The organism is Streptomyces sp. SCA2-17 (assembly GCF_044336695.1).
In genome coordinates this window covers 1312018-1427360 of sequence record NZ_CP117521.1, presented here as the reverse complement: position 1 = coordinate 1427360, position 115343 = coordinate 1312018, and the positions used below count along the sequence as shown (strand labels likewise).

Annotated in this window: 105 protein-coding genes and 1 riboswitch (2 of these 106 only partly in view); of the genes, 66 read left to right on the top strand and 39 right to left on the bottom strand. The window is 73.0% G+C overall.

From position 1 onward, the window contains the following. The 4 genes in view from PS271_RS06350 to PS271_RS06335 are tightly spaced (at most 49 nt apart) and all read left to right on the top strand, a layout consistent with a single transcriptional unit that may run on beyond the window. Positions 1–439, top strand: partial view of a lysophospholipid acyltransferase family protein gene (locus tag PS271_RS06350; RefSeq protein WP_398380839.1) — the 3' portion only. The gene continues 329 nt to the left of window position 1, outside the view; 439 of the gene's 768 nt are visible here — the last part of the coding sequence; its start codon lies beyond the left edge, outside the window; the stop codon is at positions 437–439. Between the two features lie 49 nt (positions 440–488). Then, the gene (gene macS / locus PS271_RS06345) at positions 489–1721 is read left to right on the top strand and encodes a MacS family sensor histidine kinase (RefSeq protein ID WP_398380837.1); all 1233 of its coding nucleotides are present in this window, start codon (positions 489–491) and stop codon (positions 1719–1721) included. Next, the gene (locus PS271_RS06340) at positions 1718–2431 is read left to right on the top strand and encodes a response regulator (protein ID WP_398380836.1); all 714 of its coding nucleotides are present in this window, start codon (positions 1718–1720) and stop codon (positions 2429–2431) included. The genes macS and PS271_RS06340 overlap by 4 nt, the downstream gene beginning before the upstream one ends. Positions 2432–2472: 41 nt before the next feature. Further along, positions 2473–3504, top strand: a complete 1032-nt coding sequence (locus PS271_RS06335) for a 6-phosphofructokinase (RefSeq protein ID WP_398380834.1) — start codon at positions 2473–2475, stop codon at positions 3502–3504. Positions 3505–3621: 117 nt separating this feature from the next. Here PS271_RS06335 and PS271_RS06330 read toward each other — a convergent pair whose 3' ends face one another. Further along, entirely contained in the window at positions 3622–5595 is a 1974-nt protein-coding gene (locus tag PS271_RS06330) for an anthranilate synthase family protein (protein ID WP_398380832.1), read from the bottom strand. 92 nt (positions 5596–5687) lie between these two features. Beyond that, entirely contained in the window at positions 5688–5744 is a 57-nt protein-coding gene (locus tag PS271_RS31350) for a trp operon leader peptide (RefSeq protein ID WP_494403007.1), read from the bottom strand. Positions 5745–5934: 190 nt separating this feature from the next. Between PS271_RS31350 and PS271_RS06325 the strand changes: the two genes are divergently transcribed. Further along, positions 5935–7284, top strand: coding sequence for a class II 3-deoxy-7-phosphoheptulonate synthase (locus tag PS271_RS06325; RefSeq protein ID WP_120754251.1), 1350 nt, complete (start codon positions 5935–5937; stop codon positions 7282–7284). Positions 7285–7405: 121 nt separating this feature from the next. Further along, on the top strand, positions 7406–7666 hold the full coding sequence (locus PS271_RS06320; RefSeq protein ID WP_398380829.1) for a (2Fe-2S)-binding protein: 261 nt from the start codon (positions 7406–7408) through the stop codon (positions 7664–7666). Positions 7667–7673: 7 nt separating this feature from the next. On the opposite strand, the gene bfr is transcribed toward PS271_RS06320, so the two are convergent. Next, the gene (gene bfr, locus PS271_RS06315; protein ID WP_398380827.1) at positions 7674–8162 is read right to left on the bottom strand and encodes a bacterioferritin; all 489 of its coding nucleotides are present in this window, start codon (positions 8160–8162) and stop codon (positions 7674–7676) included. A gap of 155 nt (positions 8163–8317) precedes the next feature. On the opposite strand from bfr, the gene PS271_RS06310 reads away from it, so the two are divergent. Continuing rightward, a complete protein-coding gene (locus PS271_RS06310; RefSeq protein WP_398380825.1) occupies positions 8318–8950 on the top strand; it encodes a sulfite oxidase-like oxidoreductase in 633 nt (210 codons plus the stop codon). 10 nt (positions 8951–8960) lie between these two features. On the opposite strand, the gene PS271_RS06305 is transcribed toward PS271_RS06310, so the two are convergent. From PS271_RS06305 to thiO, 5 genes are all read right to left on the bottom strand, one after another. Further along, on the bottom strand, positions 8961–9872 hold the full coding sequence (locus tag PS271_RS06305; protein ID WP_398380823.1) for a deoxyribonuclease IV: 912 nt from the start codon (positions 9870–9872) through the stop codon (positions 8961–8963). Positions 9873–9874: 2 nt separating this feature from the next. Continuing rightward, positions 9875–11836 carry a Stk1 family PASTA domain-containing Ser/Thr kinase gene (pknB, locus tag PS271_RS06300; protein WP_398380821.1) on the bottom strand — a complete coding sequence of 654 codons (1962 nt, stop codon included), beginning with the start codon at positions 11834–11836 and terminating at the stop codon, positions 9875–9877. A 98-nt stretch (positions 11837–11934) separates the two neighbouring features. Continuing rightward, on the bottom strand, positions 11935–12735 hold the full coding sequence (locus tag PS271_RS06295; protein WP_398380819.1) for a thiazole synthase: 801 nt from the start codon (positions 12733–12735) through the stop codon (positions 11935–11937). An 8-nt stretch (positions 12736–12743) separates the two neighbouring features. Further along, positions 12744–12944, bottom strand: a complete 201-nt coding sequence (gene thiS / locus PS271_RS06290; RefSeq protein ID WP_398386701.1) for a sulfur carrier protein ThiS — start codon at positions 12942–12944, stop codon at positions 12744–12746. Between the two features lie 35 nt (positions 12945–12979). Then, positions 12980–14203 carry a glycine oxidase ThiO gene (gene thiO / locus PS271_RS06285; RefSeq protein WP_398380817.1) on the bottom strand — a complete coding sequence of 408 codons (1224 nt, stop codon included), beginning with the start codon at positions 14201–14203 and terminating at the stop codon, positions 12980–12982. Further along, positions 14202–14313: riboswitch (TPP riboswitch) on the bottom strand. (Overlaps the previous gene by 2 nt.) A gap of 175 nt (positions 14314–14488) precedes the next feature. Between thiO and PS271_RS06280 the strand changes: the two genes are divergently transcribed. The 5 genes from PS271_RS06280 to PS271_RS06260 all read left to right on the top strand — a co-directional run bounded on the left by PS271_RS06280 (position 14489) and on the right by PS271_RS06260 (position 19131). Further along, on the top strand, positions 14489–15658 hold the full coding sequence (locus PS271_RS06280; RefSeq protein WP_398386700.1) for an NAD(P)/FAD-dependent oxidoreductase: 1170 nt from the start codon (positions 14489–14491) through the stop codon (positions 15656–15658). Between the two features lie 113 nt (positions 15659–15771). Next, a complete protein-coding gene (locus PS271_RS06275; RefSeq protein ID WP_398380815.1) occupies positions 15772–16137 on the top strand; it encodes an Rv2175c family DNA-binding protein in 366 nt (121 codons plus the stop codon). A 130-nt stretch (positions 16138–16267) separates the two neighbouring features. Then, complete coding sequence (gene thiE, locus PS271_RS06270) at positions 16268–16918, top strand: thiamine phosphate synthase (protein ID WP_398380813.1); 651 nt, start codon at positions 16268–16270, stop codon at positions 16916–16918. A 176-nt stretch (positions 16919–17094) separates the two neighbouring features. Further along, positions 17095–18012 carry a methylenetetrahydrofolate reductase [NAD(P)H] gene (gene metF, locus PS271_RS06265; protein WP_398380811.1) on the top strand — a complete coding sequence of 306 codons (918 nt, stop codon included), beginning with the start codon at positions 17095–17097 and terminating at the stop codon, positions 18010–18012. Between the two features lie 42 nt (positions 18013–18054). After that, complete coding sequence (locus PS271_RS06260) at positions 18055–19131, top strand: hypothetical protein (protein ID WP_398380809.1); 1077 nt, start codon at positions 18055–18057, stop codon at positions 19129–19131. 22 nt (positions 19132–19153) lie between these two features. On the opposite strand, the gene PS271_RS06255 is transcribed toward PS271_RS06260, so the two are convergent. Both PS271_RS06255 and PS271_RS06250 read right to left on the bottom strand, forming a co-directional pair. Next, positions 19154–20677: a phytoene desaturase family protein gene (locus PS271_RS06255; protein WP_398380807.1), complete on the bottom strand. Its 1524-nt coding sequence runs from the start codon at positions 20675–20677 to the stop codon at positions 19154–19156. A gap of 565 nt (positions 20678–21242) precedes the next feature. Next, on the bottom strand, positions 21243–21863 hold the full coding sequence (locus PS271_RS06250) for a TetR/AcrR family transcriptional regulator (RefSeq protein WP_398380805.1): 621 nt from the start codon (positions 21861–21863) through the stop codon (positions 21243–21245). 213 nt (positions 21864–22076) lie between these two features. Here PS271_RS06250 and PS271_RS06245 point away from each other — a divergent pair, with 213 nt between their 5' ends. Next, positions 22077–22838 carry a methyltransferase gene (locus PS271_RS06245; protein ID WP_398380803.1) on the top strand — a complete coding sequence of 254 codons (762 nt, stop codon included), beginning with the start codon at positions 22077–22079 and terminating at the stop codon, positions 22836–22838. Between the two features lie 237 nt (positions 22839–23075). Then, the gene (locus PS271_RS06240; protein ID WP_398380801.1) at positions 23076–23480 is read left to right on the top strand and encodes an SCO2097 family morphological protein; all 405 of its coding nucleotides are present in this window, start codon (positions 23076–23078) and stop codon (positions 23478–23480) included. 111 nt (positions 23481–23591) lie between these two features. On the opposite strand, the gene PS271_RS06235 is transcribed toward PS271_RS06240, so the two are convergent. From PS271_RS06235 to PS271_RS06220, 4 genes are all read right to left on the bottom strand, one after another. Then, a complete protein-coding gene (locus PS271_RS06235; RefSeq protein ID WP_398380800.1) occupies positions 23592–25991 on the bottom strand; it encodes a transglutaminase TgpA family protein in 2400 nt (799 codons plus the stop codon). Further along, positions 25988–27373: a DUF58 domain-containing protein gene (locus PS271_RS06230; protein ID WP_398380799.1), complete on the bottom strand. Its 1386-nt coding sequence runs from the start codon at positions 27371–27373 to the stop codon at positions 25988–25990. Before PS271_RS06230 ends, PS271_RS06235 begins: the two co-directional genes overlap by 4 nt. Beyond that, on the bottom strand, positions 27370–28368 hold the full coding sequence (locus tag PS271_RS06225) for an AAA family ATPase (protein WP_398380798.1): 999 nt from the start codon (positions 28366–28368) through the stop codon (positions 27370–27372). Before PS271_RS06225 ends, PS271_RS06230 begins: the two co-directional genes overlap by 4 nt. 159 nt (positions 28369–28527) lie before the next feature. Further along, the gene (locus PS271_RS06220; protein WP_398380797.1) at positions 28528–29079 is read right to left on the bottom strand and encodes a beta-class carbonic anhydrase; all 552 of its coding nucleotides are present in this window, start codon (positions 29077–29079) and stop codon (positions 28528–28530) included. Positions 29080–29507: 428 nt separating this feature from the next. Here PS271_RS06220 and rsmH point away from each other — a divergent pair, with 428 nt between their 5' ends. From rsmH to PS271_RS06140, 16 genes are all read left to right on the top strand, one after another. Continuing rightward, entirely contained in the window at positions 29508–30467 is a 960-nt protein-coding gene (gene rsmH / locus PS271_RS06215; RefSeq protein WP_398380796.1) for a 16S rRNA (cytosine(1402)-N(4))-methyltransferase RsmH, read from the top strand. Continuing rightward, entirely contained in the window at positions 30464–31030 is a 567-nt protein-coding gene (gene ftsL / locus PS271_RS06210; protein WP_398380795.1) for a cell division protein FtsL, read from the top strand. Before rsmH ends, ftsL begins: the two co-directional genes overlap by 4 nt. 4 nt (positions 31031–31034) lie before the next feature. Continuing rightward, complete coding sequence (locus tag PS271_RS06205) at positions 31035–32972, top strand: peptidoglycan D,D-transpeptidase FtsI family protein (RefSeq protein WP_398380793.1); 1938 nt, start codon at positions 31035–31037, stop codon at positions 32970–32972. Between the two features lie 13 nt (positions 32973–32985). Next, positions 32986–34683 (top strand): UDP-N-acetylmuramoyl-L-alanyl-D-glutamate--2,6-diaminopimelate ligase, encoded by a 1698-nt coding sequence (locus PS271_RS06200; RefSeq protein ID WP_398380791.1) that lies wholly within the window; start codon positions 32986–32988, stop codon positions 34681–34683. A 65-nt stretch (positions 34684–34748) separates the two neighbouring features. Further along, positions 34749–36170, top strand: coding sequence for a UDP-N-acetylmuramoyl-tripeptide--D-alanyl-D-alanine ligase (locus PS271_RS06195; protein ID WP_398380789.1), 1422 nt, complete (start codon positions 34749–34751; stop codon positions 36168–36170). Next, on the top strand, positions 36170–37234 hold the full coding sequence (gene mraY / locus PS271_RS06190; protein ID WP_030364703.1) for a phospho-N-acetylmuramoyl-pentapeptide-transferase: 1065 nt from the start codon (positions 36170–36172) through the stop codon (positions 37232–37234). The genes PS271_RS06195 and mraY overlap by 1 nt, the downstream gene beginning before the upstream one ends. Then, on the top strand, positions 37216–38703 hold the full coding sequence (gene murD, locus PS271_RS06185) for a UDP-N-acetylmuramoyl-L-alanine--D-glutamate ligase (protein ID WP_398380786.1): 1488 nt from the start codon (positions 37216–37218) through the stop codon (positions 38701–38703). The genes mraY and murD overlap by 19 nt, the downstream gene beginning before the upstream one ends. A 113-nt stretch (positions 38704–38816) precedes the next feature. After that, a complete protein-coding gene (gene ftsW / locus PS271_RS06180; protein ID WP_398380784.1) occupies positions 38817–40220 on the top strand; it encodes a putative lipid II flippase FtsW in 1404 nt (467 codons plus the stop codon). Positions 40221–40226: 6 nt separating this feature from the next. Continuing rightward, positions 40227–41321 (top strand): undecaprenyldiphospho-muramoylpentapeptide beta-N-acetylglucosaminyltransferase, encoded by a 1095-nt coding sequence (murG, locus tag PS271_RS06175; RefSeq protein ID WP_120754225.1) that lies wholly within the window; start codon positions 40227–40229, stop codon positions 41319–41321. A gap of 24 nt (positions 41322–41345) precedes the next feature. Next, a complete protein-coding gene (locus PS271_RS06170) occupies positions 41346–42233 on the top strand; it encodes a cell division protein FtsQ/DivIB (RefSeq protein ID WP_398380781.1) in 888 nt (295 codons plus the stop codon). A 239-nt stretch (positions 42234–42472) separates the two neighbouring features. Next, positions 42473–43708 (top strand): cell division protein FtsZ, encoded by a 1236-nt coding sequence (gene ftsZ, locus PS271_RS06165; protein ID WP_398380779.1) that lies wholly within the window; start codon positions 42473–42475, stop codon positions 43706–43708. A gap of 53 nt (positions 43709–43761) precedes the next feature. Then, positions 43762–44487: a peptidoglycan editing factor PgeF gene (gene pgeF / locus PS271_RS06160; RefSeq protein WP_398380777.1), complete on the top strand. Its 726-nt coding sequence runs from the start codon at positions 43762–43764 to the stop codon at positions 44485–44487. Between the two features lie 5 nt (positions 44488–44492). After that, positions 44493–45212 carry a YggS family pyridoxal phosphate-dependent enzyme gene (locus tag PS271_RS06155; protein WP_398380775.1) on the top strand — a complete coding sequence of 240 codons (720 nt, stop codon included), beginning with the start codon at positions 44493–44495 and terminating at the stop codon, positions 45210–45212. A gap of 122 nt (positions 45213–45334) precedes the next feature. Then, positions 45335–45949 (top strand): cell division protein SepF, encoded by a 615-nt coding sequence (locus PS271_RS06150; protein ID WP_030364711.1) that lies wholly within the window; start codon positions 45335–45337, stop codon positions 45947–45949. Positions 45950–46028: 79 nt separating this feature from the next. Next, positions 46029–46313, top strand: a complete 285-nt coding sequence (locus PS271_RS06145; RefSeq protein ID WP_030364712.1) for a YggT family protein — start codon at positions 46029–46031, stop codon at positions 46311–46313. Between the two features lie 49 nt (positions 46314–46362). Further along, a complete protein-coding gene (locus PS271_RS06140; RefSeq protein WP_398380772.1) occupies positions 46363–47595 on the top strand; it encodes a DivIVA domain-containing protein in 1233 nt (410 codons plus the stop codon). 208 nt (positions 47596–47803) lie between these two features. On the opposite strand, the gene ileS is transcribed toward PS271_RS06140, so the two are convergent. Next, positions 47804–50938: an isoleucine--tRNA ligase gene (gene ileS / locus PS271_RS06135; RefSeq protein ID WP_398380770.1), complete on the bottom strand. Its 3135-nt coding sequence runs from the start codon at positions 50936–50938 to the stop codon at positions 47804–47806. A gap of 485 nt (positions 50939–51423) precedes the next feature. Here ileS and PS271_RS06130 point away from each other — a divergent pair, with 485 nt between their 5' ends. The 4 genes from PS271_RS06130 (at position 51424) to PS271_RS06115 (ending at position 56408) form a co-directional block, all read left to right on the top strand. Then, a complete protein-coding gene (locus PS271_RS06130) occupies positions 51424–53097 on the top strand; it encodes a TraR/DksA family transcriptional regulator (protein WP_398380768.1) in 1674 nt (557 codons plus the stop codon). A gap of 78 nt (positions 53098–53175) precedes the next feature. Next, the gene (lspA, locus tag PS271_RS06125) at positions 53176–53724 is read left to right on the top strand and encodes a signal peptidase II (RefSeq protein ID WP_194960945.1); all 549 of its coding nucleotides are present in this window, start codon (positions 53176–53178) and stop codon (positions 53722–53724) included. A 65-nt stretch (positions 53725–53789) separates the two neighbouring features. After that, positions 53790–54731 carry an RluA family pseudouridine synthase gene (locus tag PS271_RS06120; RefSeq protein WP_398380765.1) on the top strand — a complete coding sequence of 314 codons (942 nt, stop codon included), beginning with the start codon at positions 53790–53792 and terminating at the stop codon, positions 54729–54731. Positions 54732–54818: 87 nt separating this feature from the next. Further along, a complete protein-coding gene (locus PS271_RS06115; protein WP_398380763.1) occupies positions 54819–56408 on the top strand; it encodes a Na+/H+ antiporter in 1590 nt (529 codons plus the stop codon). Positions 56409–56658: 250 nt separating this feature from the next. On the opposite strand, the gene PS271_RS06110 is transcribed toward PS271_RS06115, so the two are convergent. Then, on the bottom strand, positions 56659–57762 hold the full coding sequence (locus PS271_RS06110) for a mechanosensitive ion channel family protein (RefSeq protein WP_398380761.1): 1104 nt from the start codon (positions 57760–57762) through the stop codon (positions 56659–56661). A gap of 107 nt (positions 57763–57869) precedes the next feature. On the opposite strand from PS271_RS06110, the gene PS271_RS06105 reads away from it, so the two are divergent. Next, a complete protein-coding gene (locus PS271_RS06105) occupies positions 57870–58457 on the top strand; it encodes a dienelactone hydrolase family protein (RefSeq protein ID WP_398380759.1) in 588 nt (195 codons plus the stop codon). Between the two features lie 34 nt (positions 58458–58491). Here the strand turns inward: PS271_RS06105 and PS271_RS06100 are convergent, their stop codons facing one another. The 6 genes from PS271_RS06100 to PS271_RS06075 all read right to left on the bottom strand — a co-directional run bounded on the left by PS271_RS06100 (position 58492) and on the right by PS271_RS06075 (position 64801). Beyond that, complete coding sequence (locus tag PS271_RS06100; RefSeq protein ID WP_398380758.1) at positions 58492–60138, bottom strand: alkaline phosphatase D family protein; 1647 nt, start codon at positions 60136–60138, stop codon at positions 58492–58494. A 90-nt stretch (positions 60139–60228) separates the two neighbouring features. Beyond that, positions 60229–61056 (bottom strand): thioredoxin domain-containing protein, encoded by an 828-nt coding sequence (locus PS271_RS06095; protein WP_398380756.1) that lies wholly within the window; start codon positions 61054–61056, stop codon positions 60229–60231. A 43-nt stretch (positions 61057–61099) separates the two neighbouring features. Beyond that, a complete protein-coding gene (locus tag PS271_RS06090; protein ID WP_398386698.1) occupies positions 61100–61765 on the bottom strand; it encodes a hypothetical protein in 666 nt (221 codons plus the stop codon). Positions 61766–61861: 96 nt separating this feature from the next. Further along, complete coding sequence (locus PS271_RS06085) at positions 61862–62695, bottom strand: thioredoxin domain-containing protein (protein WP_398380754.1); 834 nt, start codon at positions 62693–62695, stop codon at positions 61862–61864. Between the two features lie 34 nt (positions 62696–62729). Then, the gene (locus PS271_RS06080; protein ID WP_398386696.1) at positions 62730–63374 is read right to left on the bottom strand and encodes a hypothetical protein; all 645 of its coding nucleotides are present in this window, start codon (positions 63372–63374) and stop codon (positions 62730–62732) included. 80 nt (positions 63375–63454) lie between these two features. Next, positions 63455–64801 (bottom strand): DUF2252 domain-containing protein, encoded by a 1347-nt coding sequence (locus tag PS271_RS06075; RefSeq protein ID WP_398380752.1) that lies wholly within the window; start codon positions 64799–64801, stop codon positions 63455–63457. 169 nt (positions 64802–64970) lie between these two features. Here PS271_RS06075 and dnaE point away from each other — a divergent pair, with 169 nt between their 5' ends. After that, the gene (gene dnaE / locus PS271_RS06070; protein WP_398380751.1) at positions 64971–68525 is read left to right on the top strand and encodes a DNA polymerase III subunit alpha; all 3555 of its coding nucleotides are present in this window, start codon (positions 64971–64973) and stop codon (positions 68523–68525) included. 177 nt (positions 68526–68702) lie between these two features. Here the strand turns inward: dnaE and PS271_RS06065 are convergent, their stop codons facing one another. Then, the gene (locus PS271_RS06065; protein WP_398380749.1) at positions 68703–68873 is read right to left on the bottom strand and encodes a hypothetical protein; all 171 of its coding nucleotides are present in this window, start codon (positions 68871–68873) and stop codon (positions 68703–68705) included. Between the two features lie 255 nt (positions 68874–69128). Between PS271_RS06065 and PS271_RS06060 the strand changes: the two genes are divergently transcribed. From PS271_RS06060 to PS271_RS06045, 4 genes are all read left to right on the top strand, one after another. Continuing rightward, complete coding sequence (locus tag PS271_RS06060) at positions 69129–70454, top strand: NYN domain-containing protein (RefSeq protein WP_398380747.1); 1326 nt, start codon at positions 69129–69131, stop codon at positions 70452–70454. A gap of 108 nt (positions 70455–70562) precedes the next feature. Beyond that, positions 70563–71543, top strand: coding sequence for an ABC transporter ATP-binding protein (locus tag PS271_RS06055; protein ID WP_398386695.1), 981 nt, complete (start codon positions 70563–70565; stop codon positions 71541–71543). Between the two features lie 52 nt (positions 71544–71595). Further along, a complete protein-coding gene (locus tag PS271_RS06050) occupies positions 71596–72435 on the top strand; it encodes an ABC transporter permease (protein ID WP_398380745.1) in 840 nt (279 codons plus the stop codon). Between the two features lie 56 nt (positions 72436–72491). Further along, positions 72492–73139 carry a hypothetical protein gene (locus PS271_RS06045; protein WP_398380743.1) on the top strand — a complete coding sequence of 216 codons (648 nt, stop codon included), beginning with the start codon at positions 72492–72494 and terminating at the stop codon, positions 73137–73139. A gap of 189 nt (positions 73140–73328) precedes the next feature. Here PS271_RS06045 and PS271_RS06040 read toward each other — a convergent pair whose 3' ends face one another. The 4 genes from PS271_RS06040 to PS271_RS06025 form a co-directional block, all read right to left on the bottom strand. Further along, entirely contained in the window at positions 73329–73403 is a 75-nt protein-coding gene (locus PS271_RS06040; RefSeq protein WP_373300743.1) for a 50S ribosomal protein bL37, read from the bottom strand. A 118-nt stretch (positions 73404–73521) separates the two neighbouring features. Beyond that, positions 73522–74013, bottom strand: coding sequence for a Cys-tRNA(Pro) deacylase (gene ybaK / locus PS271_RS06035; protein ID WP_398380741.1), 492 nt, complete (start codon positions 74011–74013; stop codon positions 73522–73524). A gap of 17 nt (positions 74014–74030) precedes the next feature. Then, the gene (locus PS271_RS06030) at positions 74031–74768 is read right to left on the bottom strand and encodes an LON peptidase substrate-binding domain-containing protein (RefSeq protein WP_398380739.1); all 738 of its coding nucleotides are present in this window, start codon (positions 74766–74768) and stop codon (positions 74031–74033) included. Positions 74769–74812: 44 nt separating this feature from the next. Beyond that, positions 74813–76414: an oxidoreductase gene (locus PS271_RS06025; protein ID WP_398380737.1), complete on the bottom strand. Its 1602-nt coding sequence runs from the start codon at positions 76412–76414 to the stop codon at positions 74813–74815. Between the two features lie 145 nt (positions 76415–76559). Here PS271_RS06025 and hisD point away from each other — a divergent pair, with 145 nt between their 5' ends. From hisD to hisF, 8 genes are read left to right on the top strand one after another with little or no spacing between them, the layout of a single operon-like run. Next, positions 76560–77885, top strand: coding sequence for a histidinol dehydrogenase (gene hisD / locus PS271_RS06020; RefSeq protein ID WP_398380735.1), 1326 nt, complete (start codon positions 76560–76562; stop codon positions 77883–77885). Beyond that, on the top strand, positions 77882–78988 hold the full coding sequence (locus PS271_RS06015) for a histidinol-phosphate transaminase (protein ID WP_398380733.1): 1107 nt from the start codon (positions 77882–77884) through the stop codon (positions 78986–78988). The genes hisD and PS271_RS06015 overlap by 4 nt, the downstream gene beginning before the upstream one ends. After that, positions 78985–79578 carry an imidazoleglycerol-phosphate dehydratase HisB gene (gene hisB, locus PS271_RS06010; RefSeq protein ID WP_179080507.1) on the top strand — a complete coding sequence of 198 codons (594 nt, stop codon included), beginning with the start codon at positions 78985–78987 and terminating at the stop codon, positions 79576–79578. The genes PS271_RS06015 and hisB overlap by 4 nt, the downstream gene beginning before the upstream one ends. After that, positions 79575–79742: a CG2302 family histidine operon protein gene (locus PS271_RS06005; protein WP_398380730.1), complete on the top strand. Its 168-nt coding sequence runs from the start codon at positions 79575–79577 to the stop codon at positions 79740–79742. Before hisB ends, PS271_RS06005 begins: the two co-directional genes overlap by 4 nt. Beyond that, entirely contained in the window at positions 79739–80380 is a 642-nt protein-coding gene (gene hisH / locus PS271_RS06000; protein ID WP_398380728.1) for an imidazole glycerol phosphate synthase subunit HisH, read from the top strand. The genes PS271_RS06005 and hisH overlap by 4 nt, the downstream gene beginning before the upstream one ends. Next, positions 80377–81102, top strand: a complete 726-nt coding sequence (priA, locus tag PS271_RS05995; RefSeq protein ID WP_106677822.1) for a bifunctional 1-(5-phosphoribosyl)-5-((5-phosphoribosylamino)methylideneamino)imidazole-4-carboxamide isomerase/phosphoribosylanthranilate isomerase PriA — start codon at positions 80377–80379, stop codon at positions 81100–81102. The genes hisH and priA overlap by 4 nt, the downstream gene beginning before the upstream one ends. Next, entirely contained in the window at positions 81099–81500 is a 402-nt protein-coding gene (locus tag PS271_RS05990) for a RidA family protein (RefSeq protein ID WP_398380725.1), read from the top strand. Before priA ends, PS271_RS05990 begins: the two co-directional genes overlap by 4 nt. Next, entirely contained in the window at positions 81497–82252 is a 756-nt protein-coding gene (hisF, locus tag PS271_RS05985) for an imidazole glycerol phosphate synthase subunit HisF (protein ID WP_398380723.1), read from the top strand. Before PS271_RS05990 ends, hisF begins: the two co-directional genes overlap by 4 nt. 17 nt (positions 82253–82269) lie before the next feature. Here the strand turns inward: hisF and PS271_RS05980 are convergent, their stop codons facing one another. The 3 genes from PS271_RS05980 to PS271_RS05970 are packed head-to-tail and all read right to left on the bottom strand — an operon-like array spanning position 82270 to position 84386. Next, positions 82270–82806 (bottom strand): DoxX family protein, encoded by a 537-nt coding sequence (locus PS271_RS05980; protein WP_398380721.1) that lies wholly within the window; start codon positions 82804–82806, stop codon positions 82270–82272. A 40-nt stretch (positions 82807–82846) separates the two neighbouring features. Beyond that, positions 82847–83479, bottom strand: a complete 633-nt coding sequence (locus PS271_RS05975; protein WP_398380720.1) for a TIGR03085 family metal-binding protein — start codon at positions 83477–83479, stop codon at positions 82847–82849. Between the two features lie 46 nt (positions 83480–83525). Continuing rightward, the gene (locus PS271_RS05970) at positions 83526–84386 is read right to left on the bottom strand and encodes a hypothetical protein (protein ID WP_398380718.1); all 861 of its coding nucleotides are present in this window, start codon (positions 84384–84386) and stop codon (positions 83526–83528) included. 74 nt (positions 84387–84460) lie between these two features. Here PS271_RS05970 and hisI point away from each other — a divergent pair, with 74 nt between their 5' ends. The 14 genes from hisI (at position 84461) to PS271_RS05900 (ending at position 100411) form a co-directional block, all read left to right on the top strand. Continuing rightward, positions 84461–84829 carry a phosphoribosyl-AMP cyclohydrolase gene (hisI, locus tag PS271_RS05965; protein WP_398380716.1) on the top strand — a complete coding sequence of 123 codons (369 nt, stop codon included), beginning with the start codon at positions 84461–84463 and terminating at the stop codon, positions 84827–84829. A gap of 11 nt (positions 84830–84840) precedes the next feature. Then, positions 84841–86367 carry an anthranilate synthase component I gene (locus PS271_RS05960; RefSeq protein WP_398380714.1) on the top strand — a complete coding sequence of 509 codons (1527 nt, stop codon included), beginning with the start codon at positions 84841–84843 and terminating at the stop codon, positions 86365–86367. A 49-nt stretch (positions 86368–86416) separates the two neighbouring features. Further along, on the top strand, positions 86417–87019 hold the full coding sequence (locus tag PS271_RS05955; RefSeq protein ID WP_398380712.1) for a TIGR02234 family membrane protein: 603 nt from the start codon (positions 86417–86419) through the stop codon (positions 87017–87019). A gap of 108 nt (positions 87020–87127) precedes the next feature. Continuing rightward, on the top strand, positions 87128–87361 hold the full coding sequence (locus PS271_RS05950) for an HGxxPAAW family protein (RefSeq protein ID WP_398380710.1): 234 nt from the start codon (positions 87128–87130) through the stop codon (positions 87359–87361). A gap of 103 nt (positions 87362–87464) precedes the next feature. After that, entirely contained in the window at positions 87465–87893 is a 429-nt protein-coding gene (locus tag PS271_RS05945) for a DUF2752 domain-containing protein (RefSeq protein ID WP_398380708.1), read from the top strand. Between the two features lie 148 nt (positions 87894–88041). Next, the gene (gene trpC / locus PS271_RS05940) at positions 88042–88851 is read left to right on the top strand and encodes an indole-3-glycerol phosphate synthase TrpC (protein WP_356274844.1); all 810 of its coding nucleotides are present in this window, start codon (positions 88042–88044) and stop codon (positions 88849–88851) included. Between the two features lie 8 nt (positions 88852–88859). After that, positions 88860–89081, top strand: a complete 222-nt coding sequence (gene trpM, locus PS271_RS05935) for a tryptophan biosynthesis modulator TrpM (RefSeq protein ID WP_398380706.1) — start codon at positions 88860–88862, stop codon at positions 89079–89081. Between the two features lie 51 nt (positions 89082–89132). Next, entirely contained in the window at positions 89133–90377 is a 1245-nt protein-coding gene (gene trpB, locus PS271_RS05930; protein ID WP_398380704.1) for a tryptophan synthase subunit beta, read from the top strand. Beyond that, complete coding sequence (gene trpA, locus PS271_RS05925) at positions 90377–91192, top strand: tryptophan synthase subunit alpha (protein WP_398380702.1); 816 nt, start codon at positions 90377–90379, stop codon at positions 91190–91192. The genes trpB and trpA overlap by 1 nt, the downstream gene beginning before the upstream one ends. Positions 91193–91274: 82 nt before the next feature. After that, a complete protein-coding gene (locus tag PS271_RS05920; RefSeq protein WP_398380700.1) occupies positions 91275–92057 on the top strand; it encodes a DsbA family protein in 783 nt (260 codons plus the stop codon). Between the two features lie 83 nt (positions 92058–92140). Then, a complete protein-coding gene (gene lgt, locus PS271_RS05915) occupies positions 92141–93010 on the top strand; it encodes a prolipoprotein diacylglyceryl transferase (RefSeq protein ID WP_398380698.1) in 870 nt (289 codons plus the stop codon). 328 nt (positions 93011–93338) lie between these two features. Then, complete coding sequence (locus tag PS271_RS05910) at positions 93339–94070, top strand: VIT1/CCC1 transporter family protein (protein ID WP_398380697.1); 732 nt, start codon at positions 93339–93341, stop codon at positions 94068–94070. Positions 94071–94407: 337 nt separating this feature from the next. Next, positions 94408–98958 (top strand): glutamate synthase large subunit, encoded by a 4551-nt coding sequence (gene gltB / locus PS271_RS05905; RefSeq protein ID WP_398380696.1) that lies wholly within the window; start codon positions 94408–94410, stop codon positions 98956–98958. Next, positions 98951–100411 carry a glutamate synthase subunit beta gene (locus tag PS271_RS05900; protein ID WP_398380695.1) on the top strand — a complete coding sequence of 487 codons (1461 nt, stop codon included), beginning with the start codon at positions 98951–98953 and terminating at the stop codon, positions 100409–100411. Before gltB ends, PS271_RS05900 begins: the two co-directional genes overlap by 8 nt. Before the next feature lie 111 nt (positions 100412–100522). Here PS271_RS05900 and PS271_RS05895 read toward each other — a convergent pair whose 3' ends face one another. Genes PS271_RS05895 through PS271_RS05880 form a run of 4 tightly spaced genes read right to left on the bottom strand, consistent with a single transcriptional unit; the run spans position 100523 to position 103879 of the window. Beyond that, on the bottom strand, positions 100523–101188 hold the full coding sequence (locus PS271_RS05895; protein WP_398380693.1) for a 3-keto-alpha-glucoside-1,2-lyase-like domain-containing protein: 666 nt from the start codon (positions 101186–101188) through the stop codon (positions 100523–100525). Beyond that, the gene (gene wecB / locus PS271_RS05890; RefSeq protein WP_398380690.1) at positions 101185–102375 is read right to left on the bottom strand and encodes a non-hydrolyzing UDP-N-acetylglucosamine 2-epimerase; all 1191 of its coding nucleotides are present in this window, start codon (positions 102373–102375) and stop codon (positions 101185–101187) included. The genes PS271_RS05895 and wecB overlap by 4 nt, the downstream gene beginning before the upstream one ends. A gap of 41 nt (positions 102376–102416) precedes the next feature. Continuing rightward, entirely contained in the window at positions 102417–103673 is a 1257-nt protein-coding gene (locus tag PS271_RS05885) for a glycosyltransferase family 2 protein (protein WP_398380688.1), read from the bottom strand. Further along, on the bottom strand, positions 103670–103879 hold the full coding sequence (locus PS271_RS05880) for a hypothetical protein (protein ID WP_398380687.1): 210 nt from the start codon (positions 103877–103879) through the stop codon (positions 103670–103672). The genes PS271_RS05885 and PS271_RS05880 overlap by 4 nt, the downstream gene beginning before the upstream one ends. Before the next feature lie 360 nt (positions 103880–104239). Between PS271_RS05880 and PS271_RS05875 the strand changes: the two genes are divergently transcribed. Both PS271_RS05875 and PS271_RS05870 read left to right on the top strand, forming a co-directional pair. Continuing rightward, positions 104240–106069 carry a DUF2334 domain-containing protein gene (locus tag PS271_RS05875; RefSeq protein ID WP_398380685.1) on the top strand — a complete coding sequence of 610 codons (1830 nt, stop codon included), beginning with the start codon at positions 104240–104242 and terminating at the stop codon, positions 106067–106069. Next, complete coding sequence (locus tag PS271_RS05870) at positions 106066–107139, top strand: glycoside hydrolase family 113 (protein ID WP_398380683.1); 1074 nt, start codon at positions 106066–106068, stop codon at positions 107137–107139. Before PS271_RS05875 ends, PS271_RS05870 begins: the two co-directional genes overlap by 4 nt. Positions 107140–107153: 14 nt before the next feature. Here PS271_RS05870 and PS271_RS05865 read toward each other — a convergent pair whose 3' ends face one another. The 4 genes from PS271_RS05865 to PS271_RS05850 all read right to left on the bottom strand — a co-directional run bounded on the left by PS271_RS05865 (position 107154) and on the right by PS271_RS05850 (position 110935). Further along, a complete protein-coding gene (locus PS271_RS05865; protein ID WP_398380682.1) occupies positions 107154–108305 on the bottom strand; it encodes a sensor histidine kinase in 1152 nt (383 codons plus the stop codon). Beyond that, positions 108302–108979 (bottom strand): response regulator, encoded by a 678-nt coding sequence (locus tag PS271_RS05860; RefSeq protein WP_398380681.1) that lies wholly within the window; start codon positions 108977–108979, stop codon positions 108302–108304. Before PS271_RS05860 ends, PS271_RS05865 begins: the two co-directional genes overlap by 4 nt. 60 nt (positions 108980–109039) lie before the next feature. Continuing rightward, a complete protein-coding gene (locus PS271_RS05855) occupies positions 109040–109765 on the bottom strand; it encodes a hypothetical protein (protein WP_398380679.1) in 726 nt (241 codons plus the stop codon). 363 nt (positions 109766–110128) lie between these two features. Beyond that, the gene (locus PS271_RS05850) at positions 110129–110935 is read right to left on the bottom strand and encodes a S1 family peptidase (protein ID WP_398380677.1); all 807 of its coding nucleotides are present in this window, start codon (positions 110933–110935) and stop codon (positions 110129–110131) included. Positions 110936–111203: 268 nt separating this feature from the next. Between PS271_RS05850 and PS271_RS05845 the strand changes: the two genes are divergently transcribed. Continuing rightward, a complete protein-coding gene (locus PS271_RS05845) occupies positions 111204–112109 on the top strand; it encodes a hypothetical protein (RefSeq protein WP_398380675.1) in 906 nt (301 codons plus the stop codon). Positions 112110–112140: 31 nt separating this feature from the next. Here PS271_RS05845 and PS271_RS05840 read toward each other — a convergent pair whose 3' ends face one another. Continuing rightward, positions 112141–112521 (bottom strand): VOC family protein, encoded by a 381-nt coding sequence (locus tag PS271_RS05840; RefSeq protein ID WP_398380673.1) that lies wholly within the window; start codon positions 112519–112521, stop codon positions 112141–112143. Between the two features lie 149 nt (positions 112522–112670). On the opposite strand from PS271_RS05840, the gene PS271_RS05835 reads away from it, so the two are divergent. Next, positions 112671–115343 carry the 5' portion of an endo-alpha-N-acetylgalactosaminidase family protein gene (locus PS271_RS05835; protein WP_398380671.1) on the top strand. 426 nt of this gene lie beyond the right edge of the window, so the window shows 2673 of its 3099 coding nt (coding positions 1–2673); the start codon lies at positions 112671–112673; its stop codon lies beyond the right edge, outside the window.

Here is a 115343-nt window from a genome sequence, read left to right as displayed (position 1 = left end):
CGGTGAGCTCTTCGGCATCTACCCGGAGGGCACGCGTTCCCCCGACGGCCGCCTGTACCGGGGCAAGCCGGGCGGGCTCGCCCGGGTGGCCCTGCTGTCCGGGGCGCCGGTGATCCCCGTCGCCATGATCGACACCGAGAAGGTGCAGCCCCCCGGCAAGGTGCTGCCCAAGATGGTGCGCCCGGGCATCCGGATCGGCGAGCCCCTGGACTTCAGCCGCTACCACGGCATGGACGGCGACCGCTTCATCCTGCGCTCCGTGACCGACGAGGTCATGTACAAGATCATGGAGCTGTCGGGCCAGGAGTACGTGGACATCTACGCGACCGCCGCCAAGCGGCAGATCGCGGAGGAGGCCAAGCGGAAGGCCGAGGAGGAGAAGGCGGCCAAGGCCGCCGGACTCGACAAGGCCGGCACGCCGGACGAGGGCGGCAAGTAAAGGGGAATCGGCAGCCGGTGCGCGGAGCGCCCGGCTCGGGGGTTGGTCGATGACACCGCGCAGCAGGAAGCCGCGCGTCGTACGGATGTCGGTGGAGCTGCCGCTGTGGCGCGCGCTGACCGGCTACCGGATCCTGACGCTCTGCTACGCCTTGGCGATCTTCGCCATCAATTACCACGAGTACGCGCATCCGCTCGGTGGCGCCCTCTACATGGGCGTACTCACCGCGTGGATGGCGCTCACGTGGAACCGCAGCTCGACGCCGGAGCGCTGCACCAAGCGGTTCCTCATGGCCGACCTGGCCCTCGCGCTCGCCGGAATCCTCGTCACCGCCGCCGTCGACACCCCGGCGCGGATCGACGGCGGCGCGGCCACCCTGCCGTCCATATGGACCGGCGGCGCGGTACTGGGCCTGGCCATCAAGGGCGGCTGGCGCTGGGCCGCGGTCGGCTCCACCCTGGTGGCCCTCGCCAACCTCGCCGAGCGCGGCAGCCCCGCCCGGGACACCGTCCACAACGTGCTCCTGGTGTGGGTCTCCAGCATCGCCATCGGCTACATCGTCGAGGTCGCCCGCGCCAGTGAGCGCACCCTCGCCCGCGCCCTGCGGATCGAGGCCGCCACCCGCGAGCGCGAGCGGCTCGCCCGCGACATCCACGACAGCGTCCTCCAGGTGCTGGCCATGGTGCAGCGGCGCGGGGCCGCGCTGGGCGGCGAGGCGGCCGAGCTCGGCCGGATGGCCGGCGAGCAGGAGATCGCGCTGCGCACCCTGGTCGCCGGGGGCCTGCTGCCCCCGCAGCGGTCGGCCGAGCAGGCCGGGCAGGCCGCGGACGCCGAGCCGGGCGGCTCGGTACCGGACGTCCCCCGCATCCCCGCCGGCCCCATCGACGTGGGAGCCCTGCTCGCGCCGTACGCGGGCGCCGACGTCTCCTTCGCCGGGCCGGGCACCCCCGTCCTGCTGGAGGCGGCGGCCGCCGCCGAGCTCGCCGCGGCCGTCGGCGCCGCCCTGGACAACGTGCGCAAGCACGCGGGCGAGGGGGCGCGGGCCTGGATCCTGCTGGAGGACGAGCCCGGCGAGGTGATCGTCAGCGTCCGCGACGACGGCCCCGGCATCCCCGAGGGCCGCCTCGCGGACGCCGAACGGGAGGGCCGCATGGGCGTCGCCCTGTCGATCCGCGGGCGCCTGCGGGACCTGGGCGGCAGCGCCGAGCTGGTGTCCGTCCCGGGCCAGGGCACCGAAGTCGAGTTGAAGGTCCCCCGGGGGAACGGAAGAGAACGGCGATGAGCGACATCAGCGACAGCACAGTGGACACCGCAGCGGAGGCCGCGGCGGAGCAGCCGGTCAGGGTCATGGTCGTCGACGACCACCCCATGTGGCGCGACGCCGTCGCCCGCGACCTGGCCGCCGCCGGCCACGACGTCGTGGCGACCGCTGGCGACGGCCCCGAGGCCGTCCGCCGCGCGAAGGCCGCCCGCCCCGACGTCCTGGTCCTCGACCTCAACCTGCCCGGCCTGCCCGGCGTGGCCGTCTGCAAGGAACTGGTCGGGGAGAACCCCGCCCTGCGCGTCCTCGTCCTCTCCGCCAGCGGCGAGCACGCCGACGTCCTGGAGGCCGTGAAGTCCGGCGCCACCGGCTACCTGCTGAAGTCGGCCAGCACGCAGGAGCTCGTCGACGCCGTGCGCCGCACCGCCGCCGGCGACCCCGTCTTCACCCCCGGCCTCGCCGGCCTCGTCCTCGGCGAGTACCGGCGGCTGGCCGCCGACCCCGCCCCGGCCGCCCCCGACGAGCCCAAGGCGCCCCGGCTCACCGACCGCGAGACCGAGGTGCTGCGGCTCGTCGCCAAGGGCCTGTCCTACAAGCAGATTGCCGAGCGGCTGGTTATTTCCCACCGCACGGTGCAGAACCATGTGCAGAACACCTTGGGCAAGCTCCAGTTGCACAACCGCGTGGAGCTCGTGCGCTACGCGATAGAGCGAGGTCTCGACGACGCCTGACCATCTCCCGGCCGGGCGTCCTCCGGCTGAAGGAGAGTGTCATGCGGATCGGAGTGCTGACCGGCGGCGGTGACTGCCCCGGGCTCAACGCGGTCATCCGCGCCGTCGTCCGCAAGGGCGTCCAGGACCATTCCTACGAATTCATCGGCTACCGGGACGGCTGGCGCGGCCTCCTCCACGGCGCCGCCTCCCGGCTCGACATCCCCGCCGTGCGCGGCATCCTCCCGCGCGGCGGCACCGTGCTCGGCTCCTCGCGCACCAACCCCTTCAAGGAGCCGGGCGGCGTCCGGCGGATCCGCGAGCACCTCGCCGAGGACGAGGTCGACGCCCTCATCGCCATCGGCGGCGAGGACACCCTCGGCGTCGCCGCCCTGCTCTGGGCCGAGCACGGCGTGCCCTGCGTCGGCGTCCCCAAGACCATCGACAACGACCTCTCCGCCACCGACTACACCTTCGGCTTCGACACCGCCGTCGGCATCGCCACCGAAGCCATCGACCGGCTCCACACCACCGCCGAGTCCCACATGCGCGTCCTCGTCGTCGAGGTCATGGGCCGGCACGCCGGCTGGATCGCCCTGCACTCCGGCCTCGCCGGCGGCGCCAACGTCATCCTCATCCCCGAGCAGCGCTTCGACCTCGACGAGGTCTGCGGCTGGGTCACCTCCCGCTTCCGCGCCAGCTACGCCCCGATCGTCGTCGTCGCGGAAGGCGCCATGCCCAAGGACGGCGACCTCGTCCTCAAGGACGGCACGTCCCACGACGCCTTCGGGCACGTACGGCTGTCCGGCGTGGGGGAGTGGCTCGCCAAGGAGATCGAACGGCGCACGGGCAAGGAGGCCCGGACCACGGTCCTCGGCCACGTCCAGCGGGGCGGCACGCCCAGCGCGTTCGACCGCTGGCTCGCGACGCGGTTCGGGCTGCACGCGATCGACGCGGTGCGGGGGAGGGAGTTCGGGCGGATGGTGGCCCTGCGGGGCACGGACATCGTCCGCGTGCCTTTGGCCGAGGCCACGGCTCGCTTGAAGACGGTGCCGGCCGAGCGCTATGAGGAGGTCAAGGTCTTCTTCGGCTGACGGCCGGTTTTCCGCGCCTACGGCGCGGTTTCGCCCACCCACCCGCCCGTTACTCCGGAACATTCCCTTTCCAGTAACGGGTGGGTGGGAGGGACGAGCCCGCCGCGCAGCGGCGGGTCAGACCAGGACGGCGGTCAGCAGTTCCGCGGTGATCGTGGCGCCGTCCAGCGTGAGAACCGACTCCGGGTGGAACTGGACGCCCGCGAAGCCGGGCCCCCGTAGGGCGTGCACGTCGCCGCTCCGCGCGTCGCGGCTCAGCTCCACGCGGTGGAGGGCGAGCTCCACCTCGGCCTCCACCGCGCACCGCGCGGTGAACGTGTTGTAGAACCCCACCGTCTCCGGCCGCCCGAAGAAGTCGATCCGCTCCTGCGCGCCCTGGAACGGCACGTCCTTGCGGACGATCTCCAGCCCCAGCTCCGCCGCGATCAGCTCGTGCCCCAGGCACACGCCCAGCAGCCCGTACCGGTGGCTGCGCAGGAGCTCCGCAGCCAGGCCGCGGAGGAGCGTCATCTTGGGGTCGGCGGCGTCCGCGGGGTTGCCGGGGCCGGGGCCCAGGACGACGGGCCCCTCGTGGGCCAGGGCGGCCTCGCGCAGGCCGGGCTCGTCGTAGCGCCGTACGGTCACCCGCAGGCCGGACGTGCGCAGCAGGTGGGCCAGCATGGCCGTGAACGTGTCCTCGCCGTCGATCACCAGGGCGTGCCCGGTCAGCCGGGCGGTGGACGGGGTGTCCCCGGCGGACTGCATGCGCAGCCAGAAGGGGGCGAGGTCCGCGCGGCGGGCGTCGAGCGCGGCGCGCACCTGCGGGTCGTCGGCGAGCCGGGCGGGCGCCGCCGCCGGGCGGCCGACCCGGGGGGCGCGGACGCCGAGGGCCGCGAGGACGCCCGCCGCCTTGGCGTGGGTCTCGGCGACCTCGGCGTACGGGTCGGAGCGGCGCACGAGGGTCGCGCCGACCCCGACGCGGAGCCGGCCGCGGCGGTCGATGTCGGCGGTGCGGATGAGGATGGGCGAGTCCAGGGTGCGGGCCCCGCCCGCGTCGCGGCCGATGAGCGCGAGGGCGCCCGCGTAGTAGCCGCGCCCGCCGGGCTCGTGGCGCTCGATGACGCGGCAGGCGTTCTGCACGGGGGAGCCGGTGACGGTGGCGGCGAACAGGGTCTCGCGGAGGACGTCGCGCACGTCGAGCGAGGAGCGCCCGCGCAGCTCGTACTCGGTGTGGGCGAGGTGGGCCATCTCCTTGAGCCGCGGCCCGACGACGACGCCGCCCATGTCGCCGACGGTGCACATCATCTTCAGCTCCTCGTCCACGACCATGGACAGCTCCTCGACCTCCTTGCGGTCGTGGAGGAAGGCCAGGAGGCCGTCCTTGGCGGGGCCGGAGGCGGGGTAGCGGTAGGTGCCGCTGATGGGGTTCATGACGACGGTCCCGCCGGACATGCGCACGTGCACCTCCGGGCTGGCGCCGACGAGGGTGCGGTCGCCGGTGTGCACGACGTACGTCCAGTAGGCGCCGCGCTCGCCGGTCAGCAGCCGCCGGAAGAGGGCCAGGGCGTCGGCGGGCGTGAAGCCGTGGATCTCGCCCTCGAAGGTCCGCCGGATGACGAAGTTGGCGCCTTCGCCGCTGCCGATCTCGTCGTCGATGACGCGCCGGACGATGTCCGCGTAGGCGTCGTCGCTCACGTCGAACGCGCCGCCCTCGACCCGTACGGCGTGGGCGGGCAGCGCGGCGATCACCTCGTCGAGGGGCAGCTCGTGGGCCTCACGGGGGCGCAGGACGGCCAGCGGCGTGCCGTCGTCGCGGACGTCGAAGCCGCGCTCGCGGATCTGCCGGAAGGGCACGAGGGCGAGGGCGTCGTGGACGGGGCGGTCCCCGGCGGGCCGGCCGGTGGGCAGGGGGATGTCGGTGAGGCGCTCGGCCTCCTCGACGGGGCCGAGGAGCAGCTCGACGGTGCCGGCGGGGGCGCCCGCCCCGTCCGCGGCGCCGGGAGGCGGGCCGGGCGTGCGGCGGTGGAGCAGGGCGAAGGGCGGGCAGCCGGGGCCGGTCAGCCGGGCGAGCAGGGCGGCGGTGCCGGCGGCCGGTGCGGTGGCGCGGGTCATAGGGGGTTCCTTCCGGTGAGGGAGGAACGGCCCGGGAAACGCGGAAGGCCGCCCCTCGGGCGGCCTTCGCGATGCGTTTCGTGTACGCGCGATCAGTGGGCCGCCGGTCGGACGGTCCACCACCAGGTGCGGTTCTGCTGCGCGAACATGCTCGGCACCCTACCCGACCCACCCTCGCTACCGGCGGGTACCGGACCGCGCCGGCCGGCCGGAACAGAAGCTTCCGGGGTGTTCGGCGGGCGCGCGGCGCCCCGGCCGTGCCGCACCCCCCGTCTCGGCACGTGTCTCAAAGTGCGGTCCGGCGGCCGGACAGCTGCCGCGACCCCGTAGGGTTGGAGCGTGACCGTGAACGCTGAAATCCACGCCGGTGGCAACACCTGGCGCTCCCTTCCCGCGGCGCAGCAGCCCGAATGGCCGGACCAAGAGGCTCTGCGCGATGTGATCGCCGAGCTCGAGTCCTATCCGCCGCTCGTCTTCGCGGGCGAGTGCGACCAGCTGCGCCAGCGCCTGGGAGCCGTCGCCCGTGGAGAGGCGTTCCTGCTCCAGGGCGGCGACTGCGCCGAGGCCTTCGACGCCGTCGGTGCCGACCAGATCCGCAACAAGCTCAAGACGCTGCTCCAGATGGGCGCCGTGCTGACCTACGCGGGCCAGGTGCCCGTCGTCAAGGTCGGCCGCATCGCCGGCCAGTACAGCAAGCCGCGCTCGAAGCCGACCGAGACCCGCGACGGCGTGACCCTGCCGACCTACCGCGGCGACTCCGTCAACGGCTTCGCCTTCACCCCCGAGGCCCGTACGCCGGACCCGCAGCGGCTGAAGCGGATGTACCACGCCTCCTCGGCCACGCTGAACCTGGTGCGCGCCTTCACCACCGGTGGCTACGCCGACCTGCGGCAGGTGCACGCCTGGAACCAGGACTTCGTGAAGTCCTCCCCGTCCGGGCAGCGCTACGAGGCCCTGGCCCGCGAGATCGACCGCGCGCTGAACTTCATGAACGCCTGCGGGACGGACCCGGAGGAGTTCAAGACGGTCGAGTTCTACTCCTCGCACGAGGCCCTGATCCTCGACTACGAGTCGGCCCTGACCCGTACCGACTCCCGCACCGGGAACCTGTACGACGTCTCCGGCCACATGGTCTGGATCGGTGAGCGCACCCGCCAGCTGGACGGCGCGCACATCGAGTTCGCCTCCCGGATCCGCAACCCCATCGGGGTGAAGCTCGGCCCGACCACGACGGCCGAGGACGCCCTCACCCTGATCGAGCGGCTCGACCCGGAGCGCGAGCCCGGCCGGCTCACGTTCATCACCCGCATGGGCGCGGGCAAGATCCGTGACCACCTCCCCGAGCTGGTGGAGAAGGTCACCGCCTCCGGCGCCCAGGTGGCGTGGATCTGCGACCCGATGCACGGCAACACCTTCGAGGCGGCCTCGGGCCACAAGACCCGCCGCTTCGACGACGTGCTGGACGAGGTCAAGGGCTTCTTCGAGGTCCACAAGAGCCTCGGCACCCACCCGGGCGGCATCCACGTCGAGCTCACCGGTGACGACGTCACCGAGTGCGTGGGCGGCGGCGACGAGATCTTCGTCGACGACCTGCACCAGCGCTACGAGACGGCGTGCGACCCCCGCCTCAACCGCAGCCAGTCGCTGGACCTGGCCTTCCTCGTCGCGGAGATGTACCGCGACCAGTAGGAGCCGGTGACACGGACGAGCGGTGGGGCGCGGATCGAGTGATCCGCGCCCCACCGCGTTGTTTTTCCGCCACCGCGCCGGGTAAGGTTAGGGTTACCTTATTGATCAACCCGGCTGGGCGGTGAACCGCGTGTACGTCTGCTCGTGCTTCGGCATCACGGAGCAGCAGGTGCGTGACCACGCGGGCAAGGGCGCGTGCACGCCCCGGCAGATAGCCTCCGCCTGCAAGGCGGGCACCGACTGCGGCAGCTGCGTGCGCCGCATCCAGGCTCTGCTCGGCCGTGGCGCGTGCCCGCGCCGCGAGGCGGCCGACCAGGGGGAGCCCGGCGTGCTCGGCGCCGAGATCCCCGGGATACCCGCGAGGCAGCCCCAGGCGGCCTAGGGCCGGCTCAGTCCGCCCCGCCGTTCTCCTGCTCGATGAACTGCGCGATGTAGAGCGCCTCGCCGAGCTTGTCGAGCAGCTCCAGCTGGGTGTCCAGATAGTCGATGTGATCCTCTTCGTCCGCGAGGATCGCCTCGAAGATGTTGGCCGAGGTGATGTCGCCCTTGGCCCGCATGACCTCCACCCCGCGCCGCAGGCGGTCGATGGCCTCGACCTCCACCTGCCGGTCGGCCTGGAACATCTCCGTGATGGTCTGGCCGACCCGGACGTGGAAGAGCCGCTGGTAGTTGGGCAGCCCCTCCAGGAAGATGATCCGGTCGGTGAGGGTCTCCGCGTGCCGCATCTCGTCGAACGACTCGGCGCGCGTATGCGACGCGATCTTGGTCCAGCCGTGGTGCTCCTGCAGCTTCGCGTGCAGGAAGTACTGGTTGATGGCGGTCAGCTCGGCAGTCAGCTGTTCATTGAGGAACTCGATGACCTCGGGGTCGCCCTGCATCGCAGAGGCTCCTTCCAAGCAGGGGTGATGGGCAGGTTGCGCGCATCCTCGCACCGCCCTTCGAAACCGTCCAGTAAGTGCACACTTAGTGGGAGTTGTCCAAATAGAGGGAGCCCTGGTCATCGGTGGCCTGAAAGGTCTGACACCATGGAGGCATGGGGCCCTCTAATAACACCGAAAGCCGCAAAGGGGAGCTCCCCCCGCTGCCGCCGGGGCAGCGTCTCCAGCGCGGCTGGCCGGTGACGCACTACGGCCCGGTGCCGAGGTTCAGGCCGGACCGCTGGGAGTTCCGGGTCTTCGGGTCGACCGCCGGCGGCGACAAGCACTGCTGGACCCACGACGAGTTCACCGCCCTGCCGTACACGACGGTCGTGGCCGACCTGCACTGCGTCACGAAGTACAGCGTCCTCGGCGCCGAATGGGGCGGCGTCTCCGCCCGGACGGTCCTCGAACTCGCGCCGCCCGCGCCCGGGGTCACCCATGTGATGGTGTGGGCCGAGTACGGCTTCAGCTCGAACCTGCGGCTGGCCGACTTCGCCGCCGAGCAGACGATTTTCGCCACGCACAAGGACGGTGAGCAGCTCACCGCCGAGCACGGCTTCCCGGTCCGCCTCGTCGTGCCGCACCTGTACGCGTGGAAGGGGCCCAAATGGGTGCGCGGCGTGGAGTACATGACCGCCGACCGGCGCGGCTTCTGGGAGGAGCGGGGCTACCACAACATCGGTGACCCCTGGCGCGAGCAGCGCTACTCCTACCAGGAACAGCCGGGCGAAGGCCCCGAGCTGTAGCCCCGTGGTCCTAGCAGACGCCCGCGCGCAGTTCCTTCAGGCGGGCCACGTCCGCGGCGTGCCCCTCCTTACCGCCCGGCGTCTCGATCGTCAGCGGCACGCCGGCCGTCGCCGGGTGGCGGAAGAGCTCCCCGAACGGGTCGGCGCCGATGTGGCCGGCCCCGATGTTCTCGTGCCGGTCCAGGTGCGCGCCCACGGCCGCCTTCGAGTCGTTGGCGTGGATCAGCTTCAGCCGCCCCTCGCCGGTCACGGAGACCAGCTCGTCGAGCGTGCGCTTCATGCCGCCCGGCTCGGCGAGGTCGTGGCCCGCCGCGAAGACGTGGCAGGTGTCCAGGCACACCCCGAGCTTCGGGTGGTGCTCCAGGGCCTCGAAGTACGGGCCGAGGTCCTCCACGAGCGAGCACAGCGAGGCGCCCTGGCCGGCCGTGGGCTCCAGCAGCAGCCAGGGGTCGTCGTCGTGCGTCAGCTCGTCCAGCAGCGGCAGCAGCCGCTCGTGGACCTGCTCCAGGGCCGCGCGGCGCGGCCGCCCGCCCGTCGCCGAGCCCGTGTGCACGACGACGCCGCCCGCGCCGATGGCCCGCCCGCGGCGCAGGGAGTGCCGCATCGACTCCGCGGACAGCTCGACCGTCGCCTCGGTGTGCGAGCCGAAATTGATCAGGTACGGGGCGTGCACCCACACCGGCAGGGACTCCTGCGCGCACGCGGCCCGGAACTCCTCGTCCTGGCGCGGGTTGCCCGCGGGGGTCGCCCAGCCGCGCGGGTTGGCGACGAAGACCTGGAGGGTCTCCGCGCCGATCTCCCGGGCGTAGGAGAGGCCCGTCCTGGCCAGCCCGCCGGCCACCGGGACGTGGCCGCCCACGGGGTTGCGCAGCCGCCCGGCCACCGGTGCTTCCAGCGTTGCCGCTGCTGCTTCTGCCGTCACGGCTACAGACCGCCCTTGAGCTTGATGGTGATCGTGTCGCCCTTGGCGGCCCGCTCGCCGCCCTTGACCGACTGGCTGTCCACGGAGTCCTGCGGGAAGAAGAACGGCTTGTCGACCTTCACCTTGAAGCCGGCGTCGGTCAGCAGTCGCTTGGCGTCTGCCTCGTTCTTCCCGGTGACGTCCGGGACCGGCAGCATCTCCTTGCCCTTGGAGACGGTGAGGGTCACGGTGTCGCCCTTGGCGGCCTTGTCGCCCGTACCGGGGGACTGCTCGGCCACGGAGCCCTGGGCGCGGTCGGAGAACACCTGCGCGTCCGACACCTTGGCGTCGAAGCCCTTGTCGCGCAGGGCGGCCGTCGCGGCGTCGACGGGCATGCCCCGTACGTCCGGCACGTCCAGGGGGGCGCCCTTGCTGACGGTCAGCGCGACCGGCGCTTCCGGCCGGCGCTGCTCGCCCGGCTTCGGGTCGGTGGCCAGCACGGAGCCCTGCGGGGTCTCGGTGCTGAACTGCTTGCCGACCTCGCCCACCGTCAGGCCCGCGTCCTCGATCTTCTTCTTCGCCTCGTCGAAGGGCATGCCGGCGACGTTGGGCACCTCGGCCCGCGCGGGCCCGCGCGACAGGGTGATCGTCACCTTGCCGGTGTTGCGGATGCGCTTGCCGGGCGCCGGGTCGGCGGCGATGACGTGGCCGCGCTCGACGGTGTCGCTGAAGTCCTCCTTCGCGCGCACCCCGAGCCCCGCGTCGTCCAGCGTCTTCTCCGCCTTCTCCCGGGTCATGTCCAGGACGGCGGGGACGGTCGTGAACTGGCCCGCGTTGATGTACCAGACGCCGGTGCCGGCCAGCACGGCCAGCAGGGCCGCCACCACGGCGATGACCCCGCGCCGCGGCAGCTGCCGGAAGCGGGCGCCGGGGCCCGCGGGGGGAGCCGGCGGCGCCGGGGGCGCGGGCGGGCGCTCCAGGCGCGTCGTCCGGTTCATCTGCTGCTCGCCGCCCTCCGCGGGCAGCGGCCGGGCCGCGGGGCGGGGCAGCACGCTGGTGCGGTCCTCGGGGCCCGCCGTGCGGCGGCCGGTGGCGGCACCGGTGAGCGCCTGCGGCGGCAGCGCGTCGAGCTGCTCGTCGCTCAGCCCCTCGCGGACCGCGCGGGCCACCCCGAGCAGCGCGACCGCGTCGGCCGGGCGCAGCCGCGGGTCGCGGGCCGCCGCCTCGGCGACGAGCCCGTCCAGCCCGGCGGCCAGCCCCGGCACGGCCTCCGACGGTGCCGGGACGTCCGCGTGCAGGTGCTGGTAGAGCACCTGGGCCGGGGTGCCGCCGGTGTGCGGCTTGGTGCCCGTCAGCATCTCGTAGAGGACGACGCCGCACGCGTAGACGTCCACGCGCGGATCGGCGGTGCCGTGCTCCAGCTGCTCGGGGGCCAGGTAGGACACCGTGCCGAGGACGGAGCCGGTCGAGGCGGTGGTGTCGGTGTCCACGGCCCGTACGAGCCCGAAGTCGGCGACCTTCACGCGGCCGTCGTCCCCGATGAGGACGTTCTCGGGCTTCATGTCGCGGTGCACGAGCCCCGCGAGGTGGGCCGCGCCGAGCGCGGCCAGCACCGGCTCCAGGATGTCGAGGGCGGCGCGGGGCTGGAGGGCCCCGCGCTCGCGCAGCACGTCGCGCAGCGTGCACCCGGGCACGTACTCCATCGCCAGATAGACGTACGGGCCGTCGGTGCCCTGGTCGTAGACGCCCACCACATTGGGGTGGTCGAGGCGCGCGACGGACTTGGCCTCGCGGATGAAACGTTCCACGAAGGCCGTGTCCGAGGCGAGGGCGGGGTGCATCACCTTGACCGCGAGCACCCGGTCGAGCCGGGTGTCGAGGGCGCGGTAGACCGTGGCCATGCCGCCCACGGCGATGCGGGCCTCCACCCGGTAGCGGCCGTCGAGCGTATGCCCGACGAGCGGGTCCCCTAGCGTCGTATCCACGCGACGAGTCTAAAAGGGGCGGGAGCGAAGCCCTGACCCGGCAAGAATTCAGCCCGTCCGGCGATTGAGGACAAATGGGGTCAGGGGCGGAGCCCCTGCTATTGAGCGAACTCCGGACGCTCCGGATCGAGCCGCGCCAAGCCCTCCGCGGGAGAAGACGCCTCGGCGAAGTGCCGCCGGGGTATCCGCCCCGCCCGGTACGCCAGCCGCCCCGCCTCCACCGCGTGCCGCATCGCCTCCGCCATCAGCACGGGCTCCTGGGCGCGGGTCACCGCCGAGGCGAGCATGACCGCCGCGCAGCCCAGCTCCATGGCGAGCGCCGCGTCGGAGGCCGTGCCGGCGCCCGCGTCGAGGATCACGGGGACCCCGGCCCGCTCGGTGATCAGCTGGAAGTTGTGCGGGTTGCGGATGCCGAGGCCGGAGCCGATGGGCGAGCCCAGCGGCATGATCGCCGCGCAGCCGGCGTCCTCCAGCTTGCGGGCGAGGACCGGGTCGTCGCTGGTGTACGGCAGCACGGTGAAGCCGTCGTCGACGAGGATCTCCGCGGCGTCGAGCAGCTCGACCGGGTCGGGCAGCAGCGTGCGCTCGTCGGCGATCACCTCCAGCTTGACCCAGTCCGTGCCGAGCGCCTCGCGGGCCAGCCGGGCCGTCAGGACGGCCTCGCCGGCCGTGTAGCAGCCGGCCGTGTTCGGCAGCACCCGGATAGAGTGCTTCTCCAGGACGGACAGCACGGAGCCGCGGACGGTCGCGTCGAGGCGGCGCATCGCCACGGTGGTCAGCTCGGTGCCGGAGGCGAGCAGCGCGCGCTCCATGACGTCGAGGCTGGGCGCGCCGCCGGTGCCCATGATCAGCCGGGAGCTGAAGGTGGTACCGGCGATGGTGAGCAGGTCGTCGGCCATCGGGCTGTTCACCCTCCCTGCACTGCGGTGAGGACCTCGACGCGGTCGCCGGCGCCGAGCCGCGTGGCGGGCCACTGGCCGCGCGGCACGACGGCCTCGTTGACGGCGGCGGCCACTCCGCCGGGCGCGGTGGTCATGCTCGTCACCAGGCTGTCGAGGGTGAGGCCGTGGGGCACCTCGCGGTGCTCGCCGTTGACGCTGATGCCCATGTGGGCCGCAGGCGTGTCGGTGGGGTCGGTGGGGTTCATGCGGGCAGCTCCTGGAGCGCGTTCGAGAAGCGTCGGGGGGAGAAGGGGCGGGCCTCCTCGGGGAGGCGCCCCGTGGTCAGCACCTCGGCCATCACGTCGCCGGTCAGCGGGGCGAGCAGGACGCCGTTGCGGTGGTGGCCGGTGGCGGTGTGCAGGCCGGGCAGGGCGGTCGGGCCGAGCAGAGGGGCGTTGTCGGGGGAGCCGGGGCGCAGCCCCGCGGAGGTCTCCACCAGGGGCAGTTCGGTGATGCCGGGCACCAGCTCGTGGGCGTCGCGCAGCAGTTCGTAGACGCCGCCGGCGGTGACCGTGGTGTCCCAGCCGAGCTCCTCGGTGGTCGCGCCCAGGACCAGCTCGCCGTTCTCGCGCGGCACCAGGTACACCGGGCCGCCGCGGACGACCGCCCGCACGGTGCGCGAGAGGAAGGGCCCGTACGCGTCCGGGACGCGCAGCCGCAGCACCTGGCCCTTGACGGGGCGTACGGGCGGCAGGACGTCGCCGGGGACGCCCGCGAGGGTGCCGCTGCGGCTGCCCGCGGCGAGCACCACCTGCCCGGCGGCGACGCGGCGGCCGTCGGCGAGCTCCGCGCCCGCGGCCCGGTCGCCGGCGAGCAGCAGCCGGACGGCCTCGGCGCGGTGGAAGGCGACCCCGGCCCGCTCGCAGGCCGTGAGCAGCGCCCGCGCGAGCCTGCGGGGATCGGTCTGGTGGTCCCCGTCGACCCGCAGCCCCCCGCGTACGCCCGGCGCGAGCATCGGCTCCAGGCGGCGGCACTCGCGGCCCGTGAGCCACTGCGCCTCCAGGCCGCAGCGCTGCTGCAAGGCGTGCAGTTCGCGCAGGTGCTCGCGGTCGTCGGCGTCGAGGGCGACGGCCAGCGTGCCGCACGCGCGGTAGCCGGTGGCGACGCCGCTCGCCTCCTCCAGCTCGGCCGTGAAGCCCGGATAGCGCTGTGCGGAGGCCAGGTTGAGGGCGAGCAGGGCCTCCTCGCCGTAGTGCAGCTCGGTCACCGCGGCCAGCATCCCCGCGGCGACCCGCGCGGCGCCGCCGCCCGGTGCGGGGTCGGCGACCGCGGTGCGCAGCCCGCGCTGTGCGGCGCGCCAGGCGGTGACGAGGCCGATCAGGCCGCCGCCCACGACGAGGACGTCGCAGGCGGGCACGGCCGGGATACGGTCCGGTGCGGTGGCAGATGGTGCAGATGCCGTAGATGTGATCGTAGACGCGTCCATGAGGCGTCCAGCCCCTCCCTTCGCCGGCATGACCCGGATCAGGTTCGTACGGTCGGAGGCCGGTCAGCCTCCCTCTCAGCCCGGTCGTCCGGGCTCCCGCGAGTGCTTGCACCGGCCACCCTAGTACGCGCCCCGAACCCGGGGCGAGGGCCTGCCCCGTGACCCGCCCGGACGGGCCCTGGCCCCGGTCCCCCGCGACCGCCGCCCTACAGTGATCGGGTGAGCGAGCACCGGGAAGAACAACCTGCCGCCAGTGAGCGGAGCGTCGTCATCGTGGGTGCCGGGATGGCCGGCGTGCAGACCGCCATCGCCCTGCGCGAGTACGGCTGGGCCGGCACCGTGACCGTGCTGGGCGCCGAGCCGCACCCGCCGTACGACAGGCCGCCGCTCTCCAAGGCCGTCCTGCTCGGCAAGGCCGAGGGCTCCGCGTTCGAGGTGGACTTCGCCTCGCTCGGGATAGACCTCCGGCTCGGGCGCGAGGCCACCGGCCTCCGCGCCGCCGAGCGCCTGCTGGACACCGCCGCCGGACCCGTCCCGTACGACGTCCTGGTCATCGCCACCGGCGCCGAGCCGGTCCGGCTGCCGGGGGCCGACGGCCTGTCGAACGTCCACCTGCTGCGCACCCTGGACGACGCCGTGCGGCTGCGGCCGGTGCTGGCCGCCCAGCACGACGTCGTCGCGGTCGGCGCGGGCTGGATCGGCGCCGAGGTCGCGACGGCCGCCCGGGAGGCGGGCTGCGAGGTGACCGTGGTCGAGGCCGCGGACCGCGTGCTCGCCGGCGCCATGCCCGCCGAGGTCGCCGAGCGCATGGCCCCCTGGTACGCCGAGAGCGGCGCCCGGCTGATGCTCGGCGCGCGCGTGAGCACTGTGGAGCCCGGCGCGGTCGTGCTCGGCGACGGCACCCGGCTGTCCGCCGGCGCCGTGGTCGTCGGCATCGGCGCGCGCCCCGCGACCCGCTGGCTGGAGGGCTCCGGCATCGAGCTCGGCGAGGACCGCGCCGTGGTCGCCGACGAGCGGCTGCGCGCCTCGCTGCCCGGCGTCTACGCGGTCGGCGACTGCGCGTCGTTCCCGTCCGCGCGCTACGGCGAGCGGCTGCTGGTGCACCACTGGGACAACGCCATGCAGGGGCCGCGGACCGTCGCCGCGAACATCGCGCTCGGCGAGGCCGAGGGGCCGGTCTACGACCCGGTGCCGTACTTCTGGTCCGAGCAGTTCGGGCGATTCGTGCAGTACGCGGGCCACCATGCCGGCGCGGACGAACTGCTGTGGCGCGGCGACCCGTCGAGCGCCGCCTGGAGCGTGTGCTGGCTGCGCGACGGCGTCCTGGTCGCCCTGCTGGCCGTGGGCCGGCCCCGGGACCTGGCGCAGGGCCGCAAGCTCATCGAGAAGGGCGCCGCCCTCGACCGGGCGAAGGCCGCCGACGCGTCCGTACCGCTGAAGTCCGCGGTGCTCTGACGGGTCCGCGAGGGCCCCGCCGCGGCCCCGCGGCGGGTGCCGGGGCGCCGTGACGCGCCCGGGTCGGGTCAACCCGGCTACCGGCTGTCAGCGCCAGATGGCAGGCTTGTCCCGTGACCGAGATTGACGCAAAGATCGACGCGCTTGTTCCCGCCTGGCTCAACCTCCCCGACATCGCCGAGAAGCTCGGCGTGGAGGTGACGCGCGTGCGGCAGCTGGTGAAGGAGGGCCAGCTGATCGCCGTCCGCCGGGGCGAGAACAGGGTGCTCATGGTGCCCGAGGCCTTCATCGGCGAGGGCAAGGTCGTCAAGGGCCTGGCCGGGACCCTGACGCTGCTGCGGGACGACGGCTTCAGCGACGAGGAAATGCTGGAGTGGCTCTTCACCGCCGACCCCACCCTGCCGGGCACTCCGGCCGACGCGCTGCGGGAGAACCGCGGCACGGAGGTGAAGCGGCGCGCCCAGGCGCTCGCCGTCTGAGCCGAAGGGCCGACCGGAAGTCTCAGCCGCAGTAACCGGGCGCGGGTGACCGCGCCCGTCAGAACCGTCCGGTGCACGGGCGGGGCCCGCCCCCGCCCGTGCACCGCCGACCCGGGGGGATCCACCACCCATGCCCGCCACCGCCCGCGAGCTCCTCGCCGACGCCCGGCTCTACCTGTGCACCGACGCCCGCAAGCGCCAGGGCGACCTGCCGGAATTCCTCGACGCGGTCCTCGCCGGCGGCGTCGACGTCATCCAGCTGCGCGACAAGGGCATGGAGGCCGGCGAGGAGCTGGAGCACCTCGCCGTCTTCGCCGAGGCCGCCCGCCGCCACGGCAAGCTCTTCGCGGTCAACGACCGCGCGGACGTCGCCCACGCCGCGGGCTCCGGCGTCCTGCACCTTGGCCAGGGCGACCTGCCGGTGCCCGCCGCCCGCGCGATCCTCGGCGAGGAGGTGCTGATCGGCCGCTCCACGCACGCCGAGGCCGAGGTGGACGCCGCGGCCGCCGAGCCCGGCGTGGACTACTTCTGCACCGGCCCCTGCTGGCCGACCCCCACCAAGCCCGGCCGCCACGCCCCCGGCCTGCCCCTGGTCCGCCACGCGGCGGCCCTGGGCACCGAGCGCCCCTGGTTCGCGATCGGCGGCATCGGCCCCGGCAATCTCGACGAGGTGCTCGACGCGGGCGCCCGCCGCGTCGTCGTGGTCCGCGCGATCACCGAGGCGGAGGACCCGGGCGAGGCCGCGGCACAGCTGGCCGAGCGGGTCCGCGCGCGTCTCTGAGGCCGCCGGGACCGGCGCGGCAGGCCCCGGGCGTGCGGCGCCGTGGCAAGTCCGGTCCGCGAGAGTGTCAAAAAAACATGAAGAACCTGTCCGGCATGCGGACAGGAGCCCGGCCTATCGGGCAAATCGCAAAAGTGGGATTGGGGGCCGCGGGAACCGCTGGTTAACTTGCCGGTATGGCCCTTGGCACCGCCTCCACCAGGACAGACCACGCGCGCACGGTGCGTGAGCTGCTCGCCTCAGGCGAGCGGTCGTATTCCTTCGAGTTCGCCGCCCCGAGGTCCGAGAAGGGGGAACGCACCCTCTGGGACGCCATCCGCCGGATCGAAGCCGTCGGCCCGACCTTCGTGTCCGTCACCTACGGCGCGGGCGGCTCCTCCCGCGAGGGCACCGTGCGGGTGACCGAGCGCATGGCGACCGACACGACGCTCACGCCCGTCGCCCACCTGACAGCCGTCAACCACTCCAAGGCCGAGCTGCGCAACATCATCGGCCAGTACGCCGACGTCGGCATCCGCAACATGCTGGCCCTGCGCGGCGATCCGCCCGGCGACCCCATGGGCGAGTGGGTGCGCCACCCCGAGGGCCTGCACTACGCCGCCGACCTCGTCCGGCTCATCAAGGAGTCCGGCGACTTCTGCGTCGGCGTCGCGGCCTTCCCCGAGATGCACCCGCGCTCCACCGACTGGGACACCGACATCCGGCACTTCGTGGACAAGTGCCGCGCGGGCGCGGACTTCGCCATCACGCAGATGTTCTTCTACCCCGAGGACTATCTGCGGCTGCGCGACCGGGTCGCCGCCGCCGGCTGCGACACCCCGGTCATCCCCGAGATCATGCCGGTCACCAACGTCCGCCAGATCGAGCGGTTCGCGCAGCTCAGCAATGCCGCGTTCCCGCCCGCGCTGGCCGAGCGGATCCTCGCGGTCAAGGACGACCGGGCCGCTGTACGCTCGATCGGGATCGAGTACGCCACGGAGCTGTGCGCTCGGTTGATGGCCGAGGAGATTCCCGGGCTGCACTTCATTACCCTGAACCACTCCACGGCGACGCTGGAAATCTACGAGAATCTGGGACTGCACCAGCGGTCCTGACGGCCGGCCCCTCGAAGGGCTGCGGCCACGAGAGGGGCGTAAATGGGCTGGACGGTCCTCTACATCGCGTTCGGCGTCGTCGCGCTCTGGCTGCTCGGCGAGGTGCTGTTGCAGTACAAGGCGCGACTGCGCTGGCGCCTCCTCGCCTTCGCCGGGTTCCTCGGCGTCGTCGCGGGCGTCGTCATCCCGTCCGTCGCGGTCATCGTGGTGGGCGCGGTGGCGTTCGCCGTCGGGCAGACCTACGTGACGCTGTCCTTCCGCCGCGGCTTCTCCCGCGGCTGGGCGCTCCGCCGGGACGGCCGGGACGACGGCGCGGCAGCGGACGGCAGTGGTGAATCCGGCAATTCCGGTAAGTCCGTCAAGTTCGGAAGGTCCGGCAGGGGCGTCAAGTCCGGTAAGCGTGCCGGGAAAGCCGCCGCCGAGAGCGAGGGCGTGCAGGAGTCGCGGGGCGGCCGGCGCCGTAAGGGCGCGGAGGCCCCGCCGGCCCCTCCGCTGTCCGCCGCCGCGCCGCTCGACGAGACCGCGGCCATGCCTGCCGTCCCCCCGCTCCAGGAGCCCGAGAACGACCCCGGCACGGGCGCCGCCGCCCAGCCGCCCCTGGCCGGCCCCGCGCCCGCCCCCGGCACCGACGCGGGCTACGGGAACTACGGCGGCTACGGCGACGGTGGTTACGCCGGTGCCCCGGCGCAGGACGGCGGCTACGCCCCGTACGGCGACGGCTACGGCGCGCAGGCCCAGCCCGTCCCCGCGGCACCCGGCCAATTCGACTACGGACAGGGCCAGTACGCCGCCTACTCCGACCCCTACATCGGCAACCGGCAGCAGGGCTACGACCCGTACGGTCAGCAGGACCCCTACGGGCAGTACCAGCAGCCGCAGCCCGCGCCGCAGCCGTACGGCATGGGCGGCCATCCCGCCGACGCCTACGCACCGGCCCCGCAGTACGACATGGACACCCCGCCCGGCGGCGTCTGGGTGCCGCAGCAGCGCGACGGCGACCTGCCGCCCGCCCCTCAGGGCTACCCGTACGCGTACCCGCAGCAGCCCCCGGCCCAAGGGCAGGGCCAGGGCCAGGGCCAGGGCTACGGCGAGCAGTACAACGAGCAGCACCGCTACTGAGACCGGGCCCCGCGGCGCGGCCCTACTGGGAGCCGCGCCAGTCCGCCCCGGAGACGATCAGGCCCGCGGCCATCGTCCCGGACATCCCGGCGTGGGCCAGCCCCCCGCCGGGGTGGGCGAAACCGCCCGCGAGGTACAAGCCGGACAGCGGCGTCGCGTTGGCCGTGCGGAGGAAGGCGCCCCCGCCGCCGGCCAGCACCGGCGCCGGAACGCCCCCGCCCTCGGCGCCCGTCGCCCGCTCCGTGTCCGCGGGCGTGCGGACCTCGTGCCACAGCAGCCGGTCCCGCAGGCCCGGCAACAAGCCCTCCGCCGCGTCCAGCACGCGCTCCGCGAAACCGGCCGCCGCCTCGCCGTCCCAGTCCACCCGGCCGTGCGGGGCGACCGTGGCGGTCAGCGTGACGGCCTCGTGGCCATCATCCGGGCGGACGTCCGGATCGTCCGGGCGCAGCACCGTCACCGTCGGCCGGTAGTGCGGCGCGGCGGGGCCGCTCGCGCCCTCGCCGAAGACGCCCGCCAACTCCGCTTCGCGGTCCGGGGCGTGGACCACGGTGCGGTGGGCGGCACCCGCGGCCCGCGCCCCGCGCAGCGCGAGGAAGACCGTGAACCGGCCGGGCGGCACGGGCGGGCCCGGCCGGACGGCGGGCCCGCAGGCCGCCGGCGCGATCCGCCGCAGCACGCCGGGCGAGACGCCGGCGACCACCGTGTCCGCCTCGTCCACGCGGCCGTCCGCCAGCTCCACGCCCGCCGCGCGGCCGTCCTTCTCGACGACGGCCACGACCTCCGCGCCGAACACGAACTCCACCCGGCGCTTGCGGCACCGCTCGTACACGGCGTCCGCCAGGCCGCGCATGCCGCCGCGCACGTACCAGCTGCCGAAGGTCTGCTCCATGTACGGCAGCACCGCCGCGCTCGCCGGGGCGGTCCGCGGATCCAGCCCGTACGCCAGCGCGTGGCTCTCCAACAGGGCCGCCAGCCGCGGGTCCTTCAGCTCCCGCTCGGCGACGGCGGCCAGCACGGGCGGGGTGCTCCGCCGGAACAGGCCGCGCTTGCGCAGCCCCGGGTAGGGGTCGTGGCCCAGGGCCTCCAGATACTCCGGGTCGGCGAGCAGCGGCTCCTCCAGCAGCGGCCGGCGCGTGGCGTCCCACACCACGCGCGCCCGGTTCACCAGCTCGCTCCAGCGCTCGCCCGCACCCGGGCCCACAGCTTCGTCCAGCGCCTGGACCACACCGGCCCGGGACGCGTTCGGCAGCGCCACGGAGGTGCCGTCGGCGAAGACGTGCGCGCTCGCCGGGTCGACCTGGACCACGTCCAGGCTCTGCTCCAGCGACTCCTTGCCCGTCTTCACGAACAGGTCGCGGTAGACGGCGGGCAGGTGCAGCAGCCCCGGCCCCGTGTCGAAGGCGAAGCCGTCCCGCGTCATCCGCCCGACGCCTCCGCCGTGCGTCGCCGCGCGCTCGTACACCGTCACCCGGTGGCCCGCGACGGCCAGCCGGGCAGCGGCCGCCATCGCGCCCATCCCGGCGCCGATCACCGCAATCCGTGCCATGGGCACGACTGTATCCGGGGCGCGGGCGGGGGGCTGAACGCCCAGGGCTGAGTACCCGTACTCAGAGGAGGAGATGAGTAGGTGCACGGATGGGCCGCGGCCCGCCGGGCGGAAGAGTGGTGCTCACGGAAGGGGCGCGGCGCCGGCACCGCCGGCACGGGGCTGCGGAACGGCGCGGCACCCCCGACGTGACCGGGGGGCGGGGGCCCCTTGCGGGGGGCTCGGGGGAGCTACGGGGGAACGCGGGCGCGGTGCAGGCCGAGGGGGATCGGCCCGCACCGCGTCTGCCTTTCGGCGGACAGGGGTACGTACGGGTTCCGGCTCGCCGCTTATTCCGCCGGACCCTCGCCGCGCGGGTTGCGCGCCGTTGCGGCGGGCATCTTTGTGCGGCGGGCACGTTCCCTCCGCTGCGGCGGAAAGAGTCTTCGGTCGCAACGGCGGTCTGATGCGGCGCCGCCGGGCGTATGCGTTCCGCCGCAGCGGCGAGGTGCCACCACGGCGCATCCCGGCGGTGCCGAAGCCGTCGTGCCCCGCCCGTGCCGGACCGGCCGCAAGGCCCGAAGGGCTAGCCGGCGACCCCGTTCAGGCGGCCCTGGAGCAGGCGCGACAGCGCCGCGTGCACGTCGTCCACCGAACGCTCCGGCTGGAACGACTGCCAGTCCAGCGCGGCCACCAGCACCATGCCGAACACCGCCGACGCCGTCAGCGGAATGTCCGTCTCCGAGACCGGGCCGCCGTCGCCCTCCGCGGCCGCCTCCCGTAACACCGACTCGATCACCTCGACCGCCTGCTGCCGCACCCGCGTCAGCGTCGGCTGCCAGACCCGGTTGGTCCGCCACAGCTCGGCGACGTAGAGCTGGGCCAGCGACGGGTGGCGGGCGACGAAGTCCAGCCCGGCGCGGATCATCGCGTCCAGCGCGGCGGCCCGGCCGCCGCCCCGCTCGGCCGCCTCCTCGGCCGCGGCCCGCAGCGATCCGGTCAGCAGCTCCATCCCGTGCCGCAGCAGCTCCTCGAACAGATCGGTCTTGCTCGCGAAGTTGTAGTAGACGGTGCCCTTGGCCACCCCGGCCCGTTCCGCTATCTCGTCCACGGTGGTGGAGGAGAAGCCCTGTTCGGCGATGAGGGTCACCGCGGCGGCGAAGAGCTTCCGCCGGGTGTTCTGACGGCGCGTGCTGCTGCTGTCCATGGAGTGATTCTCCCTGCCCGCGCAGCCGCCCCCGCGCCCGCGTCAACCCCGGGTGGCCGCACGGGTATTCGTGCAGGCCACACCCTCCGCGGCGGGCCCCCGGCAGGGCCCCGCGGCGCGCTCGGCCACCGCGTCGGCCGCCGCCCGGGCCGGGCGCATTAGGCTGGGGCGGACACTTCCGTCCGCCGATCCACCGCCGAGGAGCCATCCGCCGTGTCAGACCCGCTGCGCCCCCGGGCCTCCCTGCGTACCGCCGTGGTCTGGGAGGTCCTGCGCGACGCCCTGGACCGCCGGGTGAAGGCCGCCGCCCCGGCCGGCGGCGTGCTGGAGGTGCTCGACACCGGCGGCGGCTCCGGCAAGTTCGCGGTGCCGCTGGCCGGCCTCGGCCACCGGGTCACCGTCGTCGACCCCAGCCCCAACGCCCTCTTCGCGCTGGAGCGCCGGGCCGCCGAGGCCGGCGTCGCCGAGCGGGTCCGCGGCGTCCAGGGCGACACCACCGGCCTGTTCGACGTGGTGGAGCGCGGCTCCTACGACGTCGTCCTCTGCCACGGCGTCCTGGAGTACGTGGACGACCCCGCCCAGGGCGTGCGCAACGTGATCGAGGCGCTGCGCCCCGCGGGCACCCTGAGCCTGCTGGCCGCGGGCCTGGGCGGCGCGGTCCTCGCCCGCGCGCTCGCCGGGCACTTCACCGAGGCCCGCCAGGTCCTCTCCGACCCCGCCGGCCACTGGGGCGCCGGCGACCCCGTGCCGCGCCGGTTCACCGCCGAGCAGCTCTCGGGGCTCGTCGCCGCCGAGGGCCTGGAGGTCGGCTCCGTGCACGGCGTCCGGGTCTTCGCCGACCTGGTGCCCGGCGTGCTGCTCGACGCCGAGCCCGGGGCGCGGGAGGCGCTCGCGCAGCTGGAGGCGGCCGCGGCCGCGCTGCCGGCCTTCCACTCCGTGGCGACCCAACTGCACGTCCTGGCCGAGCGTGGCTGACTGCGCGCTGTAGGTCACAGGCCACCCGATCAGCCGGTTCGCCCCGTATGATCGGGGGGCACCGTCCGGCATGGCCGATCGGCGAACCGGGAATGTACGTCCCGATGCCACCGATCGCCACACGGACATCGGTGGGCGGATTGGCGCAGAGGGGCGGGTTTCACGGGGGCGATTCCCTGCCTATCCTGAAAGGGTCGCACCCGGTCGCCCCCCGCGACCGACGAGTAGGAGGACTCCGTGCCGCTCTCGGAGCACGAGCAGCGCATGCTCGAGCAGATGGAGCGAGCGCTGTACGCCGAAGATCCCAAGTTCGCGACAGCGCTCGAGGGCAGCGGCCTGCGCACGTACACCCGGCGACGGGTCTACCAGGCGGTCGCCGGGTTTCTGGTGGGTATCGCGCTCTTGATGACCGGCGTCATGATTCAGGGGCAGTACTGGATCAGTGTGGTCGGCTTTCTCGTCATGCTGGGCTGCGCGGCCCTGGCCGTCACGGGCTGGCGCAAGGCGCCGCGGGCCGGTGCACAGCAGGGGGCGGGCCCGGTGGGGCAGCCGGGCGGCCGTGGCCCGATGCGCCCGCGCCGCAGCATGATGGACCGCATCGAGCAGCGCTGGCAGCGCCGCCGCGACGAACAGGGCCACTGAGCCCTCGCAGTCCTTCTTTACCGTCCTTCTTCGCACACAGTCTCTTCCATGGCGTGGGGTCGGGAGCAGGTCTCCTGACCCCACGCCATATCCGTCTCCCGTGCGTGCCGTTCAGGCGGCCGCCGACCGGCGCCGCGCGAGACTCCGCAGCCGGGAGAAACCCCACAGCAGCCGGGCGGACGAGCGCGGCAGCAGGACGGCGCGCAGCCGGGCGCCCCGGCCAGCGGCGGCGTGCAGCCCGGCCCGTACGCACGCGACGTCCTCCGCGAGCCCCGGCGCCGGCAGGGGCCGGGGCGCGTACAGCACCTGCTCGACCGCGGCGGCCACCCGGCCCGCGGACTCGGCGGCGGCCCCCTGGAGGGCGCCGGCGCTGACGATGCGGGCGGCGGCGCCGCGCGGCGAACGGGAGTCGTCGGGCGGAATGCCGTAGTCCCAGGCGGAGTCCGTCAGTTCGCGCCAGGCGGCCAGCGTGTGCTCGGCGGCCACGGCATCCGCGAGGGCGTCCGCGGCAGCCCCCGGACCGGGCGCCGTGCCCGGCCCGCCGAGCCTGCGGGCGCGCACCCGCCTGCGCCACAGCATCGGCAGCAGGGGCAGCCCCAGGACGGCCAGCGCGGCCGCCGCGACGCCCGCCACCGTGCCCGCCGACGGGCCGCCGGAGGCCGGTCCGGAGCCCTCGACCGGTGCGGCGGGGGAGCGGCACTCGCCGAGCTTCTTCTGCGCGGGCGGGCAGGCGTCCGTGTCCCTCGGTGCCGACGGGGGGACGACCGTACGGTCCGGGAGCCGGTCCGGCCCGCCGCCGGGCTCGGCGCCCGGCGAGGGCTCCGCGACGGTGTAGTCGGGGGTCGTGCCGCGGCTGGGCGTCGGCTCGAAGCGCGTCCAGCCGATGCCCTCGAAGTACAGCTCGGGCCAGGCGTGGGCGTCCTTGGAGCCGACCGACACCGAGCCGTCCGCCATGGGGGTGCCCGGCATGAAGCCGACCGCCACGCGCGCGGGGATGCCCAGGGTGCGGGCCATCGCCGCCATCGAGAAGGAGAAGTGGATGCAGAAGCCCCGCTTGGCCTTCAGGAACCGGGCGACGGCGTCGGCACCGGTGCCCGACGCGACCTGCGTGTCGTACTGGAAGCCGCCGCCGACGGAGAACCAGTCCTGGAGCATGACCGCCTGCTGGTAGGCGTTGGCCGAGCCCGCCGTCACCTTCCGGGCCGTCTGCGCCACCACCGCGGGCAGCGACGACGGCACCTGGGTGTAGGCGCGCAGGATCTCCTCCGGCGGCGCGGGCGCCCCGGCGAGCTGGGCGGCGGTGGGCTCCACTTGCAGGCTGGAGACCTGGTAGCGGATTCCCTTGGTGGTCTGGCCGCGCTCGCCCTCCAGGACGCGCCCCTCCGGTTCGTAGCGCCAGCGGCCGTCGGCGCGGACCTCCTCGGCGGGGTAGGGCAGCGGCAGGTAGTTCTGGGCGTAGCCGTCGGAGGCCGTGAGCGAGGTCTCGACCCGCGAGGTGCGGACCCCGGCGGCGAGCCCCGCCGGGGCGGGCAGGACCGGCGGCAGCTCCGCGAGGGGCCGCTCGGTGGTCCGCCAGGCGGCGCCGTCGAAGCGGTCGAGGGCGACGATGCGCAGGTACAGGTCGCGGGTGTTCTCGGCGGAGGAGCGCAGGCGCAGCAGCTCGCGGTTCTCCGGCTGGTTGAGGCTGTCCTGGAGGGCCACGAGCGGCTTGACGGACGTCGTGCCGCCGGGGCCGGAGCCCGGAGCGGCGCCCCGCCCCGCGGGCTCGAAGAGCCCGCCCTGCATCGAGGGCAGCGCGGCCGGCACGGCCAGGGCGATGCCGAGGGCCAGCGCCCCGATGCGCCGGCCCGTGCGGAGCCGGGCGAGGCGGCCGCCGCTCGCCGTGGCGGGCCCCGGGGCCGGAGGGGCCGTCCGGCCGCCGCTGAGGACGCGGCCCCACTGGCCGAGCCGCTCCCGCCCCTCGGCCAGGAGCAGCAGCAGATAGCCGCTCGCCGCCGCCAGGAACCACAGCCAGCCGCGGCCGTCTTGCCCGAGCCCGGCGGCCACCGAGTACAGCGCGAGGAGGGGCAGGCCGGCGGGGGCGGCGCTGCGGTACGTCACCGCCACGGCGTCCACCGCCAGGCCGACGACCAGCACGCCGCCGACGAGCAGCAGCCGGATGCCGGCCGTCGCCGGCGCGGGGATCGCGTACCGCCCGACGTCCTCGGCGCCCTCCTGCACCAGCTGCCCGAACTCGTGGAAGGCCTCCGGGCCCGGCAGCAGCCCGGCGACCGCCTGGCCGCCCGCGAAGCCCACGGTGAGCAGCAGCAGCCCGGTCAGCGCCTGCACGGCCACGGTCACCGGCCTGGCCAGGGGCACGCGGCGGGCGAGGACGCCGGCCGTGCTCTGCAAGGCCAGCAGGAAGGCGGCTTGCAGTATCCACGTGGTCTTGTCGACCAGCGGGAGCATCGTGCAGGAGGCGGCGAGCGTGGCCACCGCGGCGCTCGCCGTCAGGCGTGCCTGCCCCGTCACGGCCGGCCTCCCGCCGCGCCCGCCCCGAAGGGGCCGGGGAACGGCGCGGGCGCCTCGGGGCCCGGCCCGCCGGCCAGCCGCCACAGCTCGGGCAGCGAGGCCCCGGGACCGGCCGGCAGCGCCGTCCAGCCCGCGTCGCGCAGCGCCCGCAGCGGCTGCTCGGCCGCGCCGCGCGCCCGGGGATCCGGATCCCCGCGCCAGGCGGCGGGGTCCAGGACGAAGGCGACGGCCGCGCCGCCGCGCCCGCGCATCCGGGCGGCCAGGGCCGTCTGCTCCTCGTCCAGCCCGCCGAGGAAGGCCACGAGCAGGCCGCCCTCTCCGCCGCGCAGGGCGGCGAGCGCGCCGGAGAGGCACGTGCCCTCCGAGTGCTCCACGGCCGCGAGGGTCTCCAGCATCAGGCCCGCCGCCTCCGCCGGGTTGTGCGGCGAGGAGCCGCGGCCACCGGGGGACGCGCTGCCGGTGTCGGTGAGGAGCCGCACGGAGAAGCCCTGCCCCAGCAGGTGCACCGCGACGGAGGCGGCCCCCGAGACGGCCCACTCGAAGGGCGCGCCCGGGCCCCCGCCCTCGTAGGCGGGACGGCGGGTGTCCAGCAGGACCGTGCAGCGGGCCCGCCGCGGCTGCTCCTCGCGGCGCACCATGAGCTCGCCGTGGCGGGCGGTCGCGCGCCAGTGGACCCGGCGCAGGTCGTCGCCGTGGCGGTAGCCGCGGGGGATGACGTCGTCCTCGCCGGCCAGGGCGGGGGAGCGGCGCAGGCCGTCGCCGTGGCCGGGGCTCGCGCCGCCCGGGCGCACCGGGGGCAGCGGCTCGGTGTGCGGCACGACGGTCAGCGTGTCGTACGCGCTGAAGCCGCGGGTCAGCTCGCACATGCCGAAGGGGTCCGTCAGCCGCAGTTGCAGCGGGCCCAGGGGATAGCGGCCGCGCAGGTCGGAGCGGACGCGGTAGGAGACCTCGCGCCGGCCGCCGGGCTCGATCCGGTCCAGCACGAAGCGGGGGCGCGGGCCCAGCACGTAGGGCACCCGGTCCTGGAGCATCAGCAGGCCGGTGGGGATCCGGGAGACGTTCTCGATCCGCAGGTGGACCCGGGTGTCGGCCGTGACGGGGATCCGCGCGGGCGTGAGCCGGCGGCTGCCCGTGACGCGGTGGCGGGTGCGGTGCAGCACCACCACGCACAGCAGGGGCAGCACGGCCAGTAACAGCCCGACCCGCAGCAGGTCGGCCTGGCCGAGCACGTAGGAGCAGACGGTGGCCGCGATGCCGGCCGCCAGGAAGGAGCGCCCCCGGGTGGTCAGCCCGCCCAGCGCCGCCCGCAGGCCGCTGCCGCCCCCGTCCCGCTGACCGGGGCCGGGTTGCCCGGGGCTCGTGCCGTCCCCCGGGCCCGTCACAGCCGCCGCGCCTGCCGCCACGCCTGCGCCGACGGGTCCGGCACGGGGGTGCGCTGGAGGATGTCGAGGACGGCCGCCTCGGCGCTGCGCCGGCCCAGCTGGGCCTGGGCCGTGGGCAGCAGCCGGTGGGCGAGGACGGCCACCGCGAGCGCCTGGACGTCGTCCGGGAGGACGAACTCGCGGCCCGCGAGGGCGGCCGCGGCCCGGGCGGCCCGCACCAGGTGCAGCGTCGCCCGCGGTGACGCGCCGAGTCTGAGGTCGGGGTGGTGGCGGGTGGCGGTGACGAGGTCCACCGCATAGCGCCGCACGGCTTCGGCGACGTGGACCGTGCGGACCGCCTCGACGAGCTTGACGATCTCGTGGGCGTGGGCGACCGGCTGGAGGTCGTCCAGCGGGGGGACGACCCCGTGCACGTCCAGCATCCGCAGCTCCGCCTCGGGGCTGGGATAGCCCATGGAGACCCGCGCCATGAAGCGGTCGCGCTGGGCCTCGGGCAGCGGGTACGTGCCCTCCATCTCGACGGGGTTCTGCGTGGCCACCACCATGAAGGGGCTCGGCAGCTCGTAGGTGTGCCCGTCGACGGTGACCTGCCGCTCCTCCATGGACTCCAGCAGCGCCGACTGCGTCTTGGGCGAGGCGCGGTTGATCTCGTCGCCGATGACGATCTGGGCGAAGACCGCGCCCGGCTTGAAGTCGAAGTCGCGCCGCTGCTGGTCGAAGACGCTCACGCCCGTGATGTCCGACGGGAGGAGGTCGGGCGTGAACTGGATGCGCCGCACCGAGCAGTCGATCGACCGGGCCAGGGCCTTGGCGAGCATCGTCTTGCCCACGCCCGGCACGTCCTCGATCAGCAGATGGCCCTCGGCCAGCAGCACTGTCAGCGAGAGCCGTACGACCTCCGGCTTGCCCTCGATCACGCCCTCGACCGCCCTGCGGATCCGCTCCGCGGTGGCGGTCAGACTGCTCAGGCTGGCTCGCTCGTCATAGGTCGTCACCCGGCCCTCCTCGGCCCGTCCTGCGGGCTTGCGGTCCATGGGTCACGGACCGGCACCCGCCCCCGGAATACGGACACCGCGCCCCGCGCGTCACACGGGGGCGGCGTCCACTCCGCATTCTGGCCGCCCGCGCGGCGCCGCGTCACCGCCTGTGGACAATCAGTGCTGCGGGTCGATCTCCCGCAGCAGGCCGGTCGTCACATCGAAGATGAAACCCCGGACGTCGTCGGTGTGGGGCAGGAACGGCGAGGTCCGGACGCGCTGCATGGACTGCCGGACATCCTGCTCCAAGTCCTTGAAGGCCTCCACCGCCCACGCCGGGCGCTGCCCGACCTCGGCCTCGATCTCGTGGCGGAAGTCCTCGGTCAGGGTGAGCAGGCCGCAGCCCGTGTGGTGGATGAGGACCACGGAGCGGGTGCCGAGCGCGCGCTGGCTGATGGTCAGCGAGCGGATGATGTCGTCGGTGACGACGCCGCCCGCGTTGCGGATGGTGTGGCAGTCGCCGAGCTCCAGGCCCAGCGCCGCGTGCAGGTCGAGCCTGGCGTCCATGCAGGCGACGACGGCGACCTTGAGGACGGGACGCGCGTCCATGCCCGGGTCGGTGAAGTGGGAGGCGTACTCGGCGTTGGCCTGAACCAGGCGGTCCGTGACCGTGGACTGCCGGGTGCTCTCGGGGCTCTGGGGCGCCGGCTGGGACGCGGGTATCGACATATGAACGACGGTAGTCGGCACCGCGGCCCCAAGCCCGTTACGGAGACCACAAAATCCTGCCCATAACCTTGCCTGTGAGGTAAGCCACACGGGTGGCGGCCCCCCTGCCGTCCGGGTGAACGGTGCCGTTCCCGCCAACATCACGAGCGCCGGACGGCCGCGCCGCGCCCGGGCCGGGACGCGCTGGCCGGTTGGTTGACCGGGGGGACGAGTGGACTAAAGTGGCGCGAAGTGGGAGGCCTGACGCTCCCCCTGGACACCGAAAACCCGCACGTGCGCGACGCGGACGCACCCCTCGGCCTCCTCCCGCTCCCCGGTCGCCCGGCGCCCCTTCCCCGGTGCCGGGCAGGCCGCTTCCCCTTGGAGCGGGTGGGGACCCGGGGATACGGACGCCCGCGCGCCCGGGCACCCCGAACTCAGAAGGGCGCATGAGCAGCAACGCGCGACACGTCCCCGTCATGCTCCAGCGCTGCCTGGACATGCTCGCTCCCGCTCTCACCGAGCCCGGCGCCGTCGTCGTCGACTGCACCCTGGGCGCCGGCGGGCACAGCGAAGCGCTGCTCAAGACCTTCCCCGAGGCCCGGCTCGTCGCGCTCGACCGCGACCCCACCGCCCTGGCGCTCGCCGGCGAGCGACTCAAGCCGTACGGAGAGCGCGCCACGCTCGTGCGGGCCGTCTACCACGAGCTGCCCGAGGTGCTGGGGCGGCTCGGCATCCCGAAGGTCCAGGGAGTCCTCTTCGACCTCGGCGTCTCCTCCATGCAACTGGACGAGGCCGACCGCGGCTTCGCCTACGCGCAGGACGCCCCGCTGGACATGCGCATGGACCAGACGACCGGCATCAGCGCGGCCGAGGTCCTCAACACGTACGCCCCCGGCGACCTCGTGCGCATCCTGCGCGCCTACGGCGAGGAGAAGCAGGCCCGCCGGATCGTCGAGGCCGTCGTCCGCGAGCGCGCCAAGGAGCCGTTCACCAACAGCGCCCGGCTCGTGGACGTCATCCGCGAGGCCCTGCCCCAGGCCGCCAAGCGGCACGGCGGCAACCCCGCCAAGCGCACGTTCCAGGCCCTGCGCATCGAGGTCAACGCCGAGCTCGCGAGCGTCGAGGCGGCCATCCCCGCCGCCGTCGCGGCCCTCGCCGTCGGCGGCCGCATCGCCGTGCTGTCCTACCAGTCCCTGGAGGACCGCATCGTCAAGCAGGTGTTCGCCGCCGGCGCCGCCACCACCGCGCCGCCCGGCCTGCCCGTCGTCCCCGAGCGCTACCAGCCCCGCCTGAAGCTGCTCACCCGCGGCGCCGAACTGCCCACCGAGGAAGAGGTCGCCGAGAACCGGCGGGCCGCCCCCGCGCGGCTGCGCGGCGCCGAACGCATCCGCGAGGACATCCGGTGAGCCCGGCAGCCCGCCGGGGCACCCGGCTGGGCCGCCTGGTGGGTCCCGTCGGAGCCAGGCGCACCCCCTTCGTCCTCCTCGTGGTGGTGCTGCTCGGCTCCGGCCTGATCTCCCTGCTCCTGCTCAACTCCGCCCTCAACCAGGGCTCCTTCGAACTCTCCCGCCTCCAGCGCAAGACCACCGAGCTCACCGACGAGCAGCAGGCCCTCCAGCAGGAGGTCGACCAGCTCGCCGCCCCCGACGCCCTGGAGCGCCGCGCCCGCGAGCTCGGCATGGTCCCCGGCGGCAACCCCGCCTTCCTCAGCCCTGACGGCACGGTCCGCGGCCAGCCGTCCCCGGCCGGCGACGGCACGGTGGCCTACCACGTGCCCGCCCCCGCCGGCCCCGGTCCGCGGCCCGCCCTCCTGCCCGCGCCCCGCCCGGCACCCGTGCGCGCGCCGGCCGCCGCCCCCGTACCGCCCCCTGCCGGTGCGCCCGCCCGCCCCGTACCGCCGCCGGCCCCCGCGCCGGCCCTCGTGCCCGCTCCCCAGGCAGTGCCGACCACCCCGACCTCCGGCAGGTGACGCTGTGCCGCAGAACCCCGGGGCCCGGCCCCCCAGGCAGCCCGGTCCGGCCCGCCGCCGCGTCCCCGAGCCGGCCCGCCCCCCGGCCCGCCCCGCGCGGCTGAAGGCCGCCGCCGACCGGCCCCTGCGGCTCGGCAGCCCCCGGCCGCGGCTGCGCATGGTCGGCTTCGGCCTCACGCTCGTCCTGCTCGTCTTCACCGTCCGGCTGCTCCAGGTGCAGGCCTTCGACGCGAGTGCCTACGCGGCCCGCGCCAACGTCAACCGGTACATTCCGGTCACTCTGGCCGCCGAGCGGGGCACCGTCACCGACCGCTCAGGGGTCGACCTCGCCACCACCGTCGACGCGTACGACATCACCGCCGCGCCCGACCTGCTGACCCCCGAGCGCATCAAGACCGCGGGCGCGGCGCGCCGGGCCGCGGCCCTGCTCGCCCCCGTGCTCGGCGAGCGCCCCGCCGTCCTGGAGCAGAAGCTCACCGCCAACCCCAAGTCCAAGTACGTCGTCCTCGCCCGCCGGCAGCCCCCCAAGGTCTGGAACAGGATCAAGGAGCTCAAGAAGGCGGCCGCCGCCCGCGCACAGCGCAAGGAGGGCGCCGACGTCCTCGCCGGGGTCAACAGAGAACCGCACAGCAAGCGCGTCTACCCCAACGGCGGCCTCGCGGCCGGGATACTGGGCTTCGTGAACGCGGAGGGCCGCGGGGGCGGCGGCATCGAGGCCCAGTTCGACCGCGTCCTGGCGGGCCAGGACGGCAAGCTCGTCTACGCCCAGTCCGGCGGCCGCCAGGTGCCCACCGGCGACGTCAAGGAACAGCCCGCCGTGCCCGGCTCCGACATCGAGCTGACCATCGACCGGGACATCCAGTGGGCCGCCCAGAACGCCATCGCCCAGCAGGTGCAGGAGTCCGCCGCCGACCGCGGCTACGTCGTCGTCCAGGACAACCGCACCGGCGAGATCCTCGCCATGGCCAACGCCCCCGGCTACGACCCCAACGACCTCGCGCACGCCGACAGCGACGCCCTCGGCAACGCCGCCCTCCAGGACGCCTACGAGCCCGGCAGCGTCAGCAAGGTCATGACCATGGCCGCGGTCCTGGAAGAGGGCGCGGCCACGCCCGGGACCCACGTCGAGGTGCCCAACCGGCTGCCGCGCGCCGACCGCTCCTTCGCCGACGACGTCGACCACCCCACCTGGCACCTGACGCTCAACGGCGTGCTCGCCAAGTCCAGCAACATCGGCACGATCCTCGCCGCCGAGCAGCTCGGCAAGGACCAGGGCCGGGCCAACCAGGTCCTCCACTCGTACCTGCGGAAGTTCGGCATCGGCGAGCCCACCGGCCTGGGCTTCCCGGGCGAGACGCCCGGCATCCTCGCCCCGCCGGCCCAGTGGCAGGGCTCCCGGCAGTACACCATCCCCTTCGGCCAGGGACTCTCGCTCAACGCCGTCCAGGCCGCCTCCGTGTACTCCACGATCGCCAACGGCGGCGAGCGCATCCGGCCCACCCTCGTGCGCGGCACCAAGGGCCCCGACGGCCGCTTCACCCCCGCCCCCGTCCCCGAGCGCACCCGCGTCATCAGCGACCGCACCGCCCGGGAGCTCGCCACGATGCTGGAGTCCGTCGTCGACGACCGCGAGGGCACCGGCACCAAGGCCAAGATCCCCGGCTACCGCGTCGCGGGGAAGACCGGCACGTCCAACCGGGTGGACCCGCGCACCGGCCGCTACCACGGCTACACCGCCTCCTTCGCCGGTTTCGCCCCCGCCGACCAGCCGCGCCTCACCGTCTACTGCGCCATCCAGAACCCCACCAAGGGCAGTTACTTCGGCGGCCAGATCTGCGGCCCCGTCTACAAGCAGGTGATGGAGTTCGCCCTGAAGACCCTGCAAGTCCCCCCGTCCGGCACCCAGCCGCCCCGGCTGCCGGTGAGCTACGACGACGAGTGAGCCGGGACCGGCCGTGACGACCATCACTCCCGATCCCGGGAACCGCGACGCGGGACGCCCCTCGCTTCGCGACGGGGCGGGTGCGCCCGGTACGCTCACCGCCGTGCCACACGCTGATCAGTCCCACCCCAGCCCCCAGGGCGCCCCCGCCGCGACGCCGGGTGCGCCCCGCCCCTCCCACGTCCGCCCCGCGCCCCTCGCGGAGCTGGCCGGTCAGCTGGGCATCTCCGCTCCGCAGGGCCCCGGGGCCGCCGTCACCGGCATCACCCACGACTCGCGCGCCGTGCGGCCGGGCGACGTCTACGCCGCCCTGCCCGGCGCGCGCTTCCACGGCGCCGACTTCGCCGCCCAGGCCGCGGGCCTCGGCGCCGTCGCCGTGCTGACCGACGCCGCGGGCGAAGAGCGCGCCGCCGCCACGGGCCTGCCCGTGCTGACCGTGGCCGACCCGCGCGCCGTCATGGGCGAGCTGGCCGCCACGATCTACGGCCGGCCCGGCGAGCAGCTGCTCCAGATCGGCATCACGGGCACCTCCGGCAAGACCACCACGGCGTACCTCATCGAGGGCGGCCTGCGGGCGGCCGGCGCGAAGACGGGCCTGATCGGCACCGTCGAGTCGCGGATCGGCGACGAGCGGCTCAAGTCCGAGCGCACCACCCCCGAGGCCACCGACCTGCAAGCGCTCTTCGCCGTCATGCACGAGCGCGGCGTCGGCTCGGTCGCCATGGAGGTCTCCAGCCACGCCCTGCGGCTCGGCCGCGTCGACGGCTGCGTCTTCGACGTCGCGGTCTTCAACAACCTCAGCCCGGAGCACATGGAGTTCCACTCCGGCATGGAGGACTACTTCCAGGCCAAGGCGGAGCTCTTCACCAAGGCCCGCAGCCGCGCCGGCGTCGTCAACCTCGACGACGAGTACGGCCGCCGGCTCGCCGCCGGCGAGTCCGAGGTGCCCGTCACCACGTTCTCCGCCGAGGGCCACCCCGACGCCGACTGGCGCGCCGCGGACGTCGAGATCGGCCCCTTCGACTCGGTCTTCACGATCCTCGGCCCGAGCGGCGAGCGGGTCCGGGCCAAGGCGCCCCTCGCCGGCCCGTTCAACGTCGCCAACGCCCTCGCGGCCGTCGTCGCCCTCGTGGCCGCCGGGATCGACCCGCAGACCGCCGCCGACGGCGTCGGAGCCGTCCCCGGCGTGCCCGGCCGCCTGGAGCGCGTGGACGCCGGCCAGCCCTACCTCGCCGTCGTGGACTACGCCCACAAGACGGATGCCGTCGAATCGGTTCTCCGCGCGCTGCGCAAGGTCTGCGAGGGCCGCATCCACGCCGTCCTCGGCTGCGGCGGCGACCGCGACACCACCAAGCGCGCCCCGATGGGCGCGGCCCTCGCCCGGCTCGCCGACACCGCCGTGCTGACCTCCGACAACCCCCGCTCCGAGGACCCGCTCGCGATCCTCGCCACGATGCTGCAAGGCGCCGCCGAGGTGCCCGTCCACGAGCGCGGCACCGTCCTGCTGCTGGAGGACCGCGCCGACGCCATCGCCGCCGCGGTCGCCCGCGCCGACGCCTCCGACATCGTCCTGGTCCTCGGTAAGGGCCACGAGCAGGGCCAGGACATCAACGGCGTCGTCCGCCCCTTCGACGACCGCCAGGTGCTGCGCGAGGCCATCGAAGCCGCGCAGCAGCGCTCGTTGACCACGCACCGGAACGACCAGGGATGACAGACCGCCATGTGCGCACCACCCTCCCCCCGGAAGCTCTCCCGAACGGCCGGAGGTAAATCTCAGTGATCGCTCTGTCCCTCGCCGAGATCGCCGCCATCGTCGGCGGGCAGCAGCACGACATACCGGACCCGGACGCCCGGGTCACCGGTCCCGTCGTCATCGACTCCCGGGCGACGCAGCCCGGCAGCCTCTTCGTCGCCTTCGCCGGGGAGCACGTCGACGGCCACGACTACGCCGAGCGCGCCGTCGAGGCGGGCGCGACGGCCGTGCTGGCCGCCCGCCCCGTCGGCGTCCCCGCGATCGTGGTCGCCGACGTCGAGCGGGCGCTCGGCGCCCTGGCCCGCGCCGTCGTCGAACGGCTGGGCACCACCGTCGTCGGCATCACCGGCTCCGCCGGCAAGACCAGCACCAAGGACCTGACCGCCCAGCTGCTGGAGCACCTGGGCGCCACGGTCTGGCCTCCCGGCTCGCTCAACAACGAGATCGGCCTGCCGCTCACGGCGCTCCGCGCCACCGAGGAGACCCGGCACCTGATCCTGGAGATGGGCGCCCGCGGCATCGGCCACATCCGCTACCTGGCCGAGCTCACCCCGCCGCGCATCGGCGTCGTCCTCAACGTCGGCACCGCCCACGTCGGCGAGTTCGGCGGCCGCGAGAAGATCGCCGTGGCCAAGGGCGAGCTCGTCGAGGCGCTGCCCGCGGCGGAAGAGGGCGGCGTCGCCGTGCTCAACGCCGACGACCCGCTCGTACGCGCCATGACGGCCCGTACGAAGGCCCGCATCCTCCTGTTCGGCGAGGCCCCCGACGCCCATGTGCGCGCCGAGGACGTCCGGCTGACCGCCGACGGCCGGCCCGCCTTCACGCTCCACACACCCACCGGGTGCGCCGACGTGACCATGCGGCTGTACGGTGAGCACCACGTGTCGAACGCGCTCGCCGCGGCCGCCGTCGCCCATGAGCTGGGCATGCCCGCAGAAGAGATCGCGTCCGCGCTCTCCGGGGCGGGCCAGCTCTCCCGCTGGCGCATGGAGGTCACCGAGCGTGCGGACGGCGTGACGATCGTCAACGACGCCTACAACGCGAACCCCGAATCCATGCGAGCCGCGCTGCGCGCGCTGGCCGCCATGGGCGCAGCCGCTTCGGCGAAGGGGGCCCGCACGTGGGCGGTGCTCGGCCGGATGGCCGAGCTCGGTGACGAGTCGCTCGCCGAGCACGACGCGGTCGGGCGGCTCGCCGTCCGGCTCAATGTCGGCAAGCTCGTGGCAGTCGGGGGCAGGGAAGCGGCCTGGCTGCAGATGGGCGCCTATAACGAGGGTTCGTGGGGTGAGGAGTCGGTGCACGTGTCCGACGCGCAGGCGGCGGTCGACCTGTTGCGCAGCGAGTTGCGCCCGGGTGACGTCGTGCTGGTGAAGGCGTCCCGGTCGGTGGGGCTGGAGTGGGTGGCCGAGCAGCTGCTCGCCGTCGACGGCGAGGTCGCCGGCTGATGAACCAGATCCTCTTCGCGGGTGTCATCGGTCTCTTCCTGACCCTCATCGGCACCCCGCTGCTGATCAAGTTCCTCGCCCGCAAGGGCTACGGCCAGTTCATCCGCGACGACGGTCCGCGCGGCCACGCCGGGAAGAAGGGCACGCCCACCATGGGTGGCATCGCCTTCATCCTGGCCACCCTGATCGCCTACGCCCTGACGAAGGTGATCACCAGCCACGAGCCGACCTTCTCGGGTCTGCTGGTGCTGTTCCTGACGGCGGGCATGGGCCTCGTCGGCTTCCTCGACGACTACATCAAGATCGTCAAGCAGCGGAGCCTGGGCCTGCGGGCCAAGGCGAAGATGGCCGGACAGCTGATCGTCGGCATCGCCTTCGCCGTCCTCGCGCTCCAGTTCGCGGACACCCGCGGCCAGACCCCGGCCTCCACCCGGCTCTCCTTCACCCAGGACTTCGGCTGGTCCGTCGGCCCGGTCATCTTCGTGGTGTGGGCGCTGTTCATGATCCTCGCGATGTCGAACGGCGTGAACCTCACCGACGGCCTCGACGGCCTGGCCACCGGCGCCTCCGTGATGGTCTTCGGCGCGTACGTCTTCATCGGCACGTGGCAGCACGGGCAGTCCTGCGGCAACCCGCTGACCGCCGGCGCCGCCTGTTACGAAGTGCGCGATCCGCTCGACCTGGCGGTCGTCGCCTCGGCCCTGATGGGCTCGTGCTTCGGCTTCCTGTGGTGGAACACCTCGCCCGCCAAGATCTTCATGGGCGACACCGGCTCGCTCGCCCTCGGCGGCGCGCTGGCGGGCCTCGCCATCTGCTCGCGCACCGAGCTGCTGATCGCCCTCCTCGGCGGCCTCTTCGTCCTGATCACCATGTCCGTCGTGATCCAGGTCGGCTCCTTCCGGATGACCGGGAAGCGCGTCTTCAGGATGGCCCCGCTCCAGCACCACTTCGAGCTCAAGGGGTGGAGCGAGGTCCTCGTGGTGGTCCGGTTCTGGATCATCCAGGGTCTGTGCGTGGCCATCGGCCTCGGAATCTTCTACGCGGGATGGCTGGCCATCAAGTGACCCCCCTCTCCGGCCTCTCCGACCCCTCCGGCTCCGCCTGGAGCGGCAAGAACATCACCGTCGCCGGCCTCGGCGTGAGCGGCATCAGCGCCGCCCGCGCCCTGGCCGGCCTCGGCGCCCGGGTGACGGTCGTCGACGGCGGCGACAGCCCGCAGCTGCGCGAGCGCGCCGCGGGCCTCGAAGCCGAGGGGATCACCGTCCGCCTCGGCGACGCCGAGACCCTGCCCGAGGGCACGGAGCTCGTCGTCACCTCCCCGGGCTGGAAGCCTTCGAGCCCGCTGTTCGCGGCGGCCGAGGCGGCCGGCGTGGACGTCGTGGGCGACGTCGAGATCGCCTGGCGCCTGCGCGGCGAGAGCGGCCGCAAGCCGGCCGCCTGGCTCGCCGTCACCGGCACCAACGGCAAGACCACCACGGTCCAGATGCTGGCCTCGATCCTCAAGGCCGCCGGCCTGCGCACGCGCGCCGTCGGCAACATCGGCACGCCGATCATCGACGTGGTGCTGGGCGAGGAGGAGTACGACGTCCTGGCCGTCGAGCTCTCCAGCTACCAGCTGCACTGGGCGCCCTCCGTCCGCGCCCACTCCGGGGCCGTGCTCAACCTCGCCCCGGACCACCTCGACTGGCACGGCTCCATGAAGGCGTACGCCGCCGACAAGGGCCGGATCTACGAGGGCAACCAGGTCGCCTGCGTCTACAACGCCGCCGACCCCGCCACCGAGCACCTGGTCCGGCAGGCCGACGTCGAGGAGGGCTGCCGCGCCATCGGCTTCACGCTCGGCGCCCCCGGCCCGTCCATGCTCGGCGTCGTCGAGGGCATCCTCGTGGACCGCGCCTTCGTCGAGGACCGGCGGACGACCGCCCAGGAGCTCGCCGAGGTCGCCGACGTCAAGCCCGCGGCCCCGCACAACGTCGCCAACGCCCTCGCGGCCGCGGCCCTGGCCCGCGCCTTCGGCGTGGATCCCGCGGCCGTCCGCGACGGCCTGCGCGCCTTCCGCCCGGACGCCCACCGCATCGCCCACGTCGCGGACGTGGCCGGTGTCGCGTACGTGGACGACTCCAAGGCCACCAACACCCACGCCGCCGAGGCCTCTCTCGCGGCCTACGAGTCGATCGTGTGGATCGCCGGCGGCCTCGCCAAGGGCGCCACCTTCGACACCCTCGTCACCAAGGCCGCCAAGCGGCTGCGCGGCGTCGTCCTCATCGGGGCCGACCGCGCCCTGATCGCGGAAGCGCTGGCGCGACACGCCCCGGATGTCCCGGTCGTCGACCTCGACCGGACCGACACTGGGGCGATGGCCGCGGCCGTGCGCGAAGCCGCCCGGCTCGCCGGGCCGGGGGACACCGTGCTCATGGCCCCGGCCTGCGCCTCGATGGACATGTTCACGGACTACAACAAGCGCGGCGAGGCCTTCGCCGAGGCGGTGCGGGACCTGGCCGGCCAGGAGCCCGGCGGCGGCGCGGGCGCTTAGCGGCACGGCCCCGTGCGGCAGCCGGAGACCTTCTCGGATCCGAGAAGGTCTCTCCGGCCGGTTCCCGGCGGTGCGGCCGCCCGCCGCCGGAGAAGAGCGAAGGGGACACCCGGATGCACGCGGACGACACCCTGGGGCGCTCCGGCCCCTGGACGGCCCTGCGCGGCCCCGTCGCGCGCTCCGGGCCCGCCCGGACGGCCCGCCCGCGCCCCGCAGGGGCCCGTGGAGGCGGCGCGGGGCGCGGCGGGCCCCGGCGGCCCGGCCCGGCCCGCGGCAGCCTGCTGGGGGGCCTCAGGCAGCTCCACAGGCGCGCCAAGCGGGCCTGGGACCGCCCCCTGACCGCCTACTACCTGGTGATGGGCGGCTCCCTGCTGATCACCGTGCTCGGCCTGGTCATGGTCTACTCGGCCTCCCAGATCAAGGCCCTGCAGAACGGCCTGCCGCCCACGTACTTCTTCCGCAAGCAGCTGCTGGCGGCCGCGATCGGCACCGTGATGCTGCTGGTGGCCGCGCGCATGCCCGTACGGCTGCTGCGGGTCTTCGCCTACCCCGCGCTCGCCGGATCGCTCTTCCTGCTCTGCCTGGTGCAGGTGCCCGGCATCGGCCAGACCATCAACGGCAACACCAACTGGATCTCCCTCGGCGGCCCCTTCCAGCTCCAGCCCAGCGAGTTCGCCAAGCTCGCCCTGGTGCTCTGGGGCGCTGACCTGCTGGCACGCAAACAGTCCAAGAAGCTGCTCACCCAGTGGAAACACCTGCTGGTGCCGCTGGTGCCCGTCACCTTCGTGCTGCTCGGCCTGATCATGCTGGGCGGCGACATGGGAACCACCGTGGTGCTCACCACGGTGCTGCTCGGGCTGCTGTGGGTGGCCGGGGCGCCCACCCGGCTGTTCGCCGGGGTCTTCGGCGTCACCGCCGTGCTGGCCGTCCTGTTCATCAAGACCAGCGCCAACCGGATGTCCCGGCTGGCGTGCATCGGGGCCACCGATCCCGGCGACCACGACCAGTGCTGGCAGGCCGTGCACGGAATCTACGCCCTGGCCAACGGCGGATGGTTCGGCGCCGGACTAGGAGCGAGTGTGGAGAAATGGGGCGAACTCCCCGAACCTCACACGGACTTCATCTTCGCCATCACCGGCGAGGAGCTGGGCCTGGCGGGGACGCTGTCGGTGCTCGCCCTCTTCGCGGCTCTAGGCTATGCGGGTATCCGCGTGGCCGGACGCACGGAGGACCCCTTCGTGAGGTACGCCGCGGGAGGTGTGACCACCTGGATCACGGCCCAGGCCGTGGTCAACATCGGTGCGGTGCTCGGCCTGCTGCCGATCGCCGGTGTCCCCCTGCCGCTGTTCTCCTACGGAGGGTCCGCCCTGCTGCCGACCATGTTCGCCATCGGGCTGCTGATCGCCTTCGCGCGCGACGAACCCGGTGCGCGGGCGGCGCTGGCCATGCGGCAGCCTGGGGTGAGATGGAAGACGATGAGACGGCGCGTCAAGAAGCGACCGTCCGGAGAGCGGTGAATTTCGGTGCATGTCGTACTCGCCGGTGGGGGGACCGCCGGCCACATCGAGCCCGCGCTCGCCCTCGCGGACGCCCTGCGCAGGCAGGACCCGACCGTGGGGATCACGGCGCTCGGCACGGAGCGGGGCCTGGAGACCCGGCTCGTGCCCGAGCGGGGCTATGAGCTCGGCCTCATCCCCGCCGTACCGCTGCCCCGCAAGCCCACACCCGAGCTGATCACCGTCCCCGGGCGGCTGCGCGGCACGATCAAGGCGGCCGAGCAGATCCTGGAGCGCACCAAGGCGGACTGCGTGGTCGGCTTCGGCGGCTACGTGGCCCTGCCCGGCTACCTGGCCGCCAAGCGGCTGGGCGTGCCGATCATCGTGCACGAGGCCAACGCCCGGCCCGGCCTCGCCAACAAGATCGGCTCGCGCTACGCCGCCGGGGTCGCGGTGTCCACCCCGGACAGCAAGCTGCGCAACGCCCGCTACGTGGGCATCCCGCTGCGCCGCACCATCGCCACCCTGGACCGGGCCGCCGCCCGGCCGGAGGCGCGCGCGTACTTCGGGCTCGACCAGAACCTGCCCACGCTGCTGGTCTCCGGCGGCTCGCAGGGCGCCCGCAGGCTCAACGAGGTCATCCAGGCCGTCGTCCCGTTCCTCCAGCGGGCCGGCATCCAGATCCTGCACGCGGTCGGCCCGAAGAACGACCTGCCGCACGTGGACAACATGCCCGGAATGCCGCCCTACATCCCGGTACCGTACGTGGACCGGATGGACCTCGCGTACGCCGCGGCCGACATGATGCTCTGCCGCGCGGGCGCGATGACCGTCGCCGAGCTGTCCGCCGTCGGGCTGCCCGCCGCCTACGTCCCGCTGCCCATCGGCAACGGCGAACAGCGGCTGAACGCCCAGCCGGTGGTCAAGGCCGGCGGCGGACTGCTGGTGGACGACGCCGAGCTGACGCCCGAATGGGTGCAGCAGCACGTGCTGCCGGTCCTCGCCGACCAGCACCGGCTGTACGAGATGTCCCGCGCCGCCGCCGAGTTCGGCCGCCGGGACGCCGACGACCTGCTCGTCGGCATGGTGTACGAGGCGATCGCCGCCAAGAGAGCGGGCTGAGGGCCCGGAGCAGGAGGCTGGACAGTGGCCGGACCGACGACCGCCCGGCGCGGTGGCGCGAAGAGCAAGAAGTCGGTGCGGCCTGGTTCCGGTGGCAGGACCGGCCCTTCCCGGCCGGCTGGGAAGCCGGCCGGGAAGAAGCCCCCGGGGCGCGGCCCGCGCCGCCCCGGCCTCCGCTCCGGACTGCCGCGCGGCCGCCGGCTGGTCCTCTGGGCGGTGGCGGCCGTGCTCGCCGGAGGCGCCGCCGGATGGGCGCTCTACGGCTCCACCTGGCTGCGCGCCACCCGGGTGGACGTGTCCGGCACCCGGGTGCTGACGCCCGATGAGGTGAGGGCCGCCGCCGACGTGAAGCTCGGCGGCCCGCTCGTCTCCGTGGACACCGACGCCATCGGGGAGCGGCTGCGCGCCGCCCTGCCGCGGATCGAATCGGTCAGTGTCGAGCGCTCCTGGCCGCATGCGGTCGGCCTGAAAGTGGTCGAGCGGCAACCGAAAGCGATCGTCCAGGACGCTTCGGACTCCGCGAAGCGCGGAAAATTCATCGAAATCGACGGTTCGGGCGTGCGGTTCGCCACAGTCGATCAAGCTCCGCGGGGCGTCCCCAGGCTGACCGTGGAGCCCTCGGCGACCGCCGAGGCCAGCCTGGGCCGGTTCGGCCCCGAGCGCCTGGAGCGCGAGGGCGTCCGGGTCGCCGAGGCCCTGCCCGCGGACGTCCGTGCGGACACCCGGGCTATCCGCGTACGCTCGTACGACTCGATCACGCTGGAGCTGACGGGCGATCGGACGGTCGTCTGGGGGAGCGGCGAGCGGGGTGAAGCGAAGGCGCGCGCGCTGACGGCTCTGCTGAAGGCCGCGCGGGGCGCGGATCACTTCGATGTGAGCGCCCCCAGCGCTCCCGCGGCGTCGGGGAGTTGACGGCCGGGGTGGCCGGGCAGCACCCTGACTGGCTACGGCTATGGGTGATCACATAGGGTGAAAAGAAAAACGGGAGGTTCGGCGTGTTCGTTGAACGCGCGCGGCTTGTCGACTTACTGTCCTGTTCGGAGAACCCCAGCGAACAGCGGCACAGGTAACCCTAAACTTCACGTTGAGGGTTCGGGTCGGCACTGAACCGCCCCCCAGGCATACGTAACTCGAGGCGAGAGGCCTTCGACGTGGCAGCACCGCAGAACTACCTCGCAGTCATCAAGGTCGTCGGCATCGGCGGCGGTGGCGTGAACGCCATCAACCGGATGATCGAGGTCGGTCTCAAGGGCGTCGAGTTCATCGCGATCAACACCGATGCACAGGCCCTGCTGATGAGCGACGCCGACGTCAAGCTCGATGTCGGCCGTGAGCTCACCCGCGGCCTCGGCGCCGGCGCCAACCCCGATGTCGGCCGCAAGGCCGCCGAGGACCACCGCGAGGAGATCGAGGAGGTCCTCAAGGGGGCCGACATGGTCTTCGTGACCGCGGGCGAGGGCGGCGGCACCGGCACCGGCGGCGCCCCCGTCGTCGCCAACATCGCCCGTTCGCTGGGCGCCCTGACGATCGGTGTGGTCACCCGGCCGTTCACCTTCGAGGGCCGCCGCCGCGCGAACCAGGCGGAGGACGGCATCGCGGGTCTGCGCGACGAGGTCGACACCCTCATCGTGATCCCGAACGACCGGCTGCTGTCCATCTCGGACCGTCAGGTGAGCGTGCTCGACGCGTTCAAGTCCGCGGACCAGGTGCTGCTGTCGGGCGTGCAGGGCATCACCGACCTGATCACCACCCCGGGCCTGATCAACCTCGACTTCGCGGACGTCAAGTCCGTGATGTCCGAGGCGGGCTCGGCGCTCATGGGCATCGGCTCGGCGCGCGGCGACGACCGCGCGGTGGCCGCGGCCGAGATGGCGATCTCCTCGCCGCTGCTGGAGGCGTCCATCGACGGCGCCCGCGGCGTCCTGCTCTCCATCTCCGGCGGCTCCGACCTCGGTCTCTTCGAGATCAACGAGGCCGCCCAGCTGGTCAGCGAGGCCGCCCACCCCGAGGCCAACATCATCTTCGGTGCCGTCATCGACGACGCCCTGGGTGACGAGGTCCGGGTCACCGTCATCGCCGCCGGCTTCGACGGCGGCCAGCCGCCGGCCAAGGGCAGCCGCGACAAGGTGCTCGGCTCCTCCTACGGCTCCGGCCGCGAGGAGACCCCGGCCGCGGCGGCTCCCCGCCCCGCGACCCCGGCCGAGCCGGTCCGCCCGTCCTTCGGCGGCCTCGGCAACGTCACCCCGCGCACCGAGGAGCCCGCCCCCGAGCCGGCGCCGGTCAATGAGCTCCCCCCGCAGCCGCCGGTCTCCCCGCACGTTCCGCCGGCCCGCCCGTACCAGGACTCGACCGCCGAGGAACTGGACGTTCCGGACTTCCTCAAGTAGGAAACGAGCGAGTGAGCGGCATAGGACAACAGCACGCAGTGACATCGGGAACTGTGTCGTCTGAACAGCATGCGAGCGGCGCGCACTTCGCCTTCACCAACAGGTGGGGCGGGGTGAGCGCCGCTCCGTTTGACGAGCTCAACCTGGGCGGCGCGGTCGGTGACGACCCCGCCGCCGTCCGGGCCAACCGGGAGCGCGCGGCGGCCTCGCTCGGCCTCGCCCCCGCGGACGTCGTCTGGATGAACCAGGTGCACGGCCGGGACGTGGCCGTGGTCGACGGTCCGTGGCGGACAGCCGAGATCCCCGCGGTCGACGGAGTGGTGACGGCCCGCCGGGGTCTGGCCCTCGCGGTCCTGACCGCCGACTGCACCCCGGTGCTGCTGGCCGACCCCGTCGCCGGGGTCGTGGGCGCGGCCCACGCCGGCCGCCCGGGACTGGTCGCCGGGGTGGTTCCCGCGACCGTCGAGAGGATGATCACCCTCGGCGCGGTCCCCGCCCGGATCCTCGCCCGCACCGGCCCCGCGGTCTGCGGCGAGTGCTACGAGGTGCCGGAGCAGATGCGGGCCGAGGTCGCCGCGGTCGTGCCCGAGGCCTGGGCCACCACCCGGCAGGGCACCCCCGCCGTGGACGTGGCCGCGGGAGTCCGGGCCCAACTCGCCCGGCTCGGCGTGATGATGAGCGGACAATCTCACATCTGCACGCTGGAGTCGGCCGATCACTTCTCGTACCGGCGCGAGCGCACAACGGGGCGACTTGCTAGCTATGTCTGGTTGGACTGAGAGCTGTGACGGACCGCAGAACGGAACTCGCTGACAATCTGGCGCGCGTGGAGGAACGTATCTCCAGGGCTTGCGCCGCGGCGGGCCGCCCGCGCGAGGACGTGACCCTGATCGTGGTCACCAAGACCTACCCCGCCTCCGACGTGCGGCTGCTCGCCGGACTCGGGGTGCGGCACGTCGCGGAGAACAAGGACCAGGAGGCCGCACCGAAGGCGGCCGAGTGCGCGGACCTGCCGCTCACCTGGCACTTCGTCGGGCAATTGCAGACGAACAAGGTTCGTTCCGTGGCGAGTTATGCCGACTTTGTGCATTCGGTCGACCGGGCGCGGCTCGTCACCGCGCTGTCGGCCGCGGCCGTGAAGGCCGGCCGGACCCTGGACTGCCTGATTCAGGTGGCACTTGACGTGGAGTCGGGTGAAAGGGGCGAAAGGGGTGGAGTCGCTCCTGATGGTGTGACAGAACTCGCCGGTGCCCTCGCCGCGGCCGAAGGGGTCCGCCCCGCGGGCCTGATGACGGTGGCTCCGCTCGTCGGACCATATGCCGGGCGGCCGCGGGCGGCCTTCGACCGGCTCATGGAAATCTCAACGGGCCTGCGCGCGGCCCATCCTGCTGCGAACATGGTGTCAGCAGGGATGAGCGCGGATCTGGATGACGCGGTGGCCGCCGGGGCGACACATGTACGTGTCGGATCGGCGGTACTCGGAGTCCGACCCAGGCTCGGGTAACGTCGCCAAGAAGTCGGACCACAGCAAAAAATATGGTCATTCCCGCTAAAAGGCGGGCAGACCGCGTGGATCCAAGGCGCCGCTGACGGAGCCGATCCACCACAGAGCGGAGGACGCAGAGAATGGCCGGCGCGATGCGCAAGATGGCGGTCTACCTCGGCCTCGTGGAGGACGATGGGTACGACGGCCCGGGGTTCGACCCCGACGACGAGTTCGAACCCGAGCCGGAGCCCGACCGACGCAGGCAGCAGCATCAGCAGCAACACCTCGCACAACAGACGCAATCGGACGAACCGGTTCGAGTCGCCCAGCCGCCTGCACAGCGCGAACCCGCTCCGCTCACAGCGGAAACGGGACGACCCGCCCGAATCGCCCCCGTGGCGTCCATCACACCCGAACGCCACTCTCTGGAGAAGAACGCACCGGTGATCATGCCCAAGGTTGTGTCCGAGCGGGAGCCCTACCGCATCACGACATTGCACCCCCGGACCTACAACGAAGCCCGTACCATCGGGGAACACTTCCGCGAGGGCACCCCGGTGATCATGAATCTGACGGAGATGGACGACACGGATGCGAAGCGACTTGTCGACTTCGCCGCCGGCCTCGTCTTCGGTCTCCACGGCAGCATCGAGCGGGTGACGCAGAAGGTGTTCCTGCTGTCTCCTGCTAACGTCGATGTCACGGCGGAGGACAAGGCCCGCATCGCAGAGGGTGGGTTCTTCAATCAGAGCTGAGACGCAATACCTGGCGACGCCGGGAGAATGACGGCCGAACAGGCCGGGTACGAGCAACAAGGGGAGAGGGAAGCGCGAGATGAGCATCGCACTACAGGTGATCTACATCGCGCTGTATTGCTTCCTGTTTGTACTGATCTTCCGACTGGTGATGGATTACGTCTTCCAGTTCGCTCGCTCATGGCAACCCGGTAAGGCGATGGTGGTCATCCTTGAGGCCACCTACACTGTCACCGATCCGCCACTCAAGCTTCTGCGGCGGTTCATTCCGCCGCTGCGTCTCGGGGGCGTGGCGCTCGACCTGTCCTTCTTCGTATTGATGATTATCGTCTTCATCCTGATCCGCGTCGTGGAGCAGGTGTGAACGATACGGTCTTGCCGATTGCCGACGACTACGTTGAGGTGAAGAAGAGATGCCGTTGACCCCCGAGGACGTGCGGAACAAGCAGTTCACGACCGTCCGTCTCCGAGAAGGCTATGACGAGGACGAGGTCGATGCCTTCCTGGACGAGGTCGAGGCCGAACTGACCCGTCTGCTCCGCGAGAACGAGGACCTGCGCGCCAAGCTGGCCGCCGCCACGCGTGCCGCCGCGCAGAACCAGCAGCAGGGCATGCGCAAGCCCGAGCAGCAGGACCAGCGACCCGGCGGGGCCCCGGTGCCCGCCGCCATATCGGGACCGCAGCCGGTGCCGCAGCAGCAGCCGATGGGCGGCCCGCCGCAGCTGCCGGGCGGTGCCCCGCAGCTTCCGGCCGGCCCGAGCGGTCACGGCCACGGTCCCCAGGGTCCGCACGGTCCCGGTCCGATGGGGCAGAACGGTCCCGGTCCGATGGGGCAGAACGGTCCCGGTCCGATGGGGCAGAACGGCCCGATGGGCGGCCCCATGGGCGGTCCCATGGGTCAGAACGGTCCGATGGGTCAGAACGGAATGGGGCAGAACGGTCCTATGGGTCAGAACCCCATGGGGCAGAACGGCCCCATGGGCGGCCCGCAGCTGCCGCAGCCGGGTCAGGGCCCGGGCGGCGACAGCGCTGCCCGTGTGCTCTCGCTCGCCCAGCAGACCGCCGACCAGGCGATCGCGGAGGCCCGTTCCGAGGCCAACAAGATCGTCGGCGAGGCGCGCAGCCGCGCCGAGGGCCTGGAGCGGGACGCCCGCGCCAAGGCCGACGCCCTGGAGCGGGACGCGCAGGAGAAGCACCGCGTCGCGATGGGCTCCCTGGAGTCCGCCCGCGCCACGCTGGAGCGCAAGGTCGAGGACCTGCGCGGCTTCGAGCGCGAGTACCGCACGCGTCTGAAGTCCTACCTGGAGAGCCAGCTGCGCCAGCTGGAGAACCAGGCGGACGACTCGCTGGCCCCGCCCCGCAACCCCAACACCCCGTCGCTGCCGGCGGCCCCCTCGATGAGCGGGTCGATGGCTCCGGCAGGTGCGGGCATGGGCGGCCACAGCATGGGCGGCAACCCTTCCATGGGTGGCAACAGCTCGATGGGCGGCAACTCCTCCATGGGTGCCCCGTCCTACGGCGGTCAGCAGCAGATGTCCCCGGCGATGACCCAGCCGATGGCACCGGTGCGGCCGCAGGGCCAGCAGCCGATGCAGCAGGCGCCGTCCCCGATGCGGGGCTTCCTCATCGACGAGGACGACAACTGAGGCGCCTGCCCGGCCGCTAGTCGGCAGTCGGTCGGTCGGCAGTCTTAAAGGGCCGGGCCCCTGGGATTTCCCAGGGGCCCGGCCCTTTTGTGTGCCGCATATCAGCGCGTTTCGCCCGTCGGGCAATACGACATATGACAATTGCCGGGCGAGGGAATCCCTCGCCCGGCAATGGTCGGTTTTATCAGGCCTTGGTCCCGCTCCCGGCCTAGGCCTTGCGGAGACGGAACGTCAGCGAAAGGGCCTCGTCGGTGAAAGGCTCACCGTAGGAGCCGTCGGCCTCGCCCTCGGCGAAGTCCGTGGCGAGGACCTCGTCCGCAATCAGGGAGGCGTGCTCCGCGAGAGCGGTACGGACTTCCTCGTCCGCCGACTGCCAGCGCAGGGCGATCCGGTCGGCGACGTCGAGGCCGCTGTTCTTCCGGGCCTCCTGGATGAGCCGGACCGCGTCACGGGCGAGACCCGCGATGCGCAGCTCCGGGGTGATCTCCAGGTCGAGCGCGACCGTGGCGCCCGAGTCCGAGGCCACCGACCAGCCCTCGCGGGGCGTTTCGGTGATGATGACCTCGTCCGGGGAGAGGGCGACCTGCTCGCCGTCCACCTCGACCGAGGCCGTGCCCTCGCGCAGGGCCAGGGACAGCGCCGCGGCGTCGGCCGCGGCGACGGCCTTGGCGACCGCCTGGACGCCCTTGCCGAACCGCTTGCCCAGGGCACGGAAGTTGGCCTTGGCGGTGGTGTCGACTAGGGAACCCCCCACCTCCGAGAGAGAGGCGAGGGAGGAGACGTTGAGCTCCTCGGTGATCTGGGCGCGCAGCTCGGCGCCCAGCTCCTCGAAGCCGGCCGAGGCCACCAGCGCGCGGGAGAGCGGCTGGCGGGTCTTGACGCCGGACTCGGCGCGCGTGGCGCGGCCGAGCTCGACCAGGCGCCGCACGAGCAGCATCTGCTGCGACAGCTTCGGGTCGACGAGGGCGGCGTCCGCCACCGGCCACGTGGCCAGGTGGACCGACTCCGGGGCCTGCGGGTCGACGGGGACGACCAGGTCCTGCCAGACGCGCTCGGTGATGAACGGCACGAGCGGGGCCATCAGGCGGGTCACGGTCTCGACGACCTCGTGGAGGGTGCGCAGCGCGGCCGCGTCGCCCTGCCAGAACCGGCGGCGCGAGCGGCGCACGTACCAGTTGGACAGGTCGTCGACGAAGGAGGACAGCAGCTTGCCGGCGCGCTGGGTGTCGTAGGCCTCCATGGCCTCGGTGACCTGGCCGACGAGGGCATTGAGCTCGCCGAGCAGCCAGCGGTCCAGCAGCGGGCGGTCGGCCGGAGCCGGGTCCGCGGCGCTGGGCGCCCAGCCGGTGGTGCGGGCGTAGAGGGCCTGGAAGGCGACCGTGTTCCAGTAGGTGAGGAGCGTCTTGCGGACGACCTCCTGGATGGTGCCGTGGCCCACGCGGCGCGCGGCCCACGGGGAGCCGCCGGCGGCCATGAACCAGCGGACGGCGTCGGCGCCGTGCTGGTCCATCAGCGGGATCGGCTGGAGGATGTTGCCCAGGTGCTTGGACATCTTCCGGCCGTCCTCGGCGAGGATGTGGCCCAGGCAGACGACGTTCTCGTACGACGACTTGTCGAAGACGAGGGTGCCGACGGCCATCAGGGTGTAGAACCAGCCGCGGGTCTGGTCGATGGCCTCGGAGATGAACTGCGCCGGGTAGCGCTGCTCGAAGAGCTCCTTGTTCTTGTACGGGTAGCCCCACTGCGCGAACGGCATCGAGCCCGAGTCGTACCAGGCGTCGATGACCTCCGGCACGCGCACGGCGGTGTGGGAGCAGCCCTCGGCGGTGCAGGTGAAGGTGACGTCGTCGATGTAGGGGCGGTGGGGGTCCAGGCCGCTCTGGTCGCTGCCGGTGAGCTCGGAGAGCTCGGTCAGCGAGCCGACGCAGGTGAGGTGGTCGTCCTCGCAGCGCCAGATGGGCAGCGGGGTGCCCCAGTAGCGGTTGCGGGAGAGGGCCCAGTCGATGTTGTTGTTCAGCCAGTCGCCGAAGCGGCCGTGCTTGACCGACTCGGGGAACCAGTTGGTCTTCTCGTTCTCCTCCAGCAGCCGGTCCTTGATCGCCGTGGTGCGGATGTACCAGGACGGCTGGGCGTAGTAGAGGAGCGCGGTGTGGCAGCGCCAGCAGTGCGGGTAGCTGTGCTCGTAGGCGATGTGCTTGAAGAGCAGGCCGCGCTCGGAGAGGTCCGCGACGAGCTTCTCGTCGGCCTTCTTGAAGAACTGGCCGCCGACGAGGGCGAGGCCCTCCTCGAAGGTGCCGTCGGGGCGGACCGGGTTGACGACCGGCAGGCCGTAGGCGCGGCAGGTCTTGAGGTCGTCCTCACCGAAGGCGGGCGCCTGGTGGACCAGACCCGTGCCGTCCTCGGTCGTCACGTACTCGGCGTTGACGACGAAGTTCGCGCCCTCCAGCTCGACCAGGTCGAACGGGCGGCGGTAGGCCCAGCGCTCCATCTCGCGGCCGGTGAAGGACTGGCCGGTGGCCGTCCAGCCCTCGCCGAGGGCCTTCTCCAGCAGCGGCTCGGCGACGACGAGCTTCTCGGTGCCGTCGGTGGCGACGACGTAGGTGACATCGGGGTGGGCGGCGGCCGCGGTGTTGGACACCAGCGTCCACGGGGTGGTCGTCCACACCAGCAGCGCGGCCTCGCCCGCGAGCGGGCCGGAGGTCAGCGGGAAGCGGACGAAGACGGACGGGTCGACGACCGTCTCGTAGCCCTGGGCCAGCTCGTGGTCCGACAGGCCGGTGCCGCAGCGGGGGCACCAGGGGGCCACGCGGTGGTCCTGGACGAGGAGGCCCTTGTTGAAGATCTCCTTGAGCGACCACCACACGGACTGGACGTACTCCGGGTCCATCGTGCGGTACGCGTCGTCCAGGTCGACCCAGTAGCCCATGCGGGTGGTGAGCTCGGCGAAGGCGTCGGTGTGGCGGGTGACGGACTCGCGGCACTTGTCGTTGAAGGCCGCGATGCCGTACGCCTCGATGTCCTGCTTGCCGGAGAAGCCCAGCTCCTTCTCCACCGCGAGCTCGACCGGCAGGCCGTGGCAGTCCCAGCCGGCCTTGCGGCCGACGTGGTAGCCCTGCATCGTGCGGAAGCGGGGGAAGACGTCCTTGAAGACGCGGGCCTCGATGTGGTGCGCGCCCGGCATGCCGTTGGCGGTGGGCGGGCCCTCGTAGAACACCCACTCGGGGCGGCCCTCGGACTGATCGAGCGTACGGGCGAAGATCTTCTGCTCGCGCCAGAACTCGAGCACGGCGTGCTCCAGGGCGGGCAGGTCGACCTGAGCGGGTACCTGGTGGTACTGCGTCATCGGCTTCCTCCGGCGGGACGGTTGGTGCGCTGTCCTGTCGGAGGGACGAGACGCGCCTGCGCGCTCCCGCGGTACCACCCTCCTTGGCCGCGGGCCCGCTGGCCCCCGGCCCCCTCATTAGGGTCGCGACGCCGGCTCTACTGACCCCCTGGGGCGACCCTCGGGGCGTTCTTCCGGCGGCTCCGGGCTGATCTTCACCCCGCGCACACCTCCGGGCTCGCACCGTCCCCGGATCGCTCATGGCTGCGTGCGGCGCTACTCGTCCCATCCACGCCTTTCGCTGCGCCCAGTGTACGGGGCGGGACCGGACGCGGCCCACCGGTTTCGGCCGGGGCCGGGCGGGGGACGGCTGCGGTCCGATTACAGGGCCGGGGGCGGGGCACAACCGAGGAGACCGGCGTGCCCCGTTGCCGCGTGCCCGGTGGAGTTTTATCGTTCCGGCACGATTCGCGCGCAAGATCATAAAATGTGAAGGGGCCGCGGTCATGGTGGCGAAGAGAGCGGGGTCCGCGGGGTCCGCTACCGCGGGGACCGCGGCCCGGGCCGCGGGTGCCGGTTCCGGCACGGGCACCGCGGGGAAGGCGGCCCCCGCCAAGAAGACCGCGTCCGCCGGGACCGCTCCCGCGGCGAAGACGGCTGCGCCGGCCGGGAAGGCTGCCGCGACCAAGAAGGCGGCCGGCGCGAGGGCCGCTACCGGGAAGTCCGCGTCCGGGAAGGCCGGGGCGGCGCCCGCCGGGGCGTCGGCGGGCAGGGGCGCTGCCAAGAAGACAGCGGCCGCCACCGGGAAGGCCGCCTCTACCAAGGCGTCGGCCGGCAAGGCCGTTACCAGCAAGGCCGCCGCCGCGAAGGCCTCCAGCAAGGCCTCCGCCAAGGGCGCGGCCGCCAAGACCACCGGCCGTAAGGTCGCACCCGCCGCCCAAAAGGCCACCGGCAAGGCCGCCGCCGTGAAGGCCCCGGCCAAAAAGGCCACCGGCCACGCCGGGACTACGCCTGCCGGGGCGCCGGCAGGCAAGGCTGCCGCCGAGAAGACGGCGCCGCCGGCCAAGAAGGCGGCCGCGAAGCGCGCGGGCTCGGCATCGGCCGACGCGAAGTCCGCCGCCAAGGCGTCCGCGGCGCCCGCAGCCAAGAAGGCCACCGGCAAGTCCGCCGCCGCGAAGACTGCCGCCGGCGGGGCGGCTGCCAAAACTGCCGGCCGCAAGGTCGCGCCCGCCGCCGCGAAGGCCCCCGGCAAGGCCGCCGCCGTGAAGGCCTCCGCCAAGGGCGCGGCCGCCAAGACCACCGGCCGTAAGGCCGCACCCGCCGCCGAGAAGGCGGTCCCGGCCAAGAAGGCGGCCGCGAAGCGCGCGGGCTCGGCTGATGCGAAGGCCGCCGCGGCACCCGCCGCCGTGAAGGCCTCCGCCAAGGGCGCGGCCGCCAAGACCACCGGCCGCAAGGCCGCACCCGCCGCCGAGAAGGCGGTCCCGGCCAAAAAGGCCACCGCGAAGCGCGCGGGCCCGGCTGACGCGGAGAACGCCGCGAAGGCGTCCGCCGCGCCGGCCGAGCGGGCCACCCGCAAGGCCGCCCCCGGCGAGGCCGCTCGGAAAGACGCCCGCACGCGGGAATCCCTCGCCGGGACCCCCGCGGCAGCGGAACCGGCCGTCGAGGCCGAACAAGCCGCACCGGCCCAGAAGGCGGTGCCCCCTGAGAAGACGGGAGCCAGGACGGTGGCTGCGAAGAAGACCATGGACGGGAAGGTGCCGGGGGCCCGGACGGGGCCCGCGGGGCCCGGTGAGCTGGCCGTGCGGCCGGGGGAGGAGCCCTGGTCGCCCGCGGAGGTGAACGAGGCCCGTACGGAGCTCCAGAGCGAGGTGCTGCGGCTCCGCGCGGAGATCGCGCACTCCCAGGAGGCGATCAGCGGCCTGATGCGCGATTCGGGCGACGGCGCGGGCGACGACCAGGCCGACACCGGCACCAAGAACATCACCCGGGAGCACGAACTGGCCCTGGCGGCGAACGCCCGCGAGATGCTGGACCAGACCGAGCGCGCGCTGGAGCGCCTCGACGCGGGCACCTACGGGCTCTGCGAGAACTGCGGGAAGCCCATCGGGAAGGCCCGCATGCAGGCCTTCCCGCGGGCCACACTGTGCGTGGAGTGCAAACAGCGGCAGGAACGCCGCTGACCCGCCCGCGCGCGTGTGCCGTACCCTCGTCCTCAGTCAGGCAGGCCCTGGCCCCCGGGACGACGTCGAAGGACTCACGTGACAGAGGCGGAACAGACCACCACCGGCACACCGGCGGCCGCGGCGGACGCCACGGCCAAAGGCAGGCGGCGTATCGGTGTGCTCCTGGCCGTGGCCGCCTTCGCCTACCTCCTCGACCTCGGCAGCAAGCTGCTCGTGGTCGCCAAGCTGGAGCACCACGACCCGATCGAGGTGATCGGCACCTGGCTGCAGCTGGAGGTGATCCGCAACCGCGGCGCCGCCTTCGGCATCGGCGAGGCGATGACGATCGTCTTCACGGTGATCGCCTCCGCCGTGATCGTGGTGATCGCCCGGATCGCCCGGAAGCTCTACAGCCTGCCGTGGGCGATCGCGCTGGGCCTGCTGCTCGGCGGCGCGCTGGGCAACCTCACCGACCGCCTCTTCCGCTCGCCGGGCGGCTTCCAGGGCGGCGTGGTCGACTTCATCGCGCCGTCCGGCTTCGCGGTCTTCAACCTCGCCGACTCCGCGATCGTGTGCGGCGGTTTCCTCATCGTGATCCTGTCCTTCCGCGGCCTGGACCCGGACGGCACCGTCCACCAGGACTGAGCCCCGGGGCCCACCAGGACTGAGCCCGGGGCGGGGGTGTCGCACCCGTCCGTCATACTCGACGGGTGAGCACCATTCCCGAGATCCGCGCCCTGCCCGTACCCGATGGTCTGGAGGGTGAGCGCGTCGACGCCGCAATCGCCCGCATGTTCGGCTTTTCCCGCACGAAGGCGGCCGAGCTGGCGGCCTCGGGCAAGGTCCAGCTCGACGGCGCGGAGGCCGGGAAGTCCGACCGGGTGACCGGCGGGGCCTGGCTGGAGGTCGAGATGCCCGCCGCGCCCGCGCCGGTGCAGATCGTCGCCGAGCCTGTCGAGGGCATGGAGATCGTCCATGACGACGACGACATCGTCGTGATCGTCAAGCCGGTCGGCGTGGCCGCGCACCCCAGCCCCGGCTGGACGGGCCCGACCGTGATCGGCGGCCTGGCCGCCGCGGGCTACCGCATCTCCACCTCCGGCGCCGCCGAGCGCCAGGGCATCGTCCACCGCCTGGACGTCGGCACCTCGGGCCTGATGGTCGTCGCCAAGTCCGAGCGCGCGTACACCCTGCTCAAGCAGCAGTTCCGCGAGCGCACGGTCGACAAGCGCTACCACACGCTGGTCCAGGGCCACCCGGATCCGATGAGCGGCACCATCGACGCCCCCATCGGCCGCCACCCCAACCACGACTACAAGTGGGCGGTCACCGCCGAGGGCAAGCCCTCGGTCACCCACTACGACCTGATCGAGGCCTTCCGCGCCGCCAGCCTGCTGGACGTGAAGCTGGAGACCGGCCGCACGCACCAGATCCGCGTGCACATGGCCGCCCACCGCCACCCCTGCGTCGGCGACCTCACCTACGGCGCCGACCCCACCCTCGCCAAGCGCCTCAAGCTCACCCGCCAGTGGCTGCACGCGGTCCGGCTCGGCTTCGAGCACCCCGAGGACGGCCGCTGGGTCGAGTTCGCGAGCGAATATCCCGAGGACCTCCAGCGCGCGCTGGACACGGTGCGCGCCGAGAGCGCGTAACCGGGCCGGGCCCCGTGGGGCGGGCCGGGGACGGTTGAGGCAGGCTGGAAGCCTGTTCGACCGCACCGACCCGCCCGGAGGGCATCCGTGGACCAGCTCGCCCTGCTCTTCGTCCTGCTGTTCGGGGCGCTGGTCATGGTGCCGGTGGCGGACCGGATCGGGCTGCCGTCCCCGGTGCTGATGACGCTCGGCGGGATCGTCCTCGCCCTGCTGCCGTTCGTGCCCAACGTGGCCGTCCCGCCGGAGTTCATCCTCCCGCTGGTGCTCCCGCCGCTGCTCTACGCCTCCGCCCAGCGCACGTCGTGGCGGCAGTTCGCCGCCAACCGGCGGCCGATCTTCCTGCTGGCGGTGGCGCTGGTCTTCGTCACCACCGCGGCCGTCGCCGCCGTCGCCGACGCGATCGTGCCCGGCATCTCGCTCGCCGCGGCCGTCGCCCTCGGCGCGCTCGTCGCCCCGCCCGACCCGGTCGCCGCCACCGCCGTCGCGGGCTCCCTCGGGCTGCCGCGCCGCCTGGTCTCCATCCTGGAGGGCGAAGGGCTCTTCAACGACGTCACCGCCATCGTGCTCTACCACGTGGCCATCGCGGCCGCCGTCAGCGGCAGCTTCTCGCTGCCGAAGGCGGTCGGCGAGCTGGTGCTGTCGGCTGTGGTCGCCGTGGCGATCGGCCTGGCCCTCGGCTGGGCCACCAAGCGGCTCATGGACATGCTCGGCGACGCCACGCTCCAGATCGGGCTCACCCTGCTGGTGCCGTTCGTCGCCTACGTCCTCGCCGAGGAGCTCAAGGGCTCCGGCGTGCTCGCGGTGCTGACCACCGCCCTCTTCCTCGCCGAGTACGCGACCGACGCGGACGACGTCCTCGGGCGGCTGGCCGGGCACACCTTCTGGGAGATCATCGACACCCTCGTCACCGGCGTCGCCTTCGGCCTCGTCGGCCTGGAGCTCCACAACGCCATCGCCACCGCGTCCGGCCGCTGGGGCGAGATGCTGGGCATCGGCACCGTCGTCGTCGCGGTCGTCGTGGGCGTGCGGCTGCTGTGGCTGCTGCCGGCCGCCTGGCTGGCCAAGAGGCTGCACAAGCGGCGGGACGTCGACGAGGACATCCTCGTGAGCTGGCGCGAGACGGTGGTGATGTGGTGGTCCGGGATGCGGGGCGTGGCGTCCGTGGCGCTCGCCCTGGCCATCCCCCTGACCACGGACGCCAAAGAGCCTTTCCCGGCCCGGGACGAGATCCTCTTCGTCGCCTTCGCCGTCATCGTCTCCACCCTCGTCGTCCAGGGCCTCACCCTGCCCTGGCTGGTCAAGCTGCTTCGCGTGCGCGCCGACACCGACGCGAGCCGGGAGCTGGAGCGGCAGCTGGCCCTGCGCGCGGCGAAGGCGGCGCGGCACCGCCTGTGGGAGATCGTGGAGGAAGAGGACCTCCCCGAGGACACGATGGAGATGCTGGGCCGGCGCGCGTTCGACATGGGCGCCAGGATCAGCCCCGAGATGGTCGCCGAGGAACGGCGCGAGGCGCACGCGCAGCGGGTCGAGCGGCTGCAGACGCTTCAGCGGGTGGAGGGGGAACTGATGTCGGCGGCCCGGCGCGAGGTGCTGGCCGCGCGCTCGGAACCGGGCGCGGACCCGGAGGTCGTGGACCGCGTCCTCCGCCACCTGGACGTCCGCAGCCTCCGCGGCTGACGCCGGGTCCGCATGACGTACGGGGCACGCCGGTCCGGCACCGCCGGGTTGCGCCGCGGTGGCTGATCGCCGTCGCGGCGGATGGAGAGGGGCGCGGCCCCTCGGCCGGGGGCGCGGGCGGCCGCCGCCACAGTCCGCATCTTGCCGGCAGGCAAGAAAATCTCCGCCGCAGCGGCGCTCAGCCACCGCGGCGGACCCCGGCGGTGCCGGACCGGCCGCACCCCGGACCGTGCAGGGACCCGGGCGGAGCCTACGTCGTGCCGGGGCCCGGGCCGATGTCCTCCGAGCGCGGCGGCGCCTGGCGCCGGTCGGGAGCCTGTTCCAGGCCCGGAGCCGGCGCCGTGTTGATGCGCGGGAGCGCGTACGGATGCTCCCGCCGCAGCCACTCGATCAGCCGCTCCCGCACCACGCACCGCAGCGCCCAGATGTCGTCCGCGTCCTTCGCCGTCACCAGCGCCCGCACCTGGATCGTCGACGGCGTCGTATCGGTGATCACCAGACTCCAGGACCGCCCGTCCCACTCGGGCAGCCCCCGGAGGATCTCGTGGAGCCGCTCCCGCATGAGGTCTATCGGCGTCGAGTGGTCCAGGTGGAAGAAGACCGTCCCGGTCATCCGCGGGTTGCTGCGCGACCAGTTCTCGAACGGCCGGCCGGTGAAGTACGAGACCGGCATCGTGATGCGCCGCTCGTCCCACGTGGTGACGACGAGATAGGTGAGCGTGATCTCCTCCACGCGCCCCCACTCGCCGTCGACGACGACGGTGTCCCCGATCCGCACGATGTCGCCGAAGGCGATCTGGAGCCCGGCGAAGAGGTTCGCGAGGGTGGACTGGGCCGCCACACCGGCGACGATGCCGATGAGGCCGGCGGAGGCCAGCACGGAGACCCCCGCGGTCCGCATGGTGGGGAACGTCAGCAGCATCGCCGCCACGGCCACCACGCACACGGCCGCCGTGACGACTCGCTGGATCAGCGTCACCTGGGTCCGTACCCGCCGCACCCGGGCCGCGTCCGCCGCCCGCGCGGCGTAGCGGGTGTAGGAGGCCTCCACTATGGCGACGGCGACCCGGACCAGCAGCCACGCGCAGGCGCCGATCAGCACGAGCGTCAGCACCTGCCCGACGGCGTCCTCGTGGTCGGGCAGGACGCCGGCCGAGCGGAAGCTGCCCCGCAGCAGGGCCGTGCACAGCACGACCTGGAGCGGCAGCCGGCAGCGGCGGAGCAGGTCCCACAGCGGTGTCTCGGGGCGCCGCGCGTCGATTCTGCGCAGCACGTGGTCGGCGAGCCACCCCACGACAAGGGTGACGATCAGCGCCCCGCCGACGACGGACAGCGGACGCAGTACGCCCTCCATGGACACCTCAGCTCCTTCCGGCCGGCCGTGCTCACCGGGTGGCGCTCCCTCCGACCGTAACTGGCACGATGGGGAGCACGCGATCCACCTGTTAGGAAGTGACTCCAGTGGCGTCCTCTACCACGATTGTCCTTTTTCATTCGGCCTACGGCCTGAGGCCTGCCGTGCACGCCGCCGCCGAGCGCCTTCGCGCTGCCGGGCACGAGGTGCACGTACCGGACCTCTACGAGGGCCGGACGGCGGAGACGGTCGAGGACGGCATGGCCCTCAAGGACGAGATCGGCCACGACGAGCTGCTGCGCCGCGCGGTCACCGCGGTCGCCCCGCTGTCGGACCGCGGCCTGGTCTACGCCGGTTTCTCGCTCGGCGCGGCGATCGCTCAGAACCTGGCGCTGGGCGATGAGAAGGCCCGCGGCCTGCTGCTCCTGCACGGCACGTCGGACCTCGCCGAGGGCGCCTCCGTGGACGAGCTGCCCGTGCAGCTGCACGTCGCCGACCCGGACCCGTTCGAGCCGCACGACTGGCTCAACGCGTGGTACCTGCGCATGGGCCGGGCCGGGGCGGACGTGGAGGTCCACAGGTACCCCGGTGCGGGGCACCTGTTCACGGACCCGGACCTCGCCGACCACGACGCGGAGGCGGCGGAGACGGCGTGGCGCGTCGCGCTGGGCTTCCTGGAGGAGATCGGGGGCTGACGCCCCGGCCCCGCCGGAAGCCCGGCCGGAGGCCCTACCGGACCGGCGTCTTGACGCGCTCCACCTGCTGCGTGCCCGTACGCGTCCGGTACGAGCGGGTCCACTCCGCCGTCGCCTTCGGGTCCCGCTTGTCGGAGAGGGCGTAGTAGTCCATCTGCGCCTGCTCGGGGGTGACGTCGAGGACGCCGTAGCCGTGGGAGTCCATGTCCACCCACTTCGCGTGCCGGTTGGCGGCCTTGATGGCCGTGGCCGCGGCGAGCGAGACGGTGTGCGGGGCCACGCCCAGGAGGTCGTCCAGGTTGTCGGAGCTGACCGACGTGACGACGAACTCGGTGGCGAGGGACGGCGACAGCGGGTACGTGGCGGCCTTCTTCGGCACGTCGTTGGCCCAGGACATGTGGATGTCACCGGTCAGGAAGACGGTGTTGCGGATCCCGCGCTCGTCGAGGTGGCCGAGCAGCTCGCGCCGGTCGTCGGTGTAGCCGTCCCACTGGTCGGTGTTGGCGGCGATGCCGCCGGCGGGCAGGCCCAGCAGCTTGGCGAGCGGCTCCAGCAGGTGGGCGGGGAGGGCGCCGAAGGCGAAGGGGGAGATCATCACAGGGTTGCCGACGAGGCGCCAGGTGGCGTCGGAGGAGGCGAGCCCGGCCTTGAGCCAGTCGAGCTGGGCGCGGCCGGTGATCGTGCGCTCCGGGTCGTCGGCCTTGCCGTCGCCGGCCTTGACCTGCTGCGATCTGAACGATCTGAGGTCGAGCAGGTGGAGGTCGGCGAGGTTGCCGAAGCGCAGCCGGCGGTAGGTGGTGCCCGCGGTGGAGGGCCGTACGGGCATCCACTCGAAGTAGGCCTGCTTGGCCGCGGCCACCCGCGCGGACCACTCGCCCTCGGCGCCCGGCGTGTGGTTCTCGGCGCCGCCCGTCCAGGCGTCGTTGGCGAACTCGTGGTCGTCCCAGATGGCCACGAAGGGGTGGGCCTGGTGGAGGGCCTGCAAGTGAGCGTCCGTCTTGTAACGGCCGTGGCGGGTGCGGTAGTCGGCGAGGGTGACGATCTCGTGCGCCGGGGAGTGCGGGCGGACGACCTGGGCCGCGGGCGGGTAGACGCCGGTCGCGTACTCGTAGATGTAGTCGCCGAGGTGCAGGACGGCGTCGAGGTCGCGGCGGTCGGCGAGGTGGCGGTAGGCCGCGAAGTGACCGGACTCCCAGTTGGCGCACGAGACGACGCCGAAACGGAGGCCGGGGACGGCCGCTCCGGCCGCCGGCGCCGTCCGGGTGCGGGCGGCGGGCGAGTGCACGCCGCCGGCCGTGAAGCGGTACCAGTAGGCGGTCGCCGGGCGCAGGCCGCGGACGTCGGCCTTGACGGTGTGGTCGGCCGCGGCCGTCGCGCTGACCGTGCCCTTGGCGACGAGCTTGCCGAACGCCTCGTCCTCGGCGACCTCCCAGTCGACGTCGACGGCCGCTCCGCGCCCCGAGCCGGGGACCGCGTCGGGGGAGGGGGTCACGCGCGTCCACAGCAGGATGCCGTCGGGCAGCGGGTCGCCCGAGGCGACGCCGTGCAGGAACGCGGGGGAGTCCGCCGCGTGCGCCGGGGCGGCCCCGGCGAGGGGGAGGAGCGCGACGGTTGCGGCGCCGGCCGCGGCCGTGACGGCGGTTCGGCGCGATATGTGCGTTATGGAGGTGTCAGAGGTCACGGGCCATCACCTTACTTCCCAGTAAGCGGAAGGGGCGGACGAACTCTGACAGTTCCTCCGCCCCTCACCCGGCCTTCACCGTTTCTTCAGTTACTTCTTGGGGCCGAACTCCTTGTCGATGGCGGCGATGAAGTCCGGCTTGGCCATCGGCGGGTTCTTGCCGCCGGGGCCGGTCAGCTTCTTGTCGCCGTGGAGCAGCGCCGGGGTGCCCTCGATCTTGTTCTTCTGGAACAGCGTGCCCATCTCGACGGCCCACTTGTCGTAGGTGCCCTCGTTGACGGCCTTCTCGAAGTCCTTGTTGCCCTTCAGGGCCGGGACCTGCTGCGCGATCTCGATCAGCCGCGCGTCCTTCGCGAAGGCGTCGTCCCGCTCGTCGGGGTGGTTCTTCGGCGAGTAGAGCGCTTCCTTGTAGGCGAGGAAGGCGTCCGGGCTGACGTTGAGCGCGGCGCCGAGGGCGCTGACGGCGTTCTTCGAGCCGGTGCCGCCACCGGGGCCCATGTCGTCGATGAAGTTCACCATGACGAACCGGACCTTGTAGCGGGCGTCCTTGACGTCCTGGCGCAGCTGGGCGCCGGACTCGTTCTCGAAGGCGGCGCAGGAGGGGCAGCGCGGGTCCTCGTAGACCGTGAGGGTCTCCTTGGCCTTCGCGTCGCCGATGACGATCTCGTCGCCCTTCTCGCCCGTGGTGTTGGCGGGCTTGACCAGCGGCTTGTCGCCCGCCCAGCTGTTGCCGCCCTTGCTGTCGCCCATGTTGCTCACCGCGTAGCCGACGCCGCCGGCTATCGCGAGGACGGCGACGATGGCGCCGGCGACGAAGAGCTGACGGCGCGTCTTGTCCCGCTTGGCCTGGCGCTCGCGCTCGGCGCGCAGCCGCTCGCGCGCGGCCTGCTTGTTCTGCTGGTTGTTGCGGTTGCTCATGACGGCTTCTCCGGTTGTGTACGAGTGGGGGTGGACCGCGTGCTCAGGCAGGTGCGGGAGCGAGGGGCGGTCCACGCCGTACGACGGAGTGGACGAGGAGCGGGAGCCCGCGCGCGCGGAGCGTGCGGCGGGCGGGGCGCAGGCGCGCGGCCGGGCCGGCGGGCACGCTCAAGGCGGGGAGGGCCAGCAGCGCGCCGAAGGCGCGGGTCGCGGCGGCGCGCAGCAGCCCGGCCAGGGCCGCTTCGCCGCGGCGCAGCCAGGCGGCGGCCAGCAGGCCCACCGCGATGTGGCAGGCGAGCAGCAGCCAGGGCAGCGCGGCGCCGGCGGCCGGCTCCGGGCCGCCCTGCACGGCCATGCGGGCCAGCGGGGTGCCGATCTCGCCGCGGCAGGCGAAGTCGAGGCCCAGGGAGTGCAGCGGGCCCGCGACGGGGCCGCCGGCCCGGCCGTAACACGCGTGCTGGCCCGTCGTGAAGACGGTGTCCGCCGTCAGCTCCAGCGGGATCAGCAGCGCCGCGATGGAGCCGTAGCCGCGCTCACGGCCGGCGAGGGCGTAGGCGACGGCGAAGAACAGCGCCGCCAGCCCGGCGACCGTGGCCGCGGGCAGGGGCGTGCGGGAGAGCAGGACGTGCGAAGCGGCGGACAGCGTGACACAGAGCGCCGTGAAGAACGCCGCACGCAGCGCCCTCAATCGAACTCCCGTCCCCTCCATGAGGCCGAAGTCTGCCACGGCATCCGTTAAGTGTCGTGTCAAGATTCGGCATCACTGAACGTCACCGGAGGGGACGGGTCACCGGGGTTACGGGCCTCAGGACTTGAGCGCTCCGTCGACCGCCTTGGTGTACTGGTCGGGGGTGATCGGGACGTTCTTCCCGTCCTCCGCCGTCAGCTTCTTGCCGTTCATCTTGAGGGTGGGGGTGCCGGTGACGTCCTTGGCCTTGTCGAACTCGTCGGACACCGTCAGCGCCCACTTGTCGAACGTGCCGTCCTTGACGTTCTTCTCGAAGTCCTTGTTGCCCTTGAGCGCCGGGACCTCGTCGGCGACCTTCAGCAGGACGTCGTCCTTGGCGTAGTCGTCCTTCGTCTCGCTGGGGTGGTTGGCCTTGGAGTAGAGGGCCTTGTTGTAGGCGCTGAAGGCCTCGGGGCTGACGTTCAGGGCGGCGCCGAGCGCGCTGAGGGCGTTCTTGGAGCCGCTGCCGCCGAAGTTGCGGTCGAGGAACGTGGCGACGTGGTACGAGACCTTGTACTTGCCGTCCTTGACGTCCTTGTCGATGGTGTCCCCGACGCTCTGCTCGAAGACGGAGCAGATCGGGCAGCGCATGTCCTGGTAGAGGTCCAGGGTGTGCTGGGCGTCCTTCTTGCCGATGAGGATCTCGGTGCCCTTGTCGCCGCCGGTGTTGGCGGGCTTGACGAGCTCCTGCTTGGAGGCGGCCTCCCAGCTCTCGTTCAGGCCGCTCTTGCCGTCCTTGCCCAGCTGGGAGACGGCCACGACGACGCCCGCGCCGACGGCCAGGACCGCGACGACGGCGCCGCCGACGATCAGCTGGCGGCGGGTCCTGTCCTTCTTGGCCTGGCGCTCGCGCTCGGCGCGCAGCCGCTCGCGGGCGGTCTGCTTGTTCTCCCAGTTGTTGCGCTTGCTCATGGTGGTGCGATCTTTCCGTGATACGTGGGGTGGGTCAGGCGGGGGTCCGGCCGAAGGCCGGTCCCGGCGGCGGCCCGCGCCGTACGACGGAGTGGACGAGGAGCGGAAGGGTGCGGCCGGGGAGAGCTGCCCGCACGAACCGTACGGTCACCCCGCCGGGCACCGGGGCGCCGATCGCGGTGCGGAGCCGCAGCGGGCGGCACACGGCGGCGGCCGCCGCGCACAGCAGCTCGGCCAGCGCCCGCTCGCCGCGGCGCAGCCACGCGGCGGCCAGCAGGCCGACCGCGACGTGTCCCGCGAACAGCAGCCACGGGGCGCTGCCCGGGGAGGCGAGCCGGGCGAGCGGCCCGCCCGTGCTGCCGCTGCACAGCCAGGCCAGCGCCCCCGGGGCGGAGGCGGGGTGGCCGGGCCGGCCGTAGCAGGTGTCCTGCCCGGTGGTGAAGAGCGCGGTCGCGCCGAGCTCCAGGGGGACCAGGAGGGCGGCGATGCGCCCGTAGCCGCGCTCCCGCCCGGCCAGGGAGTAGGCGAGCGCGAAGACGGCCGCGGAGGCCGCCCCCACGGTCAGCAGGGGCAGCGGCCTTCCGGACAGCAGCACGTGGGAGCCCGCGGACAGCGTGACGCACAGCGCTGTGAACAGCGCCGCGCGCAGTGCCCGCACCCATGCCGCCGATATGTCCATGAAGAACGAGTCTGGCACGGCCCGCCGTAAGCCTTGGCTAAAGGGTGCGCCCCACGGCCGGGGGCCCGGGGCCCAGGGGCCTAGAGGCCCGGGATGCGGCCGTTGCGGAAGAGGTCCACGAAGATCTGGTGGTCCGCGCGGGCCCGGGCCCCGTAAGAGTGGGCGAAGTCCACCAGGAGCTCCGGGAAGCCCTCCTCGTCGGCGGCGATCACGGCGTCGATGGCCCGCTCGGTGGAGAAGGGCACCAGCGAGTGGCCGCTCTGGTCGTCCGCCGCCGCGTGCATGGTGGCCGTCGCCCGGCCCAGGTCGGCGACGACGGCCGCGATCTCGGCCGGGTCGTCCAGGTCGGACCAGTCGAGGTCGACGGCGTACGGCGAGACCTCGGCGACCAGCTGCCCGGTCACCCGGCCCCCCTCCTGGATCTCCGTCCAGCCCAGCCACGGGTCGGCGTGCGCCTGGAGCGCGCGCTGCGAGATCACCGTGCGGTGGCCCTCGTGGTGGAAGTAGTCGCGCACGGCCCGGTCGGTGACGTGCCGGGAGACCGCCGGGGTCTGCGCCTGCTTCATGTAGATGACGACGTCGTTCTCCAGGGCGTCGCTGTTGCCCTCCAGGAGGATGTTGTACGAGGGCAGGCCGGCGCTCCCGATCCCGATGCCGCGGCGGCCGACGACGTCCTTGACGCGGTAGGAGTCGGGGCGGGCGAGGCTGGTGTCGGGCAGCGTCTCCAGATAGCCGTCGAAGGCCGCGAGGACCTTGTAGCGGGTGGCGGCGTCCAGCTCGATGGCGCCGCCGTCGGCGGTGAAGCGCCGGTCGTGCTCGCGGATCTCCGTCATCGAGGCGAGCAGCCCGAAGCGCGTCATGGAGCGCGCCTCGCGCAGCGCGCCCAGCAGCGGGCCGTCGGCGGTGTCGAGCGTGAACGGCGGCAGCTCGTCGTGGGCGGCCCCGGCGGCCAGGGCGTGGATGCGCTCGCGGTAGGCGGCGGCGTAGATCCGCACCAGCTCGGTGATCTTCTCGTCGCTGAGCGCCTTGGTGTAGCCGATCAGGGCGATCGAGGCGGCGAAGCGCTTGAGGTCCCAGGTGAAGGGGCCGACGTAGGCCTCGTCGAAGTCGTTGACGTTGAAGATCAGGCGGCCGTTGGCGTCCATGTACGTGCCGAAGTTCTCGGCGTGGAGGTCGCCGTGGATCCACACCCGGCTGGTGCGCTCGTCCAGGTACGGACCGGAGGCGCCTTCCGGGGCCTGCTCGGCCATGTCCCGGTAGAAGAGGCACGCCGTGCCCCGGTAGAAGGCGAAGGCGGAGGCCGCCATCTTCCGGAACTTGACCCGGAAGGCGGCGGGGTCGGCCGCGAGCAGCTCACCGAAGGCGGTGTCGAAAACGGCAAGGATCTCCTCGCCGCGCTGCGCGGCCCGGTCGTGCTCGGTCGCCATCGCGGGGTCCTCCTGGGGTGGGGCATGGAACGAACATGTGTGCTGACGTGCTCAACGCGTGAGGGTACCGGCGCGTGCCCGCGGCTGTCGGTGGGGGCCGGTAACCTTCAAAACTGTCCCGCTGCGTCCGCCGCGCCCCGCTGCTCGCTCCCGTCGGAGGTCTCCCACCGTGGCCAACAAGCCGCCCTTCACGCACCTGCACGTCCACACCCAGTACTCCCTGCTGGACGGTGCCGCGCGGCTCAAGGACATGTTCAATGCCTGCAATGAGATGGGCATGACACACATCGCCATGTCCGACCACGGCAACCTCCACGGGGCGTACGACTTCTTCCACCAGGCGAAGAAGGCGGAGATCACCCCGATCATCGGCATCGAGGCCTACGTCGCCCCGGAGTCCCGGCGCAACAAGCGCCGCATCCAGTGGGGCCAGCCCCACCAGAAGCGCGACGACGTCTCGGGTTCGGGTGGTTACACCCACAAGACGATCTGGGCGGCCGACGTGACCGGCCTGCACAACCTCTTCCGCCTCTCCTCCGACGCCTACGCCGAGGGCTGGCTCACGAAGTGGCCCCGCATGGACAAGGAGACGATCTCCCAGTGGTCCGAGGGCCTGATCGCCTCGACCGGCTGCCCGTCCGGCGAGGTGCAGACCCGGCTCCGGCTCGGCCAGTTCGACGAGGCCATGCAGGCGGCCAGCGACTACAAGGACATCTTCGGCGAGGGCCGGTACTTCCTGGAGCTGATGGACCACGGCATCGAGATCGAGCGCCGCGTCCGCGACGGCCTGCTGGAGATCGGCAAGAAGCTCGGCATCCCGCCGCTGGTCACCAACGACTCGCACTACACGTACGCCCACGAGGCCGAGGCCCACGACGCCCTGCTCTGCATCCAGACCGGCAAGAACCTCTCGGACCCCGACCGCTTCCGCTTCGACGGCACGGGCTACTACCTGAAGTCCACGGAGGAGATGTACGCCATCGACTCCTCGGACGCCTGGCAGGAGGGCTGCGCGAACACCCGCCTGGTCGCCGAGCAGATCAACACCGACGGCATGTTCAAGGCCAAGAACCTCATGCCGAAGTTCGACATCCCCGAGGGCTACACCGAGGTCACCTGGTTCCGTGAGGAGACCATGCGCGGGATGCACCGCCGCTTCCCCGACGGCATCCCCGAGGACCGCATGAAGCAGGTCGAGTACGAGATGGACACCATCATCTCGATGGGCTTCCCGGGCTACTTCCTCGTGGTCGCCGACTTCATCATGTGGGCCAAGAAGCAGGGCATCGCCGTCGGCCCGGGCCGCGGCTCCGCGGCCGGCTCGATCGTGGCCTACGCCATGGGCATCACCGACCTCGACCCCATCCCGCACGGCCTGATCTTCGAGCGCTTCCTCAACCCCGAGCGCATCTCGATGCCCGATGTCGACATCGACTTCGACGAGCGCCGGCGCGCCGAGGTCATCCGCTACGTGACCGAGAAGTACGGCGCCGACAAGGTCGCCATGATCGGCACCTACGGCACCATCAAGGCCAAGAACGCGATCAAGGACTCCGCCCGCGTCCTCGGCTATCCGTACGCGATGGGTGACCGCCTCACCAAGGCCATGCCCGCCGACGTCCTCGGCAAGGGCATCCCGCTCTCCGGCATCCTCGACCCCCAGCACCCGCGCTACAGCGAGGCCGCCGAGATCCGCGGGATGTACGAGAACGAGCCGGACGTCAAGAAGGTCATCGACACCGCGCGCGGCGTCGAGGGCCTGGTCCGGCAGATGGGCGTGCACGCGGCCGGCGTGATCATGTCCAGCGAGGCGATCACCGACCACGTCCCGGTCTGGGTCCGGCACACCGACGGCGTCACCATCACGCAGTGGGACTACCCGAGCTGTGAGTCGCTCGGCCTGCTGAAGATGGACTTCCTCGGCCTGCGCAACCTCACGATCATGGACGACGCCGTCAAGATGGTGAAGGCCAACAAGGGGATCGACATCGATCTCCTGAGCCTGCCGCTCGACGACCCCAAGACCTTCGAGCTGCTCCAGCGCGGCGACACCCTCGGCGTCTTCCAGTTCGACGGGGGGCCCATGCGGTCCCTCCTGCGGCTGATGAAGCCCGACAACTTCGAAGACATCTCCGCCGTGTCCGCGCTGTACCGCCCGGGCCCGATGGGCATGAACTCGCACACGAACTACGCCCTGCGCAAGAACGGCCAGCAGGAGATCACGCCGATCCACCCGGAGCTGAAGGAGCCCCTGGAAGAGGTCCTCGGCGTCACCTACGGTCTGATCGTCTACCAGGAGCAGGTGCAGAAGGCCGCCCAGATCGTCGCCGGGTACTCGCTCGGCGAGGCCGACATCCTCCGCCGCGTCATGGGCAAGAAGAAGCCCGACGAGCTCGCGAAGAACTTCGTCTTCTTCAAGGAGGGCGCGCAGAAGAAGGGCTTCTCCGACGAGGCCATCCAGGCCCTGTGGGACGTGCTGGTCCCCTTCGCCGGCTACGCCTTCAACAAGGCCCACTCCGCCGCGTACGGCCTCGTCTCGTACTGGACGGCCTACCTCAAGGCGAACTACCCCGCCGAGTACATGTCCGGGCTGCTCACCTCGGTGCGCGACGACAAGGACAAGTCGGCGATCTACCTGAACGAGTGCCGGCGCATGGGCATCAAGGTGCTCCCGCCGAACGTCAACGAATCCGAGGCCAACTTCGCCGCCCAGGGCGACGACGTGATCCTCTTCGGCCTCACCGCCGTCCGCAACGTCGGGCAGAACGTGGTCGACTCGATCATCCGCTGCCGCAAGTCCAAGGGGAAGTACAGCTCCTTCCCCGACTTCCTCGACAAGGTCGAGGCCGTCGTCTGCAACAAGCGCACCGTCGAATCGCTGATCAAGGCCGGCGCCTTCGACGAGATGGGCCACACCCGCAAGGGCCTCACCGCGCACTACGAACCGATGATCGACAACGTCGTCCAGGTCAAGCGCAAGGAGGCCGAGGGCCAGTTCGACCTCTTCGGCGGAATGGGCGGTGCCGATGGAGAAGGGGCTGACGACGGCCCCGGCTTCGGGCTGGACGTGGAGTTCTCCGACGTCGAGTGGGAGAAGACCTACCTCCTCGCGCAGGAGCGCGAGATGCTCGGCCTCTACGTCTCCGACCACCCGCTCTTCGGCATCGAGCACGTCCTCAACGACAAGGCCGACGCCGCGATCTCCCAGCTCACCGGCGGTGAGCACGCCGACGGAGCGATCGTGACCATCGGCGGCATCATCTCGGGCCTCCAGCGCAAGATGACCAAGCAGGGCAACGCCTGGGCCATCGCCACCGTCGAGGACCTGGCCGGCTCCATCGACTGCATGTTCTTCCCCGCCACCTACCAGCTGGTCTCCACCCAGCTCGTCGAGGACTGTGTCGTCTTCGTCAAGGGCCGCCTCGACAAGCGCGAGGACATCCCGCGCCTGGTGGCCATGGAGATGATGGTCCCCGACCTGTCGAACGCAGGCACCAACGCCCCCGTGGTCATCACCATCCCCACGGTGAAGGTCACCCCGCCCATGGTGGAGCGGCTCGGCCAGGTCCTCACCCACCACCGGGGCTCCACCGAGGTGCGGATCAAGCTCCAGGGGCCGCGGAAGACCACCGTCCTGCGCCTGGACCGGCACCGGGTCACCCCCGACCCGGCGCTCTTCGGCGACCTGAAGCAACTGCTCGGCCCGTCCTGCCTGGCCGGCTGACGCCCCTGGCGGGCACCGGCTGAGCAACCCGCGGGCCCGGCGGGCACCCTGCCGGTGCCCGCCGGGCCCGCACCCGCGCACGAGGGGCGCACCCGGATCAGCCGGGTGCGCCCCTCGTGCGCATCAAAGCGCCGGTGGGCGCCCTCTCTTTTCGGCCGGGCACCCTTCGGGCGCCGCTCAGTTGTGGCCGAAGCGCTTCTGCTTGCTCTTGCGAGTCATGTCGCCCGGGGTGACCTGCGTGGCCCGCTGCTCGCTCTGGGACTCGATCGAGGAGCTCCTGGCCTGCTGCTGGCCGCGCTCCGCGGCACTCGCCGACTTCGGCTGCTTCCGGTCCTTGTTCTTCGCCATGCTGAAGTGCCTCCACATCGGGACGACCCCCTGCGGTCACCCTCGCACGCACTGCCGAACCGCGCATTTCGGGTAATTACCGTGCGTGATGCGTGCACTTACCGCCGGGAGGGCGTATCCGCCACGCCGAAGATCCAGTTCGGACTGATAACCCCCGCACGGTCGGGCAGACTCCAAGGAAAGCCGAGGAAAACCGGGGCACTGCCGTGCCGGGGGGCGACCGCAATTTCTGCACGCACAGAAAGAGGGTGGAACGTGGACCGCTGCGTCGTCCTGGTGGACGCCGGGTATCTGCTGGGCGCCGCCGCGAGCCTGCTGGCCGGTGAGCCCGCCCGGTCCCGCATCTCCGTCGACCACGCGATCCTCATCCAGGGGCTGCGCGAGCGCGCCGAGGCCGAGACCGAGCAGCCCCTCCTGAGGATCTACTGGTTCGACGGCGCGCCCGACCGGGTGCCCCAGCCCGAGCACCGCAGGCTCCGCGTCATGCCCCGGGTCACCGTCCGGCTGGGCGCCCTGACCCGCAGCGACGGCCGCTGGGCCCAGAAGGGCGTGGACGCCGCCATGCACGCCGAGCTCACCGAGCTCGCCCGCAACCGCGCGTGCTCCGACATCGTCCTCGTCACCGGCGACGGCGATCTCCTGCCCGGCCTGATGTCCGCCAAGGAGCACGGCGTCGCCGTCCACCTGTGGGCCGTCCAGGCCGCCGACGGCGACTACAACCAGTCCGAGGACCTCGTCGCCGAGGCCGACGAGCGCCGCGTCCTCGACCGCACGTGGATCACCCGCGCCGTCCGCGCCAAAGAGCTCACCGGCGCCTGCGCCCCGCAGCCCGCCCCCGGCCCCGAGATCGCCGCGATCCTCTCCGCCCCCCTCCCCGAGAGCGCCGCCGCGGCCGCCGCCCCCGCCCCCCGCTCCGCCGAGCCCGTGCCCGCCGAGCGCAACGGCTCCCGGCCCGCCGCCCCCGCCACCACCGAGGCCGCGCCCGGCGACCAGGACGCCCCCGAGACCCCCGCCGCCCGCGGCGTGCCCACCCCCAAGGACCTCGCCACCCTCGGCCGCGGCCTCGCCGCCCAGCCCGCCGACCGCTCCGGCGGGCCCGCCTCCGGCCAGGGCGGCGCTTCCGGCCAGAGCAACGGCTCCGCCCTCGCCGCCAACGCCACCCTGCGCTGGTCCTCCGACAAGGGCTGGATCGAGCGCCCCGGCACCGGCGGCCCCGGCGAGCCCTCCGAAACCGCCCTCCTGCCGATGCTCGCCCAGCTCACCAGCGCCGAACAGCGCTGGGCCGACCGCGAAGAGGACATCACCACCGTCGGCGGCGACCCCTTCGAGGTCGGCCAGGTCTTCGCCCGGCGCTGGGCCGAGCGCCTCACCGACGCCGTCCACCTCCAGCACCTCTCCACCGAGTACCCCCGCATCCCGCACCGCATCGACGGGGAGCTGCTGCGCTACGCCGCCCGCTTCGGCCTGCTCGCCCACAAGGACGACCAGATCGACGAACACGACCGCTACGCGATCCGGGCCGGTTTCTGGCGCGAAATCGACACCCGTACGGCGGCGGAGCGCACTCCGGCGGCGGACTGAGGGGCACCGCGCCCGACCCGCGCCCCCCGGAGCCCGCCGCGGGCGCGGGGGCGCGTACCCTCATAGCTCGTGAGGACGGGCGTGAATGAGGCGGTTGCAGCCGCCACGGTGTGCACCGTGCGCGGCCTGGTCAAGACCTATCCCGCCGCGCGCGGCCGCCGCGGCGCGCCCGGCACCGCCGCCGTACGCGCGAGTGACGGCATCGACCTGGAGATCCGGCGCGGCGAGATCTTCGGGCTGCTCGGCCCCAACGGCGCCGGCAAGTCCACCCTCGTCCGCCAGCTGACCGGCCTGCTCCGCCCCGACGAGGGCAGCGTCGAGCTCCTCGGCCACGACCTCGTCCGTCACCCCGAGCGCGCCGCGCGCCTCGTCGGCTACCTCGGCCAGGAGTCCACCGCCCTCGACGAGCTGACCGTCGCCCTCGCCGCCGAGACCACCGGCCGGCTCCGCGGCCTCGGCCTGCGGGCGGCCCGCGAGGAGCGCGACGCCGTCCTCGAAGAGCTGGGCCTCACGCCGATCGCCGGGCGCCCCCTGAAGAAGCTCTCCGGCGGCCAGCGCCGCCTCGCCTGCTTCGCCGCCACGCTCGTCGGCGACCGGCCGGTCCTCGTCCTCGACGAGCCCACCGCCGGCATGGACCCCGTCGCGCGCCGCGCCGTCTGGGCCGCCGTCGACCGGCGGCGCGCCGAGCACGGCGCGACCGTCCTGCTCGTCACCCACAACGTCATCGAGGCCGAGACCGTCCTCGACCGCGTCGCCGTGCTGGAGCGCGGCCGGATCATCGCCTGCGACACGCCCGCCGGGCTGAAGGAGCTCGTCGGCGACGAGGTCCGCGTCGAGCTCGTCTGGCGCGCCGAGGCCCCTCTGCACGTCCCCGAGGTCGCCGCGCTGCGCGACGCCGCGCAGGCCGCCGGCCGGCGCTGGACGCTGCGGCTCGCCCCCGCCGAGGCGCGCGCCGCCGTCGCCGCCGTGACCGGCGGGCCCGCCTTCGCCGCGCTCGACGACTTCACCCTCACCACGCCCAGCCTGGAGGACGTCTACCTCGCCCTCGGGGGCCGTGCGGAGGGCGCGGAAGGGCTGGTGAAGGCGTGACGGGAGCCGTGACGAGAGCCCTGCCGACCGGACTGAACAGGAGCTGTGCCGGGTGAGTGCTGTGTCCGCAGAAGCGGTGACCGCCGGGGCGGTCCGGTCCGGGAGCGAGGCCCGGCCGCGGTCCGGCGGCGACGCCGCCGCCCCGCTCGCGCCCCGGGCGAAGCTGCTGCCCGCCCTGGCCGCCGTCTACCGCGCGCAGCTCTCGCGGGCCCGGGTCGCGCGGATCCCGCTGCTGTTCGTGGCGACGTTCCAGTCCGTCGGCATCATGATCATGATGCGGGGCGTGGTGGACGGCGGCGCCGAGGCGCGGGCCGTCGTGGCCGGCTCCAGCGTGCTCGTCGTGGCCTTCGTCGCCCTCAACCTCCTCGCCCAGTACTTCGGCCAGCTGCGCGCGAGCGGCGGCCTCGACCACTACGCGACGCTGCCCGTGCCGCCCGCCGCCGTCGTGCTCGGCGCGGCCGCCGCGTACGCCTCCTTCACCGTGCCCGGCACCGCCGTCACCGCGGTCGTGGGCAGCGCCCTCTTCGGCCTCCCCATGGGGCACCTGTGGGTGCTCGCCGCCGTCGTCCCGCTCTCCGGCGCGGCCCTCGCCGGGCTGGGCGCCGCCCTCGGGCTGCTCGCGCCCCGCCAGGAACTGGCCACGCTCTGCGGGCAGCTCGGCATGTCGGCCGCCCTCCTCCTGGGCGTGCTGCCCGCCGCGCACATGCCCGCCCCCATCGCCTACGCGCGCGACCTGCTCCCCTCCACGTACGGAGTGGAGGCGCTCGCCCGCACCTTCGACGCGCGCCCTGACTGGGCCGTGGTCGCCGCCGACCTCGGCGTGTGCGCCGCCGTCGGCGTGGTCTCGCTCGCCGTGGCGACGTGGGCGTACCGCCGGGCGGCCGTGCGGTGACGCGCCAGGACCGTCCTGCCGCCGGGTCCGCGGCGCCGACCTGGCACGATGACAGGGTGACCGCACCGCTGACGCCGCATGACCCGCCCTCGAACGAGCCCGGCACCGGGGCGGGGGCCGCGTCTGCGGAGCCCGCGCCCCTTCCCTCGGACGAGGCCGAGCGCCGCGCCGAGCTGCGCACCGAACTGCGGCAGGCCGCGGTCGTCGCCGCGGCGGTGGCCGTGGCCGGCGTGCTGCTGGGGCTGCTGTGGGTGTGGCTTGCGCCGCGGGTCCCGCTCATCTCGGACGGCAAGGCCGTCTACCTGAAGAACAGCGAGGGCGAGCAGGCCATCGGCGCCGACGGCACGTTCGCCCTGCTGGCGCTCGGGTTCGGCGTGCTCAGCGCGGCCGTCGTCTTCTGGCTGCGGCGCCGCGGGGGCGTTCCGCTGGTGGCGGGGCTGGCCGTGGGGTCGCTCGTCGCCTCGCTGATCGCCTGGCGCGTGGGCATGTGGCTCGGGCCCACGTCCGACGTGGTCGCCGCGGCGCGGGCGGCGGGGCGGGGTGTCGTCTTCGACGCGCCGCTCAAGCTCGCGGCGAAGGGGGCGCTGCTGGCGTGGCCGCTCGCGGCGATGGCGGTCCACCTGGTGCTGACGGCGCTGTTCGGGCCGCGGGACCCGGAGCCGGAGCCGGACTGGACGTCCGGGGAACGGGACGTCCGGGGCTGAGGGGGCCCGGCACCGCCGGTCACCTCCGGTGGGGGTTGCGCGCCGTCGCGGCGGAGGGGGAGGCCCCGGCCCGAAGGCGCTCTGCCGCCAGGCAGAAACCCCCGCCGCGACGGCGAAGTGCCCCCGCGGCGAGGGACCGGCGGAATGGCCCGGCACCGGGACCGTCACGTGCCCCGATGAGCGGGGCGGCTACGCCGGCCTGCGGCCGTGATTGGCGCGGTTCTTCTTGACGCGCCAGCGGCGCTTGCGGGTGCGCTTGGACATGGGCGTCCCTCCCGAGTCGCGGGCCGCACGCGCGGCGGCCCGCTCCTGACGGTCCTAGCCGAGGGACGGGCGGCCGTCCAGACCCCCGGGCACCCGTAGCGCCGCCCGCAGGGCCCCGTCACCCCCGGGCGATCGGCGCGACCACCGCGCCCGTGAGCGCGGCCAGGTCACCGGGCGAGAGCTCGACCTCCAGGCCCCGCCGCCCCGCCGAGACGCAGATCGTCGCGTGGGAGCGCGCGGAGGCGTCCAGCGCGGTCGGCAGCCGCCGGCGCTGCCCGAGCGGTGAGATCCCGCCCCGTACGTACCCGGTCGTGCGCTCCGCGGCCGCCGGGTCGGCCATCGCCGCCCGCTTGCCGCCGACGGCCGCCGCGAGGGCCTTCAGGTCGAGGGAGCCGGAGACGGGCACGACGGCGACGGTCAGCGCGCCGTCGACTTCGGCGACGAGGGTCTTGAAGACCTGGGCCGGATCCCGCCCGAGGGCCTCCGCGGCCTCGGTCCCGTAGGAGGCGACCGCCGGGTCGTGGTCGTAGGAGTGCACGGAGAAGACGGTCCCCGCCTTCTCCAGGGCGACGATGGCCGGGGTCGAGCCCGACCGCTGCTTGCGGGCCAAGAGTCCGCTCCGTCCGGTCAGTTGGGGTTCGTCGGCTGCCGGGTGAAGTCGACGGCCGGCAGCGACGGGAGCTTACTGATCACCGCGGTCTCGGTGCGCAGCATTTTCAGCTCGCGCGCGAGCCGCGTCGCGGTGTCCGGCGTCTCCAGGAGCCGCTGCTTCGCCGGGGTGTCGAGCATGGCCGCCGCGGCGACGAGGTAGGAGAGCACGGACGGCTCGCCCGGCAGGTCGGCCTGCCCGGCGAGCGTGCGCTCGGTGGCCCCGGCGAGGCGCTTCTGGTAGGCGCGGAAGGCCCGGACGACGCCGGAGGCGAGCGCGCCCGCGCCCTCGCCCTGCTGCTCCTCGATGTCCTCGACCTCGCCCAGCAGGTACGGCCCGGAGGCGTCGACGGACAGCAGCCGGAAGCGGGTGGTGCCGGTGGCGAGGACCTCGTACGTGCCGCCGGTGCGCTCCCGGATGGTGGCCGCCTCCGCCACGCAGCCCACGGCGTGGAACGCCTTGAGCGGGTCGGGGCCGAAGCCGGACGCGGGCCCCGGCTCGGGGCGGGCGCCCTCGGGCAGCCCGGGCGCCGTGGGCGCGACCTCGCTGCCGTCGCGGATGGCGACGACGCCGAAGCGCCGCGGTTCCTCCTCGGGGAGCGCCGCCAGGTCGCGCATCAGCGCGCGGTACCGCTGCTCGAAGACGTTCAGGGGCAGGACGAGCCCGGGGAACAGCACCGAGTTCAGCGGGAAGAGGGGCAGGCGCGCGGTGGTCACAGCCGGTAAGCCTAATGGCCTGTGCACCGGTGCCGCCCCGGCGTTCACTGCCGGCGCAGCAGCCGGGAGGCGCCCGCCGCCACGGTCGTCGCGAGCACCCACCCGAGCAGGATCAGCACGGCGACCACCCACTGCGACGCGCCCGCCGGCCGCCAGGCGTTGCCCTGCCCGAGGTCGATGACCGGCACGAGCAGATCGAGGGCGTACAGCCAGGGGTTCCAGGCGGGGCCCTCGCCCGCCTTCAGCGGCGGCACGGGCCGCAGGGTGAAGTAGACGGCGGCGGCGGCCCACAGCACGGCCATCCACACGGCCGCCCGGCCGGGCCGGTAGCCGTAGGCCACCATCCAGTCCTGGAGATAGCCCCAGGCCTTGCCGGCCGGGGGCAGCGTCTCGCGGCGGCGGCGCTGCTTGGCGAGGAGGACGGCCCGGGCGTCGGCGTCCTCCCCGCCGGCGCGTAAGGAGCCCGCCAGCTGCTCGTACGGCTCGGGGGCGTACTCGGGCGTGGCGGCGGCCACCCACGCAAGGCGCAGGCTCAAGGGGAAGTGGCCGAGCGGTATCAGCGTCTCGTAGGAGAAGCCGGCCATGACCAGGCTGCCGGGCCCGGGCCAGCTCTCGTAGCGGTCGACCAGGTTGGACACGCGGGCGCCGGAGAGCACCACGCGCCCGCGCTGCGCCCACTCGCCGAGGAAGCGCAGCTCGGGCGTCTGGATGCGGCGCAGCGACACCTCCTGGTCGGCCTCCAGCGCGAACCGGGCCTGGCTGAAGTCGACGGCGTCGCCGAACCGGCCGTCGTCCAGCCGCACCCCGCCCCGGCACTCGAAGGCCTGCGTGCGGATGCCGTGCTGCGGGGTGGTGGTGATGCCGTACGGGGGAGTGGTGCCGGTGGTGAACGGATAGCCGCCGACCCCGGCGCCCGTGAGATAGAGGGTGCGCTCCACGGTCAGCTGCGGGGCGTTGAAGGCGCGCCGCCCGTGCGGATTGCTCAGCGTCGAGCCGCGCAGGCTCAGCGAGACCCCTATCGTCGCGGCGCGCATACTCAGCTCCCCGTACGAGCGCATCATCTCCGCCTGCATGTCCTGCCCGACGCTCATGCCGTCGGCCGCTATGGAGACCCCGCGCCGGTCGGGGCGCACGACCAGCTGGTTGAGCAGGAGGTCGGTGCCTACCTGGGCGTCGGTCAGCCGTATGCCGCGCTGGACGACGCACCGCGGCAGGTGCAGGTCGCCCTCGGTGCGCAGCCGGGCGGCCTCCAGCCGGGGCAGCGAGCAGGCGACCAGGCGCAGGGTGGTGAACTGGCTCTCGGGCAGGAGCACCTCCTGCTCGAAGCGGCAGTTGTGCATCTCGACGTAGGGCACGACGGTGCCGCCGGAGAGGTCGAGGGTGCCGGTGATCTGCACGCCGTTCAGCTTGAGGGCGGCCACTCTGCCCGGCAGCGGGGGCGGCCCGGCCAGCAGGAGCAGGGCCACCACGCGCGCCCGCACGCTGCGCTCGGGGCCCCACGCGTGCGGGCCGCGCGGGTCGTTCCACTCGGGCCGGGGCGTGCGCAGGTCGTGCGTGCGGCCCGCGCGGAACGCCTTCCACATCGCCTGCTCCGCCGCGGTCAGCCCCAGCTCCGGCGGCGGGCCGCCGGCTCCCGGATCGGTCACGCTCCGCACCCCCTCCCGTCCCGTGCACCTCGCTGTACCGTTCCCATTCCCTCCGGGTGACCGATTGAACACTCTCGGTGAAACACCTGTACCAGTGAGTGGTACGGGGCGCGGTACGACGGGACGGGTCTGAGACAATTACCGTGTGATCTCCCGAATCGATCTGCGCGGTGCCGCCTCCTCCGAGGCCGGCGTCGACCGCGACCTGCTGCCCCGAGCCGAACTCGACGTCGAGGCCGCCCTGGAGAAGGTGCGGCCCATCTGCGAGGACGTGCATCATCGCGGCACCGCGGCCCTGATCGACTACGCGCACCGGTTCGACGGCGTCACCCTCGACCGCATCCGGGTCCCCGCCGAGGCGATCACCCGCGCCCTCGAAGAGCTCGACCCGGCCGTCCGGGCCGCGCTCGAAGAGTCCATCCGCCGCGCCCGCATCGTCCACCGCGAGCAGCGGCGCACCGACAAGACCGTCCAGGTCGTGCCGGGCGGCACGGTCACCGAGCGCTGGGTCCCCGTCCAGCGCGTCGGGCTGTACGTGCCGGGCGGCCGGTCCGTCTACCCCTCGTCCGTGATCATGAACGTGGTGCCGGCCCAGGAGGCCGGTGTCCCCTCCATGGCCGTCTCCTCCCCGCCCCAAGCGGACTTCGGCGGCCTGCCGCACCCGACGATCCTGGCCGCCTGCGCGCTGCTGGGCGTCGACGAGGTGTACGCGGCGGGCGGCGCCCAGGCCGTCGCCATGTTCGCCTACGGCACCGAGGAGTGCCGCCCGGTCAACATGGTCACCGGCCCGGGCAACATCTGGGTCGCCGCCGCCAAGCGGCTGCTGAAGGGCCGCATCGGCATCGACGCCGAGGCCGGCCCCACCGAGATCGCCGTCCTCGCCGACGCCACCGCCGACCCCGTGCACGTCGCCGCCGACCTGATCAGCCAGGCCGAGCACGACCCGCTGGCCGCCTCCGTCCTCGTCACCGACTCGGAGGAGCTCGCGAACGCCGTCGAGAAGGAGCTCGAAACCCAGGTCGCCGTGACCCGGCACATCGAGGACCGCATCGTGCCCGCGCTCGGCGGCCGCCAGTCCGGCATCGTCCTGGTCGACTCCGTCGACCACGGCCTCGCCGTCGTGGATGCCTACGGCGCCGAGCACCTGGAGATCCAGACCGCGGACGCCGCGGCCGTCGCCGCCCGCGTGCGGAACGCCGGCGCGATCTTCGTCGGCCCGTACGCCCCCGTCTCCCTCGGCGACTACGCCGCCGGCTCCAACCACGTGCTGCCCACCGGCGGCTGCGCCTGCCACTCCTCCGGCCTGTCCGTCCAGTCCTTCCTGCGCGGCATCCACGTCGTGGACTACACGCGGGAGGCCCTGGCCGAGGTCGCGGGCCACGTGGTGACGCTCGCCGAGGCCGAGGACCTGCCCGCGCACGGCGCGGCGGTCAAGGCACGGTTCGACTGGAAGGTCCCGGAAAGCAAGTGACCGGCATCGACGATCTCCCCATCCGGGACGAGCTGCGCGGCAAGTCCCCGTACGGCGCCCCCCAGCTCGACGTGCCCGTCCGCCTGAACACCAACGAGAACCCCTACCCGCTGCCCGAGGCCCTCGTCGCCCGCATCGCCGAGCGCGTCGCCGAGGCCGCCCGGCACCTCAACCGCTACCCCGACCGGGACGCCACCGAGCTGCGCACCGGGCTCGCCACGTACCTCACCCGCACCACGGGCCACGACGTCACCATGGAGAACGTCTGGGCCGCCAACGGCTCCAACGAAGTCCTCCAGCAGCTGCTCCAGGCCTTCGGCGGCCCCGGCCGCACCGCGATCGGCTTCGAGCCCTCGTACTCGATGCACGCCCTGATCTCCCGCGGCACCGGCACCGGCTGGATCTCCGGCCCGCGCCGTGAGGACTTCACGATCGACGTCGAGGCCGCCGAGCGCGCCATCGCGGAGCACCGCCCGCACGTCGTCTTCATCTGCTCGCCCAACAACCCCACGGGCACGGCGGTCGACGCGGAGACGGTCCTGCGGCTGTACGAGGCGGCGCAGGCGGCCCGCCCCTCGCTCGTGGTCGTCGACGAGGCGTACGGCGAGTTCAGCCACCGCCCCTCGCTGCTGCCCCTCATCGAGGGCCGGCCGAACCTCGTCGTCTCGCGCACCATGTCCAAGGCCTTCGGCGCCGCCGGGCTCCGCCTCGGCTACCTCGCCGCGGACCCCGCGGTCGTCGACGCCGTCCAGCTCGTGCGCCTGCCCTACCACCTGTCGGCCGTCACCCAGGCCACGGCCCTCGCCGCCCTGGAGCACACCGACACCCTGCTCGGCTACGTCGAGCAGCTCAAGGCCGAACGCGACCGCCTCGTCACCGAGCTGCGCGCGATGGGCTGCGAGGTGACCGACTCGGACGCCAACTTCGTCCAGTTCGGCCGGTTCGAGGACAGCGCCGCCACGTGGCGGGCCATCCTCGGCCACGGCGTGCTGGTGCGGGACAACGGCGTGCCGGGACGGCTGCGGGTCACCGCCGGCACCCCGCAGGAGAACGACGCGTTCCTGGACGCGGTCCGCGCAGTACTGAAGGAGAACGAACGATGAGCCGCGTTGGGCGCGTCGAGCGCACCACCAAGGAGACGTCCGTCCTCGTCGAGATCGACCTCGACGGGACCGGGCAGGTCGACGTGTCGACCGGGGTCGGCTTCTACGACCACATGCTCGACCAGCTCGGCCGCCACGGCCTCTTCGACCTCACCGTCAAGACCGACGGCGACCTGCACATCGACACCCACCACACCATCGAGGACACCGCCCTCGCGCTGGGCGCCGCCTTCAGGCAGGCCCTCGGTGACAAGGTGGGCATCTACCGCTTCGGCAACTGCACCGTGCCCCTGGACGAGTCCCTCGCCCAGGTCACCGTCGACCTCTCCGGCCGCCCCTACCTCGTGCACACCGAGCCCGAGAACATGGCGCCCATGATCGGCACGTACGACACGACGATGACCCGGCACATCCTGGAGTCCTTCGTCGCGCAGGCGCAGATCGCCCTGCACGTGCACGTCCCGTACGGGCGCAACGCCCACCACATCGTGGAGTGCCAGTTCAAGGCGCTCGCCCGGGCCCTGCGCTACGCGTCCGAGCGCGACACGCGCGCCGCCGGAATCCTCCCCTCCACGAAGGGCGCCCTGTGAACGGCCTCAACACCACGCTCATCGTCGTCGGCCTCTTCCTCGTCGGCGGCATCATCTCCTTCGTCAAGCAGGGCATGCCCAAGAGCATCATCGTGCTCCTCGGCATAGGCGCCGCGATGTGCCTGACCGCCGGCACCCTCCGGATCGAAGGACTGTGGTCATGAGCGCCCCGAAGAAGGTCGTCGTCTTCGACTACGGCTTCGGCAACGTCCGCTCCGCCGAGCGCGCCCTCGCCCACGTCGGCGCGGACGTCGAGATCACCGGCGACTACGAGAAGGCCATGAACGCCGACGGCCTCCTCGTGCCCGGCGTCGGCGCGTTCGCCGCCTGCATGCAGGGCCTGCGCGCCGCCCGCGGCGACTGGATCGTCGGCCGCCGCCTCTCCGGCGGGCGCCCCGTCATGGGCATCTGCGTCGGCATGCAGATCCTCTTCGAGCGCGGCGTCGAGCACGGCGTGGAGACCGAGGGCCTCGACGAGTGGCCCGGCCTCGTGGAGCCCCTCAAGGCCGACGTCGTCCCCCACATGGGCTGGAACACCGTCACCCCCGCCGAGGACTCGCAGCTCTTCGCCGGCCTCGCCGCGGACACCCGCTACTACTTCGTGCACTCCTACGCGGTGCGCGAGTGGAGCCTGGAGGTGACCAACCCCAACATCCGCGCCCCCAAGGTCACCTGGGCCACGCACGGCGAGCCGTTCGTCGCGGCCGTGGAGAACGGCCCGCTGTGGGCCACCCAGTTCCACCCGGAAAAGTCCGGCGATGCCGGCGCCCAGCTCCTCACTAACTGGATCGGAACCCTGTGAGCAAGCTCGAACTCCTCCCCGCCGTCGACGTCCGTGACGGGCAGGCCGTACGGCTCGTCCACGGCGAGTCCGGCTCCGAGACGTCTTACGGCTCCCCGCTGGAGGCGGCCCTCGCGTGGCAGCGGTCCGGCGCCGAGTGGCTGCACCTCGTCGACCTCGACGCCGCCTTCGGCACCGGTGACAACCGCGAGCTCATCGCCGAGGTCGCCGGGGCCATGGACATCAAGGTCGAGCTGTCCGGCGGCATCCGCGACGACGCCTCGCTCGCCGCCGCCCTCGCCACCGGCTGCACCCGCGTCAACCTCGGCACCGCCGCCCTGGAGACCCCCGAGTGGGTCGCCAAGGTCATCGCCGAGCACGGCGACAAGATCGCGGTCGGCCTCGACGTCCGCGGCACGACCCTGCGCGGCCGCGGCTGGACCCGCGACGGCGGCGACCTCTACGAGACCCTCGCCCGCCTCGACCGCGAGGGCTGCGCCCGCTACGTCGTCACCGACATCGCCAAGGACGGCACCCTCCAGGGCCCCAACCTGGAGCTGCTGAAGAACGTCTGCGCCGCCACGGACAAGCCGGTCGTCGCGTCCGGCGGAGTCTCGTCCCTTGACGACCTGCGCGCAATTGCCAACCTGGTACCGGAGGGTGTCGAAGGCGCCATCGTCGGCAAGGCCCTCTACGCCAAGGCGTTCACCTTGGAAGAGGCCCTGGAGGCTGTGTCCGCATGACCGAAGCCGTGCAGCGTGTGCAGAGCGACAGTCCCTGGGAAGAGGCCTTTGGTTGTGCGCGCGCGGTCGCGGCGGGAGACCGCGTGCTGGTGGCCGGCACCATGCCGTTCACCGGCACCGTGCTGCACGGCGAGGGCGATCCGTACCAGCAGGCCAGGTCGGCCTTCGGTAACGCCCTCGCCGCGCTGGAGCGGTTCGGACTCGGCCCCGAGGCCGTCGTCCGCACCCGGATGTACCTGACCCACGCGCGCGACGTGGACGCGGTGGGCCGTGCCCACAAGGAGATCTTCGACGCGGTCCGCCCGGCGGCGACCCTCGTCGTCGTCTCCGGGTTCCTCGACTCGCGCGTGCTGGTCGAAGTAGAGCTGGAAGCGTACCGAGGAGCAACGAGCACATGACCCTGGCGGTCCGAGTCATCCCCTGCCTGGACGTCGACAACGGACGGGTCGTCAAGGGCGTCAACTTCCAGAACCTGCGCGACGCGGGCGACCCCGTGGAAATGGCCAAGGTCTACGGGCAGGAGGGCGCCGACGAGCTGACGTTCCTCGACATCACCGCCTCCTCCGGCAACCGCGAGACCACCTACGACGTGGTGCGCCGCACCGCCGAGCAGGTCTTCATCCCGCTGACCGTCGGCGGCGGCGTCCGCACGGCCGAGGACGTCGACAAGCTGCTGCGGGCCGGTGCCGACAAGGTGGGCGTGAACACCGCGGCCATCGAGCGGCCCGAGCTGATCCGCGAGATCGCCGAGCGGTTCGGCCGCCAGGTGCTGGTCCTGTCCGTGGACGCGCGCCGCAGCGCGACGGGCTCCTTCGAGGTGACGACGCACGGCGGGCGGCGCGGCACGGGCCTCGACGCCGTCGAGTGGGCGCACCGCGCGGCGGAGCTCGGGGCCGGCGAGATCCTGCTGAACTCCATGGACGCCGACGGCACGAAGGACGGCTACGACACCGAGATGATCGAGGCCGTGCGCAAGCACGTCACGGTCCCGGTCATCGCGAGCGGCGGCGCGGGCCGTCTGGAGCACTTCGCCCCGGCGGTGGACGCGGGCGCGGACGCGGTCCTGGCCGCGTCGGTCTTCCACTTCGGCGACCTGCGGATCGCCGACGTCAAGAAGGCCCTCCGCGAGTCGGGCCACCCGGTCCGCTAGGGGCGTCCGCCGAACGCTCAGTCCCGGATCAGCAGGAAGATCGCCCCCACCACCAGGGCGAGGGCGATCGCCGCGATCCCGTAGGACAGCCGGTGGTGCCGGAGCACCGGGAGGTGCGCGTCCGCCGCGTATCTCCCGGGGCCCGTGAGCGCGAGCGCCGCCGCCGAGACGGCGACCAGCAGGGTGAACTCCACGCCTTTCGGCAGCAGGAAGCCCCCGTCCCACGTCACCCCGAGCGCATTGACCATCGTGCCCAGCACGGCGGCCGCGGCCAGCGGCGTGAGGAGCCCGAGGAAGAGGCCCGCGCCGCCCAGCGACTCGCTGAGGCCGGCGATGACCGCCATCGCCTTGGGCACGGGATAGCCCCAGGACTCGAAGCCCTTCGCGGTCCCGTCCAGGCCGGGGCCGTCGAACCAGCCGAAGAGCTTCTGCGTGCCGTGCGCGACCATGATGATGCCGAGCATCATCCGCAGGAGCAGGACCCCGAGCGAGAAGCCGCCCGGGGACAGCGCGGCGGCCGGGGCGGAGTGGGCGGGGCTGCTGGTGTACGCCATGGCGGGGGCACCTTTGCGGGTCGGGTCCGGCGAGGGACCCTCAGATTCCCAGCTGAGCCCCTTGCAGCTTCGCCACCGCGTCCTTGTCGCCCTCAAGCTCCACCCGGGCGGCGGTCTGCCGGCCGAAGGCGAAGAGGGTCAGCTCGGCCGGCTCTCCCGTGACGGTCACCACGGGCGCGCCGCGCCGGGCGACCGCCGTGCGGCCGTCGGGGCGGCGCAGGACCAGGCCGACGGGGGAGCGGCGGCCGAGCATCCGGGCCACCCGCTCCAGGCGGGTCCACAGGGCGTCCGCGAAGACGGGGTCCACCTCGCGCGGGGCCCACTCCTCCTGGGCCCGGCGCACGTCTTCCGCGTGCACGAAGAACTCGACGGTGTTCGCGGCCTCGTCGATCTGCTTGAGGGCGTACGGCGACAGCCGCGGCGGCCCGCCGCGGACGAGCCGGACCAGCTCCTCGTACGGCTTGGCGGCGAACTCCGCCTGCACCCGCTCCAGGCGGGCGGCCAGCGGCTTGAACACGAGCCCGGCGGCGGCGTCGGAGCGGCGTTCCCGCACGACGACGTGGGCCGCCAGGTCACGCGTCCGCCAGCCGTCGCAGAGCGTCGGGGCATCGGGGCCCGCCGACTCCAACAGATCGGCGAGGAGCAGACGTTCGCGCTGGGCGTGGGTCGACATGGCGCCACCCTACGGCCGGCGCCGCGCCGCTGCCATGCCGCCTCGGCTACTCGGGCAGGGGCTTGTCCATCTTCTGGCCGCCCTGCGAGACGCTCAGCGTCATCGAGCACGTGATCTGGTCCTGGCCGCGGGCGTAGGTGACCGGGGTCGGGTAGAGCACGTACGAGTAGTAGTTCTTGCCGTCGGTTATGGACCGCATGCGGTCCTGTGCGTCCTTCTTGCACATGTCCCGGGCCTTGGTCTGGATGTCCAGCTCGGAGTCGAACTTGCCGGTCAGGGTCTCGTTGGCGATGACCTCGCCGTCGTGCGGACCGGTGCACGGCTTCGTCTTCACCTCGGTCAGGCCGAGGGACATGCGCGGGTGGTCGAAGCACTGGCCGGGCTTGAGCACCACGTACGGCACGCGGGACACCGACGGGGAAGAGGAGGAGGCCGACGGGTCGGGGTTCGAGGGGTCTGCGCCCGGGCCGCCGGGGTTGACGCCCGGCGCGGAGGGCGCGGCCGACGCGCTCGACGAGCTCTTCGGCTTGGCGACCGGGTCCTTCTTGTCCTTGCCGCCGGCGGTCACCAGGAAGCCGCCCACGACGAGGCCGACCACCAGCACCGCACCGACGACGATCGCGGCGACCTTCGCGCCGTTACCGCCGGACGGCGGGGGAGGGGGCGGCATCGGCGGGGCGAACTGCTGCCCGTACTGCTGCTGCCCGTACTGGCCGAAGCCCGGCTGCTGCCCAGGCCGGCCGAAGCCCGGCTGCTGGCCCGGCTGCTGTCCGTACCCCTGCGGAGCTTGCGGCTGTCCGTAGGGCTGGGCGGGCGGCTGGGCTGACGGCGGCCCGAACTGCTGCGGCGGGCCGAACCCACCGCCGCCACCGGGCGGCTGCGGGGAGTTCGAGGGCGGAGTACTCATGGGCGAAGCATGCCGTACGCCACTGACAGCGCCGCCCGGGGGGTCCCGGCCCGTCCGCGCGGCAGAATGGACCCATGACCGGCAACACCGCCCCCGCGTCCTCCCTCGACCCCGCCGTCGCCGCGCGCCTCAAGCGCAGCGCCGACGGGCTCGTCCCCGCCATCGCCCAGCAGTACGACACCGGCGAAGTCCTCATGCTCGGCTGGATGGACGACGAGGCGCTCCACCGCACCCTCACCACAGGCCGCTGCACGTACTGGAGCCGCAGCCGCCAGGAGTACTGGGTCAAGGGCGACACGTCCGGACACGTCCAGCACGTGAAGTCCGTGGCCCTCGACTGCGACGGCGACACCCTCCTCGTCAAGGTCGACCAGACCGGCGCCGCCTGCCACACAGGCGACCGCACCTGTTTCGATGCCGATGTCCTCCCGCTCGGCCAGTAGGCTCCGCTGCCATGGCTGCCACGACCACCGGTGACGTCACCCCGGACGCCGAGACCTTCCGTACGCTCGCGAAGGACCGCCGGGTCATCCCCGTCACCCGGCGTTTCCTCGCCGACGGCGACACGCCCGTCGGCCTGTACCGCAAGCTCGCCGCCGAGCGGCCCGGCACCTTCCTGCTGGAGTCCGCCGAGAACGGCCGCACCTGGTCGCGCTACTCCTTCGTGGGCGTCCGCAGCGCCGCGACGCTGACCGTGCGCGACGGCCGGACGCACTGGCTGGGCACCCCGCCCGTCGGCGTGCCCACCGACGGCGACCCGCTGGAGGCCCTGCGCGCCACCGTGGCCGCCCTGCACACCCCGCGCGACCTCATGGAGGGCGCCGGGCTGCCGCCCTTCACCGGCGGCATGGTGGGCTACCTCGGTTACGACGTCGTCCGCCGCCTGGAGAAGATCGGCGAGCACGGCGGCGAGGACCGCGACCCGCTCGGCCTGCCCGAGCTCACCATGCTCCTCACCTCCGACCTCGCCGTCCTCGACCACTGGAACGGCACCGTCCTGCTGATCGCCAACGCGATCAACCACAACGACCTCGACAGCGGCGTCGACGAGGCGTACGCGGACGCCGTCGCCCGGCTGGACGCCATGGCCGCCGACCTCCACCGGCCCGCGCCCTCGGCTCCCACCGCCCTGCCGCCCTCCGAACTGCCCGGGTACACCGCCCGCTGGGGCGGCCCCGACTACATGGCGGCCGTCGAGGACATCAAGGAGCGCATCCGCGCCGGCGAGGCCTTCCAGGTCGTGCCCTCGCAGCGCTTCGAGACGCCGTGCACGGCCTCCGCGCTCGACGTCTACCGCGTGCTGCGGGCGACGAACCCCAGCCCGTACATGTACCTGCTCCGCTTCGACGGGTTCGACGTCGTCGGCTCCAGCCCGGAGGCGCTCGTCAAGGTCGAGGACGGGCAGGCCATGGTGCACCCCATCGCCGGCACCCGGCCGCGCGGCGCCACCCCCCAGGCGGACGCGGCCCTCGCCGAGGAGCTCCTCGGCGACGCCAAGGAGCGCGCCGAGCACCTCATGCTCGTCGACCTCGGCCGCAACGACCTCGGGCGGGTGTGCGAGCCCGGCAGCGTGGAGGTCGTCGACTTCATGTCGATCGAGCGCTACAGCCACGTGATGCACATCGTCTCCACGGTCACCGGCCGCGTGGCCGCCGGCCGCACCGCCTTCGACGTGCTCACCGCCTGCTTCCCGGCCGGCACGCTCTCCGGCGCGCCCAAGCCGCGGGCCATGCAGATCATCGAGGAGCTGGAGCCGTCGCGGCGCGGGCTCTACGGCGGCTGCGTCGGCTACCTGGACTTCGCCGGGGACTCCGACACCGCCATCGCCATCCGCACCGCCGTCCTGAAGGACGGCACGGCCTACGTCCAGGCCGGCGCGGGCGTCGTCGCCGACTCGGACCCGGCCGCCGAGGACGCGGAGTGCCGCAACAAGGCGGCGGCGGTGCTGCGCGCCGTGCACTCGGCGAACCGGCTCGCCTAGCGCGACCCCCGGCGGCACCCCAAACACCCCCACAAGGGATAGTGGACCCGTGAGCAAAGCTGTAACCCCCCGCCGCGGAACCGTCGGCACCGCCCTGCTCCTGGGCGCCGCAGGCGCCGCCCTCGCCCTGCTCGCGGGCGGCCGCACCTGGGCCGAGGGCACGACGACCGTCGCCGGGAGCAGCGTCACCAAGCACGTCAGCGGATCGGACATCACGGGCCTGCCCGGCGCCCTGGCCGTCGTCGGCCTCGCCGCCCTCGTCGCGGTGTTCGCCGTCCGCGGCGTCTGGCGCACCGTGGTGGCCGCCGGCCTCGTCCTGGCGGGGGCCGGTGTCATCGCCGGCGCCGTCACGGGCGCGGGCGACACCTCCGCCCTGGAGGAGCAGGCCGCCAAGGCCAACGGCCTCACCAGCGGCGCCGTCGACCACGTCACCCACACCGCCTGGCCGTGGGTCGCCCTTGCGGGCGGTGTCCTGCTGCTGCTCGCCGGGCTCCTGGCCCTGCGTTTCGGCCGCCACTGGCCGGCCATGTCCAGCCGCTACGAGCGCGACGGCACCCCGCGCCCGCGCCGTGCCCGGACCGCCCCGGACCCCGAGCGCCCCGAGGAGCTGTGGAAGGCCCTCGACCGCGGCGAGGACCCGACAGGGGCGTGACACGCCCCGCCCCGCCCCCCGGATAGAGGCGGCCCCGGCCGTCGGGGACAATGACCATGAGCGTTCTCCGCGCCCGCGGGCGCGCCACAGCAACGAGGAGTCTTAGTCATGGCGGGTACCAGCCACGGACACACCCCGGCCGCCTGGACCGGTGTCACCATCGCCTTCATCGGCTTCTGCGTCTCCGGCGCCTTCACGGTGGCCGCGAAGCCGGTCGGTTTCTGGGCCGGCGTCGCGATCATCGCGATCGGCGGCATCGTGGGCGGCGTCATGGCCATGATGGGCATGGGCATGCCCAAGCGGGCTCCTCTGAAGGTGTCCGGGCAGACGAACCAGGGCTGACCCGCCCTCTCCTGATGCCCCGAGGCGCGGCCCCGGGCCCGTACGCCCCCCGTACGACGGCCTTGAGCTGCGCCTTCGTGCTGTCCGGCGGAGACTGTGCCCTGTGAAGGGCTGGGCGAAGGACCGGGCGAAGGACGGCGCGCGCCGGCTGGCCGCCCCGCTGGGCGTCGCGGCCGGCCTCGCCGCGGCCGCCGGCTACGTCGCCGCCGTGGACCCCCACCGCCCCGGCCGCTACCCCGCCTGCCCCCTGCTGCGCTGCACGGGCCTGTACTGCCCCGGCTGCGGCGGGCTGCGCGGCCTCCACGCCCTCACCCACGGCGACCTTCCGGGCGCGCTCGGGGCCAACGCCCTGGCCGTCGCCGCGTACGCCGCGTTCGCCGTCTTCTGGTGCGTGTGGTTCACCAGGGCCCTGCGGGGCCGCGGGGGCGTGTCGTTCTCGCCGCGCGCCCGCCATTGGTGGGGCCTCGGCGCCGTCGTCCTGCTCTTCACCGTCGTACGGAACCTGCCCGCGGGCGCCGCCCTCGCCCCCTGACGGGTGTCCGGCGGGCGTCCACCAGATGGGACCCGCGTCAACCGGATGCGAATCCTTCGCCCGGCGGCAAGTACCATCGCAGTGCCTGGTGGGGAGGATTCCCGCCGCACCAGCCCAGACCATCCGAGTCCGGAAGGGGGCCGCTCGCGTGAGTGTGCTCGACGAGATCATCGAGGGCGTCCGTGCCGACCTCGCGGAGCGGCAGGCGCGCGTCAGCCTCGACGAGCTCAAGGAGCGGGCCGCCAGGGCGCCGGAGGCCAAGGACGGCGTCGCCGCGCTCAGCGGCGAGAACGTCGGCGTGATCTGCGAGGTCAAGCGGTCCAGCCCCTCCAAGGGCGCGCTGGCCGCGATCGCCGACCCCGCCGGCCTCGCCGCCGACTACGAGGCGGGCGGCGCGTCCGTCATCAGCGTCCTGACCGAGCAGCGCCGCTTCGGCGGCTCGCTGGCCGACCTGGAGGCCGTCCGCGCCCGGGTCGACATCCCCGTCCTGCGCAAGGACTTCATCGTCACCGCCTACCAGCTGTGGGAGGCCCGCGCCTACGGCGCCGACCTGGCCCTGCTGATCGTCGCCGCGCTGGAGCAGGAGGCCCTGGTCTCCCTCATCGAGCGCGCCGAGTCGATCGGCCTCACGCCGCTGGTCGAGGTGCACGACGAGGAGGAGGCCGAGCGCGCGGTGGCCGCCGGCGCGCGGATCATCGGCGTCAACGCCCGTAACCTCAAGACCCTCGAGGTGGACCGGGACAACTTCGCCCGGGTCGCCCCGGAGATCCCGGACGGCATCATCAAGATCGCCGAGTCCGGCGTGCGCGGCCCGCACGACCTCATCGCCTACGCCAACGACGGCGCCGACGCGGTGCTGGTCGGCGAGTCCCTGGTCACCGGCCGCGACCCGAAGGGCGCCGTGGCCGACCTGGTCGCCGCGGGCGCGCACCCCGCCCTGCGGCACGGCAGGGGCTGACGCCCCGGATGACCGGCCGCCGCAGCCGCCGCACAGGGCCGGGCCGATGCCCGGCCCCTGTCGGCGTGCCCGCGGCCGGCCTGCTCGCGCAGGACCCTTACGCGCGCCTCGCCAGGGGCTGCCGGCCCCGGGGCTGCCGCGCGCCCGCGCGCCGCGTCCGGGGCCGCAGGGTGAGGTACCACATCGGCTGTGAGCCGGGTCAGGTCAACGGGCGCCGATGGCGTGGCTGAGCGTCAGCTCAGTGATCACGTCAACCTCACTCATCTCCTGAGGAGACCGGCATGCCCAGCGAATTCTTCGTCCCGGACCCGGAGGGTCACGTTCCAAGCGCCGAAGGGTACTTCGGCGCGTTCGGCGGCAAATTCATCCCGGAGGCCCTCGTCGCCGCCGTCGACGAGGTCGCCGCCGAATACGAGAAGGCCAAGGCGGACCCCGCCTTCGCCGCCGAGCTCAACGACCTGATGGTCAACTACACCGGCCGCCCCAGCGCCCTCACCGAGGTGCCGCGCTTCGCCGAGCACGCCGGCGGCGCCCGGGTCTTCCTCAAGCGCGAGGACCTCAACCACACCGGCTCGCACAAGATCAACAACGTGCTGGGCCAGGCCCTGCTCACCAAGCGCATGGGCAAGACCCGCGTCATCGCCGAGACCGGCGCCGGCCAGCACGGCGTCGCCACCGCCACCGCCTGCGCCCTCTTCGGCCTCGAATGCACCATCTACATGGGCGAGGTCGACACCCGGCGCCAGGCGCTGAACGTCGCCCGGATGCGGATGCTCGGCGCCGAGGTCATCGCCGTGAAGTCCGGCAGCCGCACCCTGAAGGACGCCATCAACGAGGCGTTCCGCGACTGGGTCGCCAACGTCGACCGCACCCACTACCTCTTCGGCACGGTCGCCGGCCCGCACCCCTTCCCGGCCCTCGTGCGCGACTTCCACCGCGTCATCGGCGTCGAGGCGCGCCGCCAGATCCTGGAGCGCACCGGCCGCCTGCCGGACGCCGCCGTGGCCTGCGTGGGCGGCGGTTCCAACGCCATCGGCCTCTTCCACGCCTTCCTGCCCGACGAAGGCGTGCGCCTGATCGGCTGCGAGCCCGGCGGCCACGGCCTGGCCACCGGCGAGCACGCGGCCACCCTCACCGCCGGCACGCCCGGCATCCTGCACGGCTCCCGCAGCTACGTCCTCCAGGACGAGGACGGCCAGATCACCGAGCCGTACTCGATCTCGGCCGGCCTCGACTACCCCGGCATCGGCCCGGAGCACTCCTACCTCAAGGACACCGGCCGCGCCGAGTACCGCGCCGTCACCGACGACGAGGCCATGCAGGCCCTGCGCCTGCTCTCGCGCACCGAGGGCATCATCCCGGCCATCGAGAGCGCGCACGCCCTCGCCGGAGCCCTGGAGACCGGCAAGGAGCTGGGCGAGGACGGGCTGGTCCTCGTCAACCTCTCCGGCCGCGGCGACAAGGACATGGACACGGCGGCCCGCTACTTCGGGCTGTACGACGACGACACGGCGGGGGCCAAGTGATGGCGGGCAACATCGAACTCCTGAGCTCCGTGCTGGCCGCGGCCAAGGCGGAGAACCGCGCGGCCCTGGTCGGCTATCTCCCCGCCGGCTTCCCCACCGTGGACGACGGCGTACAGGCGATCACGGCCATGCTCGACGGCGGCTGCGACGTCGTGGAGGTCGGCCTGCCGCACAGCGACCCGGTCCTCGACGGCCCGGTCATCCAGACCGCCGACGACATCGCCCTGCGCGGCGGCATCAAGATCGCCGACGTCATCCGCACGGTCAAGGAAGCGCACGAGATCACGGGCGCGCCCGTGCTGTGCATGACGTACTGGAATCCCGTCGACGCCTACGGCCCGGAGCGCTTCGCCGCCGACCTGGCGGCCGCCGGCGGAGCGGGCTGCATCCTGCCCGACCTGCCCGTCGAGGAGTCCGAGGCCTGGCGCAAGGCCGCCGAGCAGCACGGCCTCGCCACCGTCTTCGTGGTCGCGCCCAGCAGCCGCGACGAGCGCCTCGCCAAGATCACGGCGGCGGGCAGCGGCTTCGTGTACGCGGCCTCGCTGATGGGCGTCACCGGCACCCGGGAGTCCGTGGGCAACGAGGCGCAGGACCTGGTCCGGCGCACGCGCGCGGTCACCTCGCTGCCGGTCTGCGTGGGCCTCGGCGTCTCCAACGCCGTCCAGGCCGCGGAGGTCGCCGCCTTCGCCGACGGCGTGATCGTCGGCTCGGCCTTCGTCAAGCGGCTCCTGGACGCGCCCGACCTGGAGACGGGCCTGGCCGCCGTCCGCGCCCTCGCCGGCGAGCTCGCCGAGGGCGTGCGCAAGCGGGGATAACCCTTTCGGGCGGGTAACTCTTTTGAAGGAACCCACGACCGGGGGCGCGCTGCGGCGCGTCCCCGGTTCGTTGTAGGGGGATGTGAGCCAGAAGAACTCGGACGGTAAGCGCAGCGCCCGCGAGCGGCTGCAGGAACAGCGGCAGCGCGAGGAGAGCCGGAGCAGGCGCAAGCGCACGCTGATCGCCGCGGCGGTCGTCGTCGCCGTGCTCGGCGCGGGCGCCGGCATCGCGGCGCTCGTGGCCAACTCGGGCGGAGGCAAGAAGAAGGAGCCCGCCGGCCCGCTGGTCGCCCCGCAGGGCGCCACCGGCAAGGACAGCGTCACCATCCCCGTCGGCAAGTCCGCGGCGAAGTCGACCCTCACGGTCTACGAGGACTTCCGCTGCCCCGCCTGCAGCCAGTTCGAGAACGGCTTCCGCGACGTGGTCAACGAGCTGGAGCAGAAGGGCGAGCTCAAGGCCGAGTACCACATCGTCACACTGATCGACAACAACCTCGGCGGCACCGGCTCGCTCAACGCCGCCAACGCGGCGGCCTGCGCCCAGGACGCCGGGAAGTTCTCCGCCTACCACGACCTGCTCTACAAGAACCAGCCGCCGGAGACGGACGACGCCTTCGGCAAGAAGGCGCGCCTGCTGGAGCTGGCCGGGCAGGTGCCCGGGCTGGACACGCCCGCGTTCCGCACCTGCGTCGACGACGGCACCCACGACAGCTGGGTGAAGAAGTCCCACGAGGCCTTCGGCAAGACCTCCTACCGTGCCACCCCGACCGTCCTGCTCAACGGCAAGAGCATCTACGCCGACCAGGCCAACCCGCTCACTCCGGACAAGCTGCGGCAGATGGTGGCGGAGGCCGCCAAGGGCTGAGCGGGGCTCCCCGGGCGTTACGCAGCTGTTGCGCCGGGTGGGTTGCCGTTCCGTCGCCCCGGCAGGGTAGCGTCGGGGACGTCATGGAACTCGCATACATTCCCAGCCCGTCGACGGGCGTGATCCACCTCGGCCCGGTCCCGCTGCGCGGCTATGCCTTCTGCATCATCATCGGCGTCTTCGTGGCGGTCTGGCTGGGCAACCGGCGCTGGATCGCCCGCGGCGGACGGGCGGGGACGGTAGCGGACATCGCCGTCTGGGCGGTGCCCTTCGGGCTCGTCGGCGGCCGGCTGTACCACGTCATCACCGACTACGAGCTGTACTTCGGCGAGGGCCGCGACTGGGTCAACGCCTTCAAGATCTGGGAGGGCGGCCTCGGCATCTGGGGCGCGGTCGCGCTCGGCGCGGTCGGCGCGTGGATCGGCTGCCGGCGCCGCGGCATCCCGCTGCCGGCCTGGGCGGACGCCCTCGCGCCCGGCCTCGCCGTGGCCCAGGCGATCGGCCGCTGGGGCAACTGGTTCAACCAGGAGCTCTACGGCAAGCCGACGGACCTGCCGTGGGCGCTGAAGATCGACGCGGACCCGGCGATCGGGCGGGTGGCGGGGACCTACCACCCGACGTTCCTGTACGAGTCGCTGTGGTGCCTGCTGATCGCGGGCCTGGTGATCTGGGCGGACCGCCGCTTCACGCTCGGGCACGGGCGGGCGTTCGCGCTGTACGTCGCCTCGTACACGGTGGGCCGCTTCTGGTTCGAGTACCTGCGCGTCGACGACGCCCACCACGTGCTGGGCCTGCGGCTCAACGGATGGACGTCGATCGTGGTGTTCGTGGGCGCGGTCGCCTACATGATCATCTCCGCGAAGAAGGCGCCGGGGCGGGAGAGCGTGGTCGAGCCGGTGCTTGACGGTGACTCGTCTGTGGAGGACTCGTCCCCGAAGATGAAGAAGGCCTGAGCCTGGTTCGGCGCCGCCGAGTCCCGCCGCAGTGGCTGATCGCCGCTGCGGCGGGATTTTTGTGCCTGCGGCACGGAGCGAGCAGTGCGTTGCCGCAGGCAACAAGATCCCGCCGCCGCGGCGCGCAACCCCCACCGGGGACACCGGCGGTGCCGAACCGGCCTCACCCCGTACGGTCACTGCTGCCGCCCGCCCGGCCGCCCCGTACGTCTACCCAGGTCAGCCAGGCCTTCCTTGCTAGCGGATCAAGCTCATCCTGCGTACCTTCGAACGCATCGGGGGGCGCACGGGCAAGCCGTCACGCCCCGGCGAAGGGAGCGAACCGGAGATGTCTGTCCTGGAAGCCGTCGCAGCACCGCACATAGCGCACCGCGACAACCACACCCACCGCGACGTGAACGGCGGCTGGCTCCGTCCCGCGGTGTTCGGCGCCATGGACGGCCTGGTCTCCAACGTCGCGCTGATGACGGGCGTCGCGGGCGGCGCCGCCGCCCCCGGCACGATCGTGATCGCGGGCCTGGCCGGCCTCGCCGCCGGTGCCTTCTCGATGGCTGCCGGCGAGTACACCTCCGTGGCCTCGCAGCGCGAGCTCGTCCTCGCCGAGCTGGACGTGGAGCGCCGCGAGCTGCACAAGCACCCGGCCGACGAGCTGGCGGAGCTGGCCGCGCTCTACGAGTCGCGCGGCGTCGAGCCGAAGCTGGCGCTGGAAGTCGCCATGCAGCTCTCCCGGGACCCCGAGCAGGCGCTGGAGATCCACGCCCGCGAGGAGCTCGGCATCGACCCCTCCGACCTGCCGTCGCCCATGGTCGCCGCCGTCTCGTCGTTCGGCTCGTTCGCGCTGGGTGCGCTCCTGCCCCTGCTGCCGTACCTGCTGGGGGCCACCTCCCTGTGGCCCGCCGTGCTGCTGGCGCTCGTCGGCCTCTTCGCCTGCGGCGCCGTCGTGGCCCGGGTGACGGCCCGCTCCTGGTGGTTCAGCGGACTGCGCCAGCTGTTCCTCGGCGCTGCCGCGGCGGGTGTGACTTACGTCCTTGGTATTGCCTTCGGCACCGCCCTGGGGTGATGCTTTATGCGGGGTCCCGCATAACGTACGGATGACGGAGCGGTTTCAGCCCCTCGACGACCGGGCACAATCCGGGAGCGCAGCGGGCAACGCCGCCCGCTCTGTGCTGTGTCCGGCGCCGCCGGGCCGGGCGATCCCCAAGGCTTCCGGCAGCTCGCCGCATCACCGCAGTGCCTCACCCGCAGTGTCCACATGCTGAACCGGGGCTTCCGCTTTTTGAGAAGCGCCCCATCATGTAACCTGCACCAAATTTCTTCCGCAGAGGGCCAACGTCGTCCCTCGGCACCTGCACCGGCCGCACCGGCCGGGACTGCCAAGACGACGACGGGAGCCGCCGATGCGATCCGCATCCCACCCCGCCCAGCAGGGAATGTACGACCCGCGGAACGAGCACGACGCCTGTGGCGTCGGCTTCGTCGCGACCCTCACCGGCGAGGCGAGCCACGCGCTCGTGGAACAGGCCCTCACCGTCCTGCGCAATCTGGAGCACCGCGGCGCCACCGGCTCCGAGCCCGACTCCGGTGACGGCGCCGGCATCCTGCTCCAGGTCCCCGACGCCTTCCTGCGGGAGAGCGTCCCCTTCGCTCTCCCCGAGCCCGGCGCGTACGCCGTCGGCATCGCGTTCCTGCCCGCGGACCCCGCGGAGGCGGACGCCGCCGTTCCGGCCATCGAGACGATCGCCCGCGAGGAGGGCCTGACCGTCCTCGGCTGGCGCGCCGTCCCGGTCGCCCCCGAGCTGCTCGGCGCCAGCGCCCGCGCCACCATGCCGGACTTCCGCCAGCTCTTCGTCGCGGACGGCGCGAGCACCGGACTCGCCCTGGACCGCAAGGCGTTCGTGCTGCGCAAGCGCGCCGAGCGCGAGGCCGGGGTCTACTTCCCCTCGCTCTCCGCCCGCACGATCGTCTACAAGGGCATGCTGACCACCGGCCAGCTGGAGCCCTTCTTCCCGGACCTCTCCGACCGCCGCTGCGCCACCGCCATCGCGCTGGTCCACTCCCGCTTCTCCACCAACACCTTCCCGAGCTGGCCGCTCGCCCACCCGTACCGCTTCGTCGCCCACAACGGCGAGATCAACACCGTTCAGGGCAACCGCAACTGGATGCGCGCCCGCGAGTCGCAGCTCGAGAGCGAGCTGTTCGGGGCCGCCGGCAACCTCGGCCGCACCTTCCCCGTCTGCACCCCCGACGCCTCCGACTCCGCCTCCTTCGACGAGGTCCTGGAGCTGCTCCACCTCGGTGGCCGGTCGCTTTCGCACAGCGTGCTGATGATGATCCCCGAGGCCTGGGAGAACCACGCCTCCATGGACCCGGCCCGCCGCGCCTTCTACCAGTACCACTCCACCCAGATGGAGCCCTGGGACGGACCGGCCTGCGTCACCTTCACCGACGGCACCCTCGTCGGCGCCGTCCTCGACCGCAACGGCCTGCGCCCCGGCCGCTACTGGGTCACCGACGACGGCCTCGTCGTGCTCTCCTCCGAGGTCGGCGTCCTCGACATCGACCCGGCCCGCGTCGTCCGCAAGGGCCGCCTCCAGCCCGGCCGCATGTTCCTCGTCGACACCGAGCGCCACCGCATCATCGAGGACGACGAGATCAAGGCCGAGCTCGCCGCCGCCGCGCCCTACGGGGAGTGGCTGGAGGCCGGCCTGATCGACCTGGCCGACCTCCCCGAGCGCGAGCACATCGTGCACACCCACGCCTCGGTCACCCGCCGCCAGCAGACCTTCGGCTACACCGAGGAGGAGCTGCGCGTCATCCTCGCCCCCATGGCCAAGGCCGGGGCCGAGCCGATCGGCTCCATGGGCACGGACTCGCCGATCGCCGCGCTCTCCGAGCGGCCCCGGCTGCTCTTCGACTACTTCACCCAGCTGTTCGCGCAGGTCACCAACCCCCCGCTGGACGCCATCCGCGAGGAGCTCGTCACCTCGCTCATCTCCTCCCTCGGCCCGCAGGGCAACCTCCTGGAGCCCACCGCGGCCTCCTGCCGCAGCGTCACCCTGCCCTTCCCCGTCATCGACAACGACGAGCTCGCCAAGCTCATCCACATCAACGCCGACGGGGACATGCCGGGCCTTGCGGCCGTCACCCTCTCCGGCCTCTACCGCGTCGCCGGCGGCGGCGAGGCCCTGGCCGCCCGCCTCACGGAGATCTGCGCCGAGGCCGACGCCGCCATCGCCGGCGGCGCCCGCCTCATCGTCCTCTCCGACCGCCACTCCGACGCCGAGCACGCCCCGATCCCCTCGCTGCTGCTCACCTCAGCCGTCCACCACCACCTCATCCGCACCAAGCAGCGCACCCACGTGGGCCTGCTGGTCGAGGCGGGCGACGTCCGCGAGGTGCACCACGTCGCGCTGCTCATCGGCTACGGCGCGGCCGCCGTCAACCCGTACCTGGCGATGGAGTCCGTCGAGGACCTCGTCCGCGCAGGGACGTTCCTGCGGGACATCGAGGCCGAGGACGCGATCCGCAACCTCATCAAGGCCCTCGGCAAGGGCGTCCTGAAGGTCATGTCCAAGATGGGCATCTCCACCGTGGCCTCCTACCGCGGCGCCCAGGTCTTCGAGGCGATCGGCCTGGACGAGGGCTTCGTCGACACCTACTTCCACGGCACCACCACCAAGATCGGCGGCGCGGGCCTGGACGTCGTCGCCCGCGAGGTCGCCGCCCGCCACGCCAAGGCCTACCCGGCCACCGGCATCGCGGCCAGCCACCGCCGCCTCGACATCGGCGGCGAGTACCAGTGGCGCCGCGAGGGCGAGCCGCACCTGTTCGACCCGGACACCGTCTTCCGGCTCCAGCACGCCACGCGCGCCCGCCGCTACGACATCTTCAAGCAGTACACCGAGCGCGTGAACGAGCAGTCCGAGCGGCTGATGACGCTCCGCGGCCTGTTCTCCCTCACGACCGAGCGGGAGCCCGTCCCGCTCGACGAGGTCGAGCCCGTCAGCGAGATCGTCAAGCGCTTCTCCACCGGCGCCATGTCGTACGGCTCGATCTCCCGCGAGGCCCACGAGACCCTCGCCATCGCCATGAACCGGCTGGGCGGCAAGTCCAACACCGGCGAGGGCGGCGAGGACCCCGACCGCCTCTACGACCCCGAGCGCCGCTCCAGCATCAAGCAGGTCGCCTCCGGCCGCTTCGGCGTGACGAGCGAGTACCTCGTCAACTCCGACGACATCCAGATCAAGATGGCCCAGGGCGCCAAGCCCGGCGAGGGCGGCCAGCTGCCCGGCCACAAGGTCTACCCGTGGGTCGCCAAGACCCGGCACTCCACGCCCGGCGTCGGCCTGATCTCGCCGCCGCCGCACCACGACATCTACTCCATCGAGGACCTCGCCCAGCTCATCCACGACCTGAAGAACGCCAACCCGGCCGCCCGCATCCACGTGAAGCTGGTGTCCGAGGTCGGCGTCGGCACGGTCGCGGCGGGCGTCTCCAAGGCCCACGCCGACGTCGTCCTGATCTCCGGCCACGACGGCGGCACCGGCGCCTCGCCCCTGACGAGCCTCAAGCACGCGGGCGGCCCCTGGGAGCTCGGCCTCGCCGAGACCCAGCAGACGCTGCTGCTCAACGGCCTGCGCGACCGCATCGTCGTGCAGACCGACGGCCAGCTGAAGACCGGCCGCGACGTGGTCGTCGCCGCCCTCCTCGGCGCCGAGGAGTTCGGCTTCGCCACCGCCCCGCTCGTCGTCTCCGGCTGCGTCATGATGCGCGTCTGCCACCTGGACACCTGCCCGGTCGGCATCGCCACCCAGAACCCCGTCCTGCGCGAGCGCTTCAGCGGCAAGGCCGAATTCGTCGTCAACTTCTTCGAGTTCATCGCCGAGGAGGTCCGCGAGCTCCTCGCCGAGCTGGGTTTCCGCACCCTCCAGGAGGCCGTCGGCCACGCCGAACTCCTCGACACCGGCCGCGCCGTGACCCACTGGAAGGCCCAGGGCCTGGACCTCGCCCCGCTGCTGCACGTGCCGGAGCTGCCCGCCGGGGCCGTCCGCCACCGCACCACCGAGCAGGACCACGGCCTGGCCAAGGCCCTCGACAACGAGCTCATCGAGCTCGCCGCCGACGCCCTCGCGGTCTCCTCCGCCGAGGACGCCCGCCCCGTCCGCGCCCAGGTCGCCATCCGCAACATCAACCGGACCGTGGGCACCATGCTCGGCCACGAGGTCACCAAGCGCTTCGGCGGCGCCGGCCTGCCCGACGACACCATCGACATCACCTTCACGGGCTCCGCCGGCCAGTCCTTCGGCGCCTTCCTGCCCCGCGGCATCACCCTGCGCCTGGAGGGCGACGCCAACGACTACGTCGGCAAGGGCCTGTCCGGCGGGCGGATCGTCGTCCGCCCCGACCGCGGCGCGGACCACCTCGCCGAGTACTCGGTCATCGCCGGCAACACCCTCGCCTACGGCGCGACCGGCGGCGAGATGTTCCTGCGCGGCCGCGTCGGCGAGCGCTTCTGCGTCCGCAACTCCGGCGCCACCGTGGTCTCCGAAGGGGTCGGCGACCACGGCTGCGAGTACATGACGGGCGGCCGGGCCGTCGTCCTCGGCGAGACCGGGCGCAACTTCGCGGCCGGCATGTCCGGCGGCGTCGCCTACGTGATCGACCTCGACCCCGACAACGTCAACAAGGAGCTGGCCGCCGCCGTCGAACCCCTCGACGCCGCCGACCGGCAGTGGCTGCACGACGTCGTGCGCCGCCACCACGAGGAGACCGCCTCCACCGTCGCGGCCGGCCTCCTCGCCGGCTGGGACACCGCCGCCGGCCGTTTCAGCAAGGTCGTCCCGGCCACCTACAAGGCAGTGCTCGCCGCCAAGGACGCCGCCGAGCGAGCGGGTCTCTCCGAGACGGAGACCCACGAGAAGATGATGGAGGCGGCGACCAATGGCTGACCCCAAGGGCTTCCTGACCACCGGGCGCGAGGTCGCCGAGACCCGCCCCGTCGCCGAGCGCGTCCGCGACTGGAACGAGGTGTACGTCCCCGGCTCCCTGCTGCCGGTCATCAGCAAGCAGGCGAGCCGCTGCATGGACTGCGGCATCCCCTTCTGTCACAACGGCTGCCCGCTCGGCAACCTCATCCCCGAGTGGAACGACTACGCCTACCGCGACGACTGGCAGGCGGCCAGCGAGCGGCTGCACGCGACCAACAACTTCCCCGAGTTCACCGGCCGGCTCTGCCCCGCTCCCTGCGAGGCCGCCTGCGTCCTCGGCATCAACCAGCAGCCCGTCACCATCAAGAACGTCGAAGTCACCATCATCGACAAGGCCTGGGCCGCGGGCGACGTCACCCCCCAGCCGCCCGAGCGGCTCTCCGGCAAGACCGTCGCCGTCATCGGCTCCGGCCCCGCCGGCCTCGCCGCCGCCCAGCAGCTCACCCGCGCCGGCCACACGGTCGCCGTCTACGAGCGCGCCGACCGCATCGGCGGCCTCCTGCGCTACGGCATCCCCGAGTTCAAGATGGAGAAGCGGCACATCAACCGCCGCATCGAGCAGATGCGCGCGGAGGGCACCAAGTTCCGCACCGAGGTGGAGATCGGGCGCGACATCGACGCCGCCAAGCTCCGCAAGCGCTACGACGCCGTCGTCATCGCCGCCGGCGCCACCACCTCCCGCGACCTGCCCGTCCCCGGCCGCGACCTCAAGGGCATCCACTTCGCGATGGAGTACCTGCCCATGGCCAACAAGGTGCAGGAGGGCGACCTGACGGTCTCCCCGATCACCGCCGAGGGCAAGCACGTCGTCGTCATCGGCGGCGGCGACACCGGCGCCGACTGCGTCGGCACGGCCCACCGCCAGGGCGCGGCCTCCGTCACCCAGCTGGAGATCATGCCGCGGCCGGGAGAGGAGCGGAACGCGAACCAGCCCTGGCCGACCTTCCCCATGCTCTACAAGGTCACCTCGGCCCACGAGGAGGGTGGCGAGCGGATCTACTCCGTCTCCACCACGCACTTCGAGGGCGACGAGGACGGCAACGTCCAGTGGCTGCACCTCGTCGAGGTGGAGTTCACCGGCGGCAAGCTGGAGCAGAAGCCCGGCACCGAGCGCCGCATCCCCGCCCAGCTCGTCACCCTCGCCATGGGCTTCACCGGCACCGACCGGCAGAACGGCCTCGTCGAGCAGTTCGGCCTGGAGCTGGACACCCGCGGCAACATCGCCCGCAACGCCGACTACGCCACCAACGTCCCCGGCGTGTTCGTCGCCGGTGACGCCGGGCGCGGCCAGTCCCTCATCGTCTGGGCCATCGCCGAGGGCCGCTCCGCCGCCCGGGGCGTGGACCGCTACCTCACCGGCACCAGCACCCTGCCGGCCCCGGTCCGCCCGACGGACCGCGCCCTGACGGTCTGACAGCCCGGCCCGTCCCGGAATCCGGCTCGTCCCGGAAAAAGCTCGCGGCGCCTGCCCCACCCCGACCACAGGTGGCAGGCGCCGCGCTGTCACGTCCCCCTGCCGGACCCCTCACCCGGCCTGGTGCACTATCAGGTCGCGGAACTCCACCTTCGCGTCCTCGGTGTACACCCCCACGCTGCCCTCCCGGTAAGGACGCTCCCGGTCCTCGTAGGCGACCAGCCCCTGCCCGCCGACGCTCACCTCCATGCGCGCCCCGCGCTGCGCCACCCGCACCGACGACCACGCGCCGATGGGGAACCGCCCCTGGCCGGTCGCCAGGAAGCGCTGCCCGCCCCCGTAGGCGGGGTCGCGCTTGCCGAGCTCCCAGCCGTTCGGCTTGAGGGTGATGTAGTAGAAGTGCTCGGGGTCGGTGTACGCCCACAGCAGCCACGGCACCTCCCACGGGTTGGGCTCGGGCGTGCGCAGCTGGGCGACCGTGCGCATGCGCGCCTCGAAGTCCACGTCCTCGAAGCGGGCCGTGGAGACGATCAGCCCGGCGTGGGTCTCGTCCGGCACCCGGGAGGGCTTGGGGGAGAGGAAGAGGCCGTCGTGGCGGCCGATGTTCTCGCCGTGGCCGTCGAAGACCGACCGCCACGGGCCGTGGACCGATCCCTCGGCCCACGGCCGGCCCGGCCCGCCGTCACCGGGCCAGAGGCTGCTCACCGCGAGGGCGGCGCCCGCCACCGCGAGGGCGGCGAGCAGCGTGAGACCGAGCAGCCGCTGAACTCTCGTCATGCCGTCGAGTATGACCCCGGCCCCTCGGTGCGGGTGGTGATCAGCCCGGCGGGGCCGCCGTCATCCGCATCGGCGCCGAAATCCTCCGCGAGCTGGGCGATGATGCGGTCGGTGGCGTGGCCGTCCCCGAAGGGATTGCCGGCCGTGGCCATCCGCGCGTAGGCGGCAGGATCATCCAAAAGGTGGACGGTGGCCTCCAGGATGGCCTCGGGGTCGGTGCCCACGAGCCGGGCGGCGCCGGCCTCGACGGCCTCGGGGCGCTCGGTGGTGGTGCGCAGGACGAGGGCCGGCTTGCCGAGGGTGGGGGCCTCCTCCTGGATGCCGCCGGAGTCGGTGAGGACCAGGTCGCAGGCGGCGAGGGTGGCGGAGAAGTCGAGGTAGCCGAGCGGTTCGGCGATCGCGATGTGCGGGTGGCCGGTCAGCTCGGGCAGGAGGGCGTCGCGGACGGCGGGGCTCTTGTGGAGCGGCAGCACCATCTCCACGTCGCCCCGGTCGGCGAGCCGCCGCAGGGCGTTGCCCATGGAGCGCATCACGGCGCCCTGGTTCTCGCGGCGGTGCAGCGTGACGAGGACGCGCCGCAGGCCGGTGCGGAAGAGGCTGCGGCCGGTGCCCTCTTCCAGCACCCACAGGAGGTTGTCGATGACGGTGTTGCCGGTGGTGAACACCTCGGCCCCGGGAACGCCTTCGGCCGTCAGGTGGTCCGCGGCCCGCTGCGTGGGCGCGAAGTGCCAGCGCGCCATCCGGCCTATCAGGCGGCGGTTGAGCTCCTCGGGGAAGGGGTTGTCGAGGACGCCGGTGCGCAGCCCCGCCTCGACGTGGGCGATGGGGATGCGCTCGTAGAACGCGGCGAGGGCGCCCGTCAGGGCGGTGGTGGTGTCGCCCTGGACGATGACGAGGTCGGGGCGCTCGGCCCGGACGACCTCGCCGAGGCCGTCCACGAGGCGGGCCGTGAGCGTGGACAGCTGCTGCCGGTCGCGCATGACGTCGAGCCGGGCGTGGACCGGGACGCGCAGGAGGTCCAGCATCTGGTGGAGCATCTCGCGGTGCTGGCCGGTGGTGACGACGAGCGGTTCGAAGAGCGGGGAGAGCGCCATGGCACGGGCCACGGGCGCCAGTTTGATGGCCTCGGGTCGGGTGCCCAGCACGAGCATGGCGCGTACGGGCGCGGTGATGAGGTCAGCGGACATGGTTCTCCCTGGGAAGGGCCTGTCGGGCGTGGGGGTTCGGTTCAGGTGCGCGCGGTCTTCAGCCACGTCTGCTTGCCGGTGAGCATCCGCCACAGCCCCCACCAGCCGGCCGCGAACCAGATGTAGCCGTAGAAGATGAAGACGTGGGAGAGCAGGATCGAGCGCACGAGCCCGAGGCCGCGTTCGCGTCTGCGGTAGACGAAGCCGTACGCGTAGGCGGCGGTGAAGGACAGCACGTACGGGCCGATGATCCACATCGGGGTGATCAGCGGGCGCCCGGCCTGCACGGAGCCGATGACGGTGCCGGCGACCGCGACCAGGAAGGACAGCGGCAGCAGCGAGGTGAGCAGGATGAGGACCGGGCTGGAGAGGTGGTAGAGCAGGTCGACGGCGGCACGGGTGGGGACGGAGCGCAGGATCAGCGGCACCAGCCCCGCCGACTGCAAGTGCCCCTGGAACCAGCGCGAGCGCTGGCGGACCAGGCGGCGGACGTCGAGCACGGCCTGCTGCGAGACCGCGGCCGCGGTGCAGTGCTGGTTGGTCCAGCCACGGGCGATGAGCCGGACCCCGAGGTCGAGGTCTTCGGTGAGGGAGTCGCTCCAGGGCCCGCCCTCCTGACCCGGGACGGCGAGGGAGTCGAGCGCGGCGAGCCGCATGAACTGTCCGTTGCCGCCCATTCCGACGCTGCCGATATAGCGCCGGGCGCACTGGAAGATATCGCCGTAGATGACGAATTCCATGTCCTGGAGCCGGGCCAGCAGGCCCAGGTGGCGGTTGTACATGCGCACGCCGATCTGGGTGGCACCGACGCGCGGATTGTCGAAGAAGGGGTCGACGGACTGGACCACGTGTTCGTCGAGCCGGCCGTCGGCGTCGACGACGCAGATGATGACGTCGTGCGGGTCGTAGCCGTCCATGAGGCCCGACTCGCGCAGGTGGCGGATTCCGGCGTTGAGGGCGGCGCCCTTGCCGCGGCGCGCGTTCGGCAGGGTGCGCTGCAGGAGGCGGACGCGCTCGGGGTCGGCGGCGCGGGCGATGTCGGCGGTGCCGTCGTCGGAGGCGTCGTCGATCACCAGGGCCAGGAAATTACCGGCGGGCAGGGCAGTGATCCGGGCGAGGCTCTCCGCGAGGACCTTTTCCTCGTTCAGGCAGGCGAGCAGAAAGACGTACAGGCGTTGTTGCCGGGGGCCCCGGACGCGGCGCATCCGGCGCCGGGAGAGCAGGAACAACGTGGTGTTGTAGCAGCCCGCCATCACGATGATGGCGATGGCGGATCCCAGCAGGACCTCGCCGGTCAAGGCCGGCTGCCGGTGGTTCCGGCGGGCGCGCCGCCTTCCGGAGCGGTGCCGCCGAGCGTGCCGCGGGCCGCGAACCAGAGTTTCACGGCGATGATGACGAACGCGCTCGTGCAGTAGAGCAGGAATCCGGCCCCGGCGGCTTCTTGCAGTCCTTTGGCAAAAGGAATGCCCGGTAGCACTTGGGGCGCGACCGTCAGCCCGGCCATGGGCAGGACGGAGCCCAGAGCGGGTTTTCCGTACATGAGTTCCCCCCGAATTGCGCCTCTCGATGACGAGGCAAGGCATGCGCAGGGAAGGTATCAGATCAGACCAGTATTACTGTCGGACTTGGTGGCTATTGTTGGAGCGGAATCTCAAATTCGAAGAACCTACCGGTCGTTATGCCTGATCATGGCCGGATGTGACGGGTGTGATTTCTGGTCTGCACCAATAGCCGTGTACGGAACTGCCCGCTCAGGACCGAAGTTGTCTATTGACATGCATCCTTCCTGGCCAGAAGAATCTGGCGACTGTCGGGCCCCTGAGGCAACGGGGGTGGCGACCGCAGCATTACCAGGGGGAATTCCATGCAAAACAAGCGAGGGAGATCCAGGAAAGTCCGGATCTCCGCCATCGCCATGCTCCTCGCCGCCCTGCTGGGCGGTGTCCTGTTTTCCTGGTCCGCCGGTGCCGCGATATCCGGGACCAAACCCCGCAGCACCGACGCCGTGAACCCGCTCGCACTCTCTCCGGAGAGCAGGAAACAACTCACCGCCGCGGCCAAGGAACGGGTCGCCAACGACCGGCTCCGCCGCAAGGGCGCCCTCACGGTCACCCCGGCGCCCGGCGCGGGCGTGAAGACCGCCGTCGCCGCGGCCGCGCTCGCCGCGCCGGCCGGCACCTCGGCCCTCGTCCTCTACGACAACACCGGCCCCTACGGGCAACTGGGCGAGCTCTACGCCATGGCGACCGCCAACCTCGCCGGCCACTTCGGCACCGTCACCGCCAAGCCCGTCTCGGCCTACACCGCCGGCATGGTCAACCAGTACACCGCCACGGTCTACCTCGGCTCGACCTACTACGGGGGCACCGTCCCCGACGCCGTTCCCGCCGCCTTCTACCAGGACGCCATGGCCACCAGCCGGCCCGTCACCTGGATCGGCGACAACATCTGGAACATGGCCGGCGCGGTCGGCATCGCCCAGTTCAAGCAGAAGTACGGCTGGGACCCCACCAACTCGTTCTACGAGAGCGGCGGTTCCGTCGGCAACATCAACCAGGTCACGTACAAGGGCCAGCAGCTGACCCGGCAGATCCCCGCCGGCCAGGACGGGGGAGTGCTCCACCCCGCCCTCGTCACCGGCCCGGGCATCCCGGCCGTCACCCGCCTCGCCGACGCCAAGGACGGCACGACCGGCGCCGTCAGCCCCTGGGCGATCCGCTCCTCCAACCTCACCTATCTCGGTGAGATCCCCTTCGCGTACGTCTCCGAGAGCGACCGCGTCATCGTCTTCGAGGACCTCCTCTTCGACGCCCTCGCGCCCTCGACCGCCGAGCGCCACCGGGCCTTCGTCCGCCTGGAGGACATCAGCCCCAAGTCCGACCCGGCCCAGCTGCGGACCATCGCGAACTACCTCAAGGCGCAGAAGATCCCGTACGGGATCAACGTCATCCCCGTCTACACCGACCCCAAGGGCACCTACAACAACGGCGTCCCCGAGACGATCACCCTGGCCCAGGCCCCGGCCCTCGTCACCGAGCTCAAGAACATGATCGCGGGCGGCGCCGTCCTGATGAACCACGGCTACACCCACCAGTACGGCACGGCCAACAACCCGTACAACGGCGTCACCGGCGACGACTTCGAGTTCTTCCGCGCCCACGTCGACACGGCGGACAACGTCGTCCTCGACGGGCCGCCCGCCGAGGACTCCACCGTCTGGGCCCAGAGCCGCGTCACCCAGGCCCTGGCCGGATTCACCGCCGCCGGACTGCCCAAACCGGCCTTGTGGACCACTCCGCACTACGCGGCCTCCGCCACCGACTACCGTGTCCTCGGCCAGAACTACTCCGCACGCCTGGAGCGCTCGTTGTACTTCGCCGGCACGCTCACCGGTGGCACACCGGACAACAGCCGCTACATCGGCCAGTTCTTCCCGTACGCCGTCAAGGACGTCTACGGGACGACCGTCCTGCCCGAGAACATCGGCAACTACGAGCCCGAGCCGTACAACAACCACCCGCCGCGGCTGCCCGCCGACCTCATCGCCTCCGCCAAGGCCAACCTGGCCGTCCGCGACGGTGTGGCCAGCTTCTTCTACCACCCCTACTACCCGCTGGCGCCGTTGCAGCAGACGATCGAGGGCATCAAGGCCCTCGGCTACACCTTCGTCGGCCCCACGGACCTGAACCAGTGAGCGCCGGGAGGAGGGCGGCCGGTGCGCTGCTCGCGGCCGCCCTCCTCCTCGCCGGGTGCCTCACGGGCTGCTCCTCGGGCGGCCCCGACGGGGACTCCGGCGAGGAGACGCCGCCCGGCCCGAGCGCCCGCCCCGACGACGGGAAGGCGACCGGTATGCGCGGCATCACCCTCCCCTCCTGGAACACCGGCGACTACTCCGGCCCCGACGCCGCCCCGTACCTGCGGCAGATCGCCGCCACCGGCGCCCGCTGGGTGACCTTCACCCCCACCTGGTACCAGGACGGCACCGGCGACGCGGGCATGCACACCACCGGCGAGACCGCCGGCGACGACGCCCTGCGGCACGTCATCGGCGTCGCCCACAAGACCGGCCTCAAGGTCATGCTCAAGCCGCACGTCGACCTCGTGAAGGGCGGCGACCGGGCGAGCATCCGGCCCGGTGACCCCGACGCCTGGTTCACCGCGTACGAGCGCTTCATCACCCACTACGCGACGCTCGCCGCCGACACGAAGACGGAGCAGCTCGCCGTCGGCACCGAACTGGCCGGCACCTCCCGCGACGGCTCCCGCTGGAGCAAGGTCGTCCGCGCCGTCCGCGACCGCTACCGCGGCCCCCTGACCTACGCCGCCAACTACGACGAATACCGCACCGTCGCCTTCTGGGACGACCTCGACGTCATCGGCATCGACGCCTACTGGCCCCTCGCCGAGCGTCCCACGACCGACACGGACCGGCTCCGCGACGCCTGGAAGCCCATCACCGCCGAGCTCGCCGCCTTCTCCGCCCGCCGGCACCGCAAGATCCTCTTCACCGAGGCCGGCTACGTCAGCCAGCGCGGCACCACCACCGCCCCCTACTCCTGGACCGTCAGCAAGAGCGGCGGCGAGGACGAACAGGCCGCCGCCTACGAGGCGCTGCTCACCGCACTCGACGGAAAGCCCTGGTGGGCGGGGGTCTGCTGGTGGATGTGGGACGACTGGCCCGACGCCGGCGAAACCCCGCGCCGCCTCGCGTACACGCCCCACGGCAAGCCGGCGGAGAAGGTGCTGCGACAGCACTGGAAGTGAGGGGCGGGCCCCTTTCACCGCCTCCGGTCCACCGGGAAGAGCGCCGTGACCTCCCAGCCGCCCTCCGGCGCGGGCCCCGCCCGTAGCAGGCCGCCCATCGCCTTCGCGCGCTCGCTCAGGCCCACCAGGCCGAAGCCGCCGCCCCGGGCCTTCTCCGGGAGCGCGGCCGCGTTCTTGCCGTCGTCGGCGATGCGCAGCTCGACGCCCGCGGGCACCCCGCGGATGCCGATCCGTACGGCCGTGGCGTCCGCGGCGTGCTTGCGGATGTTGGTGAGGGCCTCGCGGACGACGCGGTGCACGCCCGCGGCGACCTCGGCGGGGATCCAGCCCTCCAGCCCCTGCTCGATGTAGAGGACGACGGGCGGCCCCGTGCGCGCGAAGGCCTCGGTGAGCGCACGCACCTCGGGCAGCCCGGCGACCGGCTCCGTCTCCGCCTCTCCCTCCCGCAGCACGCTCACCAGGCGGCGCATCGCGCCGAGCGCCTCCCCCGCGGACGTCTCGATGCGCTCGAACGCACCGGCCGCCGCGGGCCCCTCCACCGCGGTGAAGCGGGCGGCCTGGGCCTGCACGGCGATGCCGGTGATGTGGTGGGCGACGAGGTCGTGGAGCTCGCGGGCGAGTTCGAGGCGCTCCGCGGTGCGGACGGCGGTCAGATCCCGTACGCGCTGGCCGGCGTGGCTGCGCAGGAGCAGCGAGTACGTGCCCACGACGACCAGCAGCATCGAGAACAGGGCCGTGAACCACTCGGGGTTGAGGTCGCGCATGGGCGCGGCCACGACGGCGACGGCGAGCAGCGGGCCGAGGATCCCCGCGACGCGGTTCGAGGACTTGCTGACGACGAGGGTGAAGAGGACGAGCAGGGCGACGTCCTCGCCCATGCCCCACACGATGCGGGGGTGCGGCCCGATCATCAGGGCGGCGGAGGAGACGAGGGAGACCGCGGCCGCGACGGACGCCCGTACGGTCAGCGGGATCCACCCGTAGGGCACGGCACACAGGCAGACGAGGACGCCCGAGGCGAGGACGATGGCGTGCGGCTCGCTCGGCTGCCGGGTGAGCGCGATGCCCTCCAGGCCCACGAGGCAGAGCAGGACGGCCCCGAGCGCGGCCTTCGCGAAGGCCGCCCGCCGGGGGTGGCGGAGGGCCCAGCCGGCCCACCTGGTCACGTGCCGCCCGCGGCCAGCCCGCTCTCCCAGGCCCAGGCGGCGATCTCGACGCGGTTGCGGGCGTCCAGCTTCGTCTGCACGTTGGCCAGGTGGGTCTTGACCGTGGACAGCGACACGAAGAGCTCGGCGGCGATCTCGGCGTTGGTCGCGCCGCGGGCCAGGCAGCGCACGACGTCGGCCTCGCGGTCGGTCAGCGGCTCGGAGGGGGCCCGCGCCGGGCCCGCGGGGCCGCCGGGGGCCATGTCGCGCAGGAGGCGGACGGTGATGGCGGGGGAGATGAGGGAGTCGCCGACGGCGGCCGCGTGCACGGCCTCGACCAGCATGGCGGGGCTCGCGTCCTTCAGGAGGAAGCCGGAGGCGCCGTTGCGGAGCGCGGTGTGCACGTATTCGTCGAGGTCGAAGGTGGTGACGATGACGATGCGCGGGCGCCCGCCGAGCCCCGGCCGGGAGGCCGTGCGCTCCGACAGGCGGCGGGTGACCTCCAGGCCGTCGAGCTTGGGCATCCGGATGTCGAGGAGCAGCACGTCGGGCTCGTGCTCCTCGACGGCGGCCAGGGCGGCCTCGCCGTCCACGACGTCGGCGACGACCTCGATGTCGGGCTGGCTCTCCAGGATCATGCGGAAGCCGGTGCGGACCATCTCCTGGTCGTCCGCGATGACCACGGTGATCGCCATACTCGTTCCTTGCGGTCCCTTGCGCTGTGCTGACCGTGCGGCGGTGCCCGCCGTACGGGGTTACTCCCCGGTGCCGCGGACGGCCCGGCGGGCGGCGAGGCGGCGCACGCCGTAGGCGCCGCCGCCGAGGGCGAGCAGGCCGACGCCGCCCGCGAGGGCAGGGGCGCCGATGTCGTGCCGGCCCTTGATGACCTCGCCCGCTTCGACGACCCGCTTGACGGGGTTGCTGGAGGCGGCGTGGAGCGTGCGCGGGCGGTGCGGGGCCTGCGGCTCGTCGCTGTTGCGCACGGTGACGACATGGCCGGAACCGGTGGTGGTGCCGGGGGCGTGCCCGGTGCCCTTGATGTCCTTGACGCCCTTGTGGGGGACCGCGGTGGCCTCGGCGCCGTCGGGGGTGTGCCGCAGGGTGCCGGAGGCGAAGTCGTAGTAATTGGTCAGCTGGGCCCCGTCGAGGGAGGCGCGCAGCGTGGGCTTCGCGGTGTCCCCGCCGAGGATGCGCAGGTGGAGCCGGTCGATGTCGGCCGCGGGGCGGGACGCGTCGATGGTGTGCTGCTGCTTGCCGTGCTTGGTCACCGTCACCGACGTGCCGCGCTCGCCGGAGGCCAGCTGGGCGCGGCTGCCGTCGGGCAGCTGGACCTGCCGGACGACCACGGGGCGCCCCGAGCCGCTGTCCCTGCCGCCGGAGGAGCGGGCGTCCGCGGCGAGCGCACCGGCCGTCGGCCAGGCGACCGCGCCGACGGCGGCGGCGAGGACGGTGGCGGCGGCGATGCGGTGCTTGGCGGACACGGGGTCCCTCTTCCGTAACGGTCGGCTCGGTCTGCGGCCGCCGGTCGGCGGACCACGACTTCACGTTACGGGCCTTTACGGCGCCCACACCTCGACTGTCCGACCATTCTCACCTCGGCCGAAAGGATGACGAGGGCCCTCCCACGTCATACCGGAGTCGCGTGCGCGGGCTCCGGAGGAGGACACGCGATTGCGCCGTCCGGGCGTCGAGGGCCCTCCGAACGGCGCAACGGCGGGGGAGGCGGGGCGCCCCCGGGGCGCCGCGGAACCCCCGCCGCCGCAACGGCGCTCCGCCGAGGCGGCGAGGGGCCGGCGGAATCACCGAGGACCCCGCACCGTACGGGACCGCAAAGCCCCGCGGGGCTATCCGCCCAGGCTCGCCGCCGCGCTCTTGATGTCCGCCGCGAATGTGCTCACCTCGGTGTAGACGCCGGGGTAGTGCGGCCGCGCGCAGCCCTGCCCCCAGCTGACGATGCCGACCTGGATCCACGCGCCCGCCCCGTCCTTGCGGAACATCGGGCCGCCGGAGTCGCCCTGGCACGTGTCGACGCCGCCCTGGTCGAGGTATCCGGCGCAGATCTCCTCGCCGGGTATGAGGTTGCCGTAGGCCTGCTGGCAGGCGGTGTCGTCGACGAAGGGCACGGTGGCCTTCAGCAGGTACCGCTGCTGGCTGCCGCCCTCGCGGTCCGCGCCCCAGCCGGCGATCGTGAACGTGCCGTTGTTGTACGCGGTGGTGCCGGCGACCTTGAGCGTCGGCAGGTCGACCGGCTTGGCGAGCTTGATCAGCGCCCAGTCCTTGCCGGAGCCGTTGTAGCCGGGCGCCTGGAGGACCTGGGTGGACTTGACCTTGACGGCCTGCGAGGAGTTGAGGTCGGCGACTCCGGCGGTGGCCGTGATGGAGGTGTTGGCGCCGCTGCCGCCGACGCAGTGCGCGGCGGTGAGGACGATCTGCTGGGTGTAGAGCGCGCCGCCGCAGCCCATGGACAGCCGCACCATCCACGGGAACTCGCCCTGCTGGGCGGGGGTGCCGCCGACGACGCCCTCGTGCGGGCGCGCGTCGCGCGGGCCGTCGGCGAGGGCGGACCCGGCGGTGAAGGTGAGCGCGGCGAGGGCCGCGGCGCCGACGGCGAGGGTTCTCCTGAGCGTGCCGAGGAAGAGGAAGGAACGCAACGGTCTTCCTTTCGTGGGAGGTTGCGCGCGAATGTCAGGCTCATGACAATCCCGGCCGTCCGATTACCGGAATCGAGCCTTCGCTGCGCGGTGCGATTATGAGCAGCGAACGAACGTGCGACAAGCACTCCGTTTCGGCCAGTCGTCCCGCCGGCGCCGCGCGCCGTACCGCCGACCGCCGTAAGCCGTACCGCCGGTGCCGCGCCCTGCCGCCGCACCGCACCGCCCCCGTACAGTGGAGTGAGGGGACCCCAGGGGGTGGTCACGCGTGGGCACCGGGACCGGGACGGGACACGGCGTCGAGATCGTGCACGGCTTCCCGCACATCGCGACCGTGCGCGCCGCGATCACCGCGCTGTACAAGCGCCTCTCCTACGACACGGTGCACACCTTCGAGCTCAGCGTGCCCCCGGCCGAGGTGGCCTTCGACGACGACGAGAACCCCTACCTCGGCGTGCAGCGCGTGGCCGGCGCGATGGTGCGCCACCTGCGCCTGCCGGACGCCCGGATGATCGTCAGCTTCCGCGACATGCGGCATGCGGGAAGCGTCGAGCTCGCGGCCGGCCCGGAGTACTTCATCGAGCTCAACTCCCGCTTCAAGGCCCACCGCAAGGACATCGGCGCCGCCCTCTCCCACGAGGTCATGCACGTCTACCTGCACCGGCTGGGCCTCGCCTTCCCCGGCACCCGGGACAACGAGATCCTCACCGACACCGCCGCCGCCTACCTCGGCTCCGGCTGGCTGCTCCTCGACGCCTACCGCGAGTCGGCCGTCTCTACGCAGAAGCTCGGCTACCTCACCCCGGAGGAGTTCGGCTACGTCCTCGCCAAGCGGGCGCAGGCCTTCGGCGAGGACCCCTCCCCGTGGTTCACCAGCCCCCAGGCGTACGAGGCGTACACCAAGGGCCTCGCGGAGGCGCGGCGCGACGGCCGCCGGCCCCCGCTCGCCGCGGCCGGCCGGCTCGGCCGCCACCGCTACGCCCGCGACCGCCGCGCCGTGCGGAACGCCGGGCGCAGCGCGCCGTCCGGCTGGGGCTACGCCTTCGAGGGGCACGACCCGCTGCGGGTGAGCTTCCCGTGCCCCACGTGCCACCAGCGGATCCGGGTGCCGGTGCGGGGGAGCGTACGGGTGCGGTGCGGGCTGTGCCGGTCGGTGCTGGAGTGCGACACCTGACCGGCGCCGGGGCAGGCCTCGTGCCGGTGGCCTACGACGACTGCCCGTAGCAGAGGCAGAAGGGGTGCCCCGCGGGGTCGTTGAACACCAGGAACCCCTTCTCCTTGCCGCCGCTGTCGTGCAGGAACTCCGCCCCCAGCGCGGCCACCTCACCCCGGGCCCGCTCCACGTCCTCCCGCGTCTCCACCTCGAAGTCCAGGTGGAACTGCTGCGGGAAGGCCGGGTCCGGCCAGCGCGGCGGCCGGTGGTCCTTCGCCTCCTGGAAGGCGATCCGCTCGCCCGCGGGCGAGGTCAGCCACACCCAGGACGGGTCGGAGGCGTCCACCTCCCAGTCGAGGATCCGGGCGTAGAAGCCGGCCAGCGCGGCCGGGTCGGGGCAGTCGACGACGGGATACATCAGTTTCGCGATCACGAATCGATCCTGCCCCGTCGCGGACAGGAGTCCAACACCCGTACCGCTTTTGTCCATGGGCGTCACGCCCCCCACCCTCCACTGTGTGCCCGTGGCCATCGGTACCGGTCCCTCGGTACTGGTCCCTCGGTACCGAGGAGGAGGACAGAGTGGACGCCGACGCCCCGCGCACCCCCACCCGTCGCACCGTGGTCACCACGGGCGCCGCCGCCGGGCTCGCCGCACTCACCGGCCTCCCCGGGCTCACCGGGACGGCCTCCGCCGCGGCCCCGGCCGCCGAAGCCGTCCTGCGGTCCGCCGCCCTCGACGTCCGCGTCAGCACCGCCTTCCCCTACGTGATCTCCTACACCGACCGCACCACCGGCGACGTCGTCCACGGCCAGGAGGACCCGGTCACCTCCCTGCTCGTGGACGAGAAGGAACACACCCCCCACGTCACCTCCACCGTCCGCGGCGACCGCGCCGTGTACGTCCTCGCCCTCGCCGGCGGCACGCGCGTCGACGTCGAGATCCGCGTCGCCGGCACGCGTCTCGACTGGCGGGTCACCCGCATCACGGACACCCCCGCCCTGCGCATCGGCACCCTGCGCATCCCCGGCCTCGCCCTGCTCAGCGTCCGCAGCACCCAGCCCGGCGCCGAGCTCCTCGCCGCCCGCATCCAGCTCGACAAGGCCAAGAGCGGCGACACCCTCGTCCGCCCCGGCCCGGACACACTCGCCGACGAGGCGCCCATCGGCTGCGCCTACGCCGTCGTCAGCACCGGCCGGCTCGCCGCCGCCGTCGACACCAACACCGTCCAGGACCGGCCGGACGCCGCCACCGCCTGGGAGAACGGCCGCCTCCGGCGGCAGACCCGCACCCGGCCCTACGGGACCGAGGCCCGGATCACCTGTGGCCAGTGGACCCACCGGGCCGCCGGCGCGGCCACCGCCGATACCGAGCCCCTGCCCCGCGCCACCGTCATCGTCACCCGCGACCGCAACGGCGACGGCCGCGCCGACTGGCAGGACGCGGCCATCGCCCTGCGCGACGTCATGACCGCGCCGCTCGGCGCCGCCGAACAGCACCTGCGCGTCGTCCCCCACATCCCGTTCAACTTCGCGAGCCAGGCCACGAACCCCTTCCTCGCCACCCTCGACAACGTCAAGCGCATCGCCCTCGCCACGGACGGGCTGCGCCAGTTCACCCTCCTCAAGGGCTACCAGTCCGAGGGCCACGACTCCGCCCACCCCGACTACGGCGGCAACTACAACGCCCGCGCCGGCGGCCTCACCGACCTCAACACGCTCCTGCGCGCCGGAAAGAAGTGGAACAGCGACTTCGCCGTGCACGTCAACACCACCGAGTCCTACCCCGTCGCCCACGCCTTCTCCGAGACCCTCGTCAACCGCGACGACCGGCAGTGGGACTGGCTCGACCAGTCGTACCGGATCGACCCCCGGCGCGACCTCCTCTCCGGCGACGTCGTCCGCCGCTTCCGGCAACTGCGCGCCGAGACCGACCCCGCCCTGACCACCCTCTACATCGACGTCTTCCGCGAATCCGGCTGGAACTCCGACCGGCTGCAGCGCGCCCTGCGCGACCAGGGCTGGCAGATCGCCACCGAATGGGGCCACGGCCTGGAACGCTCCAGCCTCTGGGCGCACTGGGCCAACGAGACCGACTACGGGCCCGACACCTCGCGCGGCATCAACTCCCGCCTCATCCGCTTCCTCCATCACCACCACAAGGACGTCTTCGCCGACAAGTGGCCCCTCCTCGGCACGGCCAAGCTCGGCACCTTCGAGGGCTGGCAGGGCAAGACCGACTGGGCGCCCTTCCACCGCCTGCTGTGGACCGAGAACCTCCCCGCCAAATACCTCCAGGCCCACCCGATCCGCACCTGGGGCGAGCACGAGATCACCTTCGAGGGCCCGGCGCGCACCGCCGTCAGCGACGCCGACGGCACCCGCACCATCACCACGGACGGGCGCGTGGTCTACAAGGGCGGGCTCTACCTGCTGCCCTGGGAGCCGCGCGAGGCCCTCGACCCGGCCAAGCTCTACCACTACAACCCCGCGGGCGGCACCACCTGCTGGCGCCTGCCGCGCGGCTGGGCCGGCCGGAAGACGGTCGTCCGCCACCGGCTCACCGACCAGGGCCGCGCCGACCCCGCCGAGCTGCCGGTCCGCGGCGGCGAAGTCACCATCGAGGCCGAGGCCGGGCAGCCGTACGTCCTCACCCGCGGCCACGGCCGCTCCCCGCGGCCCGCGTGGGGCGAGGGCACACCGCTGTACGACCCCGGCTTCCACTCCGGCAGCCTCGACGGCTGGCGGGTCACCGGCCCCGCAGCCGTCGAGCGCAGCCCGCTGGGCGACTACGAGCTCGTCGTCCGCGCCGGAGCGGCGGCCGCGGTGAGCCAGCGGCTCGCCCGGCTGAAACCCGGCACGTACGCCGCGTCCGTGCAGGCCGAGGTCGGCGCCACCGCGGGGGAGCGGCGCCGGGCCGGCCTGCACGTCCGCACCGCCGACGGCGTCACCGCCGCCACCTGGACGGACACCTCCACCGCCGGCAACCACGTCGCCGCCGACCGCAAGCACGGCACCCGCTTCCAGCGGATGTTCACCCGCTTCACCGTCCCGGCGGGCGGCGGGCCCGTCACCCTCACGCTCACCGTCGCCGCGGGCAGCGCGCGGGTACGGTTCGACGCCTTGCGGGTCGTCGCCACCGGCCGCCCGGCCACGCGGCCCGGCGCCCTCCTCCACGAGGACTTCGAGAACGTCCCCCAAGGCTGGGGCCCCTTCGTCAAGGGCGACGCCGGCGGCGCCACCGACCCGCGCACG

What these genes read in the sequence shown, in the direction of transcription:
- bfr (WP_398380827.1), bottom strand. Translation starts at nt 8,162, where the DNA reads ATGCAGGGCGACCCCGAGGTCATCGAGTTCCTCAATGAACAGCTGACT.
- PS271_RS05960 (WP_398380714.1), top strand. Translation starts at nt 84,841, where the DNA reads ATGGCTGCCACGACCACCGGTGACGTCACCCCGGACGCCGAGACCTTC.
- thiS (WP_398386701.1), bottom strand. Translation starts at nt 12,944, where the DNA reads ATGGGCATCAGCGTCAACGGCGAGCACCGCGAGGTGCCCCACGGCCTC.
- PS271_RS05880 (WP_398380687.1), bottom strand. Translation starts at nt 103,879, where the DNA reads ATGGCCGGGCTGACGGTCGCGCCCCAAGTGCTACCGGGCATTCCTTTT.
- hisF (WP_398380723.1), top strand. Translation starts at nt 81,497, where the DNA reads ATGACCCTGGCGGTCCGAGTCATCCCCTGCCTGGACGTCGACAACGGA.
- PS271_RS06250 (WP_398380805.1), bottom strand. Translation starts at nt 21,863, where the DNA reads ATGGACAGCAGCAGCACGCGCCGTCAGAACACCCGGCGGAAGCTCTTC.
- trpA (WP_398380702.1), top strand. Translation starts at nt 90,377, where the DNA reads ATGGCGGGCAACATCGAACTCCTGAGCTCCGTGCTGGCCGCGGCCAAG.
- PS271_RS06280 (WP_398386700.1), top strand. Translation starts at nt 14,489, where the DNA reads ATGGCCGGCGTGCAGACCGCCATCGCCCTGCGCGAGTACGGCTGGGCC.
- gltB (WP_398380696.1), top strand. Translation starts at nt 94,408, where the DNA reads ATGCGATCCGCATCCCACCCCGCCCAGCAGGGAATGTACGACCCGCGG.
- PS271_RS06330 (WP_398380832.1), bottom strand. Translation starts at nt 5,595, where the DNA reads ATGACCCGCGCCACCGCACCGGCCGCCGGCACCGCCGCCCTGCTCGCC.
- hisH (WP_398380728.1), top strand. Translation starts at nt 79,739, where the DNA reads ATGAGCGCCCCGAAGAAGGTCGTCGTCTTCGACTACGGCTTCGGCAAC.
- hisB (WP_179080507.1), top strand. Translation starts at nt 78,985, where the DNA reads ATGAGCCGCGTTGGGCGCGTCGAGCGCACCACCAAGGAGACGTCCGTC.
- PS271_RS06080 (WP_398386696.1), bottom strand. Translation starts at nt 63,374, where the DNA reads ATGGACATATCGGCGGCATGGGTGCGGGCACTGCGCGCGGCGCTGTTC.
- PS271_RS06340 (WP_398380836.1), top strand. Translation starts at nt 1,718, where the DNA reads ATGAGCGACATCAGCGACAGCACAGTGGACACCGCAGCGGAGGCCGCG.
- PS271_RS06075 (WP_398380752.1), bottom strand. Translation starts at nt 64,801, where the DNA reads ATGGCGACCGAGCACGACCGGGCCGCGCAGCGCGGCGAGGAGATCCTT.
- ileS (WP_398380770.1), bottom strand. Translation starts at nt 50,938, where the DNA reads ATGACGCAGTACCACCAGGTACCCGCTCAGGTCGACCTGCCCGCCCTG.
- PS271_RS05910 (WP_398380697.1), top strand. Translation starts at nt 93,339, where the DNA reads ATGTCTGTCCTGGAAGCCGTCGCAGCACCGCACATAGCGCACCGCGAC.
- PS271_RS05900 (WP_398380695.1), top strand. Translation starts at nt 98,951, where the DNA reads ATGGCTGACCCCAAGGGCTTCCTGACCACCGGGCGCGAGGTCGCCGAG.
- PS271_RS05875 (WP_398380685.1), top strand. Translation starts at nt 104,240, where the DNA reads ATGCAAAACAAGCGAGGGAGATCCAGGAAAGTCCGGATCTCCGCCATC.
- PS271_RS06220 (WP_398380797.1), bottom strand. Translation starts at nt 29,079, where the DNA reads ATGTCGATACCCGCGTCCCAGCCGGCGCCCCAGAGCCCCGAGAGCACC.
- PS271_RS05950 (WP_398380710.1), top strand. Translation starts at nt 87,128, where the DNA reads ATGGCGGGTACCAGCCACGGACACACCCCGGCCGCCTGGACCGGTGTC.
- wecB (WP_398380690.1), bottom strand. Translation starts at nt 102,375, where the DNA reads ATGTCCGCTGACCTCATCACCGCGCCCGTACGCGCCATGCTCGTGCTG.
- PS271_RS06255 (WP_398380807.1), bottom strand. Translation starts at nt 20,677, where the DNA reads ATGGCACGGATTGCGGTGATCGGCGCCGGGATGGGCGCGATGGCGGCC.
- PS271_RS06085 (WP_398380754.1), bottom strand. Translation starts at nt 62,695, where the DNA reads ATGAGCAAGCGCAACAACTGGGAGAACAAGCAGACCGCCCGCGAGCGG.
- trpM (WP_398380706.1), top strand. Translation starts at nt 88,860, where the DNA reads ATGACCGGCCGCCGCAGCCGCCGCACAGGGCCGGGCCGATGCCCGGCC.
- hisI (WP_398380716.1), top strand. Translation starts at nt 84,461, where the DNA reads ATGACCGGCAACACCGCCCCCGCGTCCTCCCTCGACCCCGCCGTCGCC.
- trpB (WP_398380704.1), top strand. Translation starts at nt 89,133, where the DNA reads ATGCCCAGCGAATTCTTCGTCCCGGACCCGGAGGGTCACGTTCCAAGC.
- PS271_RS06145 (WP_030364712.1), top strand. Translation starts at nt 46,029, where the DNA reads ATGAGCATCGCACTACAGGTGATCTACATCGCGCTGTATTGCTTCCTG.
- PS271_RS06150 (WP_030364711.1), top strand. Translation starts at nt 45,335, where the DNA reads ATGGCCGGCGCGATGCGCAAGATGGCGGTCTACCTCGGCCTCGTGGAG.
- PS271_RS06260 (WP_398380809.1), top strand. Translation starts at nt 18,055, where the DNA reads ATGGGCTGGACGGTCCTCTACATCGCGTTCGGCGTCGTCGCGCTCTGG.
- murD (WP_398380786.1), top strand. Translation starts at nt 37,216, where the DNA reads ATGGCTGGCCATCAAGTGACCCCCCTCTCCGGCCTCTCCGACCCCTCC.
- PS271_RS05980 (WP_398380721.1), bottom strand. Translation starts at nt 82,806, where the DNA reads ATGGCGTACACCAGCAGCCCCGCCCACTCCGCCCCGGCCGCCGCGCTG.
- PS271_RS06335 (WP_398380834.1), top strand. Translation starts at nt 2,473, where the DNA reads ATGCGGATCGGAGTGCTGACCGGCGGCGGTGACTGCCCCGGGCTCAAC.
- thiE (WP_398380813.1), top strand. Translation starts at nt 16,268, where the DNA reads ATGCCCGCCACCGCCCGCGAGCTCCTCGCCGACGCCCGGCTCTACCTG.
- macS (WP_398380837.1), top strand. Translation starts at nt 489, where the DNA reads ATGACACCGCGCAGCAGGAAGCCGCGCGTCGTACGGATGTCGGTGGAG.
- PS271_RS06310 (WP_398380825.1), top strand. Translation starts at nt 8,318, where the DNA reads ATGGGGCCCTCTAATAACACCGAAAGCCGCAAAGGGGAGCTCCCCCCG.
- rsmH (WP_398380796.1), top strand. Translation starts at nt 29,508, where the DNA reads ATGAGCAGCAACGCGCGACACGTCCCCGTCATGCTCCAGCGCTGCCTG.
- PS271_RS05990 (WP_398380725.1), top strand. Translation starts at nt 81,099, where the DNA reads ATGACCGAAGCCGTGCAGCGTGTGCAGAGCGACAGTCCCTGGGAAGAG.
- mraY (WP_030364703.1), top strand. Translation starts at nt 36,170, where the DNA reads ATGAACCAGATCCTCTTCGCGGGTGTCATCGGTCTCTTCCTGACCCTC.
- PS271_RS05970 (WP_398380718.1), bottom strand. Translation starts at nt 84,386, where the DNA reads ATGAGTACTCCGCCCTCGAACTCCCCGCAGCCGCCCGGTGGCGGCGGT.
- PS271_RS05895 (WP_398380693.1), bottom strand. Translation starts at nt 101,188, where the DNA reads ATGACGAGAGTTCAGCGGCTGCTCGGTCTCACGCTGCTCGCCGCCCTC.
- PS271_RS05860 (WP_398380681.1), bottom strand. Translation starts at nt 108,979, where the DNA reads ATGGCGATCACCGTGGTCATCGCGGACGACCAGGAGATGGTCCGCACC.
- PS271_RS06110 (WP_398380761.1), bottom strand. Translation starts at nt 57,762, where the DNA reads ATGGAGGGCGTACTGCGTCCGCTGTCCGTCGTCGGCGGGGCGCTGATC.
- PS271_RS06140 (WP_398380772.1), top strand. Translation starts at nt 46,363, where the DNA reads ATGCCGTTGACCCCCGAGGACGTGCGGAACAAGCAGTTCACGACCGTC.
- PS271_RS06295 (WP_398380819.1), bottom strand. Translation starts at nt 12,735, where the DNA reads ATGGCCGACGACCTGCTCACCATCGCCGGTACCACCTTCAGCTCCCGG.
- thiO (WP_398380817.1), bottom strand. Translation starts at nt 14,203, where the DNA reads ATGGACGCGTCTACGATCACATCTACGGCATCTGCACCATCTGCCACC.
- ftsW (WP_398380784.1), top strand. Translation starts at nt 38,817, where the DNA reads ATGCACGCGGACGACACCCTGGGGCGCTCCGGCCCCTGGACGGCCCTG.
- PS271_RS06095 (WP_398380756.1), bottom strand. Translation starts at nt 61,056, where the DNA reads ATGAGCAACCGCAACAACCAGCAGAACAAGCAGGCCGCGCGCGAGCGG.
- PS271_RS05975 (WP_398380720.1), bottom strand. Translation starts at nt 83,479, where the DNA reads ATGTCGACCCACGCCCAGCGCGAACGTCTGCTCCTCGCCGATCTGTTG.
- lgt (WP_398380698.1), top strand. Translation starts at nt 92,141, where the DNA reads ATGGAACTCGCATACATTCCCAGCCCGTCGACGGGCGTGATCCACCTC.
- PS271_RS06065 (WP_398380749.1), bottom strand. Translation starts at nt 68,873, where the DNA reads ATGGCGAAGAACAAGGACCGGAAGCAGCCGAAGTCGGCGAGTGCCGCG.
- PS271_RS06090 (WP_398386698.1), bottom strand. Translation starts at nt 61,765, where the DNA reads ATGGAGGGGACGGGAGTTCGATTGAGGGCGCTGCGTGCGGCGTTCTTC.
- PS271_RS06130 (WP_398380768.1), top strand. Translation starts at nt 51,424, where the DNA reads ATGGTGGCGAAGAGAGCGGGGTCCGCGGGGTCCGCTACCGCGGGGACC.
- metF (WP_398380811.1), top strand. Translation starts at nt 17,095, where the DNA reads ATGGCCCTTGGCACCGCCTCCACCAGGACAGACCACGCGCGCACGGTG.